Origin of the sequence: Collinsella sp. wc0583 (genome assembly GCF_046116915.1) — a bacterium.
GTDB lineage: Bacteria > Actinomycetota > Coriobacteriia > Coriobacteriales > Coriobacteriaceae > Collinsella.
The window spans coordinates 57672-173014 of the sequence record NZ_JBJXBN010000003.1; the positions used below are offsets into that span (position 1 = coordinate 57672).

Below are 115343 nucleotides of genomic sequence, written 5' to 3' on the forward strand. Positions count from 1 at the left end.
CAACGCCTTGGCCTCGCGCACCAGATCACTCTGGGGGTCGACAAACTTGAGCTTGCCGGCGACATCCTCGAGCGGCATGTGGCACATTTTGCCGTCGCGCAGGGCAATCATGTAGCCAAACTCGCCACGCAGGCAGCCAAGCGCGGCCTCGACGCCGCACTGGGTCGCAAAGATGCGGTCCTGAGCGTCGGGCTGGCCACCGCGCTGCGTGTGACCGGGGATGGCGACGCGGGTCTCGCGACCGGTCTTGGCTTCGATCTCCTTGGCGATGTCGTACACGATTGACGGGCTCGTGCGCTCGGCGAGCTTCTTCTTGTACTCCTTCTTGGACAGTGCCGCGTCCTCTTTGGAGATGGCGCCCTCGGCGACGGCCACGATGGTAAAGCGGCTGCCGGTCTCCATGCGATGCTCAATGGTCTTGATGACGTTATCCATGTCGTAGGGAATCTCGGGAATCAAGATGACATCTGCGCCGCCCGCGACGCCGGCATACAGCGGGATCCAGCCAACCTTGTGGCCCATGATCTCGATAACGAACACGCGCCCGTGACTCGACGCGGTGGTGTGGATGTCGTCGATGCACTTGGTAGCGACGTCGATGGCGCTCGTAAAGCCAAACGTCAACTCGGTGCCCCAGGTGTCGTTATCGATGGTTTTGGGTAGGGCGATAACGTTGAGGCCCTCTTCGCGCAGGCGGTTGGCGGTCTTGGTGGAGCCGTTGCCGCCCAGCATAAACAGGCAGTCGAGCTGCAGCTTATGATAGGTGTGGACCATCGCCGGCACCTTCTCGACGCCGTCGGCCTCGGGAGTGTCCAGGCGCTTGAACGGCGTACGGCTCGTGCCCAGAATGGTGCCGCCGCGGGTGAGGATGCCGCTAAAATCGGCGGGAGTCATGACACGGAATCTGCTGTAGATAAGGCCCTGGTAGCCGTCCTCAAAACCATAGATCTCGATAGGCTCTTCGCTGTTGGTCATAAGCGTTTTGACAATGCCGCGCATGGTGGCGTTGAGTGCCTGGCAGTCGCCGCCACTGGTAAGAAGACCGATCCTAAGCATGATGAATCCTTCCGGGCAAGTTATAACATGCGCACAAGTTTACCTCCGCACACTGTTGATACGGGGTAAAACGTGTTAGCTCAAGCGTATGGAAATGTAAGCAACGTCAGGCGAGCGTAAGGCCGACGGGCCTGGCTCCTTACAGTGCGAAGGCGTCGACGTCGCCCCAGTGGCGGCGCAGCGTAATAGCGGCGGCGGGTTCGGTATTGTCAAAGACGACCGACCATTGCGTATTGCTGGTGATGTCTTCCGGATTGGGTTCTTGCGCTGCGGCGTGCAGGGCTTCCCAGACAATTGTTTCGTCCTGGGCACCGACATGGGCGTCAAGAACATCGGCGATTGCGACGGCGCGCTCTTTACCATGGCCCAGTTCGCCATTCTTTTGGTTGGGCAGCACTTCGTTGCCATAGCAGGCGTAGAAGTTCGTAACCTGGCGTACAGGAGTCGCTTTGAAAGCGCGGTCCGGATCGTGCGGATCCCACTCTGCTACGCGCGCGTCACCGGCGGCGTCGTTGATAAAGAAGTGGTAATCGCGTCCTGCCATGGCGTGCATGTCGTAGGCGGAAAGCAGGTCGACAGCTTCTTGCGTGGTGGCGGCACGGTCGAGCACCAGACGGATGGCGAGCGAGGTATTGATGACGGGACGTTGCGTGTCCTGGTCACAGGGCTTGGAATCCAGAGTGAGTACGGCAATGGACACGCCGCATTCGTTAACACCATCGAGCTGGGCAAACGGGCCCATCAACGCCGCGGCGCGTCCGGCGACGGAGTCAAGCGGAGTGTTATCGCCCAGGTTGTTAAGGGCGGCAAGCCCGATGGAAGCATAGCCGCCGCGTGGGTGATTGCGCACCAGCAGCGCCGAGGTGTCGTCCTTAAAGTCGTAATTGCGACCGGTGCGCACGCGGCCTTCGGCATCTACGGCGACAAAAGCGCTGCAGGCAAACTGGGGCGCCTGGACATGTGCCGGCACACCGGGCAGCACCTGCGCCACCACGGCATCGATGTAGGCCTGGTCGTCGCGCACGCCAGCGGCGATGATGCGATCGAGATCGTAGTCGTAGGCGATGTCGATTGCGTACAGGTCATAGCCATCCGCGTAGCCGGTCAAGCGTTTGAGCGACGCGGCGGACTTGATTTGCTTGTGGTAAACGATACCGGTGGCAGCGGCAAGGCCGACGGCGACTCCCGCGACACCGCAGGTGATGGCAATGTTACGTGGCTTCATGACGGCTCCTCTCGTCCTGTTAGCGCAATTGTCGCAAAAGGAGCGCGGGCATGATGGCTCAACTTGGTGAGTGGCGCGGAATTAAGCACGGAATGAAGAGTGTGGCGCTGGCGTGGCGGGGTATGCTGGAGGGGACCATCAACCCAGCGAAAGGGGAGAGCATGACGGATCAGGAAACGCCCGAGCGTGCGCATGTGACGGCCGACGATATCGAGGCTGCCAACGACCTTATCGACTTTATCGAGGCATGCCCCAGCATGTTCCATACGGCGGCGACCATTATGGCCGAGCTCGACGAGGCGGGCTTTACCTACCTGCCCGAGAACGCGGCGTGGGACATCGAGCCGGGCGGGCGTTATTACACGCAGCGCAACACCTCGAGCGTTGTCGCCTTTAAGGTGGGCGAGGACCTGGCCGCGACGTGGGGCGAGGACGGCGTTGCCGGTGACTATCATTTTCAGCTCACGGCGTCGCACAGCGATTCGCCGACGTTTAAGGTCAAGGCCGTGCCTGAGCTTGACGGCGCGGGCGAGACGCTGCGCCTGAACACCGAGGCCTACGGCGGCATGATCGACTACACCTGGTTCGATCGCCCGCTGGCGCTCGCGGGCCGCGTGTTGGTGCGTGAGGGCGACCGTATTGAGAGCCGTCTACTTGCCACCGAGCGCGAGGTCGCTATCATTCCGAGCCTTGCTATCCACATGAACCGCGGCGTTAACGAAGCCTTTGCTCCCAACCGAGCCGTCGACCTTTGCCCGCTTATCAGCGCCGGTGATCTTAAGCAGGGCGACTTTGATGCTCTGATCGCCGACGAGCTGGACGTTGAGCCCGAGCAGATTCTGGGCCGCGATCTGTTCCTGGTCAATCGTCAGGATGCGCGCATTTGGGGCTGGGCTGACGAGTTTATCTCGACGCCCAAGCTCGACGACCTGGCCTGCGCCTACACCTCGCTGCAGGCATTTTTGGGCGCCGAGAACGCGCACGATGTCTCGGTCTTCTGCTGCTTCGATAACGAGGAGGTTGGCTCCGAGACCAAGCAGGGCGCCATGTCGACGTTCTTGGCCGATGCGTTGCGACGCATTAACGGATCGCTGGGCTTTGACGACGAGTCGTACCATCGCGCACTTGCCGCCTCGATGCTCGTGAGCTGCGACAATGCACATGCTGTGCACCCCAACCACGCCGAGAAGTGCGACGCTCGCAATCAGGTTGTGCTCAACGGCGGCATCGTCATCAAGGAAGCCGCCAATCAGCACTACTGCACCGATGCCTTTAGCCGCGCAGTGTTCCAGGCCATCTGCGATGACGCTGACGTGCCCACGCAGGCCTTCGCCAACAAGAGCGATATGGCCGGCGGCTCCACGCTCGGCAATCTGTCCAATATACAGGCGAGCATGCATGCTGTGGACGTGGGCCTGCCGCAGCTTGCCATGCACTCGAGCTACGAGACCGGCGGCGTGCGCGACGTTATGTACGCTATCCGCGCCCTCACGGCCTTCTACGAGCGAAACCTAACCATCAACGGCGCCGAAAGCGTGGAGCTCTAAAACCTACCAAAAAGGGACAGGTTCATTTTGGCAGGTTTCATCTGGGCGAATGCAAAGGGTGAAACCGAACTAGATCTGTGATACGTGGCCGCCGAGGTGCAGTGTGCCTCGGCGGCTTTTTGTGTACAGAGCACGGCTAATGCTTATAAATGCTATACATGCTTTACGTATCTACCATAGAGTTTTATGATAGTTTTGAAGTATTAAGGAGGGGTCATGACCACAACAGCCGCTCAGATCAACGTGCGTCTCGATGCCGATCTTAAAAGGAGTGGGGACGCCGCTCTCTCCAGGGCCGGTATGACGCCGAGCCAAGCGGTGCGAGCGCTCTGGCAACTTGCAGCGTCGCTGGCCGATCGCCCCGGTGCGCTCGAGGATATCCTGCTGCCCAGTCGTGCCCGGGCGGAACAGCGCGAGCGCGAAAAGGCCGCCAAACGTAAGCTCGAGCTCATGGATCAGGGGTCGAAGCTGTTCGCTGCCGCTTGCCGTGAGTCGGGAATCGATATGGTCAAGGCTCAGCCATCGGACGACGAAGAGCTCAAACGGAATGCCTATGCGGATCGCTATGGCGAGGAGATGAGCTGGCTCTATGAGTGAGACTCCAAAGCGCATCTTGGTTGACACCAACGTGTGGCTCGATTATTTCATTCCCTCACGACGTGGTCGTTCGGTGGCGATTGAGTTTTTACGCGATGCATGCACGGCGCAGGTGGATTTGCTGTATGCGGCGACATCGTCCAAAGACCTGTTCTATTTGATTTCAAGCGAACATAAGGCATGGTATCGGCGAGAGCACGGTTCGCTTTCCCAGTATGCCGCTACGGCAGCGACTTCGCTTGCATGGGATTGTCTTAGCGTGCTTTCGCAGCTTGCCACGCCAGTGCCCTGTGACCTGAGCGATATATGGATGGCGAGCAGGCAGCGTGAGCTCCATAGCGATTACGAAGACGATTTAATCATTGCGGCAGCGATACGCGCCCAAGCAGATTTACTGGTCACCAACGATGTCAAGCTCTGTTCGCATGCGCCCGTCGCAGCAATGAGTGTAGAAGACGCAAAAAATTACTTAGCAACGCTCTAACAATTTGAAGACCCCACAGGTTGAGCAAAAGTCAGCGAGAGCCTGCCGTTTGAGCCAAGGTGCCGTGAAATGAAAAGGCGCTGACCTTCTGGTCGCGCCTTTGAAATTGAACGGCAGATTGGCCAAACGGCGGGCTCGCAGCGTCGACCGGTCCGCCGTTCGTTAGAACGGCGGAACCCATGGGGGTCGCAGCGTCGAGGGGTTCCGGCGTTTGGTAAAACGCCGGAACAATCAGTGCTCGATCCAGCAGCGAAGCGTCTCGCCGGCCTGCAGGTGATGCAGATTCTCCGCGGCAATGTCGACGACGTTGTTGAGGGTGGCGGCTAGATGGAACCAGCCAGAGACGTGCGGTGTGATGAGCATGTTGGGCGCATCCCACAGCGGGCTTGTGGCGGGCAGCGGCTCGGGGTCGGTGACGTCGACCGCGGCGCCGGCGAGATGTCCCGACTCCAGGGCGGCAACCAAGTCGTCGGCGACCACAAGGTCGCCGCGGCCGCCGTTGGCAAAGAAGGCACCCGGTTTCATCGCGGCGAAGAACTCGGCGTTCGCCAGGCCGCGGGTCTCGGGTGTGCTGGGCATAAAGGACGCGACAACGTCTGCCTCGGCCAGGCGCTCGGACAGGGCGTCCATGCCGTCCATGTCCTCAAACACAATGGGGTAGACGAGTGGATGGCGCTTGATGCCGCGGACGTGCGCGCCCATGTTGCGGCAGAGTGTGGCAAAGTGACCGCCGATATCGCCCGCGCCCAGCACCAGCACGTTGGCGTTTTTGAGCGAGGTAACCGGCCCCAAATCCTTCCAGCGATGCTCGCGCTGCAGATCGTGATAGCCGGGCAGACGCTTCATCATGGAAAGGACCATGGCAAACATGTGCTCGCTCACGGCCTGCCCGTAGGCGCCGATCGAGCAAGACAGCTTGGCTTCAGCCGGCACGGTGCCGGCGGCCAAGTAATCGTCATAGCCGGCGGTCTGCAATTGCAACAGCTGGAGATGCTCGCATGCCGTGAGCATGCCAGGGTCGATGTTGCCCAGGATCACGTCGGCATCGGCGACCTGTTCACGTGTGGCGGCGTCGGCGCTCGTGTAGATAAAGTCCTCGCCTGGAGCGCTCGACTCGAGGATCGCACGATGGCGGTCGTTGACAGGCAACAAAACCAGGATGTTCACAAGCAGTCATCTCCGCTCAGCCTGCCAAAAAAGGACAGGTTTATTTTGGCAGGTTTTATCAGGCAAAACGTTCAAATAAAACGCCGGATGCAAAGCGGGTTTGCCCGTCAGCATCCGGCGCATCTGCGGCTACCAGCTCAGCAGCTCGTAGCCGTCCTCGGTCACCACGAGCTGTACCTCGCACTGGGCCGAATCACTGCCGTCCTTGGTGCGCACGCACCAACCGTCGCCCTTGCTAATCTTGATGTCGGGTGCTCCGGCGTTGACCATGGGCTCGATGGTAAAGACCATGCCCGGAGCCATGATGGTGTCCACATCGGGCGCCTCGGTGGTAAAGCCCACAAACGGGTCCTCGTGGAACTCCTTGCCAATGCCGTGTCCGCCGTACTCGCGCACCACGCTAAAGCCGGCGTCCTCGACCGTCTTTTGAACGGCCTCGGCCATAACGGAGAGCGGTAGCCACGGCTTGACGGCCGCCAGGCCCGCCTCCACGCTGGCGCGGGTGACGTCGACCAGGCGCTGGCGCTCGGCAGAGACCTCGCCGATGCAGAACATGCGGCTCGAATCACTAAAGTAGCCGTCCAGGATCGTGGAGCAGTCGACGTTGATGATGTCGCCCTCGTGCAGCACGTCCGTATCGCAGGGGATACCGTGACAGACCACGTCGTTGATCGAGGTGCATACGCTCTTGGGGTAGCCCTCGTAGTTGAGGTCGGCCGGCGTGCCGCCGTGCTCGACGGTGTAGTCGTAGATCATCTGGTCGATCTGGTTGGTGGTCATGCCCGCGGCGATGTGCTCGCCTACGTAATCGAGCACGCCCACGTTGATGGCGGCCGAGCGCTTGATGCCCTCGATATCGGCGGGCGTCTTGTAGAGCGTGCGGGGCAGAACCTCCCAGCCCTCTTCCCACAAGCGCTCGAGGCGCTCATCAAAGGTGCTATGGCATTTCTTATATTTTTTGCCGCTGCCGCACCAGCAAGCGTCGTTGCGGCCGGGCACGGGTCCTTTGTCAAACATGGCTAACTTCCTTTCATCCGCAGCTAGTATAGCCCACCCACGCGTCTATAAAAGTTGCGGTGATATAGTTCCGATTTAAGCGGTTTAACAGCACAAATAGGAACTATATCACCGCAACTGATGGGGCGGGATGGCGAGTGATAGCTGCTGCGTGGTTTTGCTAGTAGCTCACCTGGCAGGGGATGCCGAGGGCGCGCACGCGTGCAGCAATCTTGTCGAGCACCTCGGGCGCCGCTTTAGCAAGGCCGGCGACCGGTGTTTCGCGCGCCACCGTGTAAATGGTCGCCTCCTGTGGGCGAATGCGCTCGAGCGCCGAGAGCCAAGGGCCAACGTACTCCTCGCCGGTGTTATCGAGAGACTTGCCCCGGTACTCACCGCTCAAAAACATCGTCTGGATAATGACATGACCGTTAAAGCTCGCGAACGTTTCGATCTGGTGCTCTACATCGTAGGGGCCAACGGGCTGGTCGAGCAGCTGGATAAAAGCCGGGTCGACCGTATCGAGCTTGAGGATGTTGTCGTCGACCATCATGAGCGCATCGTGTACCTGGGGACGGTCGGCGCGCGTGCCATTGGAAAGCACGGCAATCTTGGTGTTTGGGGCCAGCTCGTCGCGCAGCGCGACGGCGCCGGCGATGGCCTGCGGAAACTCCGGTGCGGCGGTGGGCTCGCCGTTGCCTGCGAAGGTGATTACATCGGGGAGCTCGCCCTCGGCTGCCATCTCGCGCAGCTTTACCTCGAGCGCGTCGAGTGCCACGGCAGCTATGTTGTACGGCTCATGGCAGGGGCGCTCAGCGTTGAGACCGTTTTCGCAGTAAATGCAGTCGAACGTGCAGATTTTGCCGCTGGCCGGCATCATGTTGACGCCGAGCGAAAGGCCCAGGCGACGGCTGCGAACGGGCCCAAAGATGGGGCTGGCATTTAAAAACGTAGACATAGGCATATGCTCCTTGGGACAGTTGAGCTTAAGCATAGCATCGGCCTTCATGTGGGTTGCGGGTTTGGGCGCTGTTGTTTAGGCAGAAACCTTGCAATCGGGCGAGTTTTCGAAACCCTGTCATGAAAGGGTGCGAGCTGGGTACAGTAGACGCATTCATGTACACACAAAATGACGCCATCTGACCAAGCCGCACCCCGGCACGGCCTGGTGGTGTTGACGATGGGAACACAGTATGGATTTTACGGTCGAGAATGCGGGCACTACGATCGCCTGCCGCGAGTATGCCGGCCCGGTTGTATCGTCCGACGCACCCGCCTTGGTTTGCGTGCACGGTGCCTGCGTCGACGGCGTCTTTTTTGACGCCATCGCCCGCGAGCTCGCCTGTGACTATCGCGTCATTACCTACGACCGGCGCGGTTGCGGCGAGAGCGGCGACGCTGCAGACGGACGCTACGACCTCGCCGTCCAGGCCGCGGACCTGCAGGCCGTTATCGAGCATATTGGCACTCCGGCAAACGTGCTCGCGCACAGTGCCGGTACGCTGGTGACGCTGGAGCTTCTCCGTGCAAACCCCACCATAATCTCGCGTGCGATTCTGCATGAACCCGCCGTGACGGATGAGGGTGCCGGTCTGGGCGCGGCCCCGGTTTTGCTCGAGATGATCGCCGCGGGAAAGGTCTCCAGGGCATTACGGGCCTTCCTGGGCGCCATCGGCGATTCGGACCCTGAGGCCCCCAAGTTAACCGAGGCAGAAGCCAAGCATGCCCTGCGCAACGGCCGCAGCTTCATGGCAAACGAATACGGGATTACTATGACCTGCGTTCCCGATTGGGATAGCGTCCGCGCGTCAAGAACGGTGGCCGCCGTGCTCCTGGGCGAGCTCTCGATTGGCACGCCTCGCGAGGCGGGCACAAGGGTGGCGGCTGAGCTTTTGGACTGTCCACTCGTAATGGTTCCCGGCGCGCACAACGGCCTGCGCGATCGCCCGGGAGCGGCTGCCCAGACTGTCCTTGGCATCCTGGGGCTCTAACACCCGCAATAGCCAAAGCAGACTTCACCCGCAAACGTTTCGGCCTTGTTAACAAATATGCTTAAAACCTCACGTCTGCGGCTTCAATCGCGCCGTCTGCCAACTCATAAAAATGTAACAGCATTCACGTGCTTACCTGCATCGGCAAGGTGTTACCCTTGTAACATTTGGAACCCACCGCTACCATGCGAAGCTATCGAAAGGGCCCCATATGCTCAATAATCACGAGGTCAATCTAACCGACGAGGAGGCTGCTACCGAGGTCGCCCGTGTCGCGAAGACCTACCCCGTGGTACGTTTGCTGTCGGCCGATCAGATTAAGAGCGAGCCTAACTGCCTGCTCGCCGGTGATCGCTGCCCTTGTTTGCGCCAGGCAAGTCTTGAGGCCTTGACAGATTCCGATGAGGTGTCGGAGCAACTGCTCAACGATGGCGTTGAGTACCGCGCCCATCTGCGCCCTCTGAAGGTCGAGGGCGAGCCTCATGTCCTGCTGATGGTGCGTCCGATCGATGGGCAAGAGGCTGCAAAAGAGGACCTTGTCTACACCGACGTGCTGACGAGCGTGCACAATCGCCGATATTACGAGGAAAAGCTCCGTAGCGCCCGCATGAATGCCGGCGTTGCGATGATCGACCTTGATGATTTTAAGGTCTTCAACGATACGTGTGGCCGTCATGCCGGCGACCTTGCGCTCGGTGCCGTGGCGACAGCCATGCGCAGCGGAATCCGTTCGACTGACGAGCTTGTGCGCTATGGCTGCGACAAGTTTGTGGTTGTCATGCCCAATATTCCCTCCGATGACTTCACCCGTCGCCTGCATCAGGTGTCCGATGCCGTTCGTTCCACGATTATTCCGGGCCATGAGTACGTGAGCTTGACGGCATGTGTTGGTGGCGTTCGCATTCATGGCGAGACGGTCGATGAGGGCGTTGGCCGCGCTGTCCAGTTACTGAGCCGCGCTAAGGCAAAAGCCGGTACGGTCGTGACAGATGCCGATTCCATCGAGGCCTTCCAAAGCGAAAAGCCTTTGGTACTTATTGTCGATGACTCCGAGATGAACCGAGTCATTCTCAGCGAGATGCTCAAGGACGAGTATTGCATCCTCGAGGCCGACAACGGTCGTACGGCGCTCGACATGGTCGACCGCTATGGTGATGAGTTGTCGCTCGTGCTGCTGGATATTGTCATGCCGGGCATAAGCGGCTTTGAGGTGCTGGCCGGTCTGTCGCGCCGATCGGTTAGTGACAATCTGCCTGTCATCATGATTTCGAGCGAAGATTCCGATGATATGGTTCTGCGCGCGTACGAGCTGGGCGCCTCGGACTATATCAACCGCCCGTTTGACTCCCGTGTCGTGCGCCGCCGTGTAAGCAACACCATCCGCCTATACGCCAAACAGCGCCGCCTGACGAGCCTGCTGTCCCAGCAGTACAACGAGCGTGTCAAGAACAGTCGCATGCTCATCGACATCATGGCTGGCGTCATGGAGCTTCGCAACGGCGAGAGCGGCAGGCACGTTACGAACATCGAAAAGCTGACCGAGCTGCTGCTTGGCTGTCTGGTCCAGCGTAGCGACACCATTTCCCTTGACAATGAGGAGCGCTCCACGATTGCCCTGGCTTCGGCGCTGCACGATATCGGCAAGATGTCGATTGACGATGCGATTCTCAACAAACCCGGGCGCCTTACGTCCGAGGAGTTCGAGATTATGAAGACGCATACCACGATCGGCGCCGACATGCTGCTTGAGCTGGGTAGCCATCACGCCGGCAATGCGCTTATGGAATATGCGTACCAGATTGCGCGTTGGCATCACGAGCGCTGGGACGGCAAGGGTTATCCCGATGGCCTTAAGGGCGACGAAATTCCCATTGCCGCACAGGTGGTTTCGGTGGCCGACGTGTACGATGCTCTGACGAGCGTGCGCGTGTACAAGGACGCTATCCCGCACAAGGAGGCAATTCAGATGATCCTGGACGGTAAGTGCGGCACCTTTAACCCGCTGCTGCTCGATTGTCTGCTTGAGGTGCAAGACCAAATTGCCGAGACGTTGGCACGCCCCGCCGACGTTGTCGCGTTTCCCACGATTTAGTTTGACCAAAGGAGTTTTTAATCCATGATTTCCATGCGTGAGGCGTATGAGAAGATCGGCGCCAATTATGATGACGCGTGCGCTCGGCTGATGGGCGAGGAAATGCTCGCCCGCTTTGCCCTCAAGTTTTTGGATGACGAGAGCATGGACAAGCTGGAGGCCGCCATGGCGGCGGGAGACGCCGAAGGTGCGTTTATGGCAGCGCACACGCTCAAGGGCGTGAGCCAGAACCTGGGATTCGATAATCTGTACGAGCCGGCGGTCGTGGTGACCGAGGCGCTGCGCGGCGCCGATGCCGTTGACGGCGCTCGCGAGGGGATGCATGCGCTGCAGCAGCAATATGCGGCTACGATGTCGGCCCTGCGCGAGACGGCCGAATAAGAGCTTGCGAGCCTTGGGCTGCGCGCCTGTCGCGTATAGGCAAAAGGGCGCCCCGTCGGACCATGTGGCCGGCGGGGCGCCCTTATCTGTTATGCGGTTCGCGAACTAGCGGGTCTGCTTTACCTTGGCCGCCGCCTCGACAAACGACTTCCACAGGTTAAAGTCGGTCTCGAGCGTCTGCCAGGTGTACTCGGGATGCCATTGCACACCCAGACAGAACGGCTGGCCTTCGACTTCGATGCACTCGGGAACGCCGTCGGTTGCCTTGGCGACCAAGCGCGTGCTCTTACCCAGACGATCGACGCAGCAGTGATGTGCGGAGTTGGTCTGGATCAGCCTGTGCCCGCCAACCGCGCGCTCCAGCAGCGAGCCCGGCACGACCTCGACAGGATGCACAGGGTCGTTGAGCACGTGGGTATGGCGCCACTGCGTGCGGCCCTCGCGCGCGCCCAGGCTCGGCACGTCCATGCACAGGGTGCCGCCGGTGGCGACGTTGAGCAGTTGCGTGCCGCGGCAGGTGGTAAAGAGCGGCTTTTTGGCACGGAGCACCTCGCTGACCAGCTTAAACTCAAAACTATCGCGGATCTCGCAGCAGAGGGTGGGGTCGTAGGGTCGATCATCGCCCCAACGTTTGGGATTGACATCGGGGCCGCCGGGAATGGAGATGCCGTCGGCGATATCGACGTAATGACGGATGACCTCAATGTCCTCGGTGATGGACATCTGCAGCGGCAGACCGCCGGCGGCAAGAATGGCGTCGACAAATACGCTCGCAATCTCCTCGTTGGGGGAGAGCGTCTCGCTCAAATAGGGCTTCGCTTCTTCCCAGCGTGGTGCTACCAGGATAAGCGGGCGGTCAGCGGGATCGACGTCGACGTGCGGAGTGTAGGACGATGAGGTGCGGGTTCCGATCATGGGTGCGGCTTTCGAATCCGGGTGGACATGGCACAGGGGTGGCGCGGGACAAACGTTACTGATGAATTTGCCCGCGTGGCAATTGGGCTAGTGGCCCTTAATGGAGTTGAGGAAGTCCTGGGCGCGCTTGGTCTTGGGGTGGTCGAAGAACTCGTCGGGTGTGCCGGTTTCCACGATCTGGCCGTCGGCCATAAACACGACGCGGTCGGCCACGCGGCGGGCGAAGTTCATCTCGTGCGTGATGACGATCATCGTCATGCCCTGCTGGGCCAGACGGACCATGACCTCGAGCACCTCGTTGATCATTTCGGGGTCAAGGGCGCTCGTGGGCTCGTCAAAAAGCATGGCCTTGGGTTGCATGGCAAGCGAACGTGCGATGGCTACACGCTGTTGCTGGCCGCCCGAGAGCTGTGCGGGCACCTTATCGGCCTGCTCGGCAACGCCCACGCGGCCCAGCAGGTCCATGGCGCGCTCACGAGCTTCCTCCTTGGAGACGCCCAGCACATCGACCGGTCCCAGCATGACGTTCTGCAGTACGGTCATATGTGCAAACAGGTTGAACTGCTGAAATACCATGCCCAACTCGGCACGCATGCGGGCAAGATCCTTGCCTTCCTGTGGCAGGGGCTCGCCCTCGATGAGGATCTCGCCTGAGTCGATGGTTTCCAGGCGATTGATGGTTCGGCACATGGTCGACTTGCCCGAGCCCGAGGGTCCGATCACAACGACGACCTCGCCGCGGTCGACCGAGAGATTGATGTCGTTGAGAACGTGCAGATCGCCGTAGTGCTTATCGACGTGCCTGAGCTCGATCAGCGGCTGATTGCCGGTGGAAGAGGTGCTCTGTGCCATGGTGCTCGGCTCCTTATGACTCGAAATGGTAAAGTGTTAGCGGATGATGGTCGCGCCGGTCTTGTGCGAAACGTAGACAGCGGCCTTGTTAATCGCGACGTTGATGAGGATGTAGATGACCGCGATAACCAGGTAGACCGACACGAGGGCGTCGTAGTTGGTAATGAGCACGCGGGCGTTTTGCATGAGGTCGGGGTAGCTCACCACGTAGGCGACGGTGGTGTCTTTGACTACGACCACGAGCTGCGAAATCAACGACGGAATGATAAATCGAATAGCCTGCGGCAATACGATTTTAAAGGTGATTTTAGCCTTGGAGAGACCGAGCGCCTGGGCCGCCTCGACCTGGCCACGCGGCACGGCGTTGACGCCGGCGCGGAAGATCTCGGCGAGTACGCCGGCTGCGGCGAGCGCGACGGGAAGCGTGAGCATCCAAAACGACGGTAGCGCGATCTTGTACTGGGGCAGCACCAAAAAGAAGAAGTAGATGAACAGCAGGCTCGGCACGCCGCGGAAGAAATCGGTGAGCACGCGGCAGACCAGCTGCAGCGGCTTGATGTCGCTGGTGCGGCCGAGCATAAGGCCTAAGCCCAGTACCAGCGCGATGGCGCCAGCGGTGAGTGCGACTTTAACGGTGCCCTCAAAGCCGGCAAGTAAGAACTTCCAGGTGGAGAGGTGCGTAAAGAAATACCAATAGTGGACCGAAAGCTGACCGGTCACATAAAAGCGCTGCAGTACCAAGGCGATGAGCGCCGCCACGGCAACCAATGAGATGGCGGTGCCGATGCGAATCTTGGCGCGCATCTTGGGGCCGGGAGCCTCGTAGAGCGCATCGCGCATGGTGAGCGCGGAGGTGGAATGCTTGCTCATCGGAGGATCCTCACCTTCTTATCAATGTAGTTGCCAATGTGGCTCACCACAAAGGCAGTGCCCAGGTAGCCGAGCGCCGAGATAAAGAACGCGGCGACGCCGCCGAGCGAGCGCGTGTTGATGTAGCTCACCACGCCGGTGAGCTCTTGCGGCTTAAGCGGCACCTGGCTGCCGAGCGCGGTGGTGAGCATGACGGCGATAAAGAGGTTGGTCATGGGCAGCACGCTCGAGCGCAGTGCCTGCGGAATCACGATCTTGGCGAGGATACGATTGAAGCTCATGCCGAGTGAACGTGCGGCTTCCACCTGGCCGACGCCGACGGTGTTGATGCCGCTCATAAAGTTCTCGGAGCCAAAGGCCGAGCCCAAAAGGACCGTGGCGACGATAACGCAGGTGCGGTAGGGCAGGACGACCTTGAGCGGCGGCAGCGCATAGACGACGATGATGAGCAGTGCGATGCCTGGGATGTTACGGAAGACCTGGACATACAGGTCGCCAAAGACGCGCAGCGGCTTGAGCGGCGACACGCGCATCACGGTGACGGCGACGGCCAGCACCATGGCGATGGCAAACGACTCAAGCGTCATGCCCCAGGTTGCTAGCAGCGCGTCGATATAGTTCTGGCCATAGAGCGACCAGAGCTCGGAGAGACTCATGCGGACCTCCCGCCGATAAGGAAAGGGGCTTCCGTGTGTACGGAAGCCCCGACAACTCTGTGAGGAAACAGTTTACCGCAATAAAGCGCATCGTGCGTTTCCATATGGTTTCGTTGCGGCCGTTACTAGGCTCGTTGCCTAGGCGCCGATCTCGGGCAGCTCGGGAACATTGGTGTCGCCCGTGCGGTCGCCGATGCAGATCTGCCACAGCTCGGTCCAGGTGCCGTCGTCCTCGATCTTCTTAAGGAAGTCGTTGACAAAGGCGACGCCGTCGGAATCGAGCGGCAGGCCGATGCCATAGGGCTCCTTGCTGCCGAAGGGCTTGCCGGCGATCTTGTACTTACCGGGCTCGCGGACCAGGGCGCTCTGCTGCATGTTGTTATCGATGACGTAGGCGTCAACGCGACCCTGCTGGAGTGCCTGACGGGCCTCCTCGTCGGTCTTGAACTCCTGCTGGCTGGCCTTGGGAGCGAACTCCTCCAGGATGGCGGGGCCGTTGGAGCCGGACTGGACGGCGACGTTCTTGTCGGCCAGGTCGTCGACGCTCTTGATGTCGTCGTTATCGGCGAGCACCAGGATGGCCTGCTGGGTGTAGTAGTAGGGACCAGCAAAGGAGACGAGCTTCTTGCGCTCGTCAGTGATGGTGTAGGTGGCAAAGACAGCGTCGACCTGGCCGTTCTGCAGAACGGACTCGCGCGTGTCCGAGGTCACCTGGGTGATCTCGACCTTGTTCTCGCCCAGAATGTAGTTGGACAGGAGCTGTGCGATACCGGCGTCGAAGCCGCGGGTCTGACCGTCTTTCTCGTTGAGGAGGGAGAAGAGCGTGGAGGTCTGAACGCCACCGATCTTAAAGACGCCGGCGTCCTTGACGGCCGTCGCCCAGGTGCTGGCGGCGATGGCGTCGTCATCGGCCTTGGGGCCGTCGTTGACGAGCTTGTCGAACGCCTTGGCATCGAGCGTGGCGGAAACCTCGGTATCCTCGGAGCCCTTGGAGGAGCCGGCGGCGGAACCCTTGTCGGCCTCGGCGCTGGTGTCAGAGCAGCCGGCAAGACCAAGGCCGGCGACGGTTGCGAAGGTGGCGGCAACGAAGCCGCGGCGGTCGAGAACGACCTGCTGGGAGAGGTTCTTGCTCATGGTAGAACACCTTTCTCAATAAAATCCCTAGCGGTTGAGTAGAGTTATACCCTATCGCGCTCAAATGGGTCAACACGAAATAACACAGAAACATACTTACCTTATGGGTTATTCTACCTACCAAAAAGGGACAGGTTTATTTTGGCAGGTTTTATCTGGGCAAACGTCGGTTATTGCTGCTGAGATAGCGCTTTTCGGACGGTCCGCCTCGCTGTTTTGTCTCAATCTGTAACAGGTAGACGAGGAAATGGGTTCTAGCTGTTACAGATCGAGATTTTCTCTTCAGGGGAATTCGAATGTCTCGATCTGTAACATCTGGACGGACAAAAGGTCTCTATCTGTTACAGATTGAGACAAAGGTCTGGGACTAAAATGTCTTATCTAGATCTGTAACAGCTGGACGAGGATTTATCCTCTAGATGTTACAGATTGAGATAATCGCGTCGCGAAAATAAAAACCTCCGCAGGGGTGCTTCCCTTGCGGAGGTTATTTACTCGTTGAGTAGCCTTACGGCTTCGGCGGCCATGTTCTCGACCGTCATGCCGTTCTGCGCGAGCAGCTCGTTGGGGTCGTAGCGGTCGGGGAAGCCCTTGGCGATGCCAAAGGTGCGCGTGCGCACAGGCGTGCAGGCCAAGTAGCACGCGACACGCTCGCCCCACCCACCGTCCAAGATGCCGTCCTCGAGGGTGACGACAACGCGATGCTCGGCGGCAAGGCTGTCGAGAAACTTGCGGTCAAGCTCGGTTGCAAAGCGCGGGTTGACGAGCGTGGCCTCGATGCCGTACTCGGCAGCCAAGCGGTTTGCCACGCGCTCGCCCAGTTTAAAGAAGTCGCCAAGCGCAAGCACGGCTACATCGCGGCCCTGACGCGCGACGTTGTAGCGCACGACGCTGTAATCGGCGCCCTCGGCGGGCGCCAGATCGGGACGGCTTACCAGGCCGATGCCCGGTACGCGGATTGCCACGGGATGCTCGCGGTGGTCGAGCGACCAGCTCAGCATGGACAGGTATTCTTCCATGCAGGCCGGTGCCAGGTAGCGTATGTTGGGAAGTCCGCCCAGCATGGAAATATCAAAGAACGAGAGGTGCGTCTCGGACGTTGTGCCAAAGACCGAAGCGCCAAACACCAGGATGGTTGCGGGGGCGTCGTTGAGGCACAGGTCGTGCCACAGTTCATCGTAGGCGCGCTGCAAAAACGTGCCGTATGCGCCAAAGACCGGCTTGGCGCCGGCGCTGGCGAGCGCGGTGGCAAAGGTGACGGCGTGCTCTTCGGCAATGCCCACGTCGACAAACTGCTTGCCTGCCGCGGCGCGAAGCTCGGGCGTAAAGCCCATGATATAGGGCGTGGCAGCCGTGATGGCGACAACCTGCGGGTCGTTCGCGATAGCGGCGTTGAGTGCCTCGCTCGTAATATCGGCATAGGTGCGCGGTGCGGGCTCGCTCGGGTGGCCCGGGCAAAGTTTGCGACCGGTTGCCATATCGAAGGGCCCCACATGATGCCAGTGCTCGGGGTCGCTCTGGGCTGGCTCAAAGCCCTTGCCCTTGGCGGTGGAGACGTGCAGCACGATGGGATGATCGATATCGCGCAGCTCCTGCAGCGTATCGACCAGCGCTTGGACATCGTTACCGGCGTCCAGGTAGCGATAGTCGAGCCCCAGCGCGCGGAAAACGTTGCGCTCGCAGGTGCCGTTGCTGGCGCGCAGCTCGGCCAGATTGCGATACAGACCACCGTGGTTTTCGGCAATGGACTGGTCGTTATCGTTGACGATAATGATCAAGTTGCTGTCGAGATCGGCGGCATTGTTAAAGCCCTCAAACGCCAGACCGCCCGAAAGCGAGCCGTCGCCAATAACGGTAATGACGTTATACGTGTCACCCGCCAGGTCGCGCGCGTGGGCAAGACCGCAGCCCAAGCTCACCGAGGTCGAGGTGTGACCCATGGCAAACAGGTCATGCTCGGACTCGTCGGGATTGGCAAAGCCAGAGGCCTCGCCATAACGCTCCGGATCGATATAGGTGTACGCGCGCCCGGTCAGCGCCTTGTGGGCGTAGGTCTGGTGCGACACGTCGAAGACAATTTTGTCGGTGGGGGAGTTAAACACGCGGTGGAGCGCGACCGTGAGCTCAACGACGCCCAGGTTGGGGGCAACGTGTCCGCCGACAGCGGCGGAGCTTTCGAGGATGGCGTGGCGAATCTCGTCGCAGAGCTGCGGGAGCTCGGCGCGATTAAGAGCCTTGACGTCCTCGGGCGTTGTCGTTTGCGTAAGCAGCATCGTTGTGGGTTACTCCATGCGAATCGAGCGCCGGCGCTCCCTCGGCCGGCACAATTGCACAGAACAGTCTCGCACATTTTGGCGTTTGATATGTGACGGCGGCGCGGTAATTCGCCAACTGGCGAGGCAAAACGTTTTGTCCGATGCCATACTGGTAGATTCGATGATGATTTTATTCAATGCGTGCAGGCCGTGGCTTGCCGCCGTGAGCCGCTGGAAGGAGGCAGCATGTCTGATGCCGTTCGTGCCGAGAAAATCGCGCACGAGGTCGACTATGCCGCCCACCAGCTGGCCCAGGCGGGCCGTCTGGGCCTGACGCGCGAGTTTATCCAGCATGGCGATGTGACGGTCTATGCACATGTGACCTCGGTGGCGCGGGCAAGTCTGTCCTTTGCCGAGCGCTTGGGCCGTGCTGGCATTTCGGTCGACCGTGCATCGCTGTTGCGCGGAGCCTTGTTACACGATTACTTTCTCTACGATTGGCATGACCCCGATCCGAGCCATCGACTGCACGGATTTCGGCATCCATTTTTTGCCCTGGCACGTGCCGAAGAGGATTTTGAGCTGACGCCGTGCGAACGGAATATTATCGCGCGACATATGTTTCCGCTGGTGCCAGTGCCGCCGACGTGTCGCGAGGCATGGATTGTGTGCCTGGCTGATAAGTGGTGCGCACTGTGCGAGACGGTCGCCGGCCGTCTGCCGCGCAAAGACGGCGTGAACGATTTGAACGAGGGCTCGAGTGACGGCTCGAGTAAAGCATCGAGCGAAAAGAGGAGAGGGTAGACGGTGGGGACCGCGATTGATATGGCATTTGGCGGCGCGACGCTTGCCGCCTGTCCACTCTCGGCACTGGTACTCTCGTTTGCCTTTTACGGGTTTTGCGGCTGGGCATGGGAGTCGACAGTATGCGCCATGCTTAACCAAGGACGCTTCGCCAACAGCGGATTCTTGCTGGGGCCGTGTTGTCCTATCTATGGTGTGGGCGGCATAGCCTGCTGGCTTTTGCTGCGCGGGATTCCGGATGCCTCGGGCCAGTTTGTCGCGGCGGCGCTTGTATGCAGCGTAATCGAGTACAGTGTGGGCCTCCTATTGGAAAAGACAACAGGCGCTCGCTTTTGGGATTACTCGCACCTGCCGTTTAATTTGCATGGACGCATCTGTCTGTACTGGGCCTGCGCGTTTGGCCTGGGTGCGCTGTGCATTTGCCGTTTAGTGGAGCCGGCATTGCTGGGGCTGCTCGGCCATCTGCCGGTGCTGATTGTGCGGCTGGCGGCCTTTATCGTCGCGGTCGCGATGATGGTCGATGCGGCGTGCTCTTTGGCCAGCTGGCGCCGTTTGTCCGATCAGCTGGAGCGTGTGCGCGCCGACCTTGCCGACCGCATCAACGAGTCGCTTGCCGATGCGTCTGACTCCATGCTAGAACGTATTCCCGATTCGGCGATCGACTCGGTGACGCAGACGCATATCCGCAGCCGTGCCGTTAACGCGTGGCTGGCCGAGCTGGGCGATGCAACGCTCGATGCCCTGCGTGAGAAGGCTTCGATGCCGACGTTTATCTCGGACGGCGCTCATGGCCTGGCACTTGCCGCCCGCCGCGTGGCCGATGCCGCGCCGAGCGTGCCCCATCCGTCGCTCGCCCGTCTCCGTGCCGGCAGGCGCGCGAGCCGTCCGGTGCCGAGTGTGTCGCTCAGTCGTCGCGACCTGCGCTTCTTCAATGCCTTCCCGCGTCTGCGCATCAATTGCTACGAAGGTGTCATTCGAGCAACTAATCTCCGCGACCGCGCGCACGAGCTGTTTCGGCGCTAAGAGCTGGAGTCGTAGAGGCGCCTTGCAGGTGCGTGTTTCCTAGGGAAGTCACCTTATCGCTCTGCCCAATCGTGATTCCCCTAGGGAAAACACGCTACTGCCGTCGCTGACTGTGATTCCCTTAGGGAAAACACGCTAAAGAGCTCCTAGCCGTGTTTCCCCTAGGGGAATCACGTTTGAACTGAGGCTACGAGGTATCATCGATGCCAGAGGGCCTAGAGAGGGCAAGGAAACTGCCGCCTGCACCTCGATGACAACCGTTCACCGAGCGACGTAGTTGTGGTGCGCGCCGGGATGACGTCTTTGACCTGCGGCGTCAAGCAGTACGTCAAGCTTTTGGTCAGTTAATGGCAAGAGATTGGCAAGGTGCCTTTTGGCTATGCTGCCTCTATTGGGAGGTGGCTTTCGTGAGGAATACCAGCGCACGGCAAAGGATTGAAGAACAGCTTGATGGGGCGGAGCGCTTGCAGCGTTGTCTAGTGCCCAAAACCAGGGCGGATCGCGAAGCGCTTCGTCGCGCCGTAGCGGCAGGGGTGGCCGTGCGTCCGTTTAGCGGGATGTTCATGCGCGCCTCCACGTGGGATGCGCTCAAGACGAGTCCGCGCGTTCGTTGGCGCTATGTTCAAAATACGTTTCTCGACGAGCACCCTGACGAGGCCGTCTGTTCCTTTTCTGCTGCGCTTGACCATGGACTTTGGGTTTCGAAGAAATATCTGGACACAATTCATCTTGTAGCTAGCGGGCGCTCGCATGGTAGGTGCGGTACGGGAATCCATCGGCATGAGTGCCCTCTAAATGAGATCGAGCTAAACGGCACCGTGAAACGAACGACGCTAGAACGGACGGTGCTCGACTGCTCACTTGTTGCTTCTTTTGAAGACGGTTTGGCTATAGCTGATAGCGCCCTGCGGTTCTGCAAGCTCGATATCCAAAAGTATCGCGACTATGTTGAAGCGTTGGCGCGATGTCGCTCTGGGGCCTTGTGCGCTGAGATGGTAGCGCGCTATGCCGATGGCGCTTCGGAGAGCGGCGGTGAATCCATCGTGCGCGGATTGATTGTCGCGCTGGGTTACCTTCCTCCGACCATGTTGCAAGCCGAGTTTGTTGACCCGATCGATGGCGGTGCGATTCGTGCCGATATGTACTACGAGTTGCCGAATGGGCTTCGCTTAATTATTGAGGTCGATGGTTTTGGTAAATACGTTGGCGCGGACGGCCTGGGAAAAGAGATGCAAAGGCGTTTGGTTGCAGAGCGTCAACGAGAGTCGCACATTACGGCTCTGGGCATTCCGATCATGAGGGTGCAATTTAGCCGCGTGTACGAGGACGGTTATCTCGAACACCTACTGAGGCGTTTCGGTGTGCCAAAAGTCGCTCCTCATATGTAGCGTTGGGCAGTGGAGGAGATGTTGATAAGGGTTGTTTTGCATGGTATGGCTTTTGATATGGTCGTCAGCTTCTTAAGGGGGCGTTACCCTGCTCCGCCCAGTTGTGATCTCCCTAGGGAAAACACGCTACTGCCGACGCCGACTGTGATTCCCCTAGGGAAAACACGCTAAAGAGCGCCTAGCCGTGATTTCCCTAGGGGAATCACGGACGAATCTGATGCGGAGTCTGCCTTGGGACTGCCTTGCCTCTGCATATAGCTGATTTGAAATGCGGGCATAGATGGCCTCCTGTCGTCCTTGCGTTTCCCATTGGTTTCGCGACCGTTGCCGCGCCGTTTCCAAGATTGCGGCACCGTTTCCATTCGACAACGCAGCGTTTAACAACGCTGTATCTGGTCTACACCAGTTTCCCCTCGGCCGCATTATGGGCGCCGACAACGTTCATGCGATCAAGGGGGAGCGAATGTACGATACGGGATCGACAACGTTTATGCTCATCTGCACCATGCTCGTGTTTTTAATGACACCGGGTCTGGCGTTTTTCTATGGCGGCCTGTCCAGGCGCAAAAATGTCATCAACACCATGCTCATGTGCTTCGGCGCCATTGGCCTGGTTGGTGTGCTGTGGATTGTTGCCGGCTGGTCGCTGGCCTACGGCGGCGACGGTTCCAGCCCGTTTATTGGAGGCCTTGACCAGCTGCTGTGCCTGCCGGTGCTCAACCAGGTGCTGCAGGCGGCCGAGGGCAATGCCGCGGACGGCGCCGTCTATCCTCAGATCATCAACATCGCCTTTCAGATGGCGTTTGCCATGATCACGGCTGCTATCGTCACGGGCAGCCTGGCCGGCCGCGTTAAGTTTGGCGCCATGACGGCCTTCCTGGGCATTTGGCTGCTTGTGGTCTATGCGCCGCTTACCCACATGGTTTGGGGCGGCGATGGCTCCTTTATCGGCGACGTCATCGGCGCACTCGACTTTGCCGGCGGCGACGTAGTACACATTTCGTCCGGTCTGACGGGCCTGATTCTCTGCTTAATGCTTGGCCGTCGTCGCGGTTTTGGCATGGTGAGCTACCGTCCGCATAACGTGCCGTTTGTGGCGCTGGGCGCCGGTCTGCTTTGGTTTGGCTGGTTTGGCTTTAACGGCGGCAGCGAGTTTAAGGCCGACGCCGTGGCGGCGCTCGCCATCCTCAACACCGTGACGGCCAGCGCGGCGGGTATGGTCTCGTGGCTTGCCGTCGAGCGCGTGCGCACCGGTCGCCCCACGCTGGTGGGCGCCAGCACCGGTCTGGTTGCGGGCCTTGTGGTGGTCACGCCCGGCGCAGGCTTTGTCGAGCCGTGGGCAGCGCTGGTTATGGGTTTGATTGTATCGCCCGTCTGCTACTTGGCCATCAGCCATCTAAAGACCAAGTTCGGCTACGACGATGCGCTCGACGCGTTCGGTTGCCACGGTATCGGCGGCATCTTGGGCGGCGTGCTCACAGGCCTGTTCTGCGTGCCGGAGCTCTCGTGGACCGGTAAAGGTGGCCTGTTCTACACGGGTGACGTGTCGCTGCTCATCTCGCAGATTTTGGGCATTGTGGTGACGGTTGCTATTGTGCTGGTGCTCGACTTGGTGATCGCCACGGTGGTCAAGGCGCTGTTCCACGGCAGCCTGCGCGTGGACGAGGCTGACGAGGCGCTGGGCCTGGATGCGAGTCAGCACGGCGAGAGCGCATATCCTTCGTTTAGTGGTCTGGACTAGCGGTTTCTAACGTTCTGTCAGACCAACTCTTAAAGAGAGGAATTTACTATGAAAAAGATCACGGCTATCGTGCGCCAGGAAAAGCTTGAGGTTCTTAAAGATGCGCTGTTTGCTGCCGATGTTCGCGGTATGACTATCAACCAGGTGCAGGGTTGCGGCGCACAGCATGGCTGGAAGGAATACGTGCGCGGCAACGAGCTGCTTGTCAACACGATTCCTAAGGTGCAGTTCACGCTCATTTGCGCCGACGAGCACGTCGACGGCATTGTCGACATCATCTGCAATGCCGCTCGCACCGGTGCCGTTGGAGACGGCAAGATTTGGGTCGAGCCGGTCGAAGAAGTCATCCGCATCCGTACCGGCGAACACGGCCCTTCTGCGGTGTAGGACAATCTTTCGCCTGACGGGTGCGCCTCTCTTGGGGCGCGCTCATTCTCGTCTACAATATCGTGCAGACGAAGGAGAGGCATGCCCATGATCAAGATGTTTGCGAGTGACTTAGACGGAACGCTGCTGAACGCCCTGCACGAGGCAGACGGGACCATCCGCCGTGCCATTCGTGAGCTGACCGAGGCCGGCCTGCATGTGGTTCCCGCGACCGGGCGCTCGACGTTGCCGATTGGTGAACATGGCTTTACAGGTCTGGCACTCGACGCCTGCTGCTCCAACGGATCCATCGTGCGCGACAGTCATGGCGAGGTGCTCAAGACCTGGACCATCGACCCGCAGATTACCGAGGAGCTGCTCAAGGAGTTTCCGGATATCTGTTTTGACTGCTCCACACCCGATGGCATGTTTTCGAGCGGATCGTTCGAGATGCACCAGGCGGGCTTTAAAAAGGACAGCCCTATCAAGCGCGTCGTGATGCGCGGTATGCGTGCACGCGGCGGGTATCACGAGGAGCAGTATTTCGACCAGTTGATCGGTGACATCCTGCGCCACGATGTGTGCAAGATCAACTGCCGCGTGACCTCGCCCGAGCTGGAGCGCGACCTTAAAGCATATTTGGCCGAGCGATCGGACCGCGTGGTCAACGCGCCGTTCGATCCGGTGATGTTCGAGATCACGGACGTGGCGTGCAACAAGGGCGAGAGCGTGGCTTGGCTGGCGGGCTACTACGGTATTGCCGAGGACGAGGTCGCGGTCTACGGCGACGGCGGCAACGACATCGCCATGCTCAAGCGTTTCCGTCACAGCTACGCGACCAAAAACGCTAGCGATGCAGCTAAGGCCGCCGCGAGCGCAACTATCGGCAGCTGCATGGCCCATGCCGTTCCCAAACACATGCTCGCCACCATGCGCAAGCAAAACTCCCGCACCGTCATCGAATAATGTGGCAAAGGGACTGCCACTTTGTCACATTCCGGGGTTCTCGACTAGCCAGTGCTCGTAGGCGCGCTGCATGACCTCGGTTTTATCGGCTTTTTTGCGGCAGCCCTTCTGCTCCTCGATGGCCAGCTCATAGGTATCGCTCTGCTCAAAAGCGCTGGTATCCCAAGCACCGTGTTCAATGCGCGACCATACGGCATCGATGAGCTGCTCGAGTTCGGCAATGTCAACGGCGTTGGCGGTTGCCGCGAACGGCGGGCGAAGCTCGCCCGTCGTCTTGTCGGGTTCTACATAGTAGTCGCCCATGGAGGTGACGGTGTAGCCATAAAACTCGGGTGACGCTTCGACCAGCAGTTTGTAAAACTTGAGCTGACGATGGTAGCCTGCAGGGATTTCTTTGCCAAAGCCAGTCTTGTAGTCGACGATCTGCACCGTCTTAGCTGCATCGTCAACGAGGAGCAGGTCAAGAAAACCAAAGAGTGGAGTTCCACTGGCAGTTAGACACTGCATGTTCGCTTCCGTGATGCAACGGTAGCCACGTACGTGCTCGACAAGCCAAGGGACGAATGCATGACAAATGCGTTCGAAGCGGTCCGAATAGCGACGGACGTCCTCGGGGGCAAAATCGAGCCACGAAATCTGCTGGCGATACTCGGCCTCAATTGTCTCAATTGCCGCCGCGCCATCGGTTGCCATCCGATTAACGATTTCTTCGAACATCGCGTGAACGATAGTGCCGAATTCGGTTTGGATCGTGGGCGCAGTGGGCAGGCGCACAATCTGCTTCTCAGGGAAGTGCTGGCTATTTGCACACCCAGGCTCGTAGGTCACAAAGTTGTTGAGTGCCGTGGCAGAGAGGTGTTTTACGTCGGTGTGAGGTTCCAAAAGCGCACGGAGCTCGGGCGTATCAAACACGTAGTTGTCGCGCCATTCGGTTTCGATGGCGGCACTGAGCTGGTCCGCTTCAGCAGAAACCTCGCAAGAGTCGATAAGCCCCGTGAGCTCCTGCAGCGCCGATCCGCCGGCGCGGTACAGCTCGAGGTGCCGCTTAGCGCGTGTGATGGCTACAAACAGCAGACGGCGCGCATCGTCGTCATCCTTTTCGTCGCGAATAAGCAGGTTGGACGGGTACAAGCTCATGCCGCCAGCACCTTTGTGCCAGGTGGAGTCGTCGGCGTCGAGCAGGTAGACGCAATCGAACTGCAGACCTTTCGAACTGTGAGCGCTAGTAAGGCGAACGGCTCCCGGTGTGCCAAGATCGATCGATGCGTCGATGCTCACGTCAAACTTTTGCGCGGCGTCGAGTTTGTCGACAATATCGGGCAGGCGAAGTGTGCGTCCCATGCGGCGCGCGTCGCCCATTTCACCCTCAGCAAAGGTGAGCAGGGCGCGGATGCCGGCATTGAATTCGGCGGCGCCCAGCGGATCCTGTTTTTTATGATCCTGATAATAGTCAAGGCTGCGTTTGGCAATCTTAAAGAGCAACGCTTTGACCGGGGAGGCGCCGGCCTCGGCCGCCCACTGCATAAGGTCGTCGTACAGCTCTTTGACGCGGGCGCTATTACTCTCGCACATGGCGGTCATCCAGTCGCCGCGATGCTCGCGCTTGGCGCTGAGCGCAAACGTCACGGACGATGGATGGTCGCCGCCCAGCTCGGCGGCACAGACAATCTGCGGAAGATAGCTACAGGCGAGCTCTTTCTGCCCGCGAGCAAGTGCGGTAACGCAGCGCAACAGTGCCAGCATCGTCTGCATACGCTCGGAAGCAAAGAGATTCTGCCGCTCGCGATAGGAGAACGGCACTTTTTTCTTAACGAGGAAGGGGATAAGCGAGCGCAATGCGGCGTGTTTGGCAGAGATGACTGCAATTCCTTCATTGGGATCTTCGCATTTATCGAGATAGTGATCATCAAGCCGCTGCTTAATGCTCGCAGCGACAGCGGCGTATTCCTCGGCTTTGCCGCCGAAGACGTTCTCACTAAAGTCGACCTGATCACCCTGAGGCTTGGAGGCTTCGATTGACTTATTCGAGCTGGCGTCGAGGCGATATTCAATTTGGCGTGCGATAGCTTGACCAAGCTCAACGATGGCGGGCGTGGAGCGATAGTTGGTCTTGAGCACGATGCTCCGGGGCGAAAACTCGGCCGCAAACTGGTTGGCACATTCGATCGTGGCGCCCTGAAAACGCATGATGGCCTGATCGTCATCGCCGACGGCCATGATATTGGGCGCATCAACGCCGTCGCAGAGCAGCTCGATGATGCGCATCTGGGCGCCATTGGTGTCCTGAAACTCGTCAACCTGGATATAGGTATAGGTGTCCTGGAGCACTTGACGTAGCGCATCGTTGTGTTCGACGGCGTTAACAAAGTCGCCGATCATATCGTCGTAATCGTAGAGATGGTGCTGGTCAAGCTCGCTCTGGTAGCTACGCGCGACGTCGCAAGCGGTCTTAAGTCGCTCGCTCTGCTCCGCAATCTTAAAGGTGCGTCCCTGAGAGTTGCTGCCTCCAAAGAAGGCATCGCGCACCTTGGTGTATCCCGACGACTTTCCCTTCTCGTCAATAAGTTCGGTGCGGCGAACGGTGTCGCGCAACTCAAGAATGTACGGCACGTACGTACCGGCGGGACAGTCGATCGGGCGGGTGAGCGATGTGGGCGCCATGCCGCAGGCACGCTCGACCTCTTCCTCAAAGCGTTCGGCCAACGCGGCGCTTGCCCTTTCGCAGGCGAGCGTAAGCAGCTCGGAATGCTCGGTGAGCCAGGCAGCGGCGTCGATATTCTGCTGCGCGATGGCGCCCAGCGTGTCGTAGTCCAGGCCACTGCGTTTGATTTTGGAGACAAAGCCAATCATCTTGCCGATGTTTTGCGCGGGCATATCGGGCGACCCTCCGCCCAGGGGCGACCCAAAGGGAAGCGATTTGAGCAGCCGATCAAAAATCTCTTGCTGGTGCAGGCTAGTAACAAGCGTGTCGGTCGATGGGCGCATGAAGTACTCGGGATAGCGCGACCTGATGCTGCTTGCAAATCCGTGAAACGTGCTGACTTCGATGCCGTAGGCGTCGCGCCCAATGAGCTCAATCAGGCGTTTGCGCATGGCTTCCGCGCCCGCCTCGGTATAGGTAAGACAGAGGATGTTGCGCGGGGCGACATCGCACTTGGCCAGGATGTTCGCCGCGCGCAGGCTCAGTAGCTGCGTCTTGCCGGTGCCGGGACCGGCAATGACGAGCAGCGGGCCATCTAGGCATTCGACGGCCTCGCGCTGTTCGGGGTTCAGGCGTTTAGACGATTCATCGAATTTGGGGGTCGTATCCATGAAATATTACCTGTCTTCCTGGTAAAGTGCCCGAGTGTCGTCGAGATATTTGAGATACGTATCGATGGCGCTTTGGGGCTGAACGATCTTAATGAACGTGCTGAGTTGCAGCAGCCAGCCAAAGAACTGCGGCGACAACGGAGCTTTGACGGTCGCCAGCAAGCGCCCATCCTGGTTTTCAAACACAACGGCGTCGAGCCCGAACTTGTCGATGAGCGGGTTCATCGCACGGTCATCGAGTTCCAGTACCACAGCGGTCTTGTCCGCCGCATACACGCCAAATGATGGTGAGACGTGATCTTCGAGCACATAGCCGGCAATGCGCGGATCCTTGGTTGAGGGCTCTTCGGATACTGCAACATCGAGCATGCGGTCGACGCGATAAGGTGTGAACGGCTGATGACCCGAGCCGGCATTAGCCCATTTATCTCTAAATCCAATCATGTAATAGAGTTCGTCGGAGTAGATAAGGCGCACAGGCGTGAGCTCGTAGGTCTTTCCGTCATGATTAAGAGCCTTTTGCTTGGCGGCGTCGTAGTGGAAGTAACGAAACCGAATTTTGCGTTTTTCGCGCATGGCCTGCTGAATCAAGTCGATGTTGAGCAGAGCATCGGAGTTTCGCATCTTCACGCGCGAAGGTACGTCGACACGCTTGTGCATCAGCTCGCGTTCGCCCAGGCTGGCGAGGCTCTGCAGCTTGCCGATGAGGTGGTCGGTCAACTCATCGGTCAAAAACGGCGAACTCTGCACGGCGTCAACAAGCATGATGAGTTCTTGCAGGTCGAGCGGGCGCGAGGCCAACGCCCATTCCTTGCCACTGCGCTGGTCGATGTTGAGCCCAAAGTCGCGAAGCGTTTGCAGGTCGCGATAGATGGCCTTGCGTTCGGCCTCGAGGTCGTGATAGGCGAGCTCTTCGATGATCTGCTGCGTTGTGAGCCCGTGCGTGCTGTCGGTCTTTTCCATCAAGGTTTTAAGCAGGAACAGAAGCCTGAGCTTTTGATTTGGTCTGTTCGCCACGTTGTCTCCTTTCGCCGGCAGGGTATCAGCCGGAGATGCAAAACAAGACCCGTTATTGGGACTCATTGTAGCCCGCGCGACCGTAGTATTCGCAGCAATGAGAGTCCGAATAGGGCGAAAGGTGGTTAAACGGAAATCGGCGGTTTGGCTGGCTGGTGTGACATGCGCTCTGTTGGCTTGGGGCCGGTTCCGGTTTACAAGGATCAGAACAGGAGAAATGCGATGGCGGACATCAAGGTCTTTGCCGAGAATCTTGAGGATTCAACCAAGGAGCAGATCGAGGAGATTTCCAGCTGCCCGGCGTTTGAAGGCGCCAAGATCCGCATCATGCCCGATGCCCATAAGGGCAAGGGCTGCGTGATTGGCTTTACGGCAAACTTGGGCGACAAGGTGATTCCCAACCTGGTGGGGGTCGACATCGGATGCGGGATGTACTGTGTGCCGCTTGCGGAAACCATCGCGCGCGACGACCTCATTCAGTTCAATCGCGATGTGAAGCGCGCGGTGCCTACGGGCTTTAGCCTTCATCGCGATCCTGCCTGCGTACTCGCGGACTTTGACATGGAGTCGCGTGATTGGCTGCAGGATAAACGCAAGGTTGAGCGCTCTATGGGTACGTTGGGCGGTGGCAACCACTTCATTGAACTCGACGAGGACGAGGACGGGCGCCAATACCTTGTCGTGCACACCGGCTCGCGCAACATGGGCAAGCAGACGGCGGAGCACCATCAGGCGCTGGCGCAGAAGACGTGCACGGCAGATATCCCCGACGAGCTTAAGTATCTCGTGGGAGATCTTTCTGCCGAGTATCTCGTCGATATGCATAACTGCCAGCGCTTCTCGAATCAGAACCGCAAGGCGATTGTCGCACAGATTGTTGAGCGTACGGGGATTCGACTCGACGGAGACGGCTTTACCACCATGCACAACTACATCTCGGAAGGCGGCATGATTCGCAAGGGCGCCATTAGCGCTCATGCGGGCGAGATGGTGCTGATTCCGTTCAACATGCGCGACGGTGCCGTTATTGCGCGCGGCAAGGGAAACGAGGACTGGAACTGCTCGGCGCCGCACGGGACGGGTCGCGCGATGAGCCGCACCAAAGCGTTCCAAACGCTCGATACCAAGGTGTTCGTTGACGAGATGCGCGAGGCCGGCGTCTACTGTCCAAGCGCATGTGAGACGACGCTCGACGAATCTCCCGAAGCGTATAAACCTGCAGATGATGTACTGAGGCTCATGGACCCGACGGTCGATGTTATTCACCGACTCAAGCCGATTTGGAATTTTAAGGCTACTGGTAAGCGCGGTAGGCGTTAGGAGGATTGCGATGACGCTAAAGATGGACTCCAGGGACGACCGAATTGGCCGTTCTGTGAGTATGGGCGAGCTGATGAGCTTCCCGGGCGTGATGCCGCCGTTCGCTAATCGGTGCGGCGGGAATCGTGGAGAGCGTGATGATGAGGGTTTTGACCTCAGTGGTTTTCACAATCGGGTGGTTTCTGGACTCGACCGTGGTGTGGAGGCGTCGGTGCTTGAAGCCCCGCGAGTGTTGAAGACCGGTATACCGGTCGATGATGCCCTAGATGGCGGCGTTGGGCTGGGCAAGCTCAGCGTGATCGGCGGCGCGCATGAAGACGTTTCCAACGCGCTGGTGCATGCGGCCTTGCGCCTGAGTGAGCAATGCGCCGTGCTCTACGTGCCGATTTGGGAGCGTGAAGAGGACGCGATCGCCCGGCTTATTCGCGCTGAGATGGATGACAAGGTGTCAGATGATCCTGAGGAACAACAGGTTGAGACAATCCGCGCAACGATGCGCCTAAAACAGCGAAACCTAGGCATTTTTGTCGAGGACAACATGACCATGGACCTTTTAACGAGCTGGTTGCTCGGCGATCAAACGTGGGACAGAGCAGTGCTAGAGAACATCGTGGTCGTAATCGACGGACTCGAAATACTCGACGACAACCGCCCGATAAACGCTGCCCTGCGCGACTTACGCAACATGCTCAGCCCAACATCCGCCATCCTAGCGGGTTGCTTCGCGGCGGAGGGCCGAGAAGACGACGAAACGTTCGCGGAGACCCACTGCAATGCAGACGCTTTAGTCTGCATACTTCATGGGGATTAGGCCGACAAAGACGACGTAAAGCTCATTTATAGGCGTGTTCTCAGTTGGAGCTCAATGCGGCGACGGTTTGGCCCCGAGACACGTGTGCCTCGGGGGTCATTTTGTTATTAGGGGATGGAAAACTGTATTCAACGCAGGAGGCGTAACCATCGATGCGATCCGCGACCATCTGGACTAGGGACAGGGTGATAGGGCAATGATTGCGTTCGTGCAAAACTCTTGCAGCTTTGAACCGTTGCGTCCAATGTCCGAAGAGCCCCTTGCGCCCAATTTGACCTGCTGCAGCCAAGCCTGTGAAAAGCGTTTCAGCACATAGTTATTAATCCGCAGGGGCCTGTTGCCTGCAAAACCACACCGCTAGTCTAAATGTTGCCTGTTGGGAAGGCCGGGCGAATTAGCCTTGTATCGTAGGACGTTTGAGATGCTGAAGTATCGAAAGGAATGCTGCAATGAGTTGGGAAAATGTTGAAATTAACAGAGAAAAGCTAATGGATGTTAAGGGAGTGCTTCAGTTATCGGCGGATTTCTCTCCAATCATTCAGAACCAGATGTTCGATGTCGATATGCATGGATTCCCAGTCTTTACAGATAAGAACATAGCATTATTGAATATGTTGTTTGACAACGATGTCGCGTATGCCAAGGTCACAGAGTCTAGCTATGAAGAAGAAATGAAACTTATATTTGAAGGGATGTTCGATTCGACTTCTCGAGAGGCGCAGCAAACGAATATCCGACGTGCGGTCTATCGAATTAATAGGGATAACTCAACAAGCTTGCCAACTCTATCCGGAAGCAAAAAGAAAAGCGCGTCAGGGAAACCAACACAGAAACAGATCGTTGAGCTACTGAAGATTTCGAACGGAGAACGTCTGGATGGAATTGATTCGAACGAAAAGGGCGAGAACAAGGAGCTCGAAAGAAAGCTGACAGGCGGATCCTTACTTACGGCTCGGGCAATTATTGACATGATTCAATTTGGTGACGATTCGGGCGGGGCTGTCAAGAACGCCATTTTAGCGGGTGAAGCTGGCTTAGTTTATAAAATTGCCCACGCAGCCGAAGAAACAGTCAATAACGCGCTGATGCAAGAAGCAGCGGGGAAGAATGATTCGGGCATTGTCGTAAAAAGAATCGAAAAGAACAATTTTTCTTTCGCTACCAAATTTTGTCATCATGCGTGCAGAAGAATAGGTGAGGGAGCTGGCAAGTACTGTATCTACGATTCAGTTGTTCATGAATTTCTTCCTTATTACGCTTGCGAATATATAGAAGCTGACACCCTTGGCAAAATATGCGGGTTTAAACCGGAGCGCACTACATTTAAAGAGCAGTACAAGAAAGTAAATGAGTTAATTGACGCATGGAAGAAGCTCTCGGCTCAAGAGGCTTCTGAAAAAGGTGAAGGCTATGGGTACGAGAACTATCGCAATCTGTACGATGCGGTTCTTGAATCCATCAATAGATGGAGAGATGCATGGATACTCTGCCCAAATAGCCAAAGCTGTGTAATTCATCATCACCTGGATGGTGACCAATGTAATAATTTGGATTACTGCAGCTTCGATCGCTTTGTCTGGTATTTCTTTAAAAATCAATGGCGCAAGAAAAAGGCAGAAGGGCTGCTAGAGGATTGGGAAAGTCTTCCGTGCAGCTTGTAGCTTTGGATCCGAACAGTTCCAGACGATCTTATCAAGGCTGCGCCTTTTTGACGCAGCCTTCTTCTTTAAATTCTCGGAACATCTGCTGCCTTGAAATTCTGTCTGCGGCATTCGCTAACGAGCACGATGCCGATATATATCCAGCCAAATAGGCTCTTCCTCTTTGTTGTCGGTGCACGCTTCTAGCAAGTCATCTATCCGGTCCAACCCGATCGCTTGCAAGGCCGCGTATTCTTCTGGCAAGGGCTGCGTTACCTTTCTCGCTCTGAATACGGGTGACAGCATCAGGTTCGTATGTGCCCATCCGGCAAAGCAGCTGCCGTAGGGGATTGAGCCACATCTGATCTGCCCATCGCCATCGGGATACAGACAGTCCAATTTCGAGTTTGCTACCAGGCAATAGCAAGGTCCCGGCGCCCATGGCCGGCAGTCGATCTCAAGAATGTCGCCCTTTCTGTACGGCGTGGGCAGGTCGACATATGCCCCCTTAAACCACGGGCCAAAGATTCCACCCACAATGCAGTCGAGCACCTCGCCACATTCGCCCTCTTCTTCCCTGCAGATGTACTGGATTTCACCGGAGGCGTTTGCGTAGTAAGTGTAGTCTGGCTGTAGAAAGCCGTCGTATGGATATGAACAGCTCGGGTCGTTGGCAAGGTTGAAAAGCTCGATCATCCAGTATGAGGACGATAAGTCTGTCATTTCGCTCCACTTGTCTGCGTATGCCTTCATTGCCGTAAGGGCGGCCTGCCAGGATGTCACGGGGAAGGGGCCATGCGTGATGGCGGATCCCACTTCGTTGCCGATAAAGCTAATTTCGCTAATAAGCAGCACCTTTCTGTTTCCGTCGACGGCCTTTAGCGCGTCTAGACAGCCATCGATATAGTCGATGCAAATCTGCCGATAGTGCCAGTAGAGGGTGTCGTCTGACGAGTTGCACCCGTCAGCAACCAGTCTGCCGAATAGCTCTCGTTTGCGGGTAATTTCAACCGGTGCTCCGCCGACAATCTGCATGTAATGGTCGCCACTCAGTAGCTGCGGATTATGCAGCAAATGCTCTTGCAGCTCCGGAGAGTCGATCAGGTTGATTATTTCTTCGTGCACGATAGTCTCCGGGTTGCCGGTGTGGCTTCTCGTAGATTCGGACATGGCGGCCTCTACTCAAATAGCTGCGGATACTTTTCCTTGAGCGGTGCCTGATCCAGACGTAGCTCTTCCAGGTTGCGTTTTGCCTTGCACTCCATCCTTATGGTGTCGATAAACGCGATGAGTGAGTCGACATACAGGTCGCCGCGCAGGTAGGCCTGGGCGGCGATTAAAATTCGCTGCTCGTCTTCGAGTGGTTTGCGATAGTACTCTAGATTCAGGTAAAGCGGGTCTGGCTCGCCGATGTAGAGGGGAAACGTCTCGTTGTAGGTAATCGAGCAGCCAGTGGCGCGCATGTTGCTGATATCCCCTGCATGGCGATAGTGCTCGAGGCGCTGCTGCGCATGATCAAGCCATTCGTCAGAACGGTCTGCCTGCCGAAGCTCTGCCTCAAGCTTTGTCCGGTCCCACGTGGGCAGATTGAACAACGTGAACGGCTCACGGGCACTGCCTTGCGGCGTCCAGACGATGTCGCCGGTGTGAAACGGCGTGGGGATATCGACCCAGATGAACTCGAATGCGATCTCCCAATCGTTCTCAATGGGGCCGGCCGAAGGGCAATAAACGGAAAGGGCCTCGCCTTTGCCGTTTGCCATGAGCCAATCTTCCTGGCGATGTTCTTTGTCGGCATCGAGCGGACACCGGGTGATGCGTACGCGTGTCTCTGGACGGCTCGCCAGTTCATCATCACCGCGCAACGCCTCGGCACATTTCTCATAACAGCTGAATGGCGCGCCGAAGGCCCCACAAAGTCGTCCGTCGGGCACAATCTCCTCTTCATACTGATAGACGTAGCCCGTCCCACTCGCAAACGCATCGACGCACCGCTTGTTGTAATCGATTGTCCAGCGCAAAAAAGCATGGAAATCGGGGATGGCCGGCCTTCCAAGACCGGCATGGGTTGCTTCCAGCGAACAATTGGGCATGGTTCGGGCGATCTCCTGCCAAGCTTCGCATTTCTGCTCGAGCGTGGTGGTCTTCGAAAACCAAACCAGATAGGCGGCCTCGATGGTGCTGGGCTGGAAGTCGATACTGCGCAGGTGCTCCCGAATGTCCTGGGAGTCGACGAAATCCAAGATGTCCATAGCAACCTCTAATTCGGTCGTTGCCGTTAGCATCCATCAGAGGTTGTGCTTTGTGGTCCCATTAACGGGTCTGATATGAATCTCGCGTCAAACATATTTTTGGAAACGCCACTGGTGCATGGGTGGCTGCGTGTTGAAAGGATTGCCATTCAAAATATGATGCTTGCCCTTGTGATGAATAGCACGGCTGCTTTTCTAAGCTGAACACGAACAAACATTCGCATATCTAACTGCGGTTTGATAGAATCGGTATCGTTGGCGGCAGTTCCATGTGCCGGGCAGCGCCCTCCATTTGATGGGAGGTGATGCCCATGGCCGATTTGATTAATTTCGTGAAGCTCCTGACCGCTTTGGTCTCGCTCCTCACGGCGCTCATCGGACTTTCCGAGGCACTCAAGCAACGTTCGATGCAACGAAAAAGGGGTCGCCGCCGCTAAGGCGTTGACCCCTTAATCCAAGCAACGGCGCTGCCCAGCTAGCTACAACTTGGGCTGCCGTCGACACTATTCTACCCACGAATGACATTTTGGACAATCGGTAGTGGCGTTTCAAAAACTAAGCGTAACTGGCGCAACCTCCCTCTAAGAAGGGATCGGCCGTCGTATCGAACAGCTCCGGGTAGCGGTCCTTGAGCCAGCTGTCTGCATCCTCGAAGCCGCGTGCCTTTTTCTCCGCCAGTGCTTGTAGCTCGTATGCGCTGGCCATCGCGGCGAGCGAATCAACCGCTAGGTCACCTCTGACATACGCCCTGACGCCGTAGAGGATTCGCTCCTCTGACTTGAGCGGCTTGCGGTAATAGTCGATGTCCAAAAGAAAGCCCTCAGGCTCCCCAATGTAGAAGGGGAAATGCAAGGCGGATGAGACTTGGCAGCCGTAGGCGTACATGTCACTGGTGTCGCCGTCATATCGATGCCAGCGCAATAGCTTGTCGGCCTTTTGAAGGAGGCGCTCTTTGTAGACGGAGGAAGCAAGCTCTTTGTCGACTCGTTCGGATCCCCAAGTTTGCAGGTCAAACAGCACCATCGGCTCGTCGGGGCGTTGGAGGTTGCAGACGATGTCTCCGGCATGGAAAGGCGTCGGGATATCAAACCACATGTCCTCGAAATCGATCGCGGTGCCCGCCTCGTCCCACTCGCCCTCGAACCGGTAGTCGCAGGACATCACCTCGCCGCTCGCATTGAGTAAGACCATGTCGTCGGCATAGTGGTCTTCGTCTGGGTCGATGGGGCGGCGAGTGATCTTGATCGCTTTTGGGCTGTCGCCTTCGAATTCTCTCCAGATGGCATCGAAGCATTTTTGGTAACTGCTGTACGGGCCGTAAAGAAGGTCGCATCGGTCGCGTCGGTCCCACGAGTAGTCCTCAAAGAAAAACAGACTCTGGCCGTCCGTCCTTTTAAAGTGTGCGAGCTTTCTTTGCTCCTGCCTGATGACATTGCGCAAAAAGGCATGAAAGTCCGGGATGTTGACCGTGTCATTTTTGCGGCTCATGGTGCAATTGGGCATATTGTCGATGATCTTTTGCCAGCCTTCGAGCTTTTGCTGCAATGTCGCTTTATGCGAGCGGTTGATGATAAAAGCCGCTACGGGCGTGGTGAGCTCGTAGTTGATTCGTTGAAGATGCTCCTTAATGCTGCGCGAGTCCAAAAACTCAAAGATGTCCGGACGAATATCCAGCTCACTTTGGCTGGTAGGCTTGCGGTGCGGCTGCAGGCAATCGTGCCCGACCGAGCCTTCGGACCACTGCTTGCCGTAGTCAGGGTTATCGTGCAGCTTCTGCGAAAGTTCGATCATAAAGGCGCAGTCGTCCGGCAGGTCGCCGGTGTAGCGCTCGGCGGTGTAGAGGGCAGAGGGGATGAAGGGGTCCAAGAGGCTGTCGCTGAAGGTGCCGGATGAAAGCGAACCCTCCTTAACACCATGATCTCTACTGGGCCCTGCGCACCAGATCTGCCCCCGGAGCGTGTGCTCGTAGTCATTTTCGAGCGCAATGGCAAAGCGGGGTCCGTGGTCGAAGGGGCGACCGTCGATTTTGAGGATGTCGCCCGGTACCCACGGCGTGTAGATAGGCTCGTTGTTCGTGCAGAACCGCCTGCTATCGTTTCGCCAGACGCTTTCGACATGCGATTTGCGAGTGCGGTGATTGCGCAGATCACGGAGGAATATAAGCTCGCCGTCCCTAGTTGCCGCAAACGTCAGGGAGGGCTGCGCCGTTTGGTGCTCGTGCAGGTCTTCCGAGGTGTAGAGATTGATCTTCCAGTACGATTCGGACCAGTCGTCGTCAGGATACTCTTCGATGTAGTGCTTCATGAGCGTTTGCGCGGCTTCCCAGGATGCGGTGGGGAAGGGGCCGTCAAGGGCATCGACGTCGCGCTCCTCCTCGTTGTAGAGCATGACGTACAGTAGGAGGATTCCGCGGTCGCGCTCGACGTTGTTGAGCATGTCGAGCGCGCAGTTGAGTTGGGCGAGATGCGAATCGATATCTTCGGTCAGCTCCGGCGAAACCTCTTTGTGGAGTTGCTCGAGCATGGTGCGCTTTTCATCAAGCGTCTTCAGCGACCCGGCGATGATCGGCGCTGGCCAGTATAAGTATTTGCGCATGTGGTTTCGCAGCTCTTGGCTTTTGATGCAGCTGAGGACGAGGTCTTTGCCGGCATCGGTGATGCCATCGCTTGCCTGATTGTTCATGTCGGCCTCCTTATTGATCGTTACCGGCATGATGCAACGGGTGCGGCTATTGTTGGTCCCATTAACGGGACCAAGTGGCGGCTCGATGTGACAAAGGGACTGTCCCTTCGTCACATCTAAAATATCGCCTTTACGTGTTGATGCACACGGTGTGCAATAATACTCGCACTGTGCAATAGCGCACAGGCTGAGTAACAGGGAGGACGCTTGTCCCAGCTCGAGAAATGCGATCGCCGGTCCCTTCGCTCGCAGCGTGCCCTTCGCCAGGCGCTTGCCAGCGAGCTTGCCGAAAGCGGTGACCTTTCGCGCGTTAACGTCGCGTCGCTCACCGAGCGTGCCGGCCTTACGCGCCGCACGTTCTATTCGCACTACCGCGATATCCCCGACTTTATCAATCAAATCGAGGACGGCTTGCTGGCCGAGATTCGTGAGCGCATTGAGCTCATCACCGCAGCTCAGCTGCCCGATCTCTATCACAACATCGATGAGCTCGAGCCGGCGCCCGGTTCGGTTGAGCTGCTGCGTTATCTTGCGGCCAACCGCGACTTAATCGGTGCGCTGCTGGGTCCGGGCGGCGACCAGGCCTTTATTAAAAGGATTATCGACACCGCGCGTGAGGCCGTAGTGCCGCGTGCACAGACGGGCATTTTGGGCCTGGCGCTGGGCACGTTCTTTGACTACTACGTTACCTACGTCGTGAGTGCCGAGGTCGGCATGATTCAGCGCTGGTTTGAGCGTGGGCTCACCGAATCGCCCGAGGCCATGGCGCGCATTATGACGGTGCTCGCTTTTGTGCGCCCTGGTGACCTGTATGGCCAACCCATCGATATCAACGTGCCGGAATACGGCATGAAGCTATTGAACTTGCAGCTCGAGGATGCGGCTGACACCGCTGCAACCGTCGAGTCCAACAACTAAGAGGAGAGACAGATGAGCAAACTCGTCGAGGGCATCAAGGACCGCATGATCGCCGCCGCACGCGAGGCCGCGCCCACCGTGGTGGACGCCGCGCAGAAGGCCGCGACCGCGGCTGCCGAGAAAGTTGCCGAGGCAGTTGCCGATGCCAAGAACGCGGCAGGGGAGGCGTCCGTCGCTAGCGAGCCCGCCCCCGCCGCTGAGCCCGTAGCCGCCACCGCCGTCCACGCCCCCGAAGGCGCGATCTTCAACCCCGAGAACGCTCGCGGCAACCTGCACCTGGGTATCGACGTGGGCTCCACCACCGTTAAGCTCGCCGTGCTCAATGACGACAACCAGATCGTCTACGCCAAGTACCAGCGTCACCACACCGACGTCCGCGCTTGCGCCCGCGACCTGTTCGAGGGCGCCGCGACGGTGCTGCCGACGGCCCAGATGACCTGCGCCATCACCGGCTCGGGCGGCCTGCTGCTGTCCCAGTGGCTCGACTTGGAGTTTGTCCAGGAAGTCATCGCCAGTAAGCGTGCCGTCGAGACCCTCATCCCGGCCACCGACGTCGCCATCGAGCTGGGCGGCGAGGACGCCAAGATCATCTACTTCGACAACGGCATCGAGCAGCGCATGAACGGTACCTGCGCCGGCGGTACGGGCGCGTTCATCGACCAGATGGCGACCCTGCTGCACACCGACGCGAGCGGCCTCAACGAGCTCGCGGCCAACGCCACCACCATCTATCCCATCGCCAGCCGCTGCGGCGTCTTTGCCAAGACTGACGTGCAGCCGCTGCTCAACGAGGGTGCCCGCCCCGAGGACGTCGCCGCTTCCATCTTCCAGGCCGTCGTGACCCAGACTATCTCGGGCCTGGCGTGCGGCCGTCCCATCCGCGGCAACGTCGCCTTCCTGGGCGGCCCGCTGCAGTACCTCTCCGAGCTGCGCCACCGCTTCTATCTCACGCTCAACCTGGACGAGGAGCACCGTATCGTGCCCCAAAACGCCCACCTGTTTGTGGCGAGCGGCGCCGCCATGGCGCACGAGTCCAATAAGCTCAGCACGTTCCCGCAGCTCATCGAGGCCATCGATGCCCTGGGCGACACACAGGGTGCCGAGGTCGAGCGCCTGGATCCGCTCTTTGCCACCGACGAGGACTTTGCCGAGTTCAAAACCCGCCACGACCAGGAAGTCGTCCCCAAGGGCAAGCTCGAAGGCTACACCGGCCGCGTGTTCATTGGCATCGACGCCGGCTCCACCACCATGAAGGCCGCGCTCGTGGGCGAGGACGGCCAGCTGTTGCACACCTGGTACGGCAACAACAACGGCGACATCCTGGGCACGGCCAAGGTCATCATGGCCGATTTCTACAACCATATCCCCGCCGGCTGCACCATCGGCCACGTGACCACCACGGGCTACGGCGAGGCGCTGCTCATCGAGGCCCTCAAAGCCGATTCCGGCGAGATCGAGACCGTTGCGCACTTGCGCGGCGCCAAAGCATTCCTGCCCGGCGTCGAGTTCATTCTGGACATCGGCGGCCAGGACATGAAGTGCCTGCGCGTCAAGGACGGCGTTATCGAGCACATCATGCTCAACGAGGCCTGTTCGTCGGGCTGCGGTAGCTTTATCGAGAGCTTCGCCGTCTCTATGAACATGGACGTGCGCGCGTTCGCCGATGCCGCCATCCATGCCAAGGCCCCCGTCGACCTGGGCAGCCGCTGCACGGTCTTTATGAACTCGCGCGTCAAGCAGGCGCAAAAGGAAGGCGCCACGGTGGGCGACATCGCGGCCGGCCTGTCCTATTCCGTCATCAAGAATGCCCTGTTCAAGGTCATTAAGCTGCGCGATCCCAAGGAGATCGGCAGCCAGGTAATCGTTCAGGGCGGCACCTTTATGTCCGATGCCACGCTGCGCGCGTTTGAGCAGCTTACCGGCGTTCACGCCGTGCGTCCCGACATCGCCGGCTGCATGGGCGCCTACGGTGCGGCCCTGCTCGCCCGCGATCGCGCCGGCGCCGACGGCACCTCGACCATCCTTTCGGCTGAGGATATCGCGCACCTCACCGTGACGCAAAAGCATGTCCGCTGCGGCCGTTGCTCCAACAACTGCCAGCTTACCGTCAACGACTTTGGCGGCGGTAGGCGCTTCATTACCGGTAACCGCTGCGAGAAGGGTGCCGGCCACAAAAAACAAAAGACCGAGGCTCCCAACCTCTTCAAAAAGAAAAATGAGCTGCTCTTTAACCGCGAGGTGCTGAGCCCCGACGAGGCCCCGCGCGGCACCGTCGGCATCCCGCGCGCGCTCAACATGTACGAGAACTACCCCTTCTGGCACGCGTTCTTTACGCGCCTGGGCTTTAGCGTGCAGCTGTCCGACCAGTCGAGCAAAAAGACTTACCAGGCGGGCATCGAGTCCATGCCGTCCGAGAGCGTATGCTATCCGGCCAAGATGAGCCACGGCCACGTGATGAACCTCATCGACCGCGATGTCGACTTTATCTGGATGCCGTGCGTGCGCTGGGAGCGCAAAGAGGACCCGACCGCCGGCAACTGCTACAACTGCCCCATCGTCATGAGCTACCCCACGGCGCTGGCGCTCAATATCGACGAGATTCGCGAGCAGAACATCGAGTTCCTGTACCCGTTTGTGCCCTATCACGACAAGACCGAGCTCAAGCGCCGCCTGTACCAGGTGCTCGCCGTCGACCGTGTGGCCGATGCTGAGGCCGGTCGCGGTCACGTGCGCGGTCCTAAAATCACGCGCTCCGAGGTCGATGCCGCCGTCAACGCTGCCTTTGAGGCCGATGCGCGTTTCCACGAGGACATCCAGACCATGGGCGAGGAGGCTCTTAAGTGGGTCGAGGACCACGGCGGCCACGGCATTGTGCTCGCCGGCCGTCCCTACCATAACGACCCCGAGATCAACCATGCCCTACCCGAGCTTATCTCGAGCTTTGGCTTTGCGGTCTTTACCGAGGATTCGCTCGCGCATCTCGTGAAGCCCGAGCGCCCGATCCGCGTCGTCGACCAGTGGATGTACCACAGCCGCCTGTACGCCGTCGCCCGTTTTGTGACGATGCGCAACGATCTGGACCTGATCCAGCTCAACTCCTTCGGCTGCGGTCTCGACGCCCTGACTACCGATCAGGTGCAGGAAATCCTGGAGGCCAGCGGCAAGATCTACACCGTGCTCAAGATTGACGAGGTGTCCAATCTGGGCGCCGCGCGCATCCGCATCCGTTCGCTCATGGCGGCGCTCAAGGACCAGGAGGCCGAGCGCCTGGCCGTGGCCACGGCCGCGGGCGAGGCCTACGAGCAGGGCGACGCTGCGCCGGTGGCGCCTTCCACGGATGCCCCCGCGTTCGCGAGCCGTAAGTACACGTTCGAGGCGCAGCGCGAGAGTGCTTCGACCGCGTGGCCAAAGGTGCCCTTTACAGAGCAGATGCGCGACGAGGGCTATACCATCCTGTGCCCGCAGATGGCGCCGATTCACTTTGACCTGGTCAAAGAGGTGTTCCGCGGTGCCGGCTACAACCTGGAGCTGCTGCCCTCGACCGACCACGACGCCGTCGAGGCCGGCCTGCGCTATGTGAACAACGACATCTGCTATCCGTCGATTCTGGTGACGGGCCAGATCATGGAGGCCATCGAGAGCGGTCGGTACGACCTGTCCAAGACGGCCGTGGTCATCAGCCAGACCGGCGGCGGTTGCCGTGCCACCAACTACATCGCGCTCATCCGCAAGGCCCTGCGCGAGAGCGGCCACCCCGAGATTCCGGTGATCTCGCTTTCGGCCGTGGCGCTCGGCGAGGATAACCCCGGCTTTAAGATTACGCCGGCGCTGCTTAAGCAGGCCGTGTACGCGGTGCTCTTTGGCGACGTGATGATGCAGATGCTCTACCGCTGCCGTCCGTACGAGGCCACGCCCGGTGCTGCCAACGCGCTCTACGAGGAGTATATGGCGCGCGCCCGCAAGTTGGCGCCCAAGTTCAACCGCCACAACTACACCAAGCTGTGCCGCGAGGCCATCCACGCGTTCGATACCATGCCGCTCGTGGGCGAGGGCACCAAGCCGCGCGTGGGCGTGGTCGGCGAGATCCTGGTCAAGTTCCACCCTACGGCCAACAACCACGTGGTCGATGTCATCGAGCGTGAGGGCTGCGAGGCCGTAGTACCGGGCCTGCTCGACTTCTTCCTGTACTCCATGAGCAACGCTGAGTTGCAGAAGGACGAGTTGGGAAGCTCTGCCACTACGCGCGCTGGTATGCAGGCGCTCATTAAGCTGGTGGACTGGATGCGCACGCCGGTGGAAGAGATGCTCGAAAAGTCCCGCCGCTTTGAGGCGCCCGAGCGCATCGGCACCATGGCCGACAAGGCCCGCACGGTGCTTTCGGTGTGCAACAACATGGGCGAGGGCTGGCTGCTCACGGCCGAGATGCTCGACCTAATCGACCATGGCGCGCCCAACATCATCTGCACGCAGCCCTTCGCGTGCCTGCCCAATCACGTGGTGGGCAAGGCCGTGATCAAGGAGCTGCGCCGTCAGCATCCCGAGAGCAACATCGTTGCGGTGGACTACGACCCCGGTGCATCTGAGGTCAACCAGCTCAACCGCATTAAGCTCATGATCAGCGTGGCCAAGGAAAACATGCGCGCCGGCAAGGGCTTTAAGCTCGAGAAGGTGGCGCCGCTCGCGATGGACGAGGTCACCGGCCAGATGCGTGCTCATGACGGCTGCGCGAGCTGCGGACCGGCCAGCGAGGACGTCGTGGCGTCGGTCGCCAAGCGTCTGGGACGCGGCATTAAGAAGTAGACGGTCTGCTATGGGCTGGATATGAGACAAGCGGGTGGTAGCCGTACCGGCTACCACCCGTTTTTGCTGGACATATGTTGCGCAAACGCCCTGACTATCGCCCTTTGCGAACTCAGATTTCAGAAGTATGCGGCAAAATCTGAATAGGCCGAGCACACCGGATATATCCAAGCCCTGTACCTGTGGTTTTATTGGCGGAAAACCGGGGTGTGCTCAAGGGTTCCGGAATTTGCCGCATACTTCCGCAAACGACGTCTCGGTGGCACAAAAAATCGCCCTCGAAACCCTGAGATAATGAACAGGTGTAGCCGTTCGCGGCAAAATACCGTCCGTTTATAGAACCCACCCCCATCGCGCGTCATCCTTACGGTTGAATAAATACACATCTATGGAATTACGTAAGAGAGGACCGTTCCATGAGCTACAAGACCGTTTGTGTTGCCGGTGGCGGCGTGTTGGGAAGCCAGATTGCCTTTCAGGCTGCCTACTGCGGCTTTGATGTGACGATTTGGCTGCGCAGCGAGGGCAGCATCGGCCGCACCCAGCCCAAGATCGATCATGTGCGCGAGGAGTACATCGCGGCAATCGAGGGCATGGCGGATGGCACAGGCGAGTGGTGCGCCGGTATCGCCGATAGCGGCCAGCCCTTCGACAAGGAGGCGGCACTCGCCGCCGTCGAGCGTGCCTACTCCACGCTCAAGCTGGAGCTCGATCTTGCCAAGGCCGTAGCCGATGCCGACCTGGTCATCGAGTCTATGGCCGAGGACACCCAGGCAAAGATCGACTTCTACAAAAAGCTCGCCCCGGTTCTCCCGCAAAAGACCGTCGTCGTGACGAACTCCTCTACGCTGCTGCCGAGCACCTTTGCCAAGTACACTGGTCGCCCCGAGAAGTACCTGTCGCTGCACTTTGCCAACTCCATCTGGAAGAACAACATGACCGAGGTCATGGCGCAGGGCCAAACCGACAAGCGCTACTTCGACGAGCTCGTCGACTTCGCCAACGACATTCGCATGCTTGCCCTGCCCGTCAACAAGGAAAAGAACGGCTACCTGCTCAATTCCATGCTGGTGCCATGGCTGCTTTCGGGCCTCGACTTGTATGTCTCGGGCGTGAGCGATCCCAAGAGCATCGACCTCGCATGGACGCGTGGCACCGGCGCCCCCAAGGGTCCGTTCCGCGTATTCGACACCGTGGGCATCCAGACGGCGTACAACATCGTCATGCAGTACCAAAAGGTTCCGGGTCTGGTGAGCCCGCTGCTCAAAAAGATGATGATGCCCTACAACTTTAAGGCCATGGCATCCGTCCTCAAGCAGATGCTCGACGAAGGCAAGCTGGGCGAAAGCTCGGGCGAGGGCTTCTTCAAGTACTAAAAAATGATCCCTCGGGGATCCCTCGGGGACGGAGGAAAACGGATCATCGCATTCCTGCGTCCCCTGTGCATCTTGCGACTAACAGCTCCAGCTGCCTCGAGCCTAAGCTAGCCTTAAGAGGCGTTTGTTAAGCTTCGAGTCATAATTGGACAGAGCTTGGCAAGTGCCCTGGAATATGAAGGAAGCGGCAGCGATGGAATTCTTCGATGGTGACGACATGGGATCGAGTAGCGAAGACGGCTGCGACGAAACTGCCCCGTTTGTCAAAGTCGACCCCTTTGGCGCCGATACCCTGAGCTGCTATGTGCGCTTTGCAACATCCCGCGCCGGCATCACTCCACGTCAAACTCCACGCGACCGAGTTCGGGCACATTGAGGTCGATGAGCTTGCGGGCGACGTGACGGTCGTGTGCCCCAAGCGCCTCGCTTGTCGTCACATGGGCGACAATCTCGCGCTCGACGATGCCCTCCTCGTCGCCTTCGGCGGCTGAGGTTTCGACGGCGACGGCGTAATCCTTAAAGCCCGGCAGCACCGCGGCAAGTTCGCGCGTGGTTTCGGTGACGCCGTAGCCGTCCTGCACGCCGGCCTGCGCCGAGCCAATGGACCCCGCGGTCATAACGATGCAGGGGATGGCAAAGATCACCGTACCCACGATGATGCGGCGGCGCACCTTGTGTGACAGCTCGTTGACCTCGGCGTTTTCCTCGGCAGTCACAATACCGTCGTCGTTGAGGTCGCGCTTGAGCGGCACGCGCAAAAGAAGCAGCACGGCTTCGGCAGCCAGTGCGATAAAGACCACGTTGATGCCAAACTCATAAAGTGCTGAGAGAAACAGTGACCCACTTGCAATGGCGATTCCATAGCCCGCCGCGCACAGGGGCGGCATGAGCGCGGTTGCCACGGCCACGCCGGCGATGAGCGTGGCGGGTTCCTGGTCGCGTGAGTTGCCCAGCCCGCCCGCAAAGCCGCCGGCGAGCGCGACAGCGAGGTCCCACACGGTGGGCGTCGAGTTGTCGATAATGGCGGCCGTGGTGGTGCCAAGGGGCGAGAGCCTAAAGTACAACGTGGATGTGACCAGGCAAAAGGCCATTTGCAGCGCAAGGCCGGCGACGGCTTCGACGGTAATCTCGCGGTCGAGCGTGGCGATGCCGTATGCCATGGCAAGGACCGAGCCCATGAGCGGGCAGATGAGCATGGCGCCCACAATGGCGATGTCCGAATCGATATCGAGGCCGATGCTCGCGATGAGCATGGCGATGATGAGGATGCACAGGTGAGAGCCGGTCAGGCGCGCCCCGTTTACAAAGCGCTTGCGAATCACGTGATAGGGGGCGCGACCCTCGCGAATGTTGAGTGCGCGCCTCAGGAAGCGGCCGGCGTTCTCCATGACCTCGCTATAGGCAGGGCGGATGCCGTGGCGCCGGTGATGGCGCTCGCGCAGTCGCTTGAGCTGCTGGTTATCGAGTTTCATGTTCACCTCGCTTCGCCGCGGACTATGCATCGCGCCCGCTGCCTCTACTCTACACCGCGGCAGGCGGGGTGGTCATCTTGACGTGAAACTTAGACGAGTAGGTAAAGGGGGCACGTCAAATGAGGTTGAAGCCGAGGGTTTCGGCAGATACAGAAAAGCGCGGGGTCGGATGGTCTCCGACCCCGCGCTCTGCACGGGTACGTTGTTGTTGGGTTTAGCCCAGCAGACTCAATCCCACGGAGACAAACGCCAGGATAACGCCGACGATGGACTCGCCGCCCAGCAGGCCGCTGGCAACGACCAGGCCCTGCTCCTGGAAGGCGGCATCCTTGGCAGCCTTCTCCTCGTCCGAAAGGCCTGCCTCGGCGTCGCGGTGTGCGGCCCACTTGTCGTAGGCGAGCTTGACGCAGGAGCCCAAGAAGGCCGTGAGCGACATGTAGAACGGCAGGTACACGCCCAGACCGATCATCATGGCCGGAATGCCGAGCCAGTACATGACGATGCCGGCGATAAAGCCGCCCGCAAACCACGGCACGCTCGGGATGCCCGAGACCATGGTGGCGACCACGCTTGCCTGCGCGGCCACAAAGCTCTTGTCGGGGCCGAAGGCGTCCGGACCATAGGCGGTGACGAGCGCGACCATGACGGCGGCAGCGACCAGGGCGCCCACGATGCCGCCAATGGCCTGGCCGACCCACTGTGCACGCGGGTTGGTACCCAGTACGGCTCCGGCCTTAAAGTCGTTCATGACGTCGCCCGCAAGGCCGCACGCCACGGCCACGATGCCGGCGATAAAGAACAGCTTGACCTGCGCGAGCTGCGCGAAGGCTGCCACGATGAGCATGACGATGAGGCCAAAAATCTCCATGGGGTCGATGCCCGTCTGGCCGCAGCTCTGCGCGCTCATGATAGTGGTGACAAAGGTGAACAGCGTGACGATGACGGCCGGAACGGGGCCAAGGTCGAGCGCGATGGCAACGATCACGGCGATGGCTGCGGTGCCCAGGCCGATGATGCCGGCGTCGAGCTTAAGCGAGCCCGAGATGAGCGACTGCTCGTCGGTGTCGGTGGAGCTGTCGGCGGCGAGGCCACGGACGATACCGGCGACCTGCGGCAGGATGTCCTTAAGGACGACGGCGACGCCAAAGCCCATCATAAGGCCCATACCGAGGGACTTAACGATACCCTGCGCGGTCACAATATCGAACAGGCCGGCAGCGTTGCCGCCAACGATGATGCCAAAGTTGCCCAGCAGCGCGCCGGCAAACCAGAAGGCGACGGGGGCAAAGCCCACCAAAAAGCCGATGGACAGCAACATGGGCGAGTTGTAGATGGCAAAGGTCACGCCGGGGATATTGAGCGTGCACAGCATGCTGGGCACCACGCCCAGGGCGTCGCGCAACACGCTGTAGATGCCTGCAATGGCCATGGAGCCAAAGAGCTGCTTGCCGGTCTTGCCGCCGGCCTCGGTGGCGCGCAGGGTCTGAGCTGCGGCGTTGCCGGTGGGGAACTCCAGCGCGGCGTCCACGATAAAGTGACGGTGGATGAGTGCCGTGGCCAGTAGGCCCAAGATGGTGCCGGCGAGCGCCACGATGAACATGTCGAGCCAGCTGATCTGGTCGGCATAGCCCAGCATCCAGGCGCCCGGGATGGTAAACGCCAGGCCGCCGGCGACCATGGCGCCCGCAGACATGATGGTGTGGGTGACGTTGGCCTCGTTGAGGCTGGCGTTGCCCATGAGCTTCAGGAAGAACAGCGAAATGACGGCAGCGAAAATGATCGGCCAGGGGAGGGCGCCCATCTTGAGGGCGGTATAGGCCGAGCTTGCCGTGATGATCACGCAGCCAAGGACGCCGATGACGACGCCGCGCAGCGTGAGTTGACCGCGCATCGAGGTGCGGTTCGAGGGATTGCTCATATAGAACTCCTTTGCGTATATCCGCTTCCCCCGCAAGCGCCGCTACGGATACGGCGCGGGAAGTCGGGTTACCAAGGGCCGCCGCGTGAGCTCGCGCACGACCGCGCACCAGTATAGCCGCAAGCTAGTCATTTTGGGATGACTGGTTTAGGGAGGCGATATACTGCTGGGCAGACGAAAGGAGCGCCGACGATGCTTAATGGGTGCGCATATATATTGACGGTCGACGTGGGCAACACGTTCATTCGCTTTGGCCTGTTTGCAGAGGATTCGGCCGCGGCGCAGGAATGCCCGCTTGCGACGTGCGAGATCACGACGCCGTCGAGCATCACGGCCGACGAGGCGCGCATGAGGCTCACGCAGGTCATGGGCGCACTGTCAGCCGATGCGGGCATGTCGGGTGCGCTCGTTCCCGCAGCCGCAGTGCTGAGCTGCGTGGTGCCGGCACTCGAGTGCCCGTGGAAAGCGGCGCTTTCCCGCATCTGCACAGGGCGCGTGCTCACCGTGGGGCCGGGCCTCAAGACCGGTATGCCCGTGCACTACGACGATCCAGCAGAGATCGGTCCCGACCGCATCGCCGACGCCGTGGCGGCCCGTGCCGTCTACGGCTCTCCGTGCATCGTGATCGACCTGGGCACTACGACCAATATCGAGGTCATCGATGCGCACGGAACCTTTGTCGGCGGCGTCATCGCGCCGGGTCTGGCGCTTGGCGCCCGCTCGCTTTCGGCCGCTGCGGCGCGCCTGCCGCAGGTCGAGCCCTCGGCACCCACGCATGTGATCGGTCGCAACACGCGCGAGGCCATGCGCTCGGGCGTGGTCTTGGGCGAGGTGGCCCGTATCGACGGCATGCTCGACATGGTGCTTGCCGAGATGCGCGCGACCAAGGCGGCGGGGGAGGGCAGCGTGCCCATCGTCATCACCGGCGACGATGCCGAGGCGCTCGCGGCGTTGGTCGGCCACAGCCTGACGGTCGATGACGCGTTGACGTTTCGCGGCCTGGCCGAGCTGTACCGCATCAACCAAAAGCCCCGTCGCGCGTAGCGATGGGGGCGGTGGGACAAAAACGTCTCCACCTTCCACCTGCTACAATGTGTCAAACTATTGCGATTTCGGAGGTGTCTGCCATGTCGGACGATCTTCATCAAACCGCGTCGGGCAAGCGCCGCGACGTTATTAGCTGGGATGAGTTCTTTATGAGCGTGGCCATCGCCGCGCAGCGCCGCAGTAAGGACCCCAACACGCAGGTGGGCGCGTGCATCGCCAACACCAATCACCGCATCCTTTCGGTGGGCTACAACGGTACGCCCTCGGCGCTCAACGACGACTTTTTCCCGTGGGGTACGAGCGATGATCCACTGCAGGACAAGCATAACTACGTAGTCCATGCCGAAGCCAACGCCGTGCTCAACTACCGCGGCTCGCTCAAAGACCTTGAGGGCTCCACGGTCTACGTCACGCTGTTCCCGTGTCATGACTGCGCCAAAATCCTGGCGCAGGTAGGTGTGGGCGAGGTCGTCTACCTGGACAATAAGTACGCCGACACCGACGATGGCCGCATCAGCCGCCGCATTCTCGACTCCTGCGGCATCAGCTACCGCCAGGTCATCGTCGATGTCCAGATTGGTACCGGGGGACAGGCTCAGCAGTAGCGGCAGTGTGTGCTAGCGCCGGGCGTCGGCAAAAGCAGCTAAAAAGCCCCGTCCCAAATTGACTGCTCGTGAAAGTCGTGTCCGCGCGCATGGACGGCTCGTGAGCGGGTACACGGCTGTAGTAACATAGCTCTGTCTGCGGGCGCGCCCGCGTTATTGTGAGAAAGGAGCCCCTGTGGCTGTTAACGAAGAGCTGCTTAAGAAGGTTCTTGAGGAGATCCGCCCCAACCTGCAGGCTGACGGCGGCGATATGGAGTATGTGGGCGTCGACGACGAGGGCGTCGTCCAGCTTGAGCTTCAGGGTGCCTGCGCCGGCTGCCCTATGAGCGCACTGACCCTGTCCATGGGTATTGAGCGTATTCTCAAGGAGCACGTACCCGGCGTTACCCGTGTCGAGCAGGTCAATGCTTCCGGCGAGGCCGAGGACCTGTACGACGAGTACGCGCCGTTCTAAGATGCGAAAGCTGCGGGCGATGTGCTCCGCATAGACGTCACGCCCAAATATGCGGCTGCGAGCGAAAGGCCCGCGGCCGCATTTGTATGTAGGGAGCAGGGGGACCGATATGCTCAACGACCTCTACCATATGCTTGATCCCGTCGCCATTTCGGCGGGGCCCATCACCATCTACTGGTACGGCTTGGCCTATGTGGTCGGAGCTCTGCTCACGGCGGTCGTCATGTATCGCACGCAGCGTCGCTGGGGTTTCGACATTACGGTCGACGACCTGACGAGCGTCGTGGTCGGTGTGGTCTTTGGCCTTATCATCGGCGCCCGCCTGTTCTACGTCATCTTTTACGGCGACGGCTACTACTGGGCACATCCGCTCGAGATCTTCGCCACCAACGAAGGCGGCATGAGTTTCCACGGCGGCCTCGTGGGCGGCATCATCGGCGGCGTGCTCGTGTGCCGCGTGTACAAGCTCGATGCCTGGACCATCGCCGACCTTGCCGTTATCGGTGCTCCGCTGGCCCTGTGCCTGGGGCGCTGTGCCAACTTTGTCAACGGAGAGCTGTGGGGCAAGCCGACCGATTTGCCCTGGGGCGTGATCTTTGGCGGTACCGCGGGCGATATGCCGCGCCATCCCTCCCAGCTCTACGAGGCGTTTCTCGAGGGCATTGTGCTCTTTTGCATCTTGCAGGTGCTCAGCCGCAAAAAACCGCTGCTGCCTCAGGGAACGTTTATGGGCGTGTTTGTGATGGGCTACGGCATCGTCCGCTTCCTCATTGAGTTTGTGCGCGTGCCCGATGCCCAGCTGGGCTATCTGCTGGGCGGCGTCATCACCATGGGTCAACTGCTGAGCCTGCCGCTCGTGATTGTGGGCCTGGCGCTCGTCATCTTTGCCCTCCGCCGCAACCGTCCCCAGCGCGTCTACCTCGATGCCTAGCCGCCACATACCACCACAAAGGGGTAGGCACCTTGGGGGTGGTTTTGCCGGGCAACGATGACAGAACCGTAACGTTTCCCCAGATAAAACCTGCCAAAATAAACCTGTCCCTTTTTGGCAGGTTTCTAGAAAGGCTATTCGGACTGTGAAGGATTCCGACCTCTCCGCAACGGCTGCGCGCGACGCCGCCCGCATCGTTTGGTTTAAGCGCTATCCCGCCAAGCAGACGCTCATCGCATTTTTGCTCGCCCTGCTGGCGACTACGGCGTTTTCCATCGATCCCGCCCCGGTGTCGAGCAATGCGGTCCTGGCGATCGACCCCAAGGCGACGGGCACGCTCTACGTGTGCTACGAGGTACTTCTCTCGTTTGCCGGCCATACCGACGCAGTGATGCTGCTCGCGCTTGCCTGCTTGCTCACGCTGCCGTTTCGCTATGTGTTCTTTGGCCGCGGTGACGCTTGGCGCCCGTCGGTCGTGCTGCCATCGCTGTTCTTTGCCGTTTGCATGGTGTTCGGCCGTAGCTACGACCTTACCGATTCGGCAGAGATTGTGCTGGGCGACAAGGCACGCGTTATCTGCGCCTGGATTGGCGGCGCGGGCTGGATGCTTCTGGCGATTGTGGCCTTCTATCTGGCTTTTGAGTTTTTGGATTGGTTGAGCTCCCGCCGCATTCCGTTTTCGGAGACCCACTTTGGTCGCGTGTGGCGTGTTGCCCACGCCGTGCTCTCGGTTCATCCCTTTGTCGGGCCGTTTCTTGTGCTCATGATTGTCTGGGCGCCCACGCTTATCGCCTCGCTGCCCGGCCTTTTTATGGGAGATACGGGTGCGCAGATTCGCCAATGGTTCAACTATCCCAACGGCACGAGCGACTACCTGCGCCTGCTTAACCCCAACGTGCTACTCAACGGCCATCATCCGGTGGTGCACACGGCCATCATCGGCTCGTGCTTGCAACTGGGGCTTTCGCTGTTCAATAGCGCCAATGCGGGCCTTGCCATCTACACTTGTGCCCAATTTGTCATCACGGCCGCCTGCATGGCCTATTCCATATCGTCGCTGCGCAAGCTGGGCGTGAGCCTGCCGGTCCGTGGCGTCACCTTGCTGTTCTTTGCGTTTATGCCGATGTTCTCCAACTATGCGGCGCTGCTGACCAAAGATGTGCTGTTTGCCGACGCGTTTTTGGTGCTGTTGGTGCAGACCGTGAAGCTCGTGGCATGTGGCCTGCCCCGTCGCGATGCCAATGCCAAGCGCGCGGGCGAACAAGCGCCTGTGCTCTTTGCGCGCCACGACTGGCTGTTGCTCGTGCTGGGTGCCATGGGTTCCACGTTTTTGCGCAATGGCGGCCTGGTCTTTCCGTTGGCGGCTTGCGTGATTGCGGCGGCGTTTTGCGCCTGGGACGCGCATGTGGCCCGTCGCGTGGCCAAACAGTCTGGCGTCACGCCCTCGTACGCCACGCCACGCTTCCGCTGGGTCGGCGTGCTCGCAGTGCTCGCGCTCTGCCTTGTCTCCAACATGTATTTCACCAAGGTATTTATGCCGGCTCACGATATCACGCCGGGCTCCAAGCGTGAGATCCTCTCGATTCCGTTTCAACAGACGGCACGCTTTGTCCAAAAGCACGACGGTCTTAATTCGGGCGTTAACCCCAAGGTCAAAGACGATGGCACGATTGAGGAAGCTCCCTGCGACGGCCTGGTGACCGATGAGGAGCGCGCTGTGATCGATCGCGTGCTTAAGTACGAAAACCTGGGCCGTCGCTACAACCCCGACAAATCGGATGCCGTCAAAAACTGCTTCAATGAGTACGCTTCGCAGGAGGACATCAAGGCCTATTTTAAGGTGTGGGCCCAGATGTTCAAAAAGGACCCCGAGTGCTATATCTCGGCGCTCGTCAATAACTACTACGGGTACTTCTATCCGAGCGCTCGCGATGCGTGGGTCTACAGCACGGCGCGCAGTGCCGAGATCATGGCGAAGCCCGATAACCTTAAATACTTTGACTTCCATCCGGTCGACAGCAAAGCCGTGCGCTGGTGCGACCACCTGATTAACCTGTACCGCGTGGCGGTGCAGCGCATTCCGTTTATCTCGCTCACCATGAGCTCGGCCACCTACGTGTGGATCATGATCGTCGTGGTGGTCTACCTGTTGCGCCGCCATTCGTGGCGCGCGCTGGCCATCTGGATACCGCTGCTGGGTGTGCTCGCTGTGTGCCTGATTGGTCCATGCAACGGGTCGACCTACATGCGCTACCTGTACCCGGTCATTGCATGCATGCCTTTCGCCATCGGCGCCACGATCACCCGCAGCGACCGCCTGTGGACCTAACCAAAGATTGGCGCATTGGGGTCAGGCTGCTTTGTGCCAAGGGGCTGCATCATCACGACGCCTTCATTTTTTTGTTTATCTCACAGGCCAGTAGGTATATCATTTATAGCGTTTGTTTATATTGCCCGAGCATCCACGCTGGGCTTTAGGTCGAAACCGATAGGAGACACGTATGTCCGGACACTCTAAGTGGGCCACAACCAAGCATCGTAAGGGCGCGCAGGACGCCAAGCGTTCCGCCCTCTTCTCCAGGCTCAGCCGCAACATCACCGTTGCTGCCCGTCTCGGCGGCGACCCGCTGCCCGAGAACAACGCCAGCCTCGCCGCTGCCGTTGCCAAGGCCAAGGCTCATTCCATGCCTAAGGACAAGATCAAGTCCGCTATCGATAAGGCCTTTGGTTCTGGTGCCGATGCCGCCGTCTACGAGAACATCGTGTACGAGGGCTACGGTCCCGCCGGCGTTGCCGTCTACGTCGACTGCCTGACCGACAACCGCAACCGCACCGCCGCCGATGTCCGTTCCGCCTTCTCCCACGCTGGTGGCAACCTGGGCACCTCCGGTTCCGTCGCCTTCCAGTTTGAGCGCAAGGGCCAGATCGTCGTTGCCAAGGAGGTCCTGGACGAGAACGCCAAGAAGGAGACCATGATCGCCAACGGTGCTGCCGGTGACGAGGATGAGTTTATGATGGCGATCGCCGAGGCCGGTGGCGAGGACTACGAGGACGCCGGCGAGGAGTGGATCGTCTGGACCGCTGCCAACGACGTCATGGCTGTTTCCAAGGCACTCGAGGAGCAGGGCATCCAGGTCAAGGGCTCCGAGACCACCATGGTCCCGACCACCCCGACCGAGGTTTCCGGTGCCGACGCCAAGAAGGTTCAGCGCCTCATCGACCGTCTTGAGGAGCTCGACGACGTCCAGGACGTCTACAGCACCATGGACATGACCGACGAGGTTATCGCTGCCCTCGAGGAGGAGTAGCGCCCGCACGGATTGAGCCGTGCATATCTGGGCATAATGAAGCGAGCATGCAAGCCTCGTGGAATAGATGAGCCGGATCCGCGTGCATGAGGCACCGGACCCGGCTCTTTTATAATGATGCGAATCGTTTTGCATTCTGTGGATTGAGATTTGAAGGGAGCGCTGCATGCGCGTGCTCAAACGAGCCCTGGCGATTGTGTATCTTGCCGCCGCCGTCGTGGCGCTGGGTACGTTAGTTTGCCAGTTTTGGGGGCCATATACCTATCGCTTTATGCTGCTGATGCGCGATCCGCTGCCTCGCATCGTTGTTACGGTGTGCGGCGGTGTCGTGGCGCTCGGCGTGCTCGTGGGTTTCTTCCGCCTGATGTTTGCTCGTCGCGAGCCGTCCTGCGTGCATCCGGCGGGGGAGCACAATATCGAGGTCACGCTCGCTGCCCTCTCTTCGTGTGCTCGCACCGCGGCAGAGCGCGACGACCGAGTGATGGTCGAGCATGTCGAGGCACGCGTGCAGGGCTCCGACGAATCGCGCGTCCGTTTTAAGGTCGACGCCATCGCGCTCGACGACCGGGACGTGGCCTCCCTTGCAGCCGCGATGCAGCAACGTATCGAGGAGGCCTGCGACACCATGCTCGGCACGCCGGGCACGACTGCGCGCGTTCGTTTTTTGCCGTCCAAGACTACCGTCCAGACCGTGGAGGTTTCCGGTGAGTGATACCAATCAGGACAAGACCGTCTGTACTCCGCGCCTGACCATCGATCAGAGCGCTGCGCCGGCAGGCGAGGTCGTCGATCCCAAGGTAGAGGGCGCCGAGTCGCATGACGCGGTCGCCAATGATTTTGATGAGGCCATGGGTCTCATCAAGGGTACGGGGGCAGCCATCTGGAGCTATGCCGTCCGTCATCCCAACACCACGCTTGGAGCCGTCGCTGGTTTTGTGCTCGCCGTGCTGGTGCTCACGCTCGGCCTGTGGGATACGCTCGTCATCGCTTTCTTTGTACTGATCGGCGCCGTGATTGGCCAGATCCGTGACGGCGAGAACGGGATCGTCAACTTCTTCGGTCGTCTGTTTAGCGGCCGCTAGTATGTATTCGACCGCCGCGTGTGCGGTGGGCATAAGGAGGAACCATGGCTTTTAACACGAAGGTCGATGTGGCCGATACCGAGCTCGAGGCAGACGAGACCGTCACCGCCGAGGCCGAGGACGTAACGCTCGAGGACGAGGCGCTCGTCGAGGCCGAACCCGCCGACGATGCGGACGAGGACGATGAGGAAACAGACGAGTCCGAGGACTCGCTGACCTATTCCAACGGTGTGATTGAGAAGATCGTCGCTATGGCCACCCGCGAGGTGCCGCACGTCTTGGGCATGAAGGGCAACCTCATGCACTTTGTGCAGGAGCAGTTTGGTGCCGAGAATCTGACCAAGGGCGTGACGGTCGAGGTCACCGATGACAACCGCGTGGTCGTCAACATTTCCGTCATTATCGAGTACGGCGCCTACGCGCCCGCGATTTTCGACGACGTTAAGGCACGCGTGACCGAGCGTCTGGCTGCGATGACCGGCCTTGAGGTGGCGGGCGTCAACCTGCGCATCGAGGATGTCATCACCCCCGAGGAGTACGAGCACCGCACCAACCAGCACGAGTAGCCTACCAAAAAGGTAACCTGCCAAAAAGGGACAGGTTTATTTTGGCAGGTTTTATCTGCGAAAACGTCAAACGGCCGGTCGCACGGATGTATGTGCGGCCGGCCGTTATTTGTATGCCCCCGATGTAGGCATACCGCTCGTCTAACTAGGGGTTGCAATCGTCGCGTTCCGCGTTACCCTAATGGGCGCATTGTTTCCAAATTGTTAACGAGGGGTTGCCGTAATGGCTGACGAGCACGAAACAGAAAGCCAGGCATGGGCAATTGAGGCTGCCGCGGCAGAGGCGGCATCGCGAGCTGCCGAGGAGGTGCATCGTCCTCCCGTGGTGCCGATGGAGCGCGTGGTTGATCGCACCGATATTGAGCGCGGCGAGCGTGCCGGCCAAAAGCGCAGCCAGGAGCCGGGCTTCCCGCGCTTTTTCGCCGAGCTCAATCTGGGCCTGATTCTTACGGCCTTTGCCATCGTTGCGTTTAAAACCCCTAATCACTTTGCTTTTGGCGGCACCTCGGGCGTGTCGGTCATTCTGTCCACGCTGTTCCCGACCCTGCCCGTCGGCGTCTTTATGTGGATTATCAACGCGGTTCTCGTCGTTTTGGGCTTTATCTTTTTGGAGCGCAAGGCAATCCTGTGGAGCGTCTTCGCCTCGTTTGCGCTGTCCGCCTATGTTTCGTTTTTTGAGCTCTTTATTCCGACTGATGTTTCGATGACGGGCGATATGTGGCTCGACCTGTGCTTTGCCGTGATACTGCCGGCGCTTGGCAGCGCTATTGTCTTTGACATCGGCGCCTCGACGGGTGGCACGGACATTCTTGCCATGATCCTCAAGCGCCGCACGACGCTCGAGATTGGCCGTGCCCTGCTGCTGGTCGATATCGGCATCGTGACCATCGCGGCCTTTTTGTATGGCCCGCGTGTCGGTCTGTATTGCGTGCTCGGCCTGTTTGCCAAGACACTCGTGGTCGACAAAGCCATTGAGAGCATTCACCTGCGCAAAGTCTGCACGGTCATTTGTTCCGAGCCCCTTAAGGTCGAGGAGTTTATCGTCAAGCATCTCAACCGCACGGCGACCATTAGCCGCGGCTACGGTGCCTTCTCGGGCAAGTGCGTGACGGTGATCATGAGCGTACTGAGCCGTCGCGAGGCCGTGCAACTACGCCGCTATGCGCGCGAAGTCGATCCGGGCGCCTTTATCACGATCGTCGACAGCTCCGAGATCGTCGGCAAGGGTTTCCGCGGCACGAACTAGCGCGGACGTATTCAACGAACCGCCTGCTGGCGCCGTGTACCTTGCAAATCGGTCGTCTTTGAGTATTTGACCCCACATTGGGCAATAATGATGCTAAAGACAACGTTTGCGATCCAGGTGATTCGTTCAAGATGCGAAGGGATGATTCTATGTTCTGCTCGCAGTGTGGCGCCCCCATGGGCGATAACGACAAGTTCTGCGGCGTGTGTGGCGCTCCTAATGCCGGTGCCGCTGGCCCCGCTCCCCAGGGACAGCCTCAGCCCCAGCAGTTTGTTCCGCAACCGCCCGTGGCGAATGCGCCAAAGGGCTGTGTGGCTCAGGCGTTCCAAGATATGACTAAGACTCCGGGCGTGCTTCAGCGTGTATGCCAAATCGCGTTTTTGCCGGCGCTGATTTGCGTTGTGTCGGTGCTCGTGCTGTTTATTCCCGTTATTGGCGGCATTGCGGCTGCCATCGGCTTTTTGGCAGCTTGCATTGCGAGTGTGTGCGGTTCCGGCTTTGGTATCGAGTGGGGCCGTGATCTGTCGCTCAAGGTCGATGACGGCATGGACCGTCCGCTGATGCGTTCCACGTCGTTTGGTCTCGGAGTCTTTTCGAGCGTTATTTCGGTCGTGCTCGAGGTTATCGCTGCCATTCCCGTTATCGGTGTAGTGCTTTCGCTGGCGGAGGGCGCGGTAATTGGCGCCGCAGGCTCGTATTCGTATTACGGCTCTTATGCGCTCGAAGCTGCGCTGTTTGGCTCGCTTGGCCTGCTTGTCCTGGCGCTAATTGCCTCGGCGATTCTGGGTGTCTTCTTTAAGATGTTCGCCGACATTGCCGTGATGCACTTTGCGGTGACCGGGCGCGTCGAGAGCGCGTTTTCGCTCGATAAGGTCTGGGCGGCCTTTAAGCACAACAAGACCAAGCTGTTCTGTGCTTCGTTCCTTCCCGAGTTTTTGACGGGCCTGGTTTCCAACGCCATTACGTGGATCTTGACAGCTGTCTTTGGTGCCATCGCCGGAATTGGCGCGTACGGCTATTACTATCGCCCCACGGGTATCGAGGCGATTGTTACCGCCGGTGGTGTCACGCTCGTATTGTTCCTGGTGCTGATTGCATTCGTCACGGTGTTCCTTACGGTCTTTGGCAAGATGCTCAAGCACCGTGCCGTTGGCTATTGGGCTGCACGTTATGCAAGCGAATGGGCCGATGAGGACAAGGACGACGTTTTGACTTTTGTGCTCCCGGGTGAGAAGAAGCCTGCTCCTGCGGGATTCAATCCCACGGCAGCCACTGGTGCTGCGCCTGCCCCGGCGCCCGCGCCTGCACCTGCCCCGGCACCCGCGCCTGCCCCTGCCCCGGCACCTGCTCCTGTCCCCGCACCGGCGTCCGAGGCGACGCCTGCGGAGCCCGATTGGGATGCCGTTGCCACGCCGGCGGATGAGCCGGGCGATAATCCTGCTGCCGAAAACAATCAAACCGAATAGCCGGTCGAGGCGCCCTGGGCAACTGAGCCCGGGGTGCCTTTTTCTACTGCGAAAGCAAGAAAATGCCTGGGAAAACGGTTGCAGCAAAATTTCTCGGAAATTGGTCAATGTTGCGCAACAACGTCGCGGCTATTGTTGAGAACGTAGACGTGTAAGGTTTGAAGGCGTGCGACGCCTTAGGAAAAGGAGAGGCTCATGTTCTGTCCCACTTGTGGTTCTCCCATTTCGGATGATGCCAAATTCTGCCCTGTTTGCGGATCCGCCGTTGGTGCCGCTTCTGCCGCTGCGGCCCCGCAGCCCCAGCCCGCTCCGGCCCAGGCTATTCAGCCCGCGCCCCAGCCTCAGCAGCAGTACACCGGTCAATACGCCCAACAGTCCGCATCCGCTCCGATGGGCTATGACCCCATTAAGGCTGACCGCAGCCTGATCGGCTGGCTGCTGCTCTCTCTTGTGACCTGCGGTATCTATTCGTTCTACTTCCTGTATTGCTTGGCACGCGACGTCAACACGTTGTGTCAGGATGACGGCGATTACACGCCGGGTCTGGCGGAATTCATCCTTCTATCGTTTGTGACCTGCGGCTTCTACGCGTACTACTGGTATTACAAGATTGGCAACCGCCTGCAGGCCAACGCTCCTCGCTACGGCCTGGTGTTCCAGGAAAACGGCACCACCGTTCTTCTGTGGCAGATCTTCGGCGCGCTCCTGTGCGGCCTTGGTCCCATCTTCGCTATGAACATCGTCATCAATAATACCAATGCCATGGCAACGGCTTACAACACTCGCCTTGGCGCTCGTGCCTAACAATAAGGGCGGCGTGAACAGCTTCCAGGGACATAGGGGCACGGCAGAGCTCCTTCGCCGCGCCCTTTTTTGCACCGGCGCGCTCTTTGTCGCCTGGCTCGCGCTCTACCTGCTCGACATTGGCTGCATTTTTCGATTGATGACGGGCATTCCTTGTCCGGGATGCGGCATGACGAGGGCGTGGCTGGCGGCGCTGCGCCTCGATTATGCGGCTGCCTTTGCCTACCATCCGCTGTTTTGGGTGGTGCCGATTGCGTTTGTGCTCGCGTTCGTGCGCGAGGAGGTGGCATCGAGCAAGCTAAAGCGTGGTATCGACATTGCGGTCACCGTGTTGTGCGTGCTGGTCGTCGTCGTATGGATCGTGCGCCTCATCAATCCGGCAGATGCCGGTCTGCTCTTTGGCGGCTATGCGCCCGCCGGAGTTCCCGACGATATCATCCACCTCGAACCCCCACGCTGGCTCACCATCCTTCGCTCTTACCTGGCGTGACGGAGGACGCGCTAGAAAAACGGTCGACACATAAGCGGGGGCGGACGTTTCGATACGTCCGCCCCCGCTCTGCTTTAGCCAGGCTGTTATGGATGGGTGTGACGACTACTCGTTGTGCTTCTCCTCGTGGCGAGCGGCAGCCCGCGCATCGTGGATGCCCTTGATTGCAGCATGGCGGGCGGTGCGAGCATCGTGCATGGCGTCGCGCGCCTCAGCGGCCGTGGCCTTGGCAGAGCGCAGCTTGGCGGCCAAGTCGGGGTTGGTTTCGGCGACCGCGGTAATCGCGGGGCCGTCGAGCTCCTCTTGCGTGGGCTCGGCCAAAAAGTCGATAGCATACTGGGCTGCCACCATGGAGCCCTTGGCCAGCACGCTCTCGTCGATCTTGTAAAAGCAGGAATGTTGGGCGTACGTGGCGCCAATCTTGGGGTTGCGCGTACCTACAAAGGCGAGCACGCCCGGTACGCGGCGCAGGTACTCCGAAAAATCCTCGCCCGAAAGCGTGCCACGATAATGGCCTTGGCCGGCGGGGCCCAGACACTTAATTACAGCCTGACGGCAGCGCTCGCTCGAGCCCGCGTCGTTTTCGACCTTGTAGTTGGCGATGGTGTAGTCGGTGAGCTCTGCCTCGGCGCCCAAGGCGGCCGCAGTATGCTCCACGATGCGGCGCATAAGCTCCGGCATTTCCTCGTGGGTCGAATCGCCGTAGGTGCGCACCGTGCCGGCGAGGTAGGCCGTGCCGGCGATAACGTTGCGCGCGGTGCCGCCATGCAGCTCGCCGACGGTGATGACGGCCGGCTCGTAGGGGCTGATTTCGCGCGAGACGATGGTCTGCAGGGCATTGACGATCTCGGCGGCAACCATGACGGCGTCGTGGCCGCGCTGGGGCATGGCGCCGTGGCACGAGGTGCCGCGGACATCGATGCGGAACCAGTCGGTATTGGCCATGCGCGGGCCGGGCTCGCAGCTTACGGTGCCGGCGTCGACCTCGCTCCAGATGTGCGCGGCGTAAGCGCCATCGACGCCGTCGAGCACGCCCGTGCCGATCATGAGTTTGGCGCCCTGGCCGTTTTCCTCACTGGGCTGGAAGACGATGCGGACCTCGCCGTGGATGTCGTCGGTCATATGGCGCAGGATCTGCAGCGTGCCGAGCATCATGGCGATGTGGCAGTCGTGGCCGCAGGCGTGCATGCAGCCCTCGTTGACGCTGGCGAATTCCTCGCCGGTCTGCTCGGTGACGGGCAGGGCGTCAATATCCGCGCGCAGCAGGATGCGGCGGCGCGGCGTGCCGTCCTCGCGGTAGGCGTCGGGTGCGGTGCCGCGGAGGGTCGCCACCAGGCCCGTCTTAAGGGGGCGCTCATAGGGGATATTCATGGCGTCGAGCTGGTTGGCGATGTCGGAGGTTGTGCGCTCTTCGGCGAGGCTCAGCTCCGGATGCTTATGGAAGTGCCGGCGCTGCTTGATGATATAGGGCTCAAACTCGGCGGCGATATCTCGGATGGCCGCGGTGACGTCGTCTGCCGCGCGAGCCTCGGTCGCCGCCATAATCTGCTGTGCCTTGGTCTTCGTCATGATCGATTTGCTCCTTGCTGGGTTGATCGCAAAATCGTACAGGCTCTCTCCAGTATGCCACCTGCCGCTAGGGCTGGCAAAGCTGCCGTTTGCCGCTTGGCATTTTGTAACCGAGACGGGGGAGTACACTCGGGGGTGTTGAATTTCCTGCCAGAGATGGGGATGCCCATGCAACATATCGATCGGATTATCCGCTCCAAGAACGTCTTTACCGCGCAAGACGGCATCGATACTGCTCGTGAGCTGGCGATTGCCATCGCAGGTGACCGTATCGTCGCAGTCGGCAAGCCCGATGACGTGATCGCCGCCGCTCCCGCCGCCACGCCGGTTCTCGACTACGGCGAGCAGTTTGTCTGCCCCGGTTTCCATGACGCTCATCTGCACTTCTTCCATACCTCGGTCGGTTCCTCGCCGTACATGCTCATGGATATGGGCACGTCCGAGGCGGCGCTGGTACAGCACGCGCTCGAGTTTTCCCAGGACCTGCCCGACGACGCTTGGGTTGTGACGCAGGGCTGGCGCGACTACCGTTGGGACCCGCCCGAGCATCCTACCAAGGCGTCGCTCGATGCGGCATTCCCCGATCGTCCCTGCGTTATGTATTCGGGCGACGGCCACACGCTGTGGCTCAACAGCCGCGCACTCGAGGCGCTCGGCGTCACGCGCGACAGCGAGCCGCCGGCGGGCGGCAGCTACGACAAGGACGCAAACGGCGAGCTCACGGGCATTGCTCACGAAGCGGCTGCCATGCAGCTGTTGCCGCGCTGTCTTGAGTGGCTGGGCGAAGATCGCATCGCAAGCGCTTACGCCGATCAAATGAGGCGCATGGCCGAGCAGGGCATCACCTCGATCTGCGATATGTCGCTCATGCCCATGCTGGGCTGTGATTTTATCCGCGACGATGTCTACGACAAGCTGCAGACGACCGGCAAGCTGGGCATTCGTGCCCATCTGTTCCCCACGCTGCTGGATGACCAGTCGCGTCTAGAAGAGCTCCAGGTACGTTACGCGAACAACGCGCTGCTTTCGGCGCCAGGTTTTAAGCAGTTCTTCGATGGCGTGTCGAGCGAACACACGGCATATCTCACCGAGCCCTATACCAATCCGCGCTTCCCGGGCGACCGGGGCCGTCTGACGGTCCCGGCTGAGCGCATGCGCAAACTGGTTCTGGCGGCCGCGGAGCGCGGTCATACCGTACGCATCCACGTTATTGGTGACGGTGCGATTCATGCCGCGCTGGATATCTTCGAGGAAGCGGCCGACCTGTACGGCCTGCCCCAGCACGGCCATAACACGCTCGAGCACCTAGAGAACCTTCTGCCCGAGGACATCGACCGCCTGCGCAAGCTCAACGTGGTCGCCTCGAGCCAGCCCTGCCATATTACGCTCGATCCGGGTGGACCGGAGCGCGATCTGGGCCTGGAGCGCAGCCGCATCATGTGGCCGTTCGCAACCTATAAGCAGCGCGGCATTCGCCAAGCCTTCGGTACCGACAGCCCTATCACGCCCGTTACCAGCATGAACGTGCTCTACACGGCTATCACGCGCCAGGACCCCAAAAGCCACTGGCCCGAGGGCGGCTGGTTGCCGAGCGAGCGCATCGATGCAGCAACGGCTCTGCGCAACTACACCCTGGGCAGCGCCTATGCAGCGGGCGACGAGCAAAACCTCGGCAGCTTGGAGCCCGGCAAGTACGCCGACCTGGTAGTCCTGGACCAAAACCCGCTTACCATTGACCCCCAAGAGCTCCAGGCCACCAAAGTCCAAGCCACCTACCTGGCAGGCAACTTGATTTACGAGCGCTAGCCCCGCATCCCACCCCTCAGTTGCGGTGAAATAGTCCCTAAAATCGGCCTTCAAGCCCAAAAACAGGAACTATTCCACCGCAACTTAAAAGAGCGCGTCCCAACAACGTGCCCCTATCTTGTGCATCCCATCCGCATCGCCATTTTGCTGCACTGACTTTTCTGAATGCCGGGCCCGAATTAGTTAACCTGGCTCCCGTGTGGCTCCGGAGGGGCGGGGCATAAGGTTTATCGCGAGTTCCGCACGAGCCGAAGGCCACTTAATGTGGCCTTCGTGCGAGCAGGACTGCCCGAGCAGGAAACCTTATGCCCCGCCCCTCCGGAGCCACACGGGAGCCACTGCTAAGTTATCCCCCGGCATTCAGAAAATCTAAGTGCCAAAAAATAAGATTTTTTGACTCTGTGTTGTATAACCCGCCATTCGTGGGTACCATTCAACGCGTACGCAAACAAAAAAGGGTTAATTCGCGTGGCATAACCACGCGGCCCAAAAAGGAGGAGACAAGCATGTCGTCTTTGAAGCCGCTTGCAGATCGTGTTCTGGTCAAGCCCGACGAGGCCGAGCAGAAGACCGCTTCTGGTCTGTATATCGCCAGCAACGCTCAGGAGAAGCCGCAGCGCGGCACCATCGTTGCCGTTGGCGCCGGCAAGGTCAACGACAAGGGTGAGCACATCCCCATGGACGTTCAGGTCGGCGACGTTGTCATCTACGGTAAGTTCGGTGGCAACGAGGTCAAGGTCGACGGCGAGAAGTATCTGCTGATGCGTGCCGACGACATCTACGCCGTCGTTGAGGCCTAGTCTCGTCAGACTCTCTGATTCGTCTTTGAGCGCGCCGTCGCATAGGACTCGGAAGCGGCGACGCGAGTCACATTTCTTTTGGAGGATTACCCACTATGGCAAAGAACATTACGTTCAACACCGATGCCCGCGCTAAGCTCGCCAAGGGCGTCAACACCCTGGCCGACGCCGTTACCGTCACCATGGGCCCCAAGGGTCGCTACGTTGCGCTGCAGCGCACGTTCGGTGCCCCGACCATCACCAACGACGGCGTTTCCGTCGCTAAGGAGATCGAGCTCGAGGACAACATCGAGAACATGGGCGCCCAGCTGGTGAAGGAGGTCGCTACCAAGACCAACGACACCGTGGGTGACGGCACCACCACCGCGACCCTGCTCGCCCAGGCCATCGTCAACGACGGCCTGCGCAACGTCGCCGCTGGCGCCAACCCGCTGGCCATCCGTCGCGGCATCGACAAGGCCGTCAACGCCGCCGTCGCCGAGATGAAGAAGCAGGCCAAGCCGGTCGAGACCAAGGAGCAGATCGCTTCCGTCGGTACCATCTCCGCCGGTGACCCCGAGGTCGGCGAGAAGATCGCCGAGGCCATGGAGGTCGTGGGCAAGGACGGCGTCATTACCGTCGAGGATTCCCAGACGTTCGACATCACCATCGACACCGTCGAGGGCATGCAGTTCGACAAGGGCTACGTCTCCGCTTACTTCGTCACGGACAACGATCGCATGGAGGCCGTGATGAAGGATCCGTACATCCTCATCACCGACCAGAAGATCTCCAGCGTCCAGGACATCATGCCCGTTCTCGAGGCTGTCCAGCGCGCTGGCCGTGGTCTGCTCATCATCGCTGAGGACATCGACGGCGAGGCCCTGCCTACCCTCGTCCTCAACAAGATCCGCGGCGCCCTCAACGTCTGCGCCGTCAAGGCTCCGGGCTACGGCGATCGCCGCAAGCGCATCCTCGAGGACATCGCCGTCCTCACCGGTGGTCAGGCTGCTCTGGACGAGCTGGGCGTGAAGGTCGCTGACATTACCGCCGATATGCTCGGTACCGCTAAGTCCGTCACCATCTCCAAGGACAACACCGTCGTTGTCGGCGGCGCTGGCTCCAAGGAGGCCATCGACGCCCGCATCGCTCAGATCAAGGGCGAGATGGAGAACACCACCTCTGACTTCGACCGCGAGAAGCTCCAGGAGCGCCTGGCCAAGCTCTCCGGCGGCGTTGCCGTCATCAAGGTCGGCGCTGCTACCGAGTCCGAGCTCAAGGAAATCAAGCACCGCGTCGAGGACGCCCTGCAGGCAACCCGTGCTGCTGTCGAGGAGGGCATCGTCGCCGGTGGCGGCGTCGCCTTCATGGACGCTGCTCCTGCGCTCGATGCTGTCGAGATTGACGACCCCGAGGAGAAGATCGGCGTCGACATCGTCAAGAAGGCTCTGACCGCTCCGGTCGCTACCATCGCCAAGAACGCTGGCTTTGAGGGCGCTGTCGTGGTCGACAAGGTTGCCGAGCTGCCCGCCGGCCAGGGTCTCAACTCTGCCAACGGCGAGTGGGGCGACATGATCGAGATGGGCGTCCTCGACCCCGTCAAGGTCAGCCGCGTCACCCTGCAGAACGCTGCTTCTGTCGCCAGCCTGATCCTCATCACCGAGGCCACCGTCTCCGATGTGCCCAAGAACACTCAGCTTGAGGACGCTATCGCTGCTGCCACCGCTGGTCAGCAGGGCGGCGGTATGTACTAAGGCCGACAAGGTCTAGAACTCCCACCGGGAATCCGGGGGCGTGACGGGGCTTCTCTCCGGAACGTCCTCGGACATGCAAAGAGGCTCCGCATCGCGCTTCGCGCTGCGGAGTCTCTTTGCGTTCTGCGGAATGTTCCGGAGAGAAGCCCCGTCACGCCCCCGGATCCCCTGCGTTTACGGCCTTGAGGTCGGCGGGCGGAGAAGGACGTGGTTGATGGGAGTGCGTGTCCCTTTCGCTGTTTCGCGCTTTGCGCGAAAGGCGCGTTACTTTGGGATGGGTGGGGAACGTGGTCGTTGCGGCAACTGATCCCCGCCACAAATTACCCTTGGCATACTTGCGCGAATACCTGCTCGTGCTACACTTGCAATTGCTGTTTCAGGGCGGGGTGGAATTCCCCACTGGCGGTAAATCGGGCGGTGTCAAGGGGACGCCGTGGCGCAGGCGAGGTGTCTGCGACCGAGCCGATGAGTCCGCGACCCGTGTGTGCGTTGGTTCGCATGCCGGCTGAACTGGTGAGACCCCAGTACCAACGGTTAGAGTCCGGATGAAAGAGGCAGGTGATCTTATGTCTGAACAGTCGCAGCATATCCATTTTGAGAACACGAATAGGTGGAGCACCAAACAGCTCGTAACCATGGCGCTTATGTGTGCCCTGGGCGCGCTCTTTATGTATGTGCAGCTGCCCATTCTTCCTTCGGCGCCGTTTTTGACGTATGACCCGTCGCTGGTGCCGGCGATGGTGTGCGGGTTTGCATATGGCCCCGGTGCCGGTACCGCTGTTGCCGCCATGGCGATCGTCATCCATGCGCTCACTACGGGCGACTGGGTCGGCGCGCTTATGAACCTGGTTGCCACCCTGGGCTACATTCTGCCCGCGGCTATCGTCTACCAGAAGATGCATACCTATAAGGGTGCCGTGATTGGCCTGGTGCTCGGCGTTATTGCCGCTACGGCGTTGTCTATGGCCGCAAACCTTACCATTGGCGTTTGGTTCTGGTATGGCTCGGTCGATGTGATCGCCCCGCTCATGCTTCCTGCCGTGCTGCCGTTCAACCTTATCAAGACCGTGCTTAACTCGGTGTTGACGCTGGCGGTGTATAAGGCGGTCTCCAACCTCATCACGCCTAAAAAGGACCAGGTCAAAGGCCGCGCATGATTGAGTGTCGGGGCGTTTCCTTTAGCTATGACGGTGCCGTACCGGCACTCGACGGTGTCGATCTGAACATTGAGGACGGCGAGTTTTTCTGCATCCTCGGTGGCAATGGGTCGGGCAAGTCGACGTTTGCCAAGCATCTGAATGCACTGTTGCAGCCCGATGCGGGCACGGTGCGTATCAACGGCATGGATGCGTCCGACCCCGAGCTGGTCTACGACATTCGTTCGACCGCGGGCATGGTATTCCAGAATCCCGATGATCAGCTGGTAGCAACGCTTGTCGAAGATGACGTTGCGTTTGGTCCCGAAAACCTTGGCGTGCCATCGGCGCAAATTGCGCAGCGCGTACGCGAGGCGCTGAAGGGCGTGGGCCTGGTGGGCTTTGAGCGCCATGAGACCCACGCGCTTTCGGGCGGCCAAAAGCAGCGCGTGGCGCTTGCCGGCGTGCTCGCCATGGAACCGCGCGTGCTCATATTGGACGAGGCTTCTTCGATGCTCGATCCGCGTGGGCGCAAGGGCCTTATGAAGGCTTGCCGCGCGTTGCACGATCGCGGTATGACCATCGTGATGATTACGCACTTTATGGAAGAGGCCGCCGAGGCCGATCGTGTCGCGGTGTTTCGGGCGGGGCGCGTTGCCATGCTCGGTACGCCCGAGGAAATCTTGACGCGGGCAGACGAACTTGCGCAGCTCAACCTGGATATGCCGGCGTCGTGCTGTCTGGGCAGGTCGCTTCGTGCGAAGGGCGTGCCCGTTTGCGCGCAGGTGCGTGAGGCGGATATGGTCGCCGAGATTGCACAGGTTTATGCCGAGCGGAGCGGGGCGGACGTCGCAGCACAGCCTTCCGCATCCGATTCTCGTATGCTTGACAATGGATCCTCTGCGGCCGATGGGATGGCCGCGTCGGAGCCCGTTATCGAGATTTCGCATCTCTCGCATAGTTACTCGCTGAGCGCCCGCGAGCGCCGTCGATGGCACAAGCGCTCGACCACTGCGGACGCATCGAGCAAACAGGCTCTTTGGGGTAACGATCCAAACAGCCCCTGGGCGCTACGTGATGTTTCGCTGACGGTGCGCCGCGGCGAGTTTCTGGGCCTGGCGGGTCATACCGGCTCGGGTAAATCGACGCTGGTTCAGCATCTCAACGGGTTGATTCGTCCGCAGGAGGGAAGCGTTTGCGCGCTGGGGCTCGACCTATCAAACAAGAAAGACGCCGCCGCGGTTAAGGCCAAGGTCGGCGTGGTGTTTCAGTATCCCGAGCGCCAGCTATTTGCCGAGACCGTGGCGCAGGACGTGGCGTTTGGCCCGCGCAACCTTGGCCTGCCGCAAGACGAGGTTGCGCGCCGTGTCGCATCATCGCTTGCGCGCGTGGGTCTCGACCTTGCCGCGATAGGCGACAAGAACCCCTTTGAGCTTTCGGGCGGCCAGCAGCGCCGCGTGGCGTTTGCCGGCGTGCTCGCCATGGAGCCCGAGGTCCTGGTACTCGACGAGCCCATGGCGGGGCTCGATCCGGCTGCGCGCAGGGATTTCCTGGGGCTCATCGATCGGCTCCATCGCGAGGGCCTGACCGTTGTCATGGTTTCGCACAGCATGGATGACCTGGCAAATTGTTGTGACCGTATCGTTGTGATGAACGAGGGCGCCGTTTTTGCCGAGGGAACGCCCGCGCAGGTGTTTGCGCGCGCGAACGAGCTCAAGTCGATCGGTCTAGGTGTTCCTGCCGCTCAGCGTATGGCGTTGGCACTTGCTGGGACTGGCGTGCCGCTGCGCTTCGACAAACTCTATACGGTTGAGTCGCTGGCCGATGAGCTGGCCGGCGTGCTGATGGGCCGTGCGGGCAAGCCCGCGGACGCCCTGTGCCAGGTCGATTCCAAGATGCCCGCGCGAGAGGAGGGCTGCTAATGGAGGCGTTTTCGTTTGGTAGCTACTATCCTGGAGATAGCGCGGTCCATCGACTGGACCCGCGCACCAAGTTGCTCCTAGGGTTCGCATTTCTGATCACCGTGCTCACCGTTGGCAGCTTCCGCGGGCTGGTGCCGGTCGCAATGTTTGTCGCGCTGGTCTATGTCATGGCCCGGGTGCCGTTGCGCCGGGTCCTATCATCGATGGCGCCGCTACTGGCGATTGTCGTGGTGGTCGCGGTGCTCAACCTGTTTTCCGATCAGAGCGGCCGCATCCTGTGGCAGCTTGGCTTTTTGCAGGTGAGCGAGGGCTCGCTGCGTTCTGCTGCGTTTGTGGCGTGCCGCCTGACGTTGATGATGGCCGGCATGAGCGCCATTACACTCACCACGCCGACGCTCGACCTCACCACGGGTTTTGAACGTCTGCTCGCACCATTTGCGCGCGTGGGGCTTCCGGCGCACGAACTCGGCATGATTATGGGTATCGCGCTGCGGTTTATGCCGCAATTTGCCACCGAGATGAAACAGACGGCCGATGCACAGGCAAGCCGCGGCGCGCGCGTGACGGGCGGTCCGCTCGGCGGTGTGCGCATGCTCGGCAGTGTGGCGATTCCGCTGTTCACCGGCGTGTTCCGTCATGCCGAGACGCTTTCGGCCGCCATGGATGCGCGCTGCTATCACGGCGAACAGGGACGCACGCGTCTGCATGCGCTTACGTTTGGCCGGGGGGATGCACTGGCCGCGGTGGCGATGGCGCTGCTGGTGACATGCGTTGTCGTTATCAATCTTCAACTTGTCTAAGCTCGATTCGAGCGCAAGAAAGGGGTCTCTATGACCGACATCGATCGCACGGCTCAGCTCGAGCGCGCCTGCTCGTATCTCAGGCGCATTCCGGCGTGGTATCTTGCCACGACCGATGCGAGCGACGGGTATCAGCCCCGCGTGAGGCCGTTTTCGTTTGCCATGGTCGATGACGGCAAGCTGTGGTTTTGCACGTCGCGCGACAAGGACGTGTGGGCGGAGTTGAGCGCGAATCCCAAGTTTGAGGTATCGGGCTGGAAGCCGGGGGAGTGCTGGATCGTGTTAACTGGCGAGGCCGCGCTCGAGGACGATGCATTCGTGAGCGACAAGGTGCGCCAAGCGGGCTTTAAGCACATGGTGGGCATTGGCGAGCAACACGATAGTGCCAACGACGGCCGCCTTGCATTCTTCTCGGTCCGCAACATCGCTGCGCGGTTCTGCGATATCGACGGCAGCGAAGAGCTCCTCGAGCTCTAATTTCCCAAATTGACTACCCATTCCAAAAAGACTGGTCAGGTGACAGGAGGAAACGTGGACGGATTGAATACAGTGCTGGAGTATCTGACGTCGGTGCCGGCGTGGTATCTGGCGACGAGTGTGGACGGGCAGCCGCATGTGCGTCCGTTCTCGTTTGCACAGATTCAGGACGGCAAGCTGTGGTTTGTGACGGCGCGCACCAAAGACGTGTGGCAGGAGCTTCTGCAAAACCAGCGCTTTGAGGCCACGAGTTGGTGGCCGGGCCATGGTTGGTTGATTCTGCGCGGGCGTGCGGGGCTGGAAGACCGGGCTTCGAGCGAAATGCGCGAGGCCGGATGGAAACATCTTGAGCGCTTGAGCGAGCACTATGAGGGGCCTAACGACCCCACGCTCGTCTTCTTTAGCGTCGAGGATCCCGAGGCATTTATCTGCAATCACGACGAATGGGTGCCGGTCGAGTTCTAGCCAGCTGGCTCATCCCAACAACTTAGTCTTCGCATGGGCGGGCCCCGTGTTGACCGGCACCGTAAGGAGTGCCGGTCAATACGGGACCTGCTCTATTTGTCAATTCCTTCAAGCGAATGTGTCGGGAATGTTTCAATGCATGAACATGCAAGCTATTTACGTATTCATGCATCTTTTGGTGCTAAAGTTTCAACCCACTTCATAACGACCGCTGCGAAATGCGCATCGGTGCATAAATCGCAGACAAGGAGTCTGATATGTCTTTGAAGGTTGGAATCGTCGGCGCGGCTGGATATGCCGGAGCCGAGCTCATTCGCCTCGTGCTCGGCCATCCCGAGTTTGAACTTGTTGCCATTACGTCCAACGCCGATGCCGGCCAGCCGCTGTCCGCGGTGTATCCGAGCTTTGCTGGCGTGAGCGACCTGGTTTTCACCACACATGACGCCCCCGAGCTCAAGAGCTGCGATGCGGTCTTTCTTGCCGTGCCACACACGGCTGCCATGGCACAGGTGCCCGCGCTGCTTGCCGCGGGCGTTTCCTGCTTTGATCTTTCGGCCGATTACCGTCTGAGCGACGCGTCCGTCTTTGAGGCATGGTATGCCGCCGAGCACACGAGCCCCGAGCTGCTCAAGACACGTGCCTTCGGCCTGCCCGAGCTGTTCTGCCAGGACTTAGAGACCGCTGCTTCCGGCCATGCCGCCGGAAAGCCCGTTTTGGTCGCCTGCGCCGGCTGCTATCCCACCGCAACGAGCCTTGCTACCGCTCCTGCCGTGCGTGCGGGCTGGGTGGCAGAGAACGGTCCCGTAATCGTCGATGCCATTAGCGGCGTGACGGGCGCCGGTAAGTCCTGCAACGCCCGCACCCACTTTTGCAGCGCGGACGAGAACCTGGAAGCCTATGGCGTAGGCAAACATCGCCATACGCCCGAGATTGAGCAGATCCTGGGCCTGACCGGCCGCATTGTCTTTACTCCGCACCTGGCACCGCTCAAGCGCGGCCTGCTCTCTACGGTGACGCTGCCGCTCGCGCCGCAGGCCCTCGACACGCTGACTCTTGAGGATGTCGTCGACCATTACAAGAAGTTTTACGCCGGTCGCACCTTTGTGCGCGTGCTCGATGCCGGCCAGCAGCCCAAGACGGCTTCGGTCGTCGGTACCAATGCCGCCCAGATCGGTCTTGCGCTCAACAAGCGTGCGGGCGTACTGGTGGCGACGGGCGCTATCGACAATTTGTGCAAGGGTGCTGCGGGCCAGGCGGTCCAGTGCGCCAACATCGTTTTTGGCTTTGACGAGCGACGAGGCTTGCCCACAGTGGCGTGCCCGGTGTAGCACATTCGATTGTTAACGATTTGGTAGTCGGGTATCGAGTTGGGCGCCACTTTTAAGCTGGTCTACTAATTGCGACCGGTATGGCGTGCCAGCCGATGCCCGCTTTTTTATTTGATATAAGGAGTCGTAGGGACGATGAATACCGACCTGATTGATATCAAGATTCGCGCCGTCGAGGGCGGCGTTACGGCAGCGGCCGGCTTTAAGGCTGCAGGTATCCATGCGGGATTCCGGAAGAATCCCGAGCGCTTGGACTATGCACTCGTCGTGCCCGATAAGCCCTGTCCAGGTGCCGGCGTGTTTACGACCAACCGCTTTTGCGCGGCGCCCGTGCAGGTGAGCCGTGCCAACCTGGGCGGTGCGGACAAGGGCTATGGCATCATCGCCGGTGTTTCAATCAACTCCGGCAACGCGAACGCCGCCACGGGCGAGACCGGCCTAGCCTGTGCGCGCGAGACATGCAACATCGCGTCACAGGTCATCGGCTGTGAACCCCAGCAGATCCTAGTTGCATCCACAGGCGTGATCGGACAGATTCTGCCGATCGACACGTTTGAGACGGCCGTTCCGTCCGCCTTCGAGGCGCTCTCCGCTCATGGTGGCGCCGATGCCGCCCGCGCTATCATGACGACTGATACACATTCCAAGGAGTATGCCGTTCGCTATCGCAGTGAGGCTGTGGGCCATGCGGGCAACGCCTATACGGTGGGCGGCATGTGCAAGGGCTCGGGCATGATCATGCCCAATATGGCCACCATGATCGCGGTCATTACTACCGATGCCCCCGTCGAGCCGGCGGCGCTCCACACCCTGCTGCTCTCGACCGTTAAACAGACCTTCAATAAGGTGACGGTCGATTCCGACACCTCGACCAACGACACCTGCATCATGCTTGCTTCTGGCGCTGCTGCCGCAGATGCCGAGGCCATCGTCGAGGGCACTGACGCCTTTGACGAGTTGGCCTTTGCCGTGCACGAGGTGTGCGAGAGCCTGGCGCGCAACATCGCGGCCGATGGCGAGGGTGCGTCAAAGCTCGTGACGGTTAACATTACCGGCGCCGCCAACGACGAGGAAGCCGATATCGCCGCCCGTGCCGTCGCCAACTCGCCGCTCGTCAAGACCTGCATCGCTGGCCACGACTGCAACTGGGGCCGCGTTGCCATGGCGCTCGGCAAGTGCGGCGTGAAGTTTAATCAGGAAGACGTTTCCATCGACATGATGGGCATGCCTGTCTGTCGCGACGGTCTGACTGTTCCCTTTGACGAGGACGAGGCTCTGCGACGTTTTGAGGCGCCCGAGATCGTGATCTCGGCCGACCTGGGCGCAGGCGACGCGGCAACGACCGTGTGGACCTGCGACCTCACGCACGAGTACATCTCCATCAACGGCGACTACCGTTCCTAGATTCCAGGCGCGCTGCGCATCTTGCCGCGATTGCGGACAGTGGAGCACGGCGCGATAACGATACGAAAGACGAGGCAGATTATGAAATTCGCACGCGATTGTCGTTCGAGCGAATCCAACGAAGCAACCGCGCAGCTGCTGTTCGAAGCACTGCCGTGGATTAAAAACCTGACCGGCAAGACGGTTGTTATCAAATATGGCGGAGCAGCCATGGTTGACGAGCAGCTGCGCCGCGACGTGATGAGCGACATCGTTTTGCTCAAGATCATCGGCATGCGCCCCGTCATCGTGCATGGCGGCGGCAAGGCCATCAACGAGGCACTCAGCCACTATGACATCCCTGTCGAATTTAAGAACGGGCAGCGCGTGACTACGCCGGCGACTATGGATATCGTGCGCGAGGTGCTGGGCGGCAAGGTTAACCAGGAGCTGGTTGCTGCCATCAACCACCACGGCAACCTGGCCGTGGGCGTGTCGGGCAGCGATGCCGGCACGCTCATCGCCGAGCCGCTCGACCCTGAGCTCGGTCGCGTGGGCAAAGTGACGCACGTCAACACCGACTATATCGAGCGCTTGCTCGATAGCGAGTACATTCCCGTCATCGCTACCGTCGCGGCGGGGGAGGACGGCGGTTTCTTCAACATCAATGCCGATACCGCCGCCGGTGCCGTCGCGGCAGCGCTTCACGCGCATAAGGCGATCTTTTTGACCGACGTCGATGGCCTGTACAAGGACTTTAGCGATAAGGATTCGCTTATCTCTAACCTAACGCTCGACGAGGTTAACGAGATGCTCTACGGTGGCGAGGTCGATAAGGGCATGATTCCCAAGCTGCGCGCGGCCGTCGATGCGCTTGCCGGCGGCGTATTTCGCGCCCACATCATTAACGGTACCACGCCGCATTCGCTGCTACTTGAGCTGCTGACCGATGCTGGCGTCGGCACCGTGATCCATTCTACCGAGACGGCCTACGAGTTCGATACGCACCCGCACCCGCTTTCGACCTTTGCGGCGCGCCTGACCGAGAACCTCGACGAGGTCGAGAAGCTCCAGACGGTCTAGCCGGCTCGAAATTGCTACGCCATTACGCCCACAGTCCGCGCTACCTGGCGCTTAACGAAAGGTATCTCATGTCACTTGCAGCACAACAATCGCTCGAATCCCACTATGTCATGCACACCTTTGGTCGCTCGCCGGTCGAGTTTGTCGAAGGCCACGGCATGAAGCTCACCGGCGACGATGGTCGCGAATACCTCGATTTTCTTGCCGGCATCGGCGTGTGCAGCCTGGGCCACGGCAATCCGGCAGTGCTGTCGGCGCTCGAGGCCCAGACCAAGAGGCTCCTGCATGTCTCCAACTATTTCTACATCGAGCAGCGCGGCCAGGTCGCGGCGCTGCTGTCCAAGCTCGCTAACGATGATGCGGACGGTGCACGCGTGCTTGCCGACGCGATTGCCGCCGGCGACGAGACCACAGCGGCGGCGCTTGGCGCTCCGGCTGCGGGCGAGCAGGTGTGGGAGACGTTCTTTGCCAATTCCGGTGCCGAGGCCAACGAGGGCTCTATGAAGCTCGCGCGTCTGTACGCCAAGCGTGCCGGCAACGGAGGCAACACCATCGTGTGCATGCGTGGCGGCTTTCACGGTCGTACGCTCGAGACCATTGCCGCGACCATGCAGGATTGGCTGCAGGACAGTTTCCGCCCGCTGCCGGGTGGCTTTGTGGCCTGCGCACCCAACGATGTGGATGAGCTGCGTGCAATCTTTAAGCAGTTGGGCAGTGAAATCTGTGCCGTGATGCTCGAACCGATCCAGGGCGAGAGCGGTGTGCATCCCATGACCGAGGAGTTTATGGCTACGGCGCGCGACTTGGCGCACGAGGTGGGTGCCGTGCTTATTGCCGACGAGGTCCAGTGCGGAATCTTTCGTACGGGTAAGCCGTTTGCGTTCCAGACCTATGGCGTGGAGCCCGACATCATGAGCCTTGCCAAGGGCATTGCCGACGGTGTGCCTATGGGTGCCGTGGTGGCAAAGAAGGAAATCGCCGACGTCTTTAAGCCCGGCGATCATGGTTCGACCTTCGGTGGCAGCTGCTTGGCCATCGCGGCGTGTGCTGCGACGCTCTCCGCGCTTGTGCACGGCGATTATGCCGAGCATGCTGCCAAGGTTGGCGCCTATATGGAGCAGGCGCTGGCTAAGCTTCCGCATGTGGTAGAGGTGCGTGGTCGCGGCCTGATGCTCGGCTGCGATTTGGATGATGCCGCGGGTGATGCACACGACGTCGTGGCCCGTGCATTGGGGGCTGGTGCCGTGATCAACGCTACAGGCGCACATACGCTGCGCTTCCTTCCGCCGCTCGTGTGCGAGGAGGCCGATGTGGACAGCCTGATCGAGATCCTGGCGGGTGTTTTGGCTTAGCGCTATTAGGCATAGCAATTTGAAGCGGGCTCCAGACCGTCACGTGCCGTTTGGCACACGATTGGGCGAACTGGAGCCCGTTTTGCTATCGATTTACCATGGCCGGGATTGGCCGTGTGCAAAAAGTGGTAAATATGAGTACGGGCACTAACTTCGTAACATATAAATTAGTTGTTTTTAGACGAGTTGGGCCACATATGTCCAGTTTTGTAGTTGGCAAATTGGCTTAACTGGACTATCGATCGTCGTTCTAATGCCGGATTTGCCTTTTATGACTTCGAAAACGCTGCTACTAAAAAGGTAGCAGTACTCATATTTGGCATTTTTTGCACACGGGTATTCGCCAAGGGTCCATTTCGCCGCCCGAGCCCCGCTTCGTCGCTCCGCTCCTCGCGTGCTGCGCTGGAAAACGCTTCGCGTTTCCTCAGCTCCGCACCCTGTCGGGTTCGAATCCCATGTACCGGGCACAAAAAAGAAAGGCCTCCATCACTGGAGGCCTAACAATTCAATGGTGGGCGATGAGGGATTCGAACCCCCAGCCTTGTGCGTGTAAAGCACCTGCGCTAACCGTTGCGCCAATCGCCCGCAGGGATTGAGTATAGCGGAAACCCTGCGCTGTTCACCGCTAATTCATAACGAAAACTAAGCGGCGACTTTAGCGCCCTTGTCCTCGTCGATAAAGAAGCGCTTGTACCAAATGAGGAACGTCAGCGTGGTATAGATCTTGCGCTGGTTGAGCGCGCGACCCTTAAAGTGATCGTCGAGCAGTTTCATGAGCGCATCGGTGTCAAAGAAATCAGCAGCCCACGGCGCGGTGAAGTATTCCTTTACGTAGTCGTAATACTTTTGCTCGCGCAGCCAGAACTTGACCGGTACAGGGAAGCCCACCTTCTTGCGCGTTGCCCACTCGTCGGGCAGCGTGCGGTTGGCGGCGTGACGCAGGACGAGCTTGCAGCCTTCTTCGTTAACACGGTAGTTGGCGGGGATGTGCTCGGCAAACTCCATGACCTTCTTGTCCAGGAACGGGACGCGAAGCTCCAGAGAATGCGCCATGCACATTTTGTCGGCCTTGAGCAGAATGTCGCCCGGCAGCCACATGTTCATATCCAGATACTGTTTCTTGGAAAGCTCGCAGCAGTTGGGAACCTGCTTGTAGTACTCGGCGCACATCTCGGCGGCGTTCTTGCCGGTGTCATAAGCGGGCTTGAGCACCTCGTCGACTTCGGAGGGATCGAACACCTTTGCCTGACCCACATACCAGCGCTCGGGAACCTCGGCGCATTTCGTCAGGAAGTTGTGTCCCTTAAAGTAGGGGAGATGCTGAACGAGTGAGCCCAGGGCGCGACGTACGCCGAGCGGCACGCGCTTCTTAAAAGTGCGCATCTCGGGGGTGTCCTCGTACCACTCATAGCCGGCAAACAGCTCGTCGGCACCCTCGCCCGAAAGGACGACGGTGACCTCCTTGGAGGCCATCTGCGCCAGATAGTACAGCGGCACGCTGGACAGGTTCGATTGCGGCTCGTCCATGTGGTACTGGATATCGGGCAGTGCATCAAAGAACTCGTCGGCGGTAATCATCTTGCGCACGTTCTTGATGCCCAGCTTGTCGGAAAGCTCGGCGGCGTAGTTGGTCTCGTTGAAGTTCTTGTAATCGAAACCGACAGAATACGTGGTGTCGGGCATGAGACAGGCGGCAATGTAGCTGGAGTCCACACCGCCAGAAAGGAACGAGCCCACCTTAACATCGGCGATTCGGTGCGCAGCGACGCTTTCGTGCACGACCTTGTCGCACTCGTCCACGTACTCCTCGAAGGTCTTGGAGTTGTCGTCGGTGAAGTCACAGCTCCAGTAACGCTTGATGTCCATGGTGTTGGTCGTCAGGTCATACGTAAAGCAATGCGCCGGGGCAAGCTTGAACACGCCCTTAAAGAAGGTCTCCTCCGTGGCGGGGAATTGCAGCGTCAGGTAGGGGCGCAGCGCGTCGTGGTTGACAGCCTTCTCAAACTTGGGATGGTCCAGGAAGCTCTTGATCTCGGAGCCAAACAGCAGCGAGCCATCGGATGCCTGGTAGTAATAGAACGGCTTGATACCAAAGATGTCACGAGCACCAAAGAGTTTGTTCTTGTTCTGGTCGTGAATCACGAACGCGTACATGCCGCGCAGACGGTTGACCAGGTCCTCGCCCCACTCCTCGTAACCGTGTACCAGGACTTCGGTATCAGCGTTGCAGTGGAAGGCGTAGCCGGCCGCCTCCAGCTCGGCGCGAAGCTCCTGGAAGTTGTAGATCTCTCCGTTGAAGACAATCGTGACCTTGCCGTCGTCGCTCGACATGGGCTGGGCTCCAGCTTCGGAAAGATCGAGAATCGAAAGACGACGGAAGCCAAGGGCAACGTTGTCGACGATATGCTGGCCGCCCATATCGGGACCACGGTGGATGATGCGATTCATCATGGCCGTGAGAACCAGCTCACTCTGTTCATCTGTACCGGTAAAACCGACAAAACCGCACATGCAAGATCCTTTCTGCTGACGGCTCAGGTGTACTGCCGCAAGGATTGCGGCAGCTGATGTCAAATAATCTTTACTATCATGCCAATCTTTTGTTTCGTGATAGGGCATAAGCGCCGAGCGAACCGAAAAAACCACGTCCCGATCTTCAGACGAAGCGGCGGGACGTGGTTGCGAACGCTATGTTAAAGAACAGCGCCCAGAATTCCTTGTTTTTACACGGGGTGAACACTGTTGCCATTTATTAGACCACGGCACAGTCCATGCAATTTTTTAGAAGGCTGTGATGCGCGCAAGGTCAGGTGGCATATTAGGATGGTTGATAATACAGAATGTTTCATCGTTTCTGCCGCGGGACGTCTTCTGCCCTTTAAGGCTGAATTTAGCGAGAGAGGTCTTTGTATGTCGAGTCCGACACAAGAGAAGCTAACTCTGATGCGCTATATAGAGTTGCTCGAGGAAGATGACCTTGTTGTTTCCAGACCGAGCGCTTCGTGCGACCAGCGCATTGAGTTTGCGACTGATGACTCGCGCCAGGTGCGTCCGGGCACGTTGTTTGTCTGCAAGGGCCGTGCGTTTAAGCGCGAGTACCTGCTTTCGGCAATCGCCGATGGCGCCGTGGCCTACGTTTCCGAGGTCGATTACGATGTTGATCTTCCCGCGGTGATTGTGAGCGATATTCGTCGCACGCTCGCCGTGGTGGCAGATGCCTTTTATGGGCACCCGTCGGGTAAGGTGAAGGTCTGCGCCTTTACAGGCACCAAGGGCAAGTCGACCTGCAGCTTTTATCTGCGCGGCATCCTCGCCAACGAGGCCAAGCTTACGGGCTGTCATCGACCCGCTCTTAATACGGGCATTGAGTTCGACGACGGCATCGAGACGGGCCCTTCCAAGCTGACAACCCCCGAATCCTTCCTGCTGCAGTCTCGCATCGCACATGCTGCGGAGGCGGGTGCCCCGTGGCTGGTTATGGAGGCATCGAGTCAGGGCCTCAAATACGAGCGCACGGGCAAGATTGACTTTGAAGTCGGCGCCTTTACCAATATCGGCGAGGATCACATTTCGCCGATTGAGCATCCGACGCTCGAGGATTACTTTGCCAGCAAGCTCAAAATCTTCTCGCAGGGCCGTTTTGCCGTGGTCAATCTCGATATGGATAAGGTCGATCGCGTGCTCGAGGCGGCATCTCGTTGCGAACGTACGGTGACGTTCTCCCTGACCGACGAGCGTGCCGACGTGCTTGCGCTGGCGATTCGCAATGGCGACTGCGGCGTGGTGGCAACGGTGCGCACGCCCCGCTTTACGCGCGACATTGTGATTCCCACGCCGGTTAAGTTCAATGTGTCCAACGCGCTTGCCGCTATTGCCTGCGCCGAGGCCCTGGGCATTTCCGAAGAGGGTATCGTCCATGGCTTTGAGGGTGTCTTCGTTCCCGGCCGTATGGAGCTCTATCCGTCCGTATCGGGCAAAATCTTGGGCGTCGTCGATTATGCACATAACGGCATGAGTCTCGAGACGCTTCTGCGTGACTTACGCGAGAACTATCCCGAGCGCGAGCTGGCGGTCGTATTTGGCGCTACGGGCGGTAAGGGTGTCGATCGACGCACCACGATGGGCATCGCCGCCGGCAAGTATGCCGACCGAATCGTGATTACCGAGGATGACCCCGGCCCCGAGGATGTCGAGGATATTTGCGCCGAGATCGCGCGCAACGTTCAAGCGCAGGGAAATGATAACTGGCAAATCGTGACTGATCGCGTTGCCGCTATCGAGACTGCCGTGCGCGAAACCGTCCGTCCTGCCGTGGTCATCGTGACCGGTAAGGGCGAGGAAGAGCGTATGCTGCGCAAGAACGGAGCCGAGCCTTGTGAGCGCGACGGTTCGATTCTCAAGCGCACCCTTGCGGCGTACGACGCCTAGACCAAGCCCCTTCTATGTAAACGGAGTGACCATGTCCCACAACATCCTGCCGACCGTTGCCGAGCTTTCGGGCGAGATGCGCGAGCGTCTTGCCAAGGTCAAGTATGTCTTTACCGATCTGGACGCCACGATGCTCGCCCCCGGTTCGTGCGTACTGCGCGATAACGACGGCAATCCCTCGACCAAGCTCGTCGAGGCGGTTGTCGCGCTCGCTCGTGCCGGCATCCAGGTGGTCCCCACCTCGGGTCGCAATCGCACCATGATCCATGAGGACGCCCGCGTGCTCGGCCTCAACTCCTACATCGGCGAGATGGGCGGCCTGGTCATGTACGACCTCAAGGGCAACGACTGGGAGTACCTGACGGGCGACATGCCCTACGACCCCGCCTGCGGTCTCACGCCGCACCAGGTGATCGAGCAGACCGGCGTGTGCGAGAAGATCCTTGCCCGCTGGCCGCACAAGATCGAATACCACAACGACATGTCGACCGGCTACAAGTACCGTGAGGTCACCGTCGGCATGCGCGGCGATGTGCCCGACGATGAGGTCCAGGCCATCCTGGACGAGGCCGGCTGCGGTCTGGTCTGGGCTTGCAACGGCCATCTGACTCACCTGTCCAAGCCGACGACGCTCGAGCTTAATCGCGTCGAGGACGGCCGCGCCTTCAACATCAATCCGGCGGGTCTCAACAAAGGCGTTGCCATTGCGCGCTTCTGCGAGCACCTGGGGATCGAGCGCGAGGAGACGCTTGCGCTCGGCGACTCCGAGTCCGACTTCTACATGGCCGACCATGTTGGCATGTTCTGCCTGGTCGAGAACGGTCTGACGAGCGCCGGTGCCCCGGAGTTCTTGGACGCCTGCGACAATGCCTATATTACGCGCGGCAAGATTGTCGACGGTTGGGTGGCAACGGCCGAGCTGCTGGTCGCAGCCCGTTCGTAGCGCGACGCATCACGAGTGGTCGCATTTTTCGAGAGAGAATCTGGTGAGGTAATGTCCGATATCGATAATCTGGCCGGGGACACGCGTCCGATCGGCGTGTTCGACTCGGGCCTGGGCGGCCTGACGGTTGCGCGCGCGATCGCAACGGCGCTTCCGCACGAGTCCGTCTACTACTTCGGTGACACTAAGCGCTGCCCTTATGGCACCCGCACCGAGGACGAGGTTCGCTCGTTTGCGCTGCAGGCGGGTCGCTGGCTATCGAGGCACGACGTTAAGATCATGGTCATCGCCTGTAACACGGCGACCGCCGCGGCCTTGCGTCTGGCTCAGCAAGTGCTCGACGTTCCCGTGATCGGCGTGATCGCCCCGGGCGCGCGCGCCGCCATTAACAGCACGCGTACGCGTCGCGTGGGCGTGCTGGCCACCAACCTCACCATTCGCTCGGGCGCCTACACGCGCGCCATCCAGGACTTGGATGCTGGTGTCGATGTGTATGGCTGCCCAGCTTCGAGCTTTGTCGAGGTCGTCGAGCACGAGCTCGCCTCGGGCGCGCATCTGCAGGAGCAGTGGCTCGAGAACGAGGATATTTTTGATACGCCAGCCGTTCGCGCGCTGGTCGGCGCCACAGTCGAGCCGCTGCACGATCGTGGCATCGATACCGTGGTGCTCGGCTGTACGCACTTCCCGCTGCTGGTGGGTCCCATCCGCCATGCGCTGGGACCCGGGGTGCGCGTGGTGAGCTCCGCCGAGGAGACCACCCGCGAGCTGACCGATATTCTCACGCGCCGCGAGCAGCTGGCGGGCGATACCGCTGAGCCGCAGCATCGCTTTGCCACCACGTCTGACAACATTGCCGAGTTTGCGGTGGCGGGTAGCTTTATCTTTGGCCAGCCGCTCAAGAGCATCGAACATATCGATATCGACGAACTGAAATAGATACAGGGTTATCGTCCAAAGACTTGCCCCCTTCTTTTGCCGAAAGGATATTTCTATGGAGTACATGCAGGTCAACCGCGCCAACGGCCGTGCCGCCAACGAGCTGCGCCCCGTCAAGCTCACCCGTGGTGTTATGAAGCATGCCCACGGCTCGTGCCTGGCTGAGTTCGGTGACACGCGCGTGCTGTGTGCCGCCACCATTGAGGAGGGCGTGCCGGGCTGGCGCAAGGGCGCCAAGGCCGGTTGGGTAACCGCAGAGTATGCCATGCTGCCGGCATCGACCGGTAAGCGCTGCAAGCGCGAGTACGCCAATCGTAAGGGCCGCTCCATGGAGATCGAGCGCCTCATCGGCCGCAGCCTGCGTACCGTCGTCAACATGAAGGCGCTCGGCGAGTACACCGTCACCGTCGACTGCGATGTGATCCAGGCCGATGGCGGCACGCGTACGGCGAGCATTACCGGCGCCTGGGTGGCGCTGCACGACGCCCTTGCCATGTGGGTCGAGGCGGGCAAACTCGAGCGCATTCCGCTCACGGGCCAGGTCGCTGCCATCTCAATGGGCGTTGTCGACGGCAACACCCTGCTCGACCTCGATTATTCCGAGGACAGCCACGCTGAGGTCGACATGAACCTCGTTGCCACCGATACCGGTGAGATGATCGAGCTCCAGGGCACTGGCGAGCAGGCACCTTTCGACCGCAAGCGCCTCAATGCCCTGCTCGATTTGGGCGACAAGGGCATCGCCGAGCTCATTGAACTCCAACGCCAAGCTCTCGCCTAACCTGCCAAAAAGGGACAGGTTTATTTTGGCAGGTTTTATCTGGGAAAACGTCGAAGTATAAGACTGCCGTTGATTGAGAGGGGAGAGAGGCCGAAGTCCTCGTCGTCCTCAACTCGGTATTGCAATAGAGACAAGGAGGCCAGCTATGGCACTTGAGAAGATTGACATCGACACCCTCGACCCGGCGGCGACCATCGTCGTGGCAACAGGCAACGCCCATAAGCTCACCGAGATCGAGGCCATTTTGGGCAAGGTCATGCCCGAGGTGCGCTTTGTGGCGCTCGGTCAGCTGGGCGATTTTGAGGACCCCGAGGAAAACGGCACGACGTTTTTGGAGAACGCCATCATCAAGGCGCAGGCTGCCGTTGAGGAGACGGGCCTTATGGCCATCGCCGACGATTCTGGCTTGGTCGTCGACGCGCTGGACGGCGAGCCGGGCGTGTATAGCGCGCGCTATGCGGGCGTGCATGGCGACGATGCCGCCAACAACGCCAAGCTTCTCGTTAACCTGGAAGGCGTGGCAGACGAGGATCGTACCGCGCGCTTTATGAGCGTCGTCGCGCTTATCGATACGGACGGCCTGGTCACCTATGGCGAGGGCGTCTGCGAAGGCGTTATCGCGCACGAGGGCCGCGGCGATCATGGCTTTGGCTACGACCCGCTGTTCCTGCCGGTCGATACGCCGGGCAAGACCATGGCCGAGCTCACGGCGGACGAGAAGAACGCCATCAGCCATCGTTTCCATGCGCTCGAGCATCTGTCCGCCAAGCTGACGGGCGAGGAGTAGACCGTGCGTGCGGTGGTGCAGCGCGTGCTCAACGCCGGCGTGACAGTCGACGGCGAGTGCGTGGGCCGCATTGGACGCGGCTACCTGGTGTTGCTGGGCGTGGGCCACGGCGACACACGCGCCGAAGCCGACAAGCTGTGGGGCAAGCTCCGCGGGCTGCGTATCAACGAGGACGAGAATGGCAAGACCAACTTGGCGCTGGCCGATGTCGACGGCGAGGTACTCGTGGTGTCGCAGTTCACGCTGTTTGCCGACTGCCGCCACGGCCGCCGTCCGTCGTTTACGGATGCCGGCGCGCCCGATGTCGCTAACGAACTTTACGAGTACTTTCTGACACTCGTCGCCCAGGACGTTGAGCATGTGGCGCACGGTATCTTTGGCGCCGATATGAAGGTCGACCTAGTCAACGACGGTCCGTTCACCATCGTTCTGGACACCGATAGTCTGTAAGTAGTCAATTTGGGGCCGGGTTTTTTAGCTGCTTGCGTATGGCTGCAGCAGGGTGCTATAGTATTAGAGTTTTGTCTATCTTAGGGGTATTATCCCCTTTTTGAATTGCACCCTCTGGAGGCCCTATTCATGGAAGAGATGGAAGTCAATCACGTCGACGACATCCACGAGAAGCTGACCGATATGGTGGGCGATCGCGTCAAGGTTAAGGCCAACATGGGCCGTACCCGCGTCATCGAGCGCATGGGCACCATCAAGAGCGTCCACCCCGCCGTCTTTATCGTTGAGGTTGACGAGCGTCGCGGCCGCAAATCGCGTCAGTCCTACCAGTACATCGATGTCCTTACCGGCCAGGTCGAACTGTTCGACCCCGAGAGCGGCGAACATATCTTTACCCCGCTCGGCAACCAGCTCGAGGAGCACTAACGGTGACCGATCGGTCCCTCATCCTTACCGCGCCGGCAAAGATTAACCTCTATCTGGGGGTTCATACCGAGCGCGACGCCCGCGGCTATCACAGGGTCGATTCCCTGATGGCAGCCGTCGGTCTAGCCGATACCGTGACGGTCACGCCGGCGCAGGCGTTGACCGTCCAGACGGTTCCGGCATCCGATTTTCCCATGCAAAAAAATACGGCTTATCGGGCGGCAATCGCTATGGCCGAGCATTACGGTCGCGACGCCAACGTGTGCGTGACGATCGAAAAGCGCATTCCGCTGTGCGCCGGCCTGGGAGGTCCTTCGACGGATGCCGCCGCGGTCATCGTTGCCTTGGCCGAGCTGTGGGGTATCGACCGCACCGACCCTGCGCTCGGTGACATCGCTCGCGGTATCGGCGCCGACGTGCCGTTTTTTTTGCACGCGAGTCCCGCATTCTACGTCGGCGGGGGAGATGTGCTGGCCACTGAGTATCCTGCGCTTCCAGCGACACCTGTCGTATTGGTCAAACCGCACGAGACGAGCGTTTCAACGGTTGAAGCGTATCGACGATTTGATGAGAGCCCGGTGCCCGCGGACAAACCCGGTGCGATTGCTTCTGTCTTACGCGCCGGCGATGCCGAGGCGGCATATGCGCTCGTTCATAACAATCTGGGCGTCATATCCGCGCAGATGGAGCCGCGGATCCAGGCAGTTCTCGACTGGCTGCGCGCACAGGAGGGAACTGTTGCCGTGGACGTGTGCGGTTCGGGTGCTTGCTCGTTTGCCATTTGCGATACCGTCGCTGCAGCAGCCCATCTTGCGGGAGCTGCCCAGCAAAATGGCTGGTGGGCCTGCGCGACTGAGCTTATTCCCAACACGGTTCAAATCGACGCGCCAAAGAAATAAAAATTTCTCTAGCACGCGACGAAAATCTTTGTTACTATAGTCGAGCTAACGGGTTGTGGCTCAGTTTGGTAGAGCACTGCGTTCGGGACGCAGGGGTCGCTGGTTCAAATCCAGTCAACCCGACCAGAGCATGAGAAGGGACCGCTTCTTGCGGTCCCTTTTTTTTAGCTATTGTTGTGATACCGCGGCACCCGCGGTATACTCATTCGAGCTTGTCTCGCTGTATTGTGGAGGTCTACATGTTTGGACTGAGGGCTCCTGAGCTCATCATTATTCTCGTCGTTATCTTGATCATCTTCGGGCCTAAGAACCTGCCGAAGCTCGGCAAGTCTCTCGGCTCTACCGTCAAGAATATCCGCGAGGGTATGGAGGGCGACGATAAGGGCGAAACCAAGCAGGCCGAGGACGTTGTGGTCGAGGAGTCCAAGGAGGACAAGGAGATCGCAGAGCTCGAGGCCAAGCTCGCTGCTGCCAAGAAAAAGCAGGCAGAGGACAGCGACGCGGACGCAGAGTAGTCCCATCCCTTTGGGGTGAGCACCTGACCGGCTTGCCCGCAGGCTAGCCGGTCTTTTTCGTTTTGTTGACAGTTGATCGTTACACCATAGTTGGGGAGATATCCGTATGGACGCAAGCCAGATCGTACTGACCGCTGAGGGCCGCCAGAAGCTCGTCGAGGAGCTCGCTTGGCGTGAGGGCGATTACGCCAAGGAGATCGTCGAGGACATCAAGGAAGCCCGCGCGTTCGGCGACCTTTCGGAGAACTCCGAGTACGACGCCGCCAAGGACAAGCAGGCCCAGAATGCTGCTCGCATTGCCGAGATTCAGGCTATTCTCGCCAACGCTCAGGTTGCTGCCACCACGGGCAATCTGACCGTCTCCATCGGTTCCACCGTTTCTCTGATCGATCCCAACGGTGAGGTCATGGAAGTCACGCTCGTCGGTACCACCGAGACCAACTCGCTCGAGCACAAGATCTCCAACGAGTCTCCGGTCGGCCACGCCATCATCGGTCACGGCGAGGGCGACTCCGTTGAGGTCGTTACGCCTTCGGGCAAGACCCGCGTCTACACCATCGCAAAGATCGCACGCTAGACCACGGTCCCGCGTAAAGGTATGTTTTCGCTCCCTGGGACCGAATCCTGGGGAGCGTTTTAGTTTGAGGAGCTAACTTATGGCAGAGAACCAGAACGTCGCCGAGCAGGCATCGACGCTCAACGACGAGCGCGCCACGCGCCTGGCCAAGCGCGCCGCCCTGTTCGAGGCGGGCCAGAACCCCTATCCCGAGCACTCCGAGATCGAGGACTACGTTGCCAACATCGAGGCTAAGTATGCCGAGCTTGCCGATGGCGAGGACACCGAGGACGTTGTGAAGATCGGCGGCCGCGTGGTCGCCAAGCGTGGTCAGGGCAAGATCATGTTCATTGTCGTCCGCGACGCGACTGGCGAGATTCAGCTGTTCTGCCGTATTAACGACATGGACGAGGCAGCCTGGAGCACGCTTAAGGCCCTTGACTTGGGCGATATCCTGGGCGTGACCGGCGTGGTCGTGCGCACCAAGCGTGGCCAGCTTTCCGTCGCCCCCAAGAGCGCGACGCTGCTCTCCAAGGCCGTTCGCCCGCTGCCCGAGAAGTTCCATGGCCTCTCCGACAAGGAGACCCGCTATCGTCAGCGCTATGTCGACCTGATTGCCAACGACGATGTTCGCGAGACCTTCCGTAAGCGCTCGCAGATTCTCTCCACCTTCCGCCGCTTTATGGAGTCCGACGGCTATATGGAGGTCGAGACCCCCATTCTGCAGACTATCCAGGGTGGCGCTACGGCTAAGCCGTTCATCACGCACTTTAACGCGCTCGATCAAGAGTGCTACCTGCGCATTGCTACCGAGCTGCACCTCAAGCGCTGCATCGTCGGTGGCTTTGAGCGTGTCTTTGAGATTGGCCGCATCTTCCGTAACGAGGGCATGGACCTTACCCACAACCCCGAGTTCACCACGATGGAGGCCTACCGTGCCTTCTCCGATCTCGAGGGCATGAAGGCGCTCGCCCAGGGCGTCATCAAGGCTGCCAACAAGGCCATCGGCAACCCCGAGGTCATCGAGTACCAGGGCCAGACCATCGACCTTTCTGGTGAGTGGGCCAGCCGTCCCATGACCGACATCGTCTCCGACGTGCTCGGCAAGAAGGTCACCATCGATACACCGGTCGAGGAGCTTGCCGCCGCCGCGCGCGAGAAGGGCCTGGAGATTAAGCCCGAGTGGACTGCTGGCAAGATCATCGCCGAGATTTACGATGAGCTGGGCGAGGACACCATCGTCAACCCGACCTTCGTATGCGATTACCCCATCGAGGTCAGCCCGCTTGCCAAGCGTTTTGAGGACGACCCGCGTCTGACGCACCGCTTTGAGCTGGTCATCGCCGGCCACGAGTACGCCAACGCATTCTCCGAGCTCAACGACCCGGTCGACCAGGCCGAGCGCTTTGCTGCCCAGATGGCTGAGAAGGCCGGCGGCGACGACGAGGCTATGGAGTACGACGAGGACTACGTGCGCGCCCTCGAGTACGGTATGCCTCCCGCGGGCGGCATCGGCATCGGTATCGATCGCGTGGTCATGCTGCTCACCAACCAGGCTTCCATTCGCGACGTCCTGCTGTTCCCGCACATGAAGCCCGAGAAGGGTTTCCAGTCCGGTGCCGCCGCTGCCAAGGCTGCCGAGGCCGGCAACGCCGCAAGCCCGTTCGTCAAGCCGCTCAAGCCCACGCTCGATTACTCCAAGATCGCCGTTGAGCCGCTGTTCGAGGAATTCGTCGACTTTGATACCTTCTCCAAGAGCGATTTCCGCGCTGTGAAGGTCAAGGCATGCGAGGCCGTCAAGAAGTCCAAGAAGCTGCTGAACTTTACGCTCGACGACGGCACCGGCACCGACCGCACCATCCTCTCCGGCATCCATGGCTACTATGAGCCCGAGGACCTGGTCGGTAAGACGCTGCTCGCCATCACCAATCTGCCTCCGCGCAAGATGATGGGTATTCCCAGCTGCGGTATGCTGATCAGCGCCATCCACGAGGAGGAGGGCGAGGAGCGCCTCAACCTGATCCAGCTCGACGCTTCCATCCCCGCTGGCGCAAAGATGTGCTAGGGGGTTACGCGGGTTTACCAACCCGCGTAACCAGTTGACGCTGCAAGCCCGCCAGAGCGGCAATCTGCCTTTCAACTTCGGCGGCATGACCAAAAGGTCAATGCCGCCTCGCTTCAAGGCACCTTGCTCGCTCTGGCGGGCTTTCGCTCATATGACCCAATCCGCTGTCAAGAGCCACAATGGCCCCGCCGACCGCTTGCAATCGGTCGGCGGGGCCTGCCGTTAACCCGTCCCGGTCCGCCCCCGGCATGTCATCGACGCCTTCGGCTCAGTCTCATATCCGCGGATACCGTTCTGTCGGCCCGCACTCCGTTCCTTCGGCGGGGTTCCCCAAGTCTGTCGAGGCGCATGCGGAGGGCTCCGCGCGCACAGCGAAATAGGGGGTATCCCCGAAGGCCGCCCGGCTCGCCGGGACGGGGGCTATGTCTATTCCGCGCCCTCCCGGCACATCATGCCGAGGGCCCAGAGCCACCTCACGAGCTCGGCCGCGGTGGCCGCGTTGGCCTTCGCCGCGGGCACGCCGCGGGCGAGCATCTCCTTGCGCCGCCGCAGGAGCCGCTCGGACCCCTTCCTCCCGTGCATCCTTATCTCGAGGGGCACGCCCGTGTCCCTTGGCATGAGCTTCGGCTGGTGCCGTGCCGCGGCGTAGCACCATGAACCCTCAACGGCCAGCTTCCTCACGAGCGCGTTGCCCGCACCGCTGATGCCTCCGAGCCGCACGGAGTCGCCACTCGACCTCTGACTCGGCGCGAGGCCGAAATAGGCCGTGACCTGCCTTCCGGAACGGAACCTCGTGAAGTCGCCGACCTCGGCCGAGAAGGCTGCGGCCAGCGCGAAGGCGCAGCCCTTGATCGACTGGAGGGCGGCCACCTCCGCGGCGATCGGGCTGGCATCCACGGCGGCCCTGTACTCGGAGAGCAGGTCCGCCCGGGCCTCCGCCGCGGCCTCGACCTCGTTCCTCAGGGCGGCGAGCGTCCGAACCCCGCCATCGTCCTCCGGCCTGACCTTGTCGAGCCACCTCAGGAAGTCGTAGGTCCAGTACTTCCTCGGGTTGCCGGCGGGCGTGGTGCCGCCGTAGACGAACCCTCGCTTTGCGAGGAAGGCGAGCAGCCGCTGCTTGGCGGTCGCCAGGCGCGCGGTCGCCCCGTCGTAGGCGCCGGCGAGGTCCCTGATGCCTTCGACCTCGGGGGAGGGGATCCATACGGGGGAGATGTCGTGGGCGAGTATCGCCTTGGCCATCCTGGCGGCGTCGTTCCTGTCGTTCTTGGAGGCCGAGTCGGCGGCCGACCTGGGGATCTTCGAGACCGCGGCGACGACGCACTCGACGCCGAGCCCGGCGAGCTCCCTTTGCGGGGCGAAGCCGAGGTAGCCGCTCTCGTAGGCCGCGAGCGACGGCCCGGGGAACCCATCCATCCACCCGGCGATCTCGCCCCAGGGGTTGCCGGGGAACCTCCTCGTCACGGCCTCGCCGGTGTCCGCGTCGAGGGCGCAGACGGTGGTCGACCTCAGGTGGACGTCCATCCCGAACGCGGTAGAATACTTTGGCATGGGAGCCTCCCAACCTCGTTGCGGCGCGGCTGCGCCTATGGCACTTCAACATCATTGTCGCAGCCCCGACCCGCGGTCACGAGCGGGGGCTCCTATCTTTTTAGTGCCCTCGGATTGGGTCATAGTGTCTGTCGTTGCCAAGGCATCGGCGTTGCCTTGGCCGTCAATAGTCATCGGGGGCATTCTTAAACGACTACTCAACGGCTATTGCGCACATGGCTCGCATGACAGCCGTCTCTTTTATGTTTCCTTTAGCCGTCGCTGCCCAGGATGGGAGTTAGTCGGTAGGAAGGGAGTGCCTATATGGACGACGCGAGCGAGCGTGCAATCGAAGAGGACATGCTCGATCAGTTCAATTACTTTGACGATGAGGATGAGGAGCTGATCGATCGTCGCGAGCCGGCGCCGCTTGACTCATTTGATCTGGTCGATGAAGAGCCCGACGAGGACGAGGGCGAATCAACGGAGCCCCCACAGCCCTCGCGCCTTGACTCGCTGCTTTCGAGAGCCCCCCTGCACCACGGCGTTCGTGCCGGCGCGCTCCATATGAAAACTGACTGGCATCAGATCGTGACGGCAGGCGATGAGCTTGCCGTCGATGCGCCGCTCACCGATAAGTCATCCATCATCTGCCGCACCGGCATGCTTATGCTGGCAAGCGGAACAGGTGCCTGGCGCGTGCGCGATACCATGAATCGTGTTGCCGCTGTGCTCGGCGTCACGATTCACGTCGACCTGAGTCTCCTGTCGTTTGAGTGCACCTGCATCGAAGATGGCCACTGCTTTAACGAGGTCGTCAGCCTACCCACAACGGGAGTTAATACTCATCGCATTTGGATGATGGAGAGCTTCTTAAAGGAAATCGAGATTTACGGGCGCCGGTTTACCGTGCACGAGTACCACGAGATGCTCAAGACCGTTGAGAGCTCAAAGCCCGATTACGCTCCCTGGCAACAGGGCCTTGCGGCAGCCTGTGCTTGCGGCGCCTTCGTCTTTTTGCTCGGCGGCGGCCCTATCGAGATGGCCTGCGCATTCGTAGGCGCTGGTGTCGGCAACTTTGCTCGCTCCCATATTCTCAAGCAGGGTCTTGGCCAGTTTAGCGCGCTGACGACTGGCGTTGCGCTCGCTTGCGTTTCGTATCTGCTGGCATTGCTCGGCCTTGGCCAGGTCATCCCTGGGGCAATGTCGCACCAAGAAGGCTATATCGGCGCCATGCTCTTTGTGATTCCCGGCTTTCCCCTTATTACGGCAGGCCTCGACATCGCAAAGCTCGACATGCGAAGCGGTATCGAGCGCCTTTCGTATGCCGTATCGATTATTGTGATGGCGACCCTCGTAGGTTGGATGGTTGCCGAGTGTGTGGGACTGGCGCCGGATGACTTCGCCCCGCTCGGCCTCTCACCGTTGGCTCTTACGCTCTTGCGCATACTGATGAGCTTTATCGGAGTATTTGGCTTCTCGGTTATGTTCAACAGTCCGATAAAGATGGCCGCGGCGGCTGGGCTCATCGGTGCCGTGTCTAATACCTTGCGCCTTACGCTCGTCGATGCGCCGACGATGCTTCCCTTTCTGGGCCTGAGTGCAGGCATGCCTCCCGAGGCGGCGGCGTTTATCGGGGCGCTCGTATCGGGCCTGCTGGCAAGCCTGGCCGAAATCAAGCTCACCTACCCACGCATCGCCCTCACGGTGCCATCGATTGTCATCATGGTGCCGGGGCTGTATCTGTATCGCTCGATGTACTACATGTGCACGTTTGACACGGTTAATATGCTTGGCTGGTTTGTGCGTGCGGTGCTCATCGTGGCGTTCCTTCCCGTCGGCCTGAGCGTAGCGAGAACTCTCACCGATCCCCGCTGGCGCCACACCAGCTAATTGGCGCAAGGGGGACAGGTTACTTTGCACCAATACGTCGAGCATCTCCACAAACTCAACGCTTACGAAGCGCATGCGTTTCGTGCTAGGCTGGTTCCACCACATAAGTAGTCGCAGACGCGCGTACCACGGGCGGGCGAGATGAAGTTCCAACAGCTCCATCTTGCCCGCCCGTTTTTGTTGCGTGGCGCCGCGGTACAACACAGAGAGGAATCTGCCCTTTATGCCTATCAACAAACGAGAGAGCCTGCTGTTCACCTTTATCATGTGCTTTTGCATGGTGCTCTGGATGAGCATCTACAACGTTGCCCTGCAGCACGGGGCCATCAACGGCGAGGTCGTTGCCGCTGCGTGGCTCGGCTTCCCCGTTGCCTACATTTTTGCCATGTGCTGCGACTGGTTCGTCGCCAGCCCGCTCGCCAAGGGTTTCGCCTTTAAGTACTTGGTCACGCCGGGCAAGAGCTCGCCACTTGCCATGACGCTCGCCGTCAGCTCCTGCATGGTCGTTCCCATGGTCATCATCATGTCGCTGTACGGTGCCTGCGAGGGTCTGACACACATGCCCGGCGGCATCCTTGCGAACCTGTATTCCGTGCCCGCGATCTGGATGATCAACATCCCGCATAATTTTGTGATGGCGCTGCCGTGGAACCTTTTGGTAGCCGGTCCGATTTCCCACTTCGTCTTCCGTCGCGCCTTCCCTGTGGGGACGGTTTTCGAGGAGGAGCATGCCGAGCTCTTGGAGCAGGCTATGGCTCCTGAGTGCGAGTAGCTCGCTTAGGGATCTGCTGAGCGCGGGCGACTTGCTTGGTTGGAGCCCTAAGCGTGGATAGCTCTCTCGGCGACATCGCGGGCGTGAGCGGTGCGCATGACCGGAGGGCCCGTGCTGCTCCGTTGCCCGACGTGCTAGCGCGCAGAACAATCTGTTGGTGCATTCGGCGGCTGCTGAAGCGTTTCGGCAGCCGCTTTTTATACGGAGTTTAAATACAACAGTCTGTTGGATTACGTAGAGTGGTATATCTCTAGCAGGAAAAATGCGAGAGACGGAGCATTATGGCGTTGCTAGTAGGACTGGACGTAGGGTCGACGACGACCAAAGTTTACGCGATGCACGAGGATATGACCGAGGCGTGGTGGGGATATCGCCGCCACGGGGCGTGTCAGACAGCGAGCGTGCGCGCCATGCTCGGCGAGCTCGCCGAGCGCTTTCCCCATGAGTCGCTGCGCGTTGCGGTGACCGGCTCGGGTGCGCGCGATATCGCGACCGCGCTGGGCGCCTCGTACGTTCAGGAGGTGGTCGCCAACGCGCTCGTGATCAGCAGGTTCTATCCGCAGACGCGCTGCGCCATCGAGCTGGGCGGCCAAGACGCCAAGATGATCTTCTTCCGCACCAACGATAAGGGAGACATCGAGGTTGCCGACATGCGCATGAACGGCTCGTGCGCAGGCGGTACCGGTGCATTTATCGACGAGATGGCAAAGCTCATGGGGGTCGGCACCGAATCGGGCGAGTTCGAGCAGCTCGCAAGCCGGGGAACGACCGTCCACGAGGTCTCGGGCCGCTGCGGCGTGTACGCAAAGACCGATATCCAGCCGCTGCTCAACGAGGGCATTCCTACCACCGACCTGGCGCTTTCGGCGCTTCACGCGGTCGCCCGCCAAACGATCGGCGGTCTGGCCCAGGGTATCGACATCGAGCCGCCGGTAATCTTCGAGGGCGGTACGCTCGCCTACAACCCCACGCTGGTCCGCGTGTTCCGGGAGCAACTGAATCTATCGGACGATCAGGTTATCGTCCCGCGCGATCCGCAGATCATGGTCGCGCGCGGTGCCGCCCTGTCGCTGACCGACATGTTCGCATCGTCCCAACCGATCGACCTTCCCGACGCTTTTGTCCGGCTGGATAAGCTCGAGACGGTCGCGCCCGCAAGCGGGGAGGGACGTCTTGCCCAGCCCTTTTTTGCCACACCTGCCGAGCAGGTGGATTTTACGGCACGCCATGGCAAAGAGACGCCGGCAAAGGGTCCGGATGCGCATGCGCCCGGAGAGACGGTGCGTGTGGCGCTCGGTATCGATTCGGGGAGCACGACGACCAAGTTCGCCCTGGTCGATGAGGCGGGTGAGCTTGTCGATTCGTTCTACGCGTCTAATAACGGCAGACCGCTCGACGTCGCCCAACAGGGTCTTGTCAGCTTGAAGAACCGCTGGGAGACAGCGGGAGTCACGCTTGCGATCGATGCCGTGGGCACCACGGGATACGGCGAGGAGCTTTTCGCGCGCGCGTTCCACGCCGACTACCATACGGTCGAGACGGTCGCGCACGCCCGCGCCGCGTGCGCATGCGTTCCCGATGCGACCTTCGTGCTCGACATCGGCGGACAGGATATGAAGGCCATCTGGCTCAACCACGGCGTGCTGACCGATATCGTCGTCAACGAGGCGTGCTCTGCGGGCTGCGGCTCGTTCCTCGAGGGTTTTGCCAAAAACCTCGGAATAGCCGTTGAGGATATCGCGACCGAGGCATTTTCGTCCAAAGCCCCCGCCGTTCTCGGCAGCCGCTGCACGGTGTTCATGAACAGCAGCGTCGTTTCCGAGCAGCGGCGCGGTAAGGGTCCGGGCGACATCATGGCCGGTCTCTGCCGTTCGATTATCGAGAACGTGTTCACCAAGGTCATTCGCGTTTCAAATCTCAACCGTCTGGGCGACAAAGTCGTCGTCCAGGGCGGCACGTTCCGAAACGACGCGGTGCTGCGCGCATTCGAGCAGTATCTGGGCAAACCCGTCACGCGTGCGCCCCACCCGGGGCTGATGGGCGCTATCGGTATCGCCCTGCTCGCGCGCGAGGAATGCCGCAAGGGCGACGCCGGCACGTCGTTTATCGGGCTCGATGCCGTGGAGCGCTTCGAGCATCGCGAGTTCGGCGGCGTTACCTGCCGTCGGTGCAACAACCGCTGCCAGCGCGCGGTCGTGGCATTTGGCGACGGCTCGCTTTACGTCACGGGCAATCGCTGCCCGCGCGGCGGCGCCATCTCATGGGATGAGCTCGTGCGCGAGGTTCCCGCGGCGGAGAAGCTGCGTCCGCAGGGTGCTTGCGAGGCACAGGCACCCGGCACGGGGCGCGACCGGACCGCGGCTGCCCCCAATCTCTTTGTCGACCGCGAGAAGCTGCTGTTCGGGTCGTACCCCACGGTTCCCGTCTGCGGGGGGCGCGATGTCACGATCGGCATTCCCCGTGTGCTCGAGTTCTGGGACACCATGCCGTTCTGGTCGACGTTCTTCAGCACGCTCGGCTTTAAGGTGCGCGTCTCGGGACGCAGCACCAAGGCGATGTACGAGCGCGGTCTGGCGCACGTCACATCCGACACCGTGTGCTTCCCGGCCAAGCTCGTCCACGGGCACATCCGCAATCTCGTCGACGCCGGCGTCGACCGCATCTTCATGCCCATCATCACGACGGTGCCCACCGAAAACACCGCCTCTACCAGCGAGTGGATGTGCGCCGTCGTAAAGGGATACCCCTACGTGATGCGCAATTCCGATAACCCGGAGGAGCGTTTCGGCGTTCCGTTCGATACGCCGCTGTTCCACTGGTACGACGAGGGCGACCGAAACCGCCAGCTCAAGGCGTGGTGCAAGGAGACCTTCGATATCGATGCCGACCTGGTTGCCAAGGCGACCGAGCAGGCGGACCGCGCGCAGCAGACGTTTGAGAACCAGCTGCAGCTGCGCGGCAGGCAGGTGCTCGAGAACGTGCGCGAGGACGGCGGCTACGCGGTGGTGATCGCTTCGCGCCCGTACCACAACGACCCGCTGGTCAACCACGGGCTGCCCAAGCTCTTCTCTGAGCGCGGCATCCCCGTGCTGACGCCCGATGCGGTGCCGGGGGTCTGCAACGTCGATCTTTCCAACAGCCGCATCGACATCGTGAACAACTACCATGCGCGCATGCTGTCGTGCGCGGTCATCGTCGCATCGACGCCCGAGCTCGAGCTCGTGCAGATGGGCAGCTTCGGCTGCGGCCACGATGCGTATCTCACCGACGAGATTGCGCGCATGATGGGCGAGATGGGCTCCAAGGTTCCGATGATGATCAAGCTCGATGAGAGCGACGTCGCCGGTCCCATGGGCATTCGCGTGCGTTCGTTTATCGAGTCGGTCAACCGTCGTCGCGCGGAGGAGCGTGCCGAGGGCGCCCGGGTGCACGCGGTCCATCCGCTCGACGACCCGTATAAGGTCAAGTACACCAAGCGCGACCGGCACGACAAGATCGCGCTGGTCCCCAACACCTCCCATGCGTTCTGCAGGCTCATGACCGCGGCGATGCGCAATCAGGGCGTGCGCGCCGAGGCCCTTGATATCGGGCGCGAGGATGCCATCCGCCTGGGCAAACGCTATGTGCACAACGACATCTGCTTCCCCGCGCAAATCGTGATCGGCGAGGCGCTCGCGGCACTCGAGAGCGGTAAGTACGACCCGCACGACGTCGCCGTGGTGACTGGCAAGTATATCGGCGACTGCCGCCTGACGCACTACATGCCCCTGCTGCGCCGCGCGCTCGACGACGCGGGATACGACTATGTCCCGGTGCTCACCAACGACGACGTCGATGCCCACAATGCGCATCCGGGCTTCAAGCTCGGCCTTGGCCCGAGCATCCAGATCGCCTACGGTCTTCCCATGATCGATGCCCTCGAGGCCATGCTTAGGCGCATCCGTCCCTACGAGCTCGAGAAGGGCGCGGCGGACGCTGCGTTCGACCGCGCGCTCGATGAGGTTATCGAGGGCATGGAGCGCTCCGGGCTGAGAGGCCAGGCGACGGGCTTCAAACGCGCGCTTGCGATCATGGACGCCGTTCCGTACGACCGCTCGAACCCGCATCCGACCGTTCTCATCGTGGGCGAGTACCTGCTCAATTTCCATCTCGGCGCCAACCACGAGATCGAGCGCTACCTCGAGGACAACGGGCTCGAGGTCATCGAGGCGCGCATGACCGACGTGATCCGCAAGACCTATTTCTACAAGCATGCGCAGTCGCGCGAGTTCCACGTCGACCTGTCGCTGCCCGAAAAGGCCTGGTACGCCACGGCGGACAACCTGTTCGAGCTCGCGCACGACCGTTGCGACCGCCTGGGCGCGGCGAGCCCGCTCTACGAGCCGCCGACGCGCATGCCCGAGCTCGTGCGCGCGAGCGATAAGATCCTGCACCATACGTTCGATGCGGGCGAGGGCGTGCTGATTCCGGCGGAGATCCTCGAGCACGCCAAGCGCGGCTGCCGCAACTTCGTGATCCTGCAGCCGTTCGGGTGTCTGCCCAACCATGTCGTGGGGCGCGGGCTCATCCATGCGCTCAAGGAGCAGTATCCCACGGCGCAGTTCCTGCCGCTCGACTACGATCCCGACGTGAGCTTCGCCAACGTGGAGAACCGTCTTCAGATGCTCATCATGAACGCCAAGGCGCAGGGGTGCGGTGAGGCGCATGGCGAGACCGCGTAAGGACGCCGATGCGCCCGATGCGCGCACCCGTATCATCGAGGCGTTTTGGGAGCTCATCGAGAACAACAGCATCTTCGAGCTGTCGGTTGGCGAGGTGACCCGCGCCGCCCAGTGCAATCGCGGAACGTTTTACTACTATTTTCACGATTTCGATGAACTCGTCGCCATCGCCATGACCCAGCTGCTGCAGGATAACGAGCTTATCACCGATGCCCTCTGGCATTTTTCGAGCGAGGGCGACCTTTCGGCGTTCGACCGGCGCGACGTCCGCTGCCTGCTGCGGCGCATCGTCATCACCATGAGGGCGGGTGCCGCCGAGCAAGTCGTGCAGGGCATCCATACGATCATCATCGACCGCGTGAGAGAGATCGTCCACCCTGACGGAGAAGAGCTCAAGGCAGATTCGAGCTTTGCGGTGGGCTTTCTGGTCTCGGGCATCATGGGCTTTGTGATGGCGGTCGGCTTTGCCCGGGAGGGCGGCGAGGAGATAGACCTCGAGCAGCTGGGGGACAGCGCGTGCGCGTACCTGAGGGCGGTCGCCATGCAGACGGTTGAAACGGTCGCGCAAGTCGAGGGCGTCGATACATCCGAGCTGCTCGAACGCGTCTCCAAGGAGGCCGATGCCTATCGCGCATCGCGTGCGACGAGTCCCGACGTGGTGAAAGACGTCTAGGGTTTCTCTTGCGGGGCGCCCGTCGCGCATCGCGCGGTGAGTCCCGCGATGCGGTCATAACCTGCATTCATGTGAGCCGGGTTTATAGATATTCCTCCAGCTGTTAACATAGACGACCTGTGGGTAAAGAGACAAAAGCGCCGCCGACGGGCGGGCGTTTTGATTTCGATGGACTCATGTAAGGAAACGAGCATGTTAGATAGATTTACCGATCGCGCGCGCAAGGTCATGTCCATGGCCAAGCAAGAGGCGCTCGATCTTCATTCAAATAAGGTGGGTACCGAGCATCTGCTGCTCGCGCTCGCCAAGGAGGACGAGGGCATTGCCGCCGAGGCGCTGCGCTCGCTCGATATCTCCTACGATGACATCATGGACACACTCAAAGAGGTCCAGACTACCGTTCCCGAGCCCAGCGAGGAGACCGAGGCCGCTAAGCTCGCCTTTACGCCGCTCGTCATCAGCGTGATGGAGCGCTCCTTCCGCGTGGCACGTGAGAACAACCAGACCTATGTGTCAACCGAGCACCTGCTCATCGGTATCGTCGAAGAGGGCAACGGCATGGCCATGGACATCCTCATGCGCCTGGGTGTGTCGTCCGCTTCCATTAAAAAAGCCATCGAGAAGCTTACCGCCAAGGATCAGGACAAGAAGCGTCCGCTCGCCGGCGCCGGTGCCGGGCGTCCCGGTGCGGGCCTGCCGTTCTTTAGCGGTTCGGACGCCTCGCAGCAAAAGGGGGGCGGCACCGATACACTCAAGCAGTTCGCCACCAACCTTACGCAGAAAGCACGCGACGGCGAGCTCGACCCCGTGATCGGTCGCGAAAAGGAAGTCCAGCGCATGATGGAGATCCTTTCGCGCCGCACCAAGAACAACCCGCTTATCTTGGGTGACCCCGGTGTGGGCAAGACGGCCATCGTCGAGGGCCTGGCGCAGCAGATCGCTGCCGGCAACGTGCCCGAGAACCTTATGAACCAGAACATCTGGACGCTCGACCTGCCGGGTCTTGTCGCGGGCGCCAAGTATCGCGGCGAGTTTGAGGAGCGCCTCAAGAACGTGATACAGGAGGCAACCGAGGCCGACGACGTCATCCTGTTTATTGACGAGATGCACACCATCATCGGTGCCGGTTCTGCCGAGGGTTCCATCGACGCAAGCTCCATGCTCAAGCCCGTGCTCGCGCGCGGCGCCTTCCAGATTATCGGTGCCACGACGGCAGAGGAGTTCCGCAAGTACCTCACCAAGGATCCGGCCTTTGAGCGTCGCTTCCAGACCATCGATGTCGAGGAGCCGAGCGTCGAGGACACGGTCAAGATCCTGACCGCGCTCAAGCCGCGCTACGAGGAGCACCACCATGTGCGTTACACACAGGGTGCTATCGAGGCCGCCGCGAACCTCTCCAACCGCTACATTCAGGACCGCTTCCTGCCCGATAAGGCCATCGACCTCATCGACGAGGCCGGTGCCCGCGCCCGCATTGCCGCCAATCGCGCGCCCGAGCCGGTGCGCGAGGCCGAGCATCGCGTCGAGGAGCTCAAGGCTGCCGCACAGGAGGCCACTGAGAGCGACGACATGAACAAGGCCGCCGAGATTACCGAGCAGCAGAAAGCTGCCGAGATTGAGCTTGCCGAGGCCAAGGCTGCCTGGACGGCCGAGCTCGACGCGAGCCCGCTCACCATCGACGTCGCCCAGATCGCCGACATCGTCTCCGTGACCTCGGGTGTGCCGGTGTCTTCGCTCACCGAGAGCGAGAGCCGTCGCCTGCTGCAGACCGAAAGCGTGCTCAAGACCCGCATTATCGGCCAGGACGAGGCAGTCGAGGCCGTCGCCAAGGCCGTTCGCCGCAGCCGTTCGCCGCTCAAGGACCCGCGTCGCCCCGGCGGCAGCTTTATCTTCCTGGGCCCCACCGGCACGGGCAAGACCGAGCTCGCCAAGACGCTCGCCGAGTACCTCTTTGGCAGCAAGGACGCGCTCATCAGCTTCGACATGTCGGAGTTCGGCAGCGAGTTCGAGGTCTCCAAGCTTATCGGTAGCCCCCCGGGCTACGTTGGCCATGACGAGGGCGGTCAGCTCACCAAGGCCGTGCGCCGTCATCCGTACTCGGTTGTGCTGTTCGACGAGATCGAGAAGGCGCACCCCGATATCTTCAACATTCTGCTGCAGGTGCTGGAGGAGGGCCGCCTGACCGATAGCCAGGGCAAGACGGTCGACTTCCGCAATACTGTGATCATTATGACGTCCAACGTGGGCGCCCGAGAGATTGCGCAGGATGCGAGCGTTGGCTTTGGCACCACCGGCGAGCAGGGTCTCACGTCGAGTGAGATCAAGAGCCGCGCGATGGGCGAGCTCAAGCGCCTGTTCCGCCCCGAGTTGCTCAACCGTATCGACGACATTGTGGTGTTCCAGAAGCTTTCGGGCGAGAACCTCACCAAGATCGCGCACCTGCTGGTGGACGACCTGCGTCAGCGCCTGATCGCCAACGGCATGAATATCAAGCTCACCGATGCGGCCTACGACAAGATCGTGGCCGAGGGCACCGACCTCACCAACGGCGCGCGTCCGCTGCGCCGCGCCATCCAAAAGCTCATCGAGGACCCGCTGTCCGAGGAGCTGCTGGCCGGCGAGTGGGGCGAGGGCGATACCGTCCTGTGCGACGTGGCCGACGGCAAGTTCGTCTTTAGCCATGGCACAGGCGAGATTCCAGCGCCGCGTCCGGCAGGTGCGCTCGGGGGCGATACCGCTCCGGCAGCGCCGCACACCGGAAACGCCGCGCCTGTGAGCAGTGGCGTGAGCTCGGGCCCCGGCGGCATGATGCAAGCCGGTTCCGGCGCGCTGTAGGGATTAACATAGCTTTGCGAAGGGGCACTCCTGTCGGGGCGCCCCTTTTTATGAGTAAATGGTGCTATACTCGAAATACAAATATGTATAGCAGAAGGAGCTAGCATGCCTATATCGGTACTCGACTCACGGCCGGTCCAGATGAATGTACGCATGGATCGCCAACTCAAAGAGGCTGGGGACGCCGTGCTGGCGCATATCGGCATGACGCCGTCTCAAGCGGTGCGGACACTTTGGGAATATCTGGTCGTCAACGGATGCATGCCCTCGAGATCGGGGATTGCGGTACCGAGCTCTAACGTGCCAGCGACTGCGTCGGTGGAATCAAGGGTTACGCAAGGCAGCCACATCGTGCGCGATGCGTGCCTCAAATACGGCATCCCTGTTCCCGACCTCTCGGGTGACTACGATGACCTCTATGAGGAAGCAATGGCGGAGCGCTATCCCGAGTGGGTGGAGCTATGAGTGCAGACGGCATTCTCAAGTTGCTCATCGACACCAACGTATGGATGGATTACTTTTCTGGAAGGTCGGACCGGACAGCGGATGTAGTCCGTCTATTCGAGATTGCCGATGTCTCGGAGCAGAGTGCCCTGTTTGCCTCGTCTCTTTCTGTCAAAGATGTCTCGTATCTTGTCTCGGCGGCGATTAAGAGGGAGTGCCGAAGGAAGAATGGTTCGCTGAGCGATAACGCCATTGCGGCGGCGGACGAAACGGCCTGGGCATGCGTTCGGCAGATGCGCGAGCTCGCCCTCATCGCGCCGGTCGGTGCAGACGAGGTCTTCGACTCCTTTGTGTTCAAGTATCATCACAATGACTTTGAGGATGACCTGATGCTGGGCGTTGCCAATCGCATCGACGTCGATTACGTCGTGACGGAGGACAAAAATCTCATTAAGCATACCAATGGCGTATGCATTAACGTTCAACAGGCGTTGAGGTTGGTTGAAGGGTTCAGCGTCCCTTCGGCGCGGTCTGTCTAATATGCTTTATCTTGATAAAGTGGTGTTTCCCCACCGTTAGCCGATGATGCGAGGGCGCTCGGCGTTTTCGACTGGTTTATGCACGTAAAGTCTGGGAATATACAAGGCGCATGTCTTACTGTCTAACCAGTTGCGCCAAGGAGGCACCATGGACTACAAGATTACCGGCTACGAGCCCGCCCAGCTGTTCCATTTCTTTGAGGAGGTCAGCGCGATTCCCCGCGGGTCTGGCAACGAGAAGGGCATCAGCGATTTCCTGGTCGCGTTTGCCAAGGAGCGCGGCCTCGATGTGTATCAGGACGAGGTCTACAACGTCATCATTCGCAAGCCCGCATCTGCCGGCGCCGAGAATGCCCCGACCGTGATGCTGCAGGGTCACATCGACATGGTGTGCGACAAGCTGGGCTCCGTTGAGCACGACTTTACGACCGATGGTATCGACCTGGTCGTCAAGGACGGCGTCCTCACCGCTAACGGCACCACGCTGGGCGCCGACAACGGTATTGCCGTCGCTCTGATGCTCACTGTTCTCGATGACGATTCGATCGTTCACCCCGCCCTCGAGTGCGTATTCACCACCGACGAGGAGACTGGCCTGGTCGGCGCCGAGACGCTCGACAAGTCCCAGATTAGCGCTCGCACCATGATTAACCTTGACTCCGAGGAAGAGGGCGTTGCCACCGTCAGCTGCGCCGGCGGCGTCGTCGTTACCTACACCTGCCCGATCGCGCGCGAGCACAAGACCGGTAGCACCCTCACGCTCGACATCTCCGGCCTGCTGGGCGGTCACTCCGGCAGCGATATCCACCTGGAGCGCGGCAACGGCAACCTCATCATGGCCCGCATCATCGACCGCCTGATGGTCGCCGGCGAGCCCGCCATCGTCAGCTTTAACGGCGGCACCAAGGACAACGCCATCAACCGTGAGTGCAAGGCTGTTCTGGTCTACGCCGACCATGCTGCTGCCGAGGCGGCGGCCCAGATCGCAAAGGGCATCATCGCCGACGTCACTGCCGAGCTCGAGGTCTTCGACCCCGGCTTTACCTGCACCGTCGAGATTGCCGACGACGCCGAGGTCGAGGCCATGGACCAGAAGTCCGCGCTTGCCCTCATCCGCGCTCTGCGTCTTGCCCCTAACGGCGTGATTCGCCGCAACGTCGCCACCGACGGCTCCGTCGAGGTTTCCTCCAACATCGGTGTGGTTGCCACCTCTGACGACCAGGTCAAGATCATGCTGTCCCCGCGCTCTTCGATCACCTCGCTGCAGAACGAGTTCAAGGACCGTCTGCAGACGCTGGCCGATGTCCTGGGCTTCGACGCCAAGTTTGAGTTCGAGTATCCCGGCTGGAGCTATGCCGAGCATTCGCCGGTCCGTGACGTCTTTGTCGAGAGCTATCGCGAGCTCTTTGGCTCCGAGCTGCGCATTGAGTCCATCCACGCCGGCCTTGAGTGCGGCCTGTTCGCCGAGGCCCTGCACGGCCTGGACGCCATCGCCGTGGGCCCGACGCTCTCCGATGTCCACACCCCGGACGAGAGCATGGAGCTCGCTTCTGCCGAGCGCTTCTACGAGCTGCTCATCGACGTCCTCAAGCGCCTCGCTGCGTAAAGGTCGCATTGACGGCGATCCAAAACCTTTGCTGATGGATTGCAAATGACATTACGAGAGGGGGTACCCGAGCTTTTGCGGCGGGTGCCCCCTCTCTTCTTTTAAGAAATGGGAAATTGATTGGCGTCTAGCCCATATCCGCCTTGATGAGGTCGAGGGTGCGCTGGCAGTTTTCGCGGACGGGCCCGAGCATATGCTTGCGCAGGTCCGCCATGCCGGGCAGATCGGCGTATTCGTCCATGACCTCTTCCATGCAAATGGGTACCTCGTAGGCGAGGTCCATCATGGTCGCAAAGCAAAACTTCTCGGATAGCCCGGCATCGGTGAGTGCCGCCTCCAGCGCGGGGTCGCCCATACCGTGGTATCGGCGGATAGCGCCTGGACCGATGCGTCCCACACGGTTTTCGCCGCCAACGCTCATGGCGAGGCGCGCTTTTCGCCGCATACGTTCGTATGCCAGCCCAGATGCAACGTCATACATACGGGCCATCATAGCTGTGCCGCCGTTTCCAAGAAGCAGGGAATAGTTCTTCGCATGCGCGTCCGGTGCGCCGATGATGGCGTTAAAGAAAAGTATCTGCGTAAACAGATACAGGTTAAGTTGATGATGGCTCGTATTGACGAGGAGTTCCTGAATATCGCGTGCGGTCGGGCCGCCGTCTGCCGTGTACTTTTGAGCGGGCATCACTCCAAGGGCCTGACAGAGGTCTTCTTGGTGTAGACGCATGATTGTCCCGTCTTTGACATTCACACGGTCATAGCGCTCAACAATGAGGGCGGGTTCGTCCTCAAATAAGCGATACTCAACGTTCGCCGTTGCGATACCCGCGCGCTGGGCGCTTTTCATGCAGACAAACTCATTAAGCGCTTCGAGCTTAAATCCGATAACACCATTTTTGAAAATATGCGTCGTGGGCGAGGAACCTACGCATTCGCACCAGCGACCGTCTATGAGTGCGAGTGCGAACTTGCCCTGGTTGCCTCCAAGTGACCAACTTTCATCTAGACCCATCCACGATGCATCGCGGTCATCTCTGATCGACTTGAGACGGAGAGCAATTTCGTGGTCGTCTATAGGGCGGTATTCGCCAGCGCGATGCAGGACGGCGTCGGCATCTTCTTCGGCACAAAACTGCACTCCGCCCGGACAGTCGAGTCCGATATGGCTGAGCAACGCAACAGGATTGTTGGGCCTAACGTCGAATTTGGCGGCAATCGCTTTTCGTTGGTCCTCGCTGTCGGGTAGAAGGCCAAACAGGTACGGATTCATGACCTGTTGTCCGTATGTGCGATTCGATACGGGTATGTTGGTCGATAGGGCTGGCCCGTCATAGTCATGATCGTAGGTAAAGCTGATAAGACCGTTCTCATCTTGCGTGAGCGTTCCCGCAGGTACACCGCAAATAAAGGTCCGAAGTGATGTTCTGGCCATTGGCTATTTCCCTTCGGGCTTGGTTTGGTTAGATGCGTTTGCGGCAATCGAGACTCCGAGATTGGACATGGCGAAATCGGCGAAGGCTTTGTCGTAGAGTTCAGACGTAAAGGGGGCGTCTGCAAGAACCGGAATGGCGGCGCAGCAACGGTAGCTATGAGAGGGACGTTGAGCGCGATGGCGTCTGGGGGTGCTGCGAGTTTGCAGATCGGCATACGGAACGTTGGCTGATTGCTCGTTATTCGTTTTGACGATATCCCCTTGAGCGGCGAGCGCCAGTCCGAGAGCATTAAAGATCACCAATAGCTTGTCGAGTCGAATGCCGGTGGCATCTCCCAGCTCGAGCGATGCGAGCAGGCGCTCCGAAACACCGGCTTTTTTAGCGAGGGCCGCACGGGTGATTCCCTGTGAGTCGCGTGCCTGGCGCACGTAGATGCCAGCTTGGCGCGGCGTGGTGATGGGAAGGGTATCCACGGCAATCTCCTAACGTGCAGACTTTTGCATATCAGTATGACATGCAAAAGTCTGCACGAATAGGCATTATGCAAAACTCTGCATGAGACTTCTACATTGACGTTGAGCTTATGAGAGGCGCTTTTTATATCGCGAGAATCCCCAGATGCTCAAGCAAGATCTTAAGCCCGATGAGGATGAGTACAACGCCGCCCACGATGGTGGCGGGTTTTTCGTAGCGTGCGCCAAAGGCGTGGCCGATCGCTACGCCGGCGACGGAGAAGATAAACGTTGTGACGCCGATAAGCGATACGGCGGGAACGATATCGACCGAGAGCGCCGCAAACGAGATGCCTACGGCCAGGGCGTCAATCGAGGTGGCAATGGCGAGGATTAGATACTCACCCAGGTCAATCTTTTCGGCATCCTTGCCGTCGCCTTCGTCCTCATCCTCGTCCTCGGTAAAGGCTTCCCACAGCATCTTGCCGCCAATAAAGGCCAAAAGGATAGAGGCAATCCAGTGGTCGATGGGTCCGATGATGCCCATGAATTGACTGCCGAGCGCCCATCCGATTACGGGCATGCCGGCCTGAAAGCCGCCAAAGAACAGGCCGAGCACTACGGCGACCTTAAGGTTGATCTTTTTCATGCCAAGGCCCTTGCAGATGGAAACGGCAAAGGCGTCCATCGAAAGGCCAACGGCGAGCAACACGAGCTCTGCGAGTCCCATAGTCTGGCTCCCTCTCTGCGGGCGAGCCCGATTACGCGACTACTCCCTCATTTATATGAGACCCGATGCTACCACATGAGCAGTCAAAGGAGCCCCGTCCCAAATGAGCTACCTAAGCGGTGTTCGCTCATTCTGTAAGCATCGGATTTCGTGGCTGCTGCGGGGACAAACCGTGAGAAACTATTTAGCGTTTATGGAGCGTATACGATGGGAGCGATGCCTTGGATAAGAACGAGCTGCAAAAGCGTATGGAACAGGCCATCCGCCTGACGGCACCTGGTCAGCCGATCCGCACCGCCCTCGACATGATCATCGCCGGTCACCTGGGCGCCCTTATCTGCGTCGGCGACACCGAAAACGTGCTCGCTGCCGGTAACGACGGCTTCCCGCTCAACATTTCGTTCACCTCGAACCGTCTGTTCGAGCTCTCCAAGATGGACGGTGCCATCGTCATCGACGGTGACCTCACCCAGATCCTGCGCGCCAACTTCCACCTCAATCCCGATCCCTCGCTTGCCACGAGCGAGACAGGTATGCGTCACCGTACCGCCGCTCGCATGTCGGTGCTCACGGATGCCATCGTGATCTCGGTCTCGGCCCGTCGTGCCGTTGTCAACGTGTACGTTCACGGCAAGAGCTACGAGATCCAGCCCGTTACCACCATCATGAGCTCGGTCAACCAGCTCGTCGCCACGCTCCAGACTACCCGTCAGTCGCTCGATCGCTCCCTGCTGCGCCTGACGGCCCTCGAGCTCGATGACTACGTTACGCTCGCCGACATCACCGGCATTTTCTCGAGTTTCGAGATCATGCAGCAGGCAAAGACTGAGCTTAAGGATTGCATTGTCAAGCTGGGCAACCAGGGCAAGCTCGTGCAGATGCAGCTCGAGCAGCTCGCCGGCTCCAGCATGGATACCGAGTACGACCTGATGATTCGCGACTACGCGAGCGATTCCTCCGAGGCAAACGCCGAGAAGATTCGCGCCGAGCTCGCCCGTATGACGCCTAAAGATCTGTCCGACCCGCAGCACGTGGCGGCGGTTCTGGGTTACGACGACCTGGACGAGGACTCCGTCATGACGCCGCTGGGTCTGCGCACGCTTTCGCGCGTGTCCGTCGTGCGCGACGGCGTGGCCGAGAAGATTGTCGACGAGTACGGCTCGCTGCAGGAGCTCATGGACGACATCAGCGAGGATCCGGAGCGCCTGGGCGACTTTGGCGTTAACAACCCTGCCATTCTTGCGGACTCCCTGTACCGCATGAAGGGCACCAAACAGGGGAACGCATAATGGCGCCCGTATGCGCCGTAGTCGTTGCCGGTGGCAGCGGCCAGCGCTTTGGTAACCCCGGTGGCAAGCAGCTCGTCAATGTAGCGGGTCGTCCGCTTATGAGCTGGTCCATCCGCGCATTTGACCGTAGCAATAAGGTCGGACACATCGTCGTGGTTTGCCCTGCCGAGCGTCGTGCCGAGATGTGCCGCTTGGCCATCGACCCGTTTGACTATGACACGCCCATCAGCTTTGCCGATGCCGGCGCGACCCGCCAGGATTCCACCCGAGCCGGCGTGCATGCGGTACCGGCAGGCTTTGAATACGTCGCCATTCACGACGGCGCTCGTCCGCTCATTACGACCGAGGCCATCGATCACGCTATCGAAGTGCTCGTGAGCGACCGCGCCCTCGACGGTGTCGTGTGCGGTCAGCCCGCAATCGACACGCTCAAGATCGTCGATGGCGATAATATCCTTGAGACGCCGCCGCGCGAACTCTATTGGGCTGCACAGACGCCGCAGATCTTTAGCGTCGACGCCATGAAGCGCGCCCACACCGCAGCCATCGCCGAGGGGTTTATCGGGACCGACGATTCTTCGCTGGTCGAGCGCATGGGTGGGCGTGTCCGCTGCGTCCAGAGCCCACGCGACAACCTTAAGGTGACGGTACCCGAGGACTTGCGTTCCGTAACCGCGATTCTGCTCGGTCGCATGGCCGAGGGAGAGGACCTTCCCCATGTTCAGTAACCTGCGCATTGGACACGGCTATGACGTTCACCGCCTGGTGGAGGGTCGTCGATGTATTATCGGCGGGGTCGACATTCCCTACGAGCGCGGTCTGCTGGGCCACTCGGATGCCGATGTGCTCGCGCACGCCTTGGCCGACGCCATTCTGGGCGCCTGCCGCGGGGGAGACATCGGCAAGCTGTTCCCCGATACCGACCCTGCCTACGAGGGTGCCGATTCGATGGTACTGCTTGCCCGTGTGATGGACTATGCGCGCGAGCTGGGCTTTGAGTTTGTCGATGCCGACTGCACCATTGCCTGCCAGCAGCCCAAGATCACCCCACACCGCGATGCCATGCGCGCCAACCTGGCTCATGCCCTGGGCGTTGACGTCGAAAACGTGGGCGTCGCCGCCACTACGACCGAAAAGCTCGGCTGGGAAGGCCAGGGCGAGGGGATTGGCGCCTGGGCCGTCTGCCTGCTACAGAAAACCGTTAAGGAGTAACGAATGCGTATCTACAACAGCGCTACCCATAAAAAGGAAGAGTTCCAGCCCATCGAGTCCGGCAAGGTTCGCATGTACGTGTGCGGCCCCACGGTCTACGACAACATCCACATCGGCAACGCCCGCACGTTCATCAGCTTTGACGTGATTCGTCGCTGGCTCATCGCGAGCGGCTACGAGGTTACGTTCGCCCAGAACCTCACCGATGTCGATGACAAGATCATCAAGCGCGCCAACGAGCAAGGTCGTACGGCTGCCGAGGTCGCGACGGAGTTCTCCGACAAGTTCATCGGCGTCATGCGCGCCGCCAACGTGCTCGATCCCGATGTGCGTCCCCGCGCCACCAAAGAGATCGGTCCCATGATCGCCATGATCAAGACGCTTATCGAGCAGGGCCACGCTTATGCAGCCGATAACGGCGATGTGTACTTTGCCGTGCGCAGCGATCCCAACTACGGCCAGGTCTCGGGCCGCAACATCGACGACCTTATGGTGGGCGCGCGCATCGAGGAGAACGAGGACAAGAACGACCCGCTCGACTTTGCCCTGTGGAAGGCCGCCAAGCCCGGCGAGCCCAGCTGGCCGAGCCCCTGGGGCGAGGGCCGTCCCGGCTGGCACACCGAGTGCGCCGCCATGGTGCACCGCTACCTGGGCACCCCGATCGACATCCACGGCGGCGGCTCCGACCTTGCCTTCCCGCATCACGAGAACGAGTGCGCCCAGGCTACCTGCGCCTGGCACCAGGGCTTCTCCAACACCTGGATGCACACGGGCATGCTGCTGGTCGACGGCGAGAAGATGTCCAAGTCGCTCGGAAACTTCTTTACGCTGGCCGAGGTCCTCGAGCAGCACTCTGCCGCGGCTCTGCGTCTGCTGATGCTGCAGACGAGCTATCGCTCGCCGCTCGACTTCTCTTGGGAGCGCCTGGAGGGTGCCGAGAACTCGCTCACGCGTATCGCCGGCACGGTCGAGAACCTGCGCTGGGCTGCAAGCCACGCGACGGCCGACGCCGATGAGGCTGCCGCCGAGGCGTTTGTCGCCAAGGCTGCCGAGACTCGTGCCGCCTTTAAGGAGTGCATGGACGACGACTTTAACACCGCCGGTGCCATGGGTGCCGTCTTTGGCTTTGTCACCGAGTGCAATCAGTATCTGGAGCAGGCGGGCGATGCTGCCGACAAGGCCGCCGCGCTTGCTGCCGCCGATACGCTGACCGAGTTGCTCGATACGTTTGGCGTTGAGCTTCCCGAGCCCAAGGTCGAGCTGCCGCTGGGCCTGCTAGGCGTTGCTGCCGGCCTGGTTGCCTACACGGGTGACGATGTGGACGAGGCAGCTGCCAAGATTCTCGAGGCTCGCGCCGAGGCCCGCGCCGCCAAGAACTGGGATCTGGCCGATGCCATCCGCGACCAGCTCAAGGACCTGGGCCTGACGATTGAAGATACCGCCGCCGGCACTCGTATCAAATCTCTCTAATCCCCGCGGGTTTCCCAAGCACCCGACCTTGCCGTTCAAACCGTCGCTCGCGTACTCAAGTACGCGTCGCTCCTCTTTCACGGCAATCTCGGGCACTTGGAAAACCCGTACCGACCGCCCGAATTAATATTCATGGGCGGTCGTTTATTTTGTTTCGTTTGATAGTTGTATTTAGGAGGTCGCTTTATGGCCGACAATCGCAAGCGTGCACCGCGTGGAGGCAAGCAGGCTGCTTCTGGCTCGCGTCCGATTCGCCGTAATGACCGCGCTGCCGCTCCCAAGGGTCAGCGCGATCGTACCCAGGCCGCACGTCCGCAGCGCGATGGCAACCGCGACGCTGTCCAGGCTCCCAAGGGCGAGTTTATCGAAGGCCGTCGTGCTGCCGCCGAGGCGCTGCGCACTGGTTTTCCCATCAAGTGCGCGCTCATTGCCGAGGGCGGGGAGCGCGATGCCGCCCTGTCGCGTCTGGTCGATGACCTCAACGCCGCGGGCGTCCGCATTAAGTATGTGCCGCGTGCACAGCTCGATGTGCTGTCGAGCCATGGCGCTCACCAGGGCATCGCGCTCGAAGTTGGCAACTTCCCCTATGCCGATGTCGCCGATATCCTCGACCGCGCAGGCGAGGGTCCGGCACTTGTCGTGGTGCTCGACCATGTGACTGACGACGGCAACTTTGGCGCCATCGTGCGCTCCGCCGAGGTCGTGGGCGCCGCGGGCGTCGTCATCGCCAACAAGCGTGCCGCCGGCGTGACCGTGGGCAGCTACAAAACCTCAGCCGGTGCCGTCATGCACCTGCCCATCGCGCAAGTTCCCAATATCGCCCGTGCGCTCGATGACCTCAAGGCCGCTGGCTTTTGGGTGGGCGGTGCCTCCGAGCACGCCGAAGGCAGTTGTTGGGATGCTCCCTTCGAGGGTCGCGTGGCGCTCGTCATGGGGTCCGAGGGCGATGGCATCTCGCGCCTGGTGCTCGAGAAATGCGACTTTTTGACCAAGCTTCCCCAGCGCGGCATGACCGAGAGCCTCAATGTTGCCCAGGCGACCACGGCGCTGTGCTTTGAGTGGCTGCGCCGCAACGCCGGCGAGCTCATGGGGGAGGAGTAGCGCATGTCCAAAAAGAACCGTGCCAAGTCCAAAGCCAAGCGCTTTGGCGAAGGCTCGGCCAAGCCGATTGTCTCGGCCGCGACCTACGGCGTGGGCGGCAATGCGTTTGCGCAGGCTATCGCCGACCCAGTCTCGACGGTGCACTCCAACAAGCCCGAGCTGCTGGTGGTCGACGGTTACAACGTGATCCACTGCACGCCGCGCTACGAAAAGCTCGTGTACGACCATTCCGACGATCCGTATTCCAGCGACGTTCACGATATGGCGCGCACCGCCCTCATCAACGATGTCGCCGCGTTTGCCCAGGGCCGCTACGAGGCTGTGATTGTGTTTGACGGTGCGGGCAATATCTCCAGCGAGCGTCCCAATCTGCCGGCCCGCGGCGTGCGCATCGAGTTTTCGCCGACGGGCGTCTCTGCCGACACCGTGGTGCAGAAGCTCTGCATCGAGGCGCGTGAGGAAGGCCGTGCATGCTCCGTGGTGTCGAGCGACGGAACGATCCAGGCCGTCGTCATGGGTAAGGGTGTCACGCGTATCTCGAGCCGCATGCTGGTGGACGAGATCAAGCAGATCGATAACGACGTGCACGAGGCAGAGGAAGCTCCGCAGATCAAGATGACTCTGGGCAGTCGCCTGAGCCCCGATGCTCTGGCCAAGCTCAAGGCCCTTCGTGGCCGGTAGGGGAGCTGACGGCGCGACGCTGTTTCGCTAACTCCATTCAGCGATGTCGATCATTCTTTCGAGGCGCCATGTAAGCGCCTCTTTTAGATATGGCAGCCTTGCCGTGAGCGCGTCGTTTCTGGACAGAATCTCGATTGCCTCGTCAACGAAGCCTTCGAGTTTGTCGCCGTCAAACCAGCCCATGTCCTCGACGAGCAACATTTGTTTGGCGGGGCTTGAATGAAATTGTGCACTGGTAAAACTGTGCTCCCCCGCCCTAAGCTCCTCTAGTGATATGTTGCACCAGAGTGATGAGCCCGAATCGAAGATAGGGGCTGGTCTGCAGACCAGTGAGTTGACGTTTCGCACGAGGCCGAAGTTGCGCCAATGACGATCATAGTTGGCGATGATGTCGTCGCACACGATCATGCGGTCAAGGGCATCCTTGACGCCTGTTACCCCGAGTTTCTCGCAGTTTGCTACATATCGCTCGTAGTCGGTTAGTCTTTCATCTGCGTTTGCGTACTGATTTACATAGAACGCAGGGACATACTCTTCTTCATCAGTTAAGAAGACATCGCATATGCTCAGGGCGGAAGTACCCGTGCCCTCGAGCGAGTAAGGCACATAATCGCAGGCGTTTAGGATGCGACGATGGAGCGCGATCGCTACCAGCTCGTTATATGGTTCTTGGTTCAGGTGCGCTCCTGCCTTATGCAGAATTCGACGCCCGCCCTCGCATGTCCAATACTTCTGAAGGTTGCCGTCCGAGGTGTTATCGGGCTTTGCGGCGGCTGCTTTGCCCTCTGGGGCGAAGGGTGCGATGGACAGAGAGACGTCGTCAAAAGCATTATTGAAGAAGTTAATATCCTCCCACGCGAGACCGGAATCTTGGGGTCTAATCCAATACTGGTCGGATAGGGAGAGGCCGAGATTTCGCTGGATGAGTTCGTCGGGAACATCGACTGCTGCTTCTGCCAACAGGGATGCAAGCCCAATGCGCGCGAGCGGGATACCGCGACCTCGCCACCAAATGCGGAAAGAGTCGAGCGACACGGGACTATTGGGGCCAAGTACTCCAATAGGGGCGTGGGTGTAATCGATGTCGGCACCGATGTGGGTAAAGTCTCTTCGCGATGTGCTGTAGACCAGCTGGGCGACTTCGTGCGTGCGGTTCATGAGGGTAAACGTAATCTCGCTTTTTCCATGGCCTCGACGGGGGCGTCCCCCCGTTTTGGTCACGGAGCGGAGTCGTGCGTTGACGCTGTCTTTGTCGATGAGCCATACACCAGAAGCCTTGCGTGCCTCAAGCGCTCCGTTTTTTATGAGCTCTTGCACCCTGCGCGGGGTGATGTCGAGTAGCTCTGCAGCTTCCTTCGTGGTCAACATCGCGAAACCCTTCGCCAGAACGAATAGTTTTATCTTCTTCATTGTAATAAAAACTATTCGTTCTGACGAATAGTTTTGAGATGTGGTCGGTCAAAGGGCCTGTTGCGCCTCGTCCGCAATTCCTTTATTCTAAACAGGCTTCGCGCGAAAGCGCCAAGTGTGCCAGTGTGGCGCAACGGTAGCGCAACTGATTTGTAATCAGTGGGTTGCGGGTTCGATTCCTGTCACTGGCTCCATGAGAGTTTCGGGCTCTGTTCCCTTGTGGGACAGGGCCCGTTTCTTTTTAGGTAGGCGCCTACGTGGTCTGGCTCCATTTTCCCGTCACCTGCAATAACCAAGCACTGCTTGGTCGTCTGATATGGCCCCGCAAAAGAGAATGGAATCAACAAGGTCAGCGAAACGGAATCGCTGACATCAGGTCTATGGAAAGGAAGAAGACCATGATTTACCCTCTTTGCGACATTGCCGGCAGGAACAGGGCAACAGGTAAGCCGATCGTCAGTACTTGTGTCATGGATATGCAGGTGCAGCTGCTGCGCTATTTTCGCGATTATGGTTTGGATGACGATCCGGATTGGCGCGAGTCCCTCGAAGTCATTCTCGAGTCTCAACGAGAAGACGGCTGCTTTCCTCTGAGCAGCGATCGCGATATGCCCAGTGATGCGCGAGTCGATTTTCTCTATCGACCTACGTACGCTTGCTGCCAGATCATGATGCGAGCTCTGCTGGGTGGAAAGCTATCGGACGAGCAGGGGCAACGCGTCAAAACTGCCCTGTCTCGCGGCCTTGCTTTTTCCTGCGGGCGCGGCCTTAATGGCCACGGTATCGAAGATCTTGAGCGGCAGTGCGAGGACGTTGCCGATTTTGGCCATGCGGGGATTACGGAAATAGCTGAGCGTTATCCCATGCTGTGCCCCGAGTTTTTCTCCCTTATTAATAAGATTGGAGACGAATACGTTGAGCGCATCGCCAATGGAGATGTGATTTACTACTTTGGATCAAATCTTGCACAGAAGATTTTGACGGCGGCAGAGTCCCTGGGCCGGACCAATTTGTCGCTCGACAAAATCCAACGCTATCTTGAGATGGACTCGAAGAGAAAAAATCGATAGGTTAAAGATTAGAAAGGCGGGCGCCGCCAATGCTGCTTGGACAGTACATAAAAAGAAACATGCCAGATGCGGTCGAGCTCAACGATATGATTTCGCGTCCAGGCGAGGGATATGCTATTAGCCAGATGGCGGTAGCGCCCATCGACACGGGGGCCTTGCGGATGCATATCAAGGCGTATGCAAATGGACCCGATGGTCCATATTTGGAGGGACGCCTAGCGCTCTACCATCAGGTGCACGAGCTTTTTGCGCTGCTTGCAGCTGAGCCGTCTAACAAAGGCATGAAGGGCTACGAACTCAAGGATTCCTTTATTGGCGGTGAAGAGGCGGACTTGATTATGCTCACCGTTTCCCACGAAGAGCGCTCGCAGGAAGACATCGCCTATAACGTTTTGCTGTGCAGCAAGAACGCGGTGGGGGAGCGTCGTGCCAGGATTCGCGATGGCGTGCGTATCGGCGGCATGTGCGTGGCCGAGGAGTTTGGGTATCGCGGCGAATTCAGGTCCTCGGTACACCCGCTGGCGCTGCCGCTCAATTTGAGCGAGGTCTACGTGCTTATGGATGCGCTGGCTGCCTATGAGCGCGGATGCAGCCGGTTTGATCCCCATGGTAGGATGGCCCGGCGTATTGCAGGCATGATCAAGCGCGAGCTGAGCGGTTACGCTAAGGAAAAACTTGGTTCGCGTTTGGAGGGGATGGGCTTTGCTCAACTGGAGGAGGTCGACCCCATGTTTGTTCCTGATATTCCAGGGGATAAAGTGCCTGAGGGCAGATCTTCGCAGGTTGCCAACTGGCTCTTATATGAAAAGGCTGGTCGCTGGG

Annotated in this window: 96 protein-coding genes, 3 tRNA genes and 1 riboswitch (2 of these 100 cut by a window edge); of the genes, 73 read left to right on the top strand and 26 right to left on the bottom strand. The window is 60.0% G+C overall.

What is annotated here, in order from left to right:
* Together ACKUUJ_RS03160 and ACKUUJ_RS03165 are read right to left on the bottom strand one after the other, a co-directional pair.
* On the bottom strand, positions 1-1056 hold the 5' portion of the coding sequence (locus tag ACKUUJ_RS03160) for a 6-phosphofructokinase (RefSeq protein WP_409064634.1). The gene continues 24 nt to the left of window position 1, outside the view; only the first 1056 of its 1080 coding nucleotides appear in the window; its start codon is at positions 1054-1056; the stop codon falls past the left edge of the window.
* A 139-nt stretch (positions 1057-1195) separates the two neighbouring features.
* Positions 1196-2281 (bottom strand): carcinine hydrolase/isopenicillin-N N-acyltransferase family protein, encoded by a 1086-nt coding sequence (locus ACKUUJ_RS03165; RefSeq protein ID WP_409064635.1) that lies wholly within the window; start codon positions 2279-2281, stop codon positions 1196-1198.
* Positions 2282-2442: 161 nt separating this feature from the next.
* Between ACKUUJ_RS03165 and ACKUUJ_RS03170 the strand changes: the two genes are divergently transcribed.
* The 3 genes from ACKUUJ_RS03170 to ACKUUJ_RS03180 all read left to right on the top strand — a co-directional run bounded on the left by ACKUUJ_RS03170 (position 2443) and on the right by ACKUUJ_RS03180 (position 4909).
* The gene (locus ACKUUJ_RS03170; protein ID WP_409064636.1) at positions 2443-3828 is read left to right on the top strand and encodes a M18 family aminopeptidase; all 1386 of its coding nucleotides are present in this window, start codon (positions 2443-2445) and stop codon (positions 3826-3828) included.
* Positions 3829-4044: 216 nt separating this feature from the next.
* Positions 4045-4425, top strand: a complete 381-nt coding sequence (locus ACKUUJ_RS03175) for a translation repressor RelB (protein WP_124786494.1) — start codon at positions 4045-4047, stop codon at positions 4423-4425.
* Positions 4418-4909 carry a PIN domain-containing protein gene (locus ACKUUJ_RS03180; RefSeq protein ID WP_409064637.1) on the top strand — a complete coding sequence of 164 codons (492 nt, stop codon included), beginning with the start codon at positions 4418-4420 and terminating at the stop codon, positions 4907-4909. The genes ACKUUJ_RS03175 and ACKUUJ_RS03180 overlap by 8 nt, the downstream gene beginning before the upstream one ends.
* Before the next feature lie 231 nt (positions 4910-5140).
* Here ACKUUJ_RS03180 and ACKUUJ_RS03185 read toward each other — a convergent pair whose 3' ends face one another.
* From ACKUUJ_RS03185 to ACKUUJ_RS03195, 3 genes are all read right to left on the bottom strand, one after another.
* A complete protein-coding gene (locus tag ACKUUJ_RS03185; RefSeq protein ID WP_409064638.1) occupies positions 5141-6076 on the bottom strand; it encodes a D-2-hydroxyacid dehydrogenase in 936 nt (311 codons plus the stop codon).
* Positions 6077-6205: 129 nt separating this feature from the next.
* On the bottom strand, positions 6206-7093 hold the full coding sequence (gene map / locus ACKUUJ_RS03190) for a type I methionyl aminopeptidase (RefSeq protein ID WP_368138163.1): 888 nt from the start codon (positions 7091-7093) through the stop codon (positions 6206-6208).
* Positions 7094-7253: 160 nt separating this feature from the next.
* Positions 7254-8030: a radical SAM protein gene (locus tag ACKUUJ_RS03195; RefSeq protein WP_409064639.1), complete on the bottom strand. Its 777-nt coding sequence runs from the start codon at positions 8028-8030 to the stop codon at positions 7254-7256.
* 235 nt (positions 8031-8265) lie between these two features.
* On the opposite strand from ACKUUJ_RS03195, the gene ACKUUJ_RS03200 reads away from it, so the two are divergent.
* From ACKUUJ_RS03200 to ACKUUJ_RS03210, 3 genes are all read left to right on the top strand, one after another.
* Entirely contained in the window at positions 8266-9063 is a 798-nt protein-coding gene (locus ACKUUJ_RS03200; RefSeq protein WP_409064640.1) for an alpha/beta fold hydrolase, read from the top strand.
* Between the two features lie 211 nt (positions 9064-9274).
* On the top strand, positions 9275-11155 hold the full coding sequence (locus tag ACKUUJ_RS03205; RefSeq protein WP_409064641.1) for a diguanylate cyclase: 1881 nt from the start codon (positions 9275-9277) through the stop codon (positions 11153-11155).
* Between the two features lie 24 nt (positions 11156-11179).
* Positions 11180-11536 (top strand): Hpt domain-containing protein, encoded by a 357-nt coding sequence (locus tag ACKUUJ_RS03210; RefSeq protein ID WP_022094661.1) that lies wholly within the window; start codon positions 11180-11182, stop codon positions 11534-11536.
* A 105-nt stretch (positions 11537-11641) separates the two neighbouring features.
* Here ACKUUJ_RS03210 and ACKUUJ_RS03215 read toward each other — a convergent pair whose 3' ends face one another.
* The 6 genes from ACKUUJ_RS03215 to ACKUUJ_RS03240 form a co-directional block, all read right to left on the bottom strand.
* Positions 11642-12451, bottom strand: a complete 810-nt coding sequence (locus tag ACKUUJ_RS03215) for a gamma-glutamyl-gamma-aminobutyrate hydrolase family protein (RefSeq protein ID WP_409064642.1) — start codon at positions 12449-12451, stop codon at positions 11642-11644.
* 87 nt (positions 12452-12538) lie between these two features.
* Positions 12539-13303 (bottom strand): amino acid ABC transporter ATP-binding protein, encoded by a 765-nt coding sequence (locus tag ACKUUJ_RS03220; RefSeq protein ID WP_195445708.1) that lies wholly within the window; start codon positions 13301-13303, stop codon positions 12539-12541.
* Between the two features lie 36 nt (positions 13304-13339).
* Positions 13340-14173 (bottom strand): amino acid ABC transporter permease, encoded by an 834-nt coding sequence (locus ACKUUJ_RS03225; protein ID WP_409064643.1) that lies wholly within the window; start codon positions 14171-14173, stop codon positions 13340-13342.
* Entirely contained in the window at positions 14170-14829 is a 660-nt protein-coding gene (locus ACKUUJ_RS03230) for an amino acid ABC transporter permease (RefSeq protein ID WP_006234894.1), read from the bottom strand. The genes ACKUUJ_RS03225 and ACKUUJ_RS03230 overlap by 4 nt, the downstream gene beginning before the upstream one ends.
* 138 nt (positions 14830-14967) lie before the next feature.
* Complete coding sequence (locus ACKUUJ_RS03235; RefSeq protein WP_022094656.1) at positions 14968-15963, bottom strand: glutamate ABC transporter substrate-binding protein; 996 nt, start codon at positions 15961-15963, stop codon at positions 14968-14970.
* Between the two features lie 491 nt (positions 15964-16454).
* The gene (locus ACKUUJ_RS03240) at positions 16455-18236 is read right to left on the bottom strand and encodes a 1-deoxy-D-xylulose-5-phosphate synthase (RefSeq protein WP_409064644.1); all 1782 of its coding nucleotides are present in this window, start codon (positions 18234-18236) and stop codon (positions 16455-16457) included.
* 228 nt (positions 18237-18464) lie between these two features.
* Between ACKUUJ_RS03240 and ACKUUJ_RS03245 the strand changes: the two genes are divergently transcribed.
* The 6 genes from ACKUUJ_RS03245 (at position 18465) to ACKUUJ_RS03270 (ending at position 24506) form a co-directional block, all read left to right on the top strand.
* Positions 18465-19022 carry an HD domain-containing protein gene (locus tag ACKUUJ_RS03245; protein ID WP_409064645.1) on the top strand — a complete coding sequence of 186 codons (558 nt, stop codon included), beginning with the start codon at positions 18465-18467 and terminating at the stop codon, positions 19020-19022.
* 3 nt (positions 19023-19025) lie between these two features.
* Positions 19026-20045 carry a putative ABC transporter permease gene (locus ACKUUJ_RS03250; RefSeq protein ID WP_409064646.1) on the top strand — a complete coding sequence of 340 codons (1020 nt, stop codon included), beginning with the start codon at positions 19026-19028 and terminating at the stop codon, positions 20043-20045.
* Between the two features lie 407 nt (positions 20046-20452).
* Complete coding sequence (locus tag ACKUUJ_RS03255; RefSeq protein ID WP_409064647.1) at positions 20453-21433, top strand: hypothetical protein; 981 nt, start codon at positions 20453-20455, stop codon at positions 21431-21433.
* Between the two features lie 463 nt (positions 21434-21896).
* The gene (locus tag ACKUUJ_RS03260; protein WP_409064648.1) at positions 21897-23174 is read left to right on the top strand and encodes an ammonium transporter; all 1278 of its coding nucleotides are present in this window, start codon (positions 21897-21899) and stop codon (positions 23172-23174) included.
* 48 nt (positions 23175-23222) lie between these two features.
* Positions 23223-23561 carry a P-II family nitrogen regulator gene (locus tag ACKUUJ_RS03265; RefSeq protein ID WP_409064649.1) on the top strand — a complete coding sequence of 113 codons (339 nt, stop codon included), beginning with the start codon at positions 23223-23225 and terminating at the stop codon, positions 23559-23561.
* Positions 23562-23648: 87 nt separating this feature from the next.
* On the top strand, positions 23649-24506 hold the full coding sequence (locus ACKUUJ_RS03270; RefSeq protein ID WP_409064650.1) for an HAD-IIB family hydrolase: 858 nt from the start codon (positions 23649-23651) through the stop codon (positions 24504-24506).
* Between the two features lie 24 nt (positions 24507-24530).
* Here ACKUUJ_RS03270 and ACKUUJ_RS03275 read toward each other — a convergent pair whose 3' ends face one another.
* Together ACKUUJ_RS03275 and ACKUUJ_RS03280 are read right to left on the bottom strand one after the other, a co-directional pair.
* Positions 24531-27818, bottom strand: coding sequence for an ATP-dependent helicase (locus ACKUUJ_RS03275; RefSeq protein ID WP_409064651.1), 3288 nt, complete (start codon positions 27816-27818; stop codon positions 24531-24533).
* Positions 27819-27824: 6 nt separating this feature from the next.
* Positions 27825-28835 (bottom strand): helix-turn-helix transcriptional regulator, encoded by a 1011-nt coding sequence (locus ACKUUJ_RS03280; protein ID WP_409064652.1) that lies wholly within the window; start codon positions 28833-28835, stop codon positions 27825-27827.
* Between the two features lie 222 nt (positions 28836-29057).
* Here ACKUUJ_RS03280 and ACKUUJ_RS03285 point away from each other — a divergent pair, with 222 nt between their 5' ends.
* The 3 genes from ACKUUJ_RS03285 to ACKUUJ_RS03295 all read left to right on the top strand — a co-directional run bounded on the left by ACKUUJ_RS03285 (position 29058) and on the right by ACKUUJ_RS03295 (position 32627).
* Positions 29058-30155 (top strand): RtcB family protein, encoded by a 1098-nt coding sequence (locus tag ACKUUJ_RS03285; RefSeq protein WP_409064653.1) that lies wholly within the window; start codon positions 29058-29060, stop codon positions 30153-30155.
* 10 nt (positions 30156-30165) lie between these two features.
* Positions 30166-30966: a hypothetical protein gene (locus ACKUUJ_RS03290; RefSeq protein WP_409064654.1), complete on the top strand. Its 801-nt coding sequence runs from the start codon at positions 30166-30168 to the stop codon at positions 30964-30966.
* A gap of 449 nt (positions 30967-31415) precedes the next feature.
* Positions 31416-32627, top strand: a complete 1212-nt coding sequence (locus tag ACKUUJ_RS03295) for a hypothetical protein (protein ID WP_409064655.1) — start codon at positions 31416-31418, stop codon at positions 32625-32627.
* Positions 32628-32741: 114 nt separating this feature from the next.
* Here ACKUUJ_RS03295 and ACKUUJ_RS03300 read toward each other — a convergent pair whose 3' ends face one another.
* The gene (locus tag ACKUUJ_RS03300) at positions 32742-33776 is read right to left on the bottom strand and encodes a hypothetical protein (protein WP_409064656.1); all 1035 of its coding nucleotides are present in this window, start codon (positions 33774-33776) and stop codon (positions 32742-32744) included.
* An 8-nt stretch (positions 33777-33784) separates the two neighbouring features.
* A complete protein-coding gene (locus tag ACKUUJ_RS03305; RefSeq protein ID WP_409064657.1) occupies positions 33785-34858 on the bottom strand; it encodes a hypothetical protein in 1074 nt (357 codons plus the stop codon).
* 311 nt (positions 34859-35169) lie between these two features.
* Between ACKUUJ_RS03305 and ACKUUJ_RS03310 the strand changes: the two genes are divergently transcribed.
* Positions 35170-35295, top strand: a complete 126-nt coding sequence (locus ACKUUJ_RS03310; protein ID WP_409064658.1) for a hypothetical protein — start codon at positions 35170-35172, stop codon at positions 35293-35295.
* A gap of 118 nt (positions 35296-35413) precedes the next feature.
* Here the strand turns inward: ACKUUJ_RS03310 and ACKUUJ_RS03315 are convergent, their stop codons facing one another.
* Complete coding sequence (locus ACKUUJ_RS03315; protein WP_409064659.1) at positions 35414-37540, bottom strand: hypothetical protein; 2127 nt, start codon at positions 37538-37540, stop codon at positions 35414-35416.
* 207 nt (positions 37541-37747) lie between these two features.
* On the opposite strand from ACKUUJ_RS03315, the gene ACKUUJ_RS03320 reads away from it, so the two are divergent.
* From ACKUUJ_RS03320 to ACKUUJ_RS03330, 3 genes are all read left to right on the top strand, one after another.
* Complete coding sequence (locus tag ACKUUJ_RS03320; protein ID WP_409064660.1) at positions 37748-38458, top strand: TetR/AcrR family transcriptional regulator; 711 nt, start codon at positions 37748-37750, stop codon at positions 38456-38458.
* 12 nt (positions 38459-38470) lie between these two features.
* On the top strand, positions 38471-43258 hold the full coding sequence (locus ACKUUJ_RS03325) for an acyl-CoA dehydratase activase-related protein (protein WP_409064661.1): 4788 nt from the start codon (positions 38471-38473) through the stop codon (positions 43256-43258).
* A gap of 416 nt (positions 43259-43674) precedes the next feature.
* A complete protein-coding gene (locus ACKUUJ_RS03330) occupies positions 43675-44634 on the top strand; it encodes a 3-hydroxyacyl-CoA dehydrogenase (RefSeq protein ID WP_409064662.1) in 960 nt (319 codons plus the stop codon).
* Positions 44635-44966: 332 nt separating this feature from the next.
* Here the strand turns inward: ACKUUJ_RS03330 and ACKUUJ_RS03335 are convergent, their stop codons facing one another.
* Both ACKUUJ_RS03335 and ACKUUJ_RS03340 read right to left on the bottom strand, forming a co-directional pair.
* Positions 44967-46106, bottom strand: a complete 1140-nt coding sequence (locus ACKUUJ_RS03335) for a DUF389 domain-containing protein (protein ID WP_409064663.1) — start codon at positions 46104-46106, stop codon at positions 44967-44969.
* Positions 46107-46320: 214 nt separating this feature from the next.
* Positions 46321-48024 (bottom strand): OPT/YSL family transporter, encoded by a 1704-nt coding sequence (locus ACKUUJ_RS03340; protein WP_409064664.1) that lies wholly within the window; start codon positions 48022-48024, stop codon positions 46321-46323.
* A 192-nt stretch (positions 48025-48216) separates the two neighbouring features.
* Here ACKUUJ_RS03340 and ACKUUJ_RS03345 point away from each other — a divergent pair, with 192 nt between their 5' ends.
* The 13 genes from ACKUUJ_RS03345 to ACKUUJ_RS03405 all read left to right on the top strand — a co-directional run bounded on the left by ACKUUJ_RS03345 (position 48217) and on the right by ACKUUJ_RS03405 (position 60023).
* Positions 48217-49068, top strand: coding sequence for a type III pantothenate kinase (locus ACKUUJ_RS03345; protein WP_409064665.1), 852 nt, complete (start codon positions 48217-48219; stop codon positions 49066-49068).
* Between the two features lie 83 nt (positions 49069-49151).
* Positions 49152-49676 carry a dCMP deaminase family protein gene (locus ACKUUJ_RS03350; RefSeq protein WP_052044088.1) on the top strand — a complete coding sequence of 175 codons (525 nt, stop codon included), beginning with the start codon at positions 49152-49154 and terminating at the stop codon, positions 49674-49676.
* A 175-nt stretch (positions 49677-49851) separates the two neighbouring features.
* Positions 49852-50130, top strand: coding sequence for a NifU family protein (locus ACKUUJ_RS03355; RefSeq protein WP_409064666.1), 279 nt, complete (start codon positions 49852-49854; stop codon positions 50128-50130).
* A 109-nt stretch (positions 50131-50239) separates the two neighbouring features.
* Positions 50240-51061 carry a prolipoprotein diacylglyceryl transferase gene (lgt, locus tag ACKUUJ_RS03360; RefSeq protein ID WP_195403854.1) on the top strand — a complete coding sequence of 274 codons (822 nt, stop codon included), beginning with the start codon at positions 50240-50242 and terminating at the stop codon, positions 51059-51061.
* A 145-nt stretch (positions 51062-51206) separates the two neighbouring features.
* On the top strand, positions 51207-53390 hold the full coding sequence (locus ACKUUJ_RS03365) for a DUF6020 family protein (RefSeq protein ID WP_409064667.1): 2184 nt from the start codon (positions 51207-51209) through the stop codon (positions 53388-53390).
* Between the two features lie 172 nt (positions 53391-53562).
* Positions 53563-54369, top strand: coding sequence for a YebC/PmpR family DNA-binding transcriptional regulator (locus ACKUUJ_RS03370; RefSeq protein WP_409064668.1), 807 nt, complete (start codon positions 53563-53565; stop codon positions 54367-54369).
* A gap of 166 nt (positions 54370-54535) precedes the next feature.
* Positions 54536-55081, top strand: a complete 546-nt coding sequence (locus ACKUUJ_RS03375) for a hypothetical protein (RefSeq protein ID WP_409064669.1) — start codon at positions 54536-54538, stop codon at positions 55079-55081.
* Complete coding sequence (locus ACKUUJ_RS03380; RefSeq protein ID WP_409064670.1) at positions 55074-55451, top strand: DUF2273 domain-containing protein; 378 nt, start codon at positions 55074-55076, stop codon at positions 55449-55451. The genes ACKUUJ_RS03375 and ACKUUJ_RS03380 overlap by 8 nt, the downstream gene beginning before the upstream one ends.
* A 44-nt stretch (positions 55452-55495) precedes the next feature.
* Positions 55496-56017, top strand: a complete 522-nt coding sequence (locus tag ACKUUJ_RS03385) for an Asp23/Gls24 family envelope stress response protein (protein WP_195403852.1) — start codon at positions 55496-55498, stop codon at positions 56015-56017.
* Positions 56018-56240: 223 nt separating this feature from the next.
* Positions 56241-57263, top strand: a complete 1023-nt coding sequence (locus tag ACKUUJ_RS03390; RefSeq protein WP_409064671.1) for a YitT family protein — start codon at positions 56241-56243, stop codon at positions 57261-57263.
* A gap of 149 nt (positions 57264-57412) precedes the next feature.
* Complete coding sequence (locus ACKUUJ_RS03395) at positions 57413-58729, top strand: zinc-ribbon domain-containing protein (RefSeq protein ID WP_390447727.1); 1317 nt, start codon at positions 57413-57415, stop codon at positions 58727-58729.
* A 195-nt stretch (positions 58730-58924) separates the two neighbouring features.
* Positions 58925-59533, top strand: coding sequence for a DUF4234 domain-containing protein (locus ACKUUJ_RS03400; RefSeq protein ID WP_138339567.1), 609 nt, complete (start codon positions 58925-58927; stop codon positions 59531-59533).
* Entirely contained in the window at positions 59526-60023 is a 498-nt protein-coding gene (locus ACKUUJ_RS03405) for a DUF2752 domain-containing protein (protein ID WP_195234805.1), read from the top strand. Before ACKUUJ_RS03400 ends, ACKUUJ_RS03405 begins: the two co-directional genes overlap by 8 nt.
* 105 nt (positions 60024-60128) lie before the next feature.
* On the opposite strand, the gene ACKUUJ_RS03410 is transcribed toward ACKUUJ_RS03405, so the two are convergent.
* Positions 60129-61592 (bottom strand): M20 family metallopeptidase, encoded by a 1464-nt coding sequence (locus tag ACKUUJ_RS03410; protein WP_409064672.1) that lies wholly within the window; start codon positions 61590-61592, stop codon positions 60129-60131.
* A 162-nt stretch (positions 61593-61754) separates the two neighbouring features.
* Between ACKUUJ_RS03410 and ACKUUJ_RS03415 the strand changes: the two genes are divergently transcribed.
* From ACKUUJ_RS03415 to ACKUUJ_RS03470, 12 genes are all read left to right on the top strand, one after another.
* Positions 61755-63398, top strand: a complete 1644-nt coding sequence (locus tag ACKUUJ_RS03415) for an amidohydrolase (protein ID WP_229057752.1) — start codon at positions 61755-61757, stop codon at positions 63396-63398.
* A gap of 506 nt (positions 63399-63904) precedes the next feature.
* Entirely contained in the window at positions 63905-64198 is a 294-nt protein-coding gene (groES, locus tag ACKUUJ_RS03420) for a co-chaperone GroES (protein ID WP_409064673.1), read from the top strand.
* A 95-nt stretch (positions 64199-64293) separates the two neighbouring features.
* Positions 64294-65931 (top strand): chaperonin GroEL, encoded by a 1638-nt coding sequence (gene groL, locus ACKUUJ_RS03425; protein WP_006234938.1) that lies wholly within the window; start codon positions 64294-64296, stop codon positions 65929-65931.
* A gap of 368 nt (positions 65932-66299) precedes the next feature.
* A riboswitch (FMN riboswitch) is annotated at positions 66300-66492 on the top strand.
* Between the two features lie 5 nt (positions 66493-66497).
* Positions 66498-67088, top strand: coding sequence for an ECF transporter S component (locus ACKUUJ_RS03430; RefSeq protein WP_409064674.1), 591 nt, complete (start codon positions 66498-66500; stop codon positions 67086-67088).
* Positions 67085-68989, top strand: coding sequence for an energy-coupling factor transporter ATPase (locus tag ACKUUJ_RS03435; RefSeq protein ID WP_409064675.1), 1905 nt, complete (start codon positions 67085-67087; stop codon positions 68987-68989). Before ACKUUJ_RS03430 ends, ACKUUJ_RS03435 begins: the two co-directional genes overlap by 4 nt.
* Complete coding sequence (locus tag ACKUUJ_RS03440; RefSeq protein WP_409064676.1) at positions 68989-69789, top strand: energy-coupling factor transporter transmembrane component T family protein; 801 nt, start codon at positions 68989-68991, stop codon at positions 69787-69789. The genes ACKUUJ_RS03435 and ACKUUJ_RS03440 overlap by 1 nt, the downstream gene beginning before the upstream one ends.
* Positions 69790-69819: 30 nt before the next feature.
* Positions 69820-70266 (top strand): pyridoxamine 5'-phosphate oxidase family protein, encoded by a 447-nt coding sequence (locus ACKUUJ_RS03445; RefSeq protein WP_250786722.1) that lies wholly within the window; start codon positions 69820-69822, stop codon positions 70264-70266.
* A 54-nt stretch (positions 70267-70320) separates the two neighbouring features.
* Positions 70321-70731, top strand: coding sequence for a pyridoxamine 5'-phosphate oxidase family protein (locus ACKUUJ_RS03450; protein WP_409064677.1), 411 nt, complete (start codon positions 70321-70323; stop codon positions 70729-70731).
* 257 nt (positions 70732-70988) lie between these two features.
* Complete coding sequence (gene argC, locus ACKUUJ_RS03455) at positions 70989-72059, top strand: N-acetyl-gamma-glutamyl-phosphate reductase (RefSeq protein WP_409064678.1); 1071 nt, start codon at positions 70989-70991, stop codon at positions 72057-72059.
* Between the two features lie 135 nt (positions 72060-72194).
* Positions 72195-73463 (top strand): bifunctional glutamate N-acetyltransferase/amino-acid acetyltransferase ArgJ, encoded by a 1269-nt coding sequence (gene argJ / locus ACKUUJ_RS03460; RefSeq protein ID WP_409064679.1) that lies wholly within the window; start codon positions 72195-72197, stop codon positions 73461-73463.
* Positions 73464-73544: 81 nt separating this feature from the next.
* A complete protein-coding gene (gene argB, locus ACKUUJ_RS03465; RefSeq protein WP_117583122.1) occupies positions 73545-74525 on the top strand; it encodes an acetylglutamate kinase in 981 nt (326 codons plus the stop codon).
* Between the two features lie 68 nt (positions 74526-74593).
* Positions 74594-75877 carry an aspartate aminotransferase family protein gene (locus ACKUUJ_RS03470; RefSeq protein WP_368136023.1) on the top strand — a complete coding sequence of 428 codons (1284 nt, stop codon included), beginning with the start codon at positions 74594-74596 and terminating at the stop codon, positions 75875-75877.
* Positions 75878-76386: 509 nt separating this feature from the next.
* Here ACKUUJ_RS03470 and ACKUUJ_RS03475 read toward each other — a convergent pair.
* Positions 76387-76462: transfer RNA gene (locus ACKUUJ_RS03475), tRNA-Val, on the bottom strand.
* A 57-nt stretch (positions 76463-76519) separates the two neighbouring features.
* Positions 76520-78388 carry an asparagine synthase (glutamine-hydrolyzing) gene (gene asnB, locus ACKUUJ_RS03480; RefSeq protein ID WP_215694626.1) on the bottom strand — a complete coding sequence of 623 codons (1869 nt, stop codon included), beginning with the start codon at positions 78386-78388 and terminating at the stop codon, positions 76520-76522.
* A gap of 432 nt (positions 78389-78820) precedes the next feature.
* On the opposite strand from asnB, the gene ACKUUJ_RS03485 reads away from it, so the two are divergent.
* From ACKUUJ_RS03485 to lysS, 12 genes are all read left to right on the top strand, one after another.
* Positions 78821-80305 (top strand): Mur ligase family protein, encoded by a 1485-nt coding sequence (locus ACKUUJ_RS03485; protein WP_409064680.1) that lies wholly within the window; start codon positions 78821-78823, stop codon positions 80303-80305.
* Positions 80306-80336: 31 nt separating this feature from the next.
* A complete protein-coding gene (locus tag ACKUUJ_RS03490) occupies positions 80337-81248 on the top strand; it encodes an HAD family hydrolase (protein WP_409064681.1) in 912 nt (303 codons plus the stop codon).
* A gap of 51 nt (positions 81249-81299) precedes the next feature.
* On the top strand, positions 81300-82184 hold the full coding sequence (gene murI, locus ACKUUJ_RS03495; protein WP_195624932.1) for a glutamate racemase: 885 nt from the start codon (positions 81300-81302) through the stop codon (positions 82182-82184).
* Between the two features lie 55 nt (positions 82185-82239).
* The gene (gene rph / locus ACKUUJ_RS03500) at positions 82240-82965 is read left to right on the top strand and encodes a ribonuclease PH (protein ID WP_195624931.1); all 726 of its coding nucleotides are present in this window, start codon (positions 82240-82242) and stop codon (positions 82963-82965) included.
* 145 nt (positions 82966-83110) lie between these two features.
* Positions 83111-83752, top strand: coding sequence for an RdgB/HAM1 family non-canonical purine NTP pyrophosphatase (gene rdgB, locus ACKUUJ_RS03505; protein WP_368136016.1), 642 nt, complete (start codon positions 83111-83113; stop codon positions 83750-83752).
* A 3-nt stretch (positions 83753-83755) separates the two neighbouring features.
* Positions 83756-84202, top strand: a complete 447-nt coding sequence (dtd, locus tag ACKUUJ_RS03510) for a D-aminoacyl-tRNA deacylase (RefSeq protein ID WP_195624929.1) — start codon at positions 83756-83758, stop codon at positions 84200-84202.
* Between the two features lie 129 nt (positions 84203-84331).
* A complete protein-coding gene (locus tag ACKUUJ_RS03515; protein WP_117799674.1) occupies positions 84332-84628 on the top strand; it encodes a Veg family protein in 297 nt (98 codons plus the stop codon).
* Positions 84629-84630: 2 nt separating this feature from the next.
* Positions 84631-85527 (top strand): 4-(cytidine 5'-diphospho)-2-C-methyl-D-erythritol kinase, encoded by an 897-nt coding sequence (ispE, locus tag ACKUUJ_RS03520; protein WP_409064682.1) that lies wholly within the window; start codon positions 84631-84633, stop codon positions 85525-85527.
* 49 nt (positions 85528-85576) lie between these two features.
* Positions 85577-85653, top strand: a tRNA-Pro gene (locus tag ACKUUJ_RS03525).
* 113 nt (positions 85654-85766) lie between these two features.
* Positions 85767-86042: a twin-arginine translocase TatA/TatE family subunit gene (gene tatA / locus ACKUUJ_RS03530; protein ID WP_409064683.1), complete on the top strand. Its 276-nt coding sequence runs from the start codon at positions 85767-85769 to the stop codon at positions 86040-86042.
* Positions 86043-86148: 106 nt separating this feature from the next.
* Positions 86149-86619: a transcription elongation factor GreA gene (gene greA / locus ACKUUJ_RS03535; RefSeq protein ID WP_409064684.1), complete on the top strand. Its 471-nt coding sequence runs from the start codon at positions 86149-86151 to the stop codon at positions 86617-86619.
* Positions 86620-86698: 79 nt separating this feature from the next.
* Positions 86699-88663, top strand: a complete 1965-nt coding sequence (gene lysS, locus ACKUUJ_RS03540; protein WP_409064685.1) for a lysine--tRNA ligase — start codon at positions 86699-86701, stop codon at positions 88661-88663.
* Between the two features lie 426 nt (positions 88664-89089).
* Here lysS and ACKUUJ_RS03545 read toward each other — a convergent pair whose 3' ends face one another.
* Positions 89090-90211: an IS110 family transposase gene (locus tag ACKUUJ_RS03545; RefSeq protein WP_349089033.1), complete on the bottom strand. Its 1122-nt coding sequence runs from the start codon at positions 90209-90211 to the stop codon at positions 89090-89092.
* Between the two features lie 303 nt (positions 90212-90514).
* Between ACKUUJ_RS03545 and ACKUUJ_RS03550 the strand changes: the two genes are divergently transcribed.
* From ACKUUJ_RS03550 to ACKUUJ_RS03585, 8 genes are all read left to right on the top strand, one after another.
* Complete coding sequence (locus tag ACKUUJ_RS03550) at positions 90515-92083, top strand: threonine/serine exporter ThrE family protein (protein WP_409064686.1); 1569 nt, start codon at positions 90515-90517, stop codon at positions 92081-92083.
* Positions 92084-92306: 223 nt separating this feature from the next.
* A complete protein-coding gene (locus ACKUUJ_RS03555) occupies positions 92307-92855 on the top strand; it encodes a hypothetical protein (RefSeq protein WP_055285230.1) in 549 nt (182 codons plus the stop codon).
* 281 nt (positions 92856-93136) lie between these two features.
* Complete coding sequence (locus tag ACKUUJ_RS03560) at positions 93137-97576, top strand: acyl-CoA dehydratase activase (protein ID WP_409064687.1); 4440 nt, start codon at positions 93137-93139, stop codon at positions 97574-97576.
* On the top strand, positions 97560-98249 hold the full coding sequence (locus ACKUUJ_RS03565) for a TetR/AcrR family transcriptional regulator (RefSeq protein ID WP_138339585.1): 690 nt from the start codon (positions 97560-97562) through the stop codon (positions 98247-98249). The genes ACKUUJ_RS03560 and ACKUUJ_RS03565 overlap by 17 nt, the downstream gene beginning before the upstream one ends.
* A gap of 192 nt (positions 98250-98441) precedes the next feature.
* Positions 98442-101084 carry an ATP-dependent Clp protease ATP-binding subunit gene (locus ACKUUJ_RS03570; RefSeq protein ID WP_409064688.1) on the top strand — a complete coding sequence of 881 codons (2643 nt, stop codon included), beginning with the start codon at positions 98442-98444 and terminating at the stop codon, positions 101082-101084.
* A gap of 105 nt (positions 101085-101189) precedes the next feature.
* On the top strand, positions 101190-101549 hold the full coding sequence (locus tag ACKUUJ_RS03575) for a type II toxin-antitoxin system RelB/DinJ family antitoxin (protein WP_215694646.1): 360 nt from the start codon (positions 101190-101192) through the stop codon (positions 101547-101549).
* Positions 101546-102067, top strand: a complete 522-nt coding sequence (locus ACKUUJ_RS03580; protein WP_409064689.1) for a PIN domain-containing protein — start codon at positions 101546-101548, stop codon at positions 102065-102067. The genes ACKUUJ_RS03575 and ACKUUJ_RS03580 overlap by 4 nt, the downstream gene beginning before the upstream one ends.
* A gap of 148 nt (positions 102068-102215) precedes the next feature.
* Entirely contained in the window at positions 102216-103673 is a 1458-nt protein-coding gene (locus tag ACKUUJ_RS03585; protein ID WP_346979503.1) for an aminoacyl-histidine dipeptidase, read from the top strand.
* A 127-nt stretch (positions 103674-103800) separates the two neighbouring features.
* Here ACKUUJ_RS03585 and ACKUUJ_RS03590 read toward each other — a convergent pair whose 3' ends face one another.
* The 3 genes from ACKUUJ_RS03590 to ACKUUJ_RS03600 form a co-directional block, all read right to left on the bottom strand.
* On the bottom strand, positions 103801-105105 hold the full coding sequence (locus tag ACKUUJ_RS03590; protein ID WP_346979502.1) for a type II toxin-antitoxin system HipA family toxin: 1305 nt from the start codon (positions 105103-105105) through the stop codon (positions 103801-103803).
* A gap of 3 nt (positions 105106-105108) precedes the next feature.
* Entirely contained in the window at positions 105109-105579 is a 471-nt protein-coding gene (locus ACKUUJ_RS03595) for a multiprotein-bridging factor 1 family protein (protein WP_409064690.1), read from the bottom strand.
* Between the two features lie 124 nt (positions 105580-105703).
* Positions 105704-106288, bottom strand: a complete 585-nt coding sequence (locus ACKUUJ_RS03600; RefSeq protein WP_409064691.1) for a manganese efflux pump MntP family protein — start codon at positions 106286-106288, stop codon at positions 105704-105706.
* A 248-nt stretch (positions 106289-106536) separates the two neighbouring features.
* Here ACKUUJ_RS03600 and disA point away from each other — a divergent pair, with 248 nt between their 5' ends.
* The 6 genes from disA to ACKUUJ_RS03630 all read left to right on the top strand — a co-directional run bounded on the left by disA (position 106537) and on the right by ACKUUJ_RS03630 (position 112041).
* Entirely contained in the window at positions 106537-107577 is a 1041-nt protein-coding gene (gene disA, locus ACKUUJ_RS03605; protein WP_006234973.1) for a DNA integrity scanning diadenylate cyclase DisA, read from the top strand.
* Positions 107577-108305, top strand: coding sequence for a 2-C-methyl-D-erythritol 4-phosphate cytidylyltransferase (gene ispD / locus ACKUUJ_RS03610; RefSeq protein WP_409064692.1), 729 nt, complete (start codon positions 107577-107579; stop codon positions 108303-108305). Before disA ends, ispD begins: the two co-directional genes overlap by 1 nt.
* Positions 108295-108789, top strand: coding sequence for a 2-C-methyl-D-erythritol 2,4-cyclodiphosphate synthase (ispF, locus tag ACKUUJ_RS03615; protein ID WP_006234975.1), 495 nt, complete (start codon positions 108295-108297; stop codon positions 108787-108789). Before ispD ends, ispF begins: the two co-directional genes overlap by 11 nt.
* Before the next feature lie 3 nt (positions 108790-108792).
* Entirely contained in the window at positions 108793-110259 is a 1467-nt protein-coding gene (gene cysS / locus ACKUUJ_RS03620; protein WP_409064693.1) for a cysteine--tRNA ligase, read from the top strand.
* A gap of 186 nt (positions 110260-110445) precedes the next feature.
* On the top strand, positions 110446-111360 hold the full coding sequence (gene rlmB, locus ACKUUJ_RS03625; protein ID WP_409064694.1) for a 23S rRNA (guanosine(2251)-2'-O)-methyltransferase RlmB: 915 nt from the start codon (positions 110446-110448) through the stop codon (positions 111358-111360).
* 3 nt (positions 111361-111363) lie between these two features.
* Positions 111364-112041, top strand: a complete 678-nt coding sequence (locus tag ACKUUJ_RS03630; RefSeq protein WP_006234978.1) for an NYN domain-containing protein — start codon at positions 111364-111366, stop codon at positions 112039-112041.
* A 27-nt stretch (positions 112042-112068) separates the two neighbouring features.
* Here the strand turns inward: ACKUUJ_RS03630 and ACKUUJ_RS03635 are convergent, their stop codons facing one another.
* The gene (locus ACKUUJ_RS03635) at positions 112069-113451 is read right to left on the bottom strand and encodes a DNA-binding protein (RefSeq protein WP_409064695.1); all 1383 of its coding nucleotides are present in this window, start codon (positions 113449-113451) and stop codon (positions 112069-112071) included.
* Between the two features lie 119 nt (positions 113452-113570).
* On the opposite strand from ACKUUJ_RS03635, the gene ACKUUJ_RS03640 reads away from it, so the two are divergent.
* The 3 genes from ACKUUJ_RS03640 to ACKUUJ_RS03650 all read left to right on the top strand — a co-directional run.
* Positions 113571-113645: transfer RNA gene (locus tag ACKUUJ_RS03640), tRNA-Thr, on the top strand.
* Positions 113646-113849: 204 nt separating this feature from the next.
* Positions 113850-114521 (top strand): hypothetical protein, encoded by a 672-nt coding sequence (locus tag ACKUUJ_RS03645; RefSeq protein WP_409064696.1) that lies wholly within the window; start codon positions 113850-113852, stop codon positions 114519-114521.
* Between the two features lie 29 nt (positions 114522-114550).
* Positions 114551-115343 carry the 5' portion of a hypothetical protein gene (locus tag ACKUUJ_RS03650; RefSeq protein ID WP_409064697.1) on the top strand. Its footprint extends 206 nt past the window's final position, so the window shows 793 of its 999 coding nt (coding positions 1-793); it begins with the start codon at positions 114551-114553; its stop codon lies off the right edge, out of view.

Bases quoted from the DNA above. Each gene is read 5' to 3' on its own strand.
- ACKUUJ_RS03470 (WP_368136023.1), top strand. From the start codon at position 74,594: ATGTCACTTGCAGCACAACAATCGCTCGAATCCCACTATGTCATGCAC.
- ACKUUJ_RS03580 (WP_409064689.1), top strand. From the start codon at position 101,546: ATGAGTGCAGACGGCATTCTCAAGTTGCTCATCGACACCAACGTATGG.
- ACKUUJ_RS03335 (WP_409064663.1), bottom strand. From the start codon at position 46,106: ATGAAACTCGATAACCAGCAGCTCAAGCGACTGCGCGAGCGCCATCAC.
- disA (WP_006234973.1), top strand. From the start codon at position 106,537: ATGGAACAGGCCATCCGCCTGACGGCACCTGGTCAGCCGATCCGCACC.
- ACKUUJ_RS03390 (WP_409064671.1), top strand. From the start codon at position 56,241: ATGGCTGACGAGCACGAAACAGAAAGCCAGGCATGGGCAATTGAGGCT.
- ACKUUJ_RS03325 (WP_409064661.1), top strand. From the start codon at position 38,471: ATGAGCAAACTCGTCGAGGGCATCAAGGACCGCATGATCGCCGCCGCA.
- ACKUUJ_RS03265 (WP_409064649.1), top strand. From the start codon at position 23,223: ATGAAAAAGATCACGGCTATCGTGCGCCAGGAAAAGCTTGAGGTTCTT.
- ACKUUJ_RS03330 (WP_409064662.1), top strand. From the start codon at position 43,675: ATGAGCTACAAGACCGTTTGTGTTGCCGGTGGCGGCGTGTTGGGAAGC.
- ACKUUJ_RS03445 (WP_250786722.1), top strand. From the start codon at position 69,820: ATGACCGACATCGATCGCACGGCTCAGCTCGAGCGCGCCTGCTCGTAT.
- rph (WP_195624931.1), top strand. From the start codon at position 82,240: ATGGAGTACATGCAGGTCAACCGCGCCAACGGCCGTGCCGCCAACGAG.
- ACKUUJ_RS03590 (WP_346979502.1), bottom strand. From the start codon at position 105,105: ATGGCCAGAACATCACTTCGGACCTTTATTTGCGGTGTACCTGCGGGA.
- ACKUUJ_RS03430 (WP_409064674.1), top strand. From the start codon at position 66,498: ATGTCTGAACAGTCGCAGCATATCCATTTTGAGAACACGAATAGGTGG.
- ACKUUJ_RS03300 (WP_409064656.1), bottom strand. From the start codon at position 33,776: ATGTCCGAATCTACGAGAAGCCACACCGGCAACCCGGAGACTATCGTG.
- ispD (WP_409064692.1), top strand. From the start codon at position 107,577: ATGGCGCCCGTATGCGCCGTAGTCGTTGCCGGTGGCAGCGGCCAGCGC.
- ACKUUJ_RS03195 (WP_409064639.1), bottom strand. From the start codon at position 8,030: ATGTCTACGTTTTTAAATGCCAGCCCCATCTTTGGGCCCGTTCGCAGC.
- ACKUUJ_RS03630 (WP_006234978.1), top strand. From the start codon at position 111,364: ATGTCCAAAAAGAACCGTGCCAAGTCCAAAGCCAAGCGCTTTGGCGAA.
- ACKUUJ_RS03645 (WP_409064696.1), top strand. From the start codon at position 113,850: ATGATTTACCCTCTTTGCGACATTGCCGGCAGGAACAGGGCAACAGGT.
- ACKUUJ_RS03230 (WP_006234894.1), bottom strand. From the start codon at position 14,829: ATGAGTCTCTCCGAGCTCTGGTCGCTCTATGGCCAGAACTATATCGAC.
- ACKUUJ_RS03560 (WP_409064687.1), top strand. From the start codon at position 93,137: ATGGCGTTGCTAGTAGGACTGGACGTAGGGTCGACGACGACCAAAGTT.
- groES (WP_409064673.1), top strand. From the start codon at position 63,905: ATGTCGTCTTTGAAGCCGCTTGCAGATCGTGTTCTGGTCAAGCCCGAC.
- ACKUUJ_RS03385 (WP_195403852.1), top strand. From the start codon at position 55,496: ATGGCTTTTAACACGAAGGTCGATGTGGCCGATACCGAGCTCGAGGCA.
- ACKUUJ_RS03165 (WP_409064635.1), bottom strand. From the start codon at position 2,281: ATGAAGCCACGTAACATTGCCATCACCTGCGGTGTCGCGGGAGTCGCC.
- ACKUUJ_RS03635 (WP_409064695.1), bottom strand. From the start codon at position 113,451: ATGAAGAAGATAAAACTATTCGTTCTGGCGAAGGGTTTCGCGATGTTG.
- murI (WP_195624932.1), top strand. From the start codon at position 81,300: ATGTCCGATATCGATAATCTGGCCGGGGACACGCGTCCGATCGGCGTG.
- ACKUUJ_RS03235 (WP_022094656.1), bottom strand. From the start codon at position 15,963: ATGAGCAAGAACCTCTCCCAGCAGGTCGTTCTCGACCGCCGCGGCTTC.
- ACKUUJ_RS03435 (WP_409064675.1), top strand. From the start codon at position 67,085: ATGATTGAGTGTCGGGGCGTTTCCTTTAGCTATGACGGTGCCGTACCG.
- ACKUUJ_RS03180 (WP_409064637.1), top strand. From the start codon at position 4,418: ATGAGTGAGACTCCAAAGCGCATCTTGGTTGACACCAACGTGTGGCTC.
- ACKUUJ_RS03290 (WP_409064654.1), top strand. From the start codon at position 30,166: ATGACGCTAAAGATGGACTCCAGGGACGACCGAATTGGCCGTTCTGTG.
- ACKUUJ_RS03400 (WP_138339567.1), top strand. From the start codon at position 58,925: ATGTTCTGTCCCACTTGTGGTTCTCCCATTTCGGATGATGCCAAATTC.
- ACKUUJ_RS03345 (WP_409064665.1), top strand. From the start codon at position 48,217: ATGCTTAATGGGTGCGCATATATATTGACGGTCGACGTGGGCAACACG.
- ACKUUJ_RS03305 (WP_409064657.1), bottom strand. From the start codon at position 34,858: ATGGACATCTTGGATTTCGTCGACTCCCAGGACATTCGGGAGCACCTG.
- ACKUUJ_RS03210 (WP_022094661.1), top strand. From the start codon at position 11,180: ATGATTTCCATGCGTGAGGCGTATGAGAAGATCGGCGCCAATTATGAT.
- ACKUUJ_RS03440 (WP_409064676.1), top strand. From the start codon at position 68,989: ATGGAGGCGTTTTCGTTTGGTAGCTACTATCCTGGAGATAGCGCGGTC.
- ACKUUJ_RS03570 (WP_409064688.1), top strand. From the start codon at position 98,442: ATGTTAGATAGATTTACCGATCGCGCGCGCAAGGTCATGTCCATGGCC.
- ACKUUJ_RS03220 (WP_195445708.1), bottom strand. From the start codon at position 13,303: ATGGCACAGAGCACCTCTTCCACCGGCAATCAGCCGCTGATCGAGCTC.
- groL (WP_006234938.1), top strand. From the start codon at position 64,294: ATGGCAAAGAACATTACGTTCAACACCGATGCCCGCGCTAAGCTCGCC.
- ACKUUJ_RS03545 (WP_349089033.1), bottom strand. From the start codon at position 90,211: ATGCCAAAGTATTCTACCGCGTTCGGGATGGACGTCCACCTGAGGTCG.
- ACKUUJ_RS03600 (WP_409064691.1), bottom strand. From the start codon at position 106,288: ATGGGACTCGCAGAGCTCGTGTTGCTCGCCGTTGGCCTTTCGATGGAC.
- ACKUUJ_RS03260 (WP_409064648.1), top strand. From the start codon at position 21,897: ATGTACGATACGGGATCGACAACGTTTATGCTCATCTGCACCATGCTC.
- argB (WP_117583122.1), top strand. From the start codon at position 73,545: ATGAAATTCGCACGCGATTGTCGTTCGAGCGAATCCAACGAAGCAACC.
- ACKUUJ_RS03275 (WP_409064651.1), bottom strand. From the start codon at position 27,818: ATGGATACGACCCCCAAATTCGATGAATCGTCTAAACGCCTGAACCCC.
- map (WP_368138163.1), bottom strand. From the start codon at position 7,093: ATGTTTGACAAAGGACCCGTGCCCGGCCGCAACGACGCTTGCTGGTGC.
- ACKUUJ_RS03310 (WP_409064658.1), top strand. From the start codon at position 35,170: ATGGCCGATTTGATTAATTTCGTGAAGCTCCTGACCGCTTTGGTCTCG.
- ACKUUJ_RS03200 (WP_409064640.1), top strand. From the start codon at position 8,266: ATGGATTTTACGGTCGAGAATGCGGGCACTACGATCGCCTGCCGCGAG.
- ACKUUJ_RS03410 (WP_409064672.1), bottom strand. From the start codon at position 61,592: ATGACGAAGACCAAGGCACAGCAGATTATGGCGGCGACCGAGGCTCGC.
- asnB (WP_215694626.1), bottom strand. From the start codon at position 78,388: ATGTGCGGTTTTGTCGGTTTTACCGGTACAGATGAACAGAGTGAGCTG.
- ACKUUJ_RS03240 (WP_409064644.1), bottom strand. From the start codon at position 18,236: ATGCTGCTTACGCAAACGACAACGCCCGAGGACGTCAAGGCTCTTAAT.
- lgt (WP_195403854.1), top strand. From the start codon at position 50,240: ATGCTCAACGACCTCTACCATATGCTTGATCCCGTCGCCATTTCGGCG.
- ACKUUJ_RS03555 (WP_055285230.1), top strand. From the start codon at position 92,307: ATGCCTATCAACAAACGAGAGAGCCTGCTGTTCACCTTTATCATGTGC.
- ACKUUJ_RS03415 (WP_229057752.1), top strand. From the start codon at position 61,755: ATGCCCATGCAACATATCGATCGGATTATCCGCTCCAAGAACGTCTTT.
- ACKUUJ_RS03295 (WP_409064655.1), top strand. From the start codon at position 31,416: ATGAGTTGGGAAAATGTTGAAATTAACAGAGAAAAGCTAATGGATGTT.
- ACKUUJ_RS03375 (WP_409064669.1), top strand. From the start codon at position 54,536: ATGCGCGTGCTCAAACGAGCCCTGGCGATTGTGTATCTTGCCGCCGCC.
- ACKUUJ_RS03270 (WP_409064650.1), top strand. From the start codon at position 23,649: ATGATCAAGATGTTTGCGAGTGACTTAGACGGAACGCTGCTGAACGCC.
- rdgB (WP_368136016.1), top strand. From the start codon at position 83,111: ATGGCACTTGAGAAGATTGACATCGACACCCTCGACCCGGCGGCGACC.
- lysS (WP_409064685.1), top strand. From the start codon at position 86,699: ATGGCAGAGAACCAGAACGTCGCCGAGCAGGCATCGACGCTCAACGAC.
- ispF (WP_006234975.1), top strand. From the start codon at position 108,295: ATGTTCAGTAACCTGCGCATTGGACACGGCTATGACGTTCACCGCCTG.
- ACKUUJ_RS03565 (WP_138339585.1), top strand. From the start codon at position 97,560: ATGGCGAGACCGCGTAAGGACGCCGATGCGCCCGATGCGCGCACCCGT.
- ACKUUJ_RS03175 (WP_124786494.1), top strand. From the start codon at position 4,045: ATGACCACAACAGCCGCTCAGATCAACGTGCGTCTCGATGCCGATCTT.
- ACKUUJ_RS03350 (WP_052044088.1), top strand. From the start codon at position 49,152: ATGTCGGACGATCTTCATCAAACCGCGTCGGGCAAGCGCCGCGACGTT.
- rlmB (WP_409064694.1), top strand. From the start codon at position 110,446: ATGGCCGACAATCGCAAGCGTGCACCGCGTGGAGGCAAGCAGGCTGCT.
- ACKUUJ_RS03585 (WP_346979503.1), top strand. From the start codon at position 102,216: ATGGACTACAAGATTACCGGCTACGAGCCCGCCCAGCTGTTCCATTTC.
- ACKUUJ_RS03205 (WP_409064641.1), top strand. From the start codon at position 9,275: ATGCTCAATAATCACGAGGTCAATCTAACCGACGAGGAGGCTGCTACC.
- greA (WP_409064684.1), top strand. From the start codon at position 86,149: ATGGACGCAAGCCAGATCGTACTGACCGCTGAGGGCCGCCAGAAGCTC.
- tatA (WP_409064683.1), top strand. From the start codon at position 85,767: ATGTTTGGACTGAGGGCTCCTGAGCTCATCATTATTCTCGTCGTTATC.
- cysS (WP_409064693.1), top strand. From the start codon at position 108,793: ATGCGTATCTACAACAGCGCTACCCATAAAAAGGAAGAGTTCCAGCCC.
- argC (WP_409064678.1), top strand. From the start codon at position 70,989: ATGTCTTTGAAGGTTGGAATCGTCGGCGCGGCTGGATATGCCGGAGCC.
- ACKUUJ_RS03485 (WP_409064680.1), top strand. From the start codon at position 78,821: ATGCGCTATATAGAGTTGCTCGAGGAAGATGACCTTGTTGTTTCCAGA.
- ACKUUJ_RS03315 (WP_409064659.1), bottom strand. From the start codon at position 37,540: ATGAACAATCAGGCAAGCGATGGCATCACCGATGCCGGCAAAGACCTC.
- ACKUUJ_RS03370 (WP_409064668.1), top strand. From the start codon at position 53,563: ATGTCCGGACACTCTAAGTGGGCCACAACCAAGCATCGTAAGGGCGCG.
- argJ (WP_409064679.1), top strand. From the start codon at position 72,195: ATGAATACCGACCTGATTGATATCAAGATTCGCGCCGTCGAGGGCGGC.
- ACKUUJ_RS03215 (WP_409064642.1), bottom strand. From the start codon at position 12,451: ATGATCGGAACCCGCACCTCATCGTCCTACACTCCGCACGTCGACGTC.
- ACKUUJ_RS03225 (WP_409064643.1), bottom strand. From the start codon at position 14,173: ATGAGCAAGCATTCCACCTCCGCGCTCACCATGCGCGATGCGCTCTAC.
- ACKUUJ_RS03490 (WP_409064681.1), top strand. From the start codon at position 80,337: ATGTCCCACAACATCCTGCCGACCGTTGCCGAGCTTTCGGGCGAGATG.
- ACKUUJ_RS03550 (WP_409064686.1), top strand. From the start codon at position 90,515: ATGGACGACGCGAGCGAGCGTGCAATCGAAGAGGACATGCTCGATCAG.
- ACKUUJ_RS03170 (WP_409064636.1), top strand. From the start codon at position 2,443: ATGACGGATCAGGAAACGCCCGAGCGTGCGCATGTGACGGCCGACGAT.
- ACKUUJ_RS03575 (WP_215694646.1), top strand. From the start codon at position 101,190: ATGCCTATATCGGTACTCGACTCACGGCCGGTCCAGATGAATGTACGC.
- ACKUUJ_RS03340 (WP_409064664.1), bottom strand. From the start codon at position 48,024: ATGAGCAATCCCTCGAACCGCACCTCGATGCGCGGTCAACTCACGCTG.
- ACKUUJ_RS03395 (WP_390447727.1), top strand. From the start codon at position 57,413: ATGTTCTGCTCGCAGTGTGGCGCCCCCATGGGCGATAACGACAAGTTC.
- ACKUUJ_RS03285 (WP_409064653.1), top strand. From the start codon at position 29,058: ATGGCGGACATCAAGGTCTTTGCCGAGAATCTTGAGGATTCAACCAAG.
- ACKUUJ_RS03245 (WP_409064645.1), top strand. From the start codon at position 18,465: ATGTCTGATGCCGTTCGTGCCGAGAAAATCGCGCACGAGGTCGACTAT.
- ACKUUJ_RS03515 (WP_117799674.1), top strand. From the start codon at position 84,332: ATGGAAGAGATGGAAGTCAATCACGTCGACGACATCCACGAGAAGCTG.